This window comes from Arthrobacter sp. M2012083 (assembly GCF_000281065.1).
GTDB lineage: Bacteria > Actinomycetota > Actinomycetes > Actinomycetales > Micrococcaceae > Arthrobacter.
Window position 1 is genome coordinate 1 of the sequence record NZ_AKKK01000001.1, and the last position, 111321, is coordinate 111321.

At 62.4% G+C, this 111321-nt stretch carries 116 protein-coding genes and 1 tRNA gene (1 of these 117 only partly in view); 65 read left to right on the top strand and 52 right to left on the bottom strand.

Annotated features, from left to right (window positions below; all coding sequences use genetic code 11):
* Positions 1-123: 123 nt before the first annotated feature.
* From A477_RS0100005 to A477_RS0100020, 4 genes are all read right to left on the bottom strand, one after another.
* Positions 124-1017 (bottom strand): glucose 1-dehydrogenase, encoded by an 894-nt coding sequence (locus A477_RS0100005; protein WP_017196994.1) that lies wholly within the window; start codon positions 1015-1017, stop codon positions 124-126.
* Between the two features lie 187 nt (positions 1018-1204).
* Positions 1205-2038: an alpha/beta fold hydrolase gene (locus tag A477_RS0100010; protein ID WP_017196995.1), complete on the bottom strand. Its 834-nt coding sequence runs from the start codon at positions 2036-2038 to the stop codon at positions 1205-1207.
* A gap of 60 nt (positions 2039-2098) precedes the next feature.
* Positions 2099-2953, bottom strand: coding sequence for an alpha/beta fold hydrolase (locus tag A477_RS0100015; RefSeq protein WP_017196996.1), 855 nt, complete (start codon positions 2951-2953; stop codon positions 2099-2101).
* A gap of 9 nt (positions 2954-2962) precedes the next feature.
* Entirely contained in the window at positions 2963-3859 is an 897-nt protein-coding gene (locus A477_RS0100020; RefSeq protein WP_017196997.1) for an alpha/beta fold hydrolase, read from the bottom strand.
* A gap of 75 nt (positions 3860-3934) precedes the next feature.
* Between A477_RS0100020 and lysS the strand changes: the two genes are divergently transcribed.
* The 15 genes from lysS to A477_RS0100095 all read left to right on the top strand — a co-directional run bounded on the left by lysS (position 3935) and on the right by A477_RS0100095 (position 18592).
* Positions 3935-5464 (top strand): lysine--tRNA ligase, encoded by a 1530-nt coding sequence (lysS, locus tag A477_RS0100025; RefSeq protein WP_017196998.1) that lies wholly within the window; start codon positions 3935-3937, stop codon positions 5462-5464.
* Positions 5465-5466: 2 nt separating this feature from the next.
* Entirely contained in the window at positions 5467-5640 is a 174-nt protein-coding gene (locus A477_RS23400) for a hypothetical protein (protein WP_011772935.1), read from the top strand.
* Positions 5641-5771: 131 nt separating this feature from the next.
* On the top strand, positions 5772-6098 hold the full coding sequence (locus A477_RS0100035) for a histone-like nucleoid-structuring protein Lsr2 (protein WP_014920382.1): 327 nt from the start codon (positions 5772-5774) through the stop codon (positions 6096-6098).
* 362 nt (positions 6099-6460) lie between these two features.
* On the top strand, positions 6461-8953 hold the full coding sequence (locus A477_RS0100040) for an ATP-dependent Clp protease ATP-binding subunit (RefSeq protein WP_017196999.1): 2493 nt from the start codon (positions 6461-6463) through the stop codon (positions 8951-8953).
* Positions 8954-9107: 154 nt separating this feature from the next.
* Entirely contained in the window at positions 9108-10325 is a 1218-nt protein-coding gene (locus A477_RS0100045) for a glycosyltransferase (RefSeq protein WP_017197000.1), read from the top strand.
* Positions 10326-10454: 129 nt separating this feature from the next.
* Entirely contained in the window at positions 10455-12551 is a 2097-nt protein-coding gene (locus tag A477_RS0100050; RefSeq protein WP_026005240.1) for a S9 family peptidase, read from the top strand.
* A gap of 175 nt (positions 12552-12726) precedes the next feature.
* Complete coding sequence (locus A477_RS0100055) at positions 12727-13236, top strand: amino-acid N-acetyltransferase (protein ID WP_017197002.1); 510 nt, start codon at positions 12727-12729, stop codon at positions 13234-13236.
* Positions 13237-13406: 170 nt separating this feature from the next.
* Complete coding sequence (locus A477_RS0100060; RefSeq protein ID WP_017197003.1) at positions 13407-14855, top strand: FAD-binding oxidoreductase; 1449 nt, start codon at positions 13407-13409, stop codon at positions 14853-14855.
* Between the two features lie 13 nt (positions 14856-14868).
* Positions 14869-15057 (top strand): hypothetical protein, encoded by a 189-nt coding sequence (locus tag A477_RS0100065; RefSeq protein ID WP_017197004.1) that lies wholly within the window; start codon positions 14869-14871, stop codon positions 15055-15057.
* Between the two features lie 186 nt (positions 15058-15243).
* Positions 15244-16245, top strand: coding sequence for a dihydroxyacetone kinase subunit DhaK (dhaK, locus tag A477_RS0100070; protein WP_017197005.1), 1002 nt, complete (start codon positions 15244-15246; stop codon positions 16243-16245).
* 2 nt (positions 16246-16247) lie between these two features.
* Positions 16248-16910: a dihydroxyacetone kinase subunit DhaL gene (gene dhaL / locus A477_RS0100075; protein ID WP_017197006.1), complete on the top strand. Its 663-nt coding sequence runs from the start codon at positions 16248-16250 to the stop codon at positions 16908-16910.
* Entirely contained in the window at positions 16907-17599 is a 693-nt protein-coding gene (gene dhaM, locus A477_RS0100080; protein ID WP_017197007.1) for a dihydroxyacetone kinase phosphoryl donor subunit DhaM, read from the top strand. The genes dhaL and dhaM overlap by 4 nt, the downstream gene beginning before the upstream one ends.
* Positions 17600-17688: 89 nt before the next feature.
* Positions 17689-17865, top strand: coding sequence for a CsbD family protein (locus A477_RS21830; RefSeq protein WP_035760998.1), 177 nt, complete (start codon positions 17689-17691; stop codon positions 17863-17865).
* Between the two features lie 98 nt (positions 17866-17963).
* The gene (locus A477_RS0100090; RefSeq protein WP_017197009.1) at positions 17964-18230 is read left to right on the top strand and encodes a DUF4235 domain-containing protein; all 267 of its coding nucleotides are present in this window, start codon (positions 17964-17966) and stop codon (positions 18228-18230) included.
* A gap of 2 nt (positions 18231-18232) precedes the next feature.
* On the top strand, positions 18233-18592 hold the full coding sequence (locus A477_RS0100095) for a VOC family protein (RefSeq protein ID WP_011772948.1): 360 nt from the start codon (positions 18233-18235) through the stop codon (positions 18590-18592).
* Positions 18593-18608: 16 nt separating this feature from the next.
* Here the strand turns inward: A477_RS0100095 and A477_RS0100100 are convergent, their stop codons facing one another.
* On the bottom strand, positions 18609-19121 hold the full coding sequence (locus A477_RS0100100) for a VOC family protein (protein ID WP_017197010.1): 513 nt from the start codon (positions 19119-19121) through the stop codon (positions 18609-18611).
* Positions 19122-19198: 77 nt separating this feature from the next.
* Between A477_RS0100100 and A477_RS0100105 the strand changes: the two genes are divergently transcribed.
* Positions 19199-20008 carry a helix-turn-helix transcriptional regulator gene (locus tag A477_RS0100105; protein WP_017197011.1) on the top strand — a complete coding sequence of 270 codons (810 nt, stop codon included), beginning with the start codon at positions 19199-19201 and terminating at the stop codon, positions 20006-20008.
* A gap of 23 nt (positions 20009-20031) precedes the next feature.
* Here A477_RS0100105 and A477_RS0100110 read toward each other — a convergent pair whose 3' ends face one another.
* The 3 genes from A477_RS0100110 to A477_RS0100120 all read right to left on the bottom strand — a co-directional run bounded on the left by A477_RS0100110 (position 20032) and on the right by A477_RS0100120 (position 22077).
* Positions 20032-20502 (bottom strand): MepB family protein, encoded by a 471-nt coding sequence (locus A477_RS0100110; RefSeq protein ID WP_017197012.1) that lies wholly within the window; start codon positions 20500-20502, stop codon positions 20032-20034.
* 28 nt (positions 20503-20530) lie between these two features.
* Positions 20531-21013 (bottom strand): hypothetical protein, encoded by a 483-nt coding sequence (locus A477_RS0100115; RefSeq protein ID WP_017197013.1) that lies wholly within the window; start codon positions 21011-21013, stop codon positions 20531-20533.
* Between the two features lie 113 nt (positions 21014-21126).
* Positions 21127-22077 carry an iron-sulfur binding domain-containing protein gene (locus tag A477_RS0100120; RefSeq protein WP_026005242.1) on the bottom strand — a complete coding sequence of 317 codons (951 nt, stop codon included), beginning with the start codon at positions 22075-22077 and terminating at the stop codon, positions 21127-21129.
* Positions 22078-22212: 135 nt separating this feature from the next.
* Between A477_RS0100120 and A477_RS0100125 the strand changes: the two genes are divergently transcribed.
* Together A477_RS0100125 and A477_RS0100130 are read left to right on the top strand one after the other, a co-directional pair.
* On the top strand, positions 22213-22941 hold the full coding sequence (locus A477_RS0100125) for a hypothetical protein (RefSeq protein WP_017197015.1): 729 nt from the start codon (positions 22213-22215) through the stop codon (positions 22939-22941).
* Between the two features lie 114 nt (positions 22942-23055).
* The gene (locus A477_RS0100130) at positions 23056-23319 is read left to right on the top strand and encodes a hypothetical protein (protein ID WP_017197016.1); all 264 of its coding nucleotides are present in this window, start codon (positions 23056-23058) and stop codon (positions 23317-23319) included.
* Between the two features lie 516 nt (positions 23320-23835).
* Here the strand turns inward: A477_RS0100130 and disA are convergent.
* The 4 genes from disA to A477_RS0100150 form a co-directional block, all read right to left on the bottom strand.
* Positions 23836-24912 carry a DNA integrity scanning diadenylate cyclase DisA gene (disA, locus tag A477_RS0100135; protein WP_017197017.1) on the bottom strand — a complete coding sequence of 359 codons (1077 nt, stop codon included), beginning with the start codon at positions 24910-24912 and terminating at the stop codon, positions 23836-23838.
* A gap of 289 nt (positions 24913-25201) precedes the next feature.
* Complete coding sequence (locus A477_RS0100140) at positions 25202-25825, bottom strand: Pr6Pr family membrane protein (RefSeq protein WP_017197018.1); 624 nt, start codon at positions 25823-25825, stop codon at positions 25202-25204.
* A gap of 54 nt (positions 25826-25879) precedes the next feature.
* Positions 25880-27253, bottom strand: a complete 1374-nt coding sequence (radA, locus tag A477_RS0100145) for a DNA repair protein RadA (protein ID WP_017197019.1) — start codon at positions 27251-27253, stop codon at positions 25880-25882.
* Positions 27254-27314: 61 nt separating this feature from the next.
* The gene (locus A477_RS0100150) at positions 27315-28442 is read right to left on the bottom strand and encodes an FUSC family protein (protein WP_026005243.1); all 1128 of its coding nucleotides are present in this window, start codon (positions 28440-28442) and stop codon (positions 27315-27317) included.
* A gap of 237 nt (positions 28443-28679) precedes the next feature.
* Here A477_RS0100150 and pstS point away from each other — a divergent pair, with 237 nt between their 5' ends.
* The 4 genes from pstS (at position 28680) to pstB (ending at position 32823) form a co-directional block, all read left to right on the top strand.
* Complete coding sequence (gene pstS, locus A477_RS0100155; RefSeq protein ID WP_017197021.1) at positions 28680-29801, top strand: phosphate ABC transporter substrate-binding protein PstS; 1122 nt, start codon at positions 28680-28682, stop codon at positions 29799-29801.
* Between the two features lie 147 nt (positions 29802-29948).
* Positions 29949-30881: a phosphate ABC transporter permease subunit PstC gene (pstC, locus tag A477_RS0100160; protein WP_017197022.1), complete on the top strand. Its 933-nt coding sequence runs from the start codon at positions 29949-29951 to the stop codon at positions 30879-30881.
* On the top strand, positions 30882-31985 hold the full coding sequence (gene pstA / locus A477_RS0100165; protein ID WP_017197023.1) for a phosphate ABC transporter permease PstA: 1104 nt from the start codon (positions 30882-30884) through the stop codon (positions 31983-31985).
* Between the two features lie 58 nt (positions 31986-32043).
* A complete protein-coding gene (gene pstB, locus A477_RS0100170; RefSeq protein WP_017197024.1) occupies positions 32044-32823 on the top strand; it encodes a phosphate ABC transporter ATP-binding protein PstB in 780 nt (259 codons plus the stop codon).
* 160 nt (positions 32824-32983) lie between these two features.
* Here the strand turns inward: pstB and A477_RS0100175 are convergent, their stop codons facing one another.
* Both A477_RS0100175 and A477_RS0100180 read right to left on the bottom strand, forming a co-directional pair.
* The gene (locus tag A477_RS0100175) at positions 32984-34000 is read right to left on the bottom strand and encodes an inorganic phosphate transporter (RefSeq protein ID WP_017197025.1); all 1017 of its coding nucleotides are present in this window, start codon (positions 33998-34000) and stop codon (positions 32984-32986) included.
* Position 34001: 1 nt separating this feature from the next.
* Positions 34002-34619: a DUF47 domain-containing protein gene (locus A477_RS0100180; RefSeq protein ID WP_026005244.1), complete on the bottom strand. Its 618-nt coding sequence runs from the start codon at positions 34617-34619 to the stop codon at positions 34002-34004.
* A gap of 196 nt (positions 34620-34815) precedes the next feature.
* Here A477_RS0100180 and A477_RS0100185 point away from each other — a divergent pair, with 196 nt between their 5' ends.
* A complete protein-coding gene (locus A477_RS0100185; RefSeq protein WP_026005245.1) occupies positions 34816-35547 on the top strand; it encodes a hypothetical protein in 732 nt (243 codons plus the stop codon).
* A 234-nt stretch (positions 35548-35781) separates the two neighbouring features.
* On the opposite strand, the gene A477_RS0100190 is transcribed toward A477_RS0100185, so the two are convergent.
* The gene (locus A477_RS0100190) at positions 35782-36441 is read right to left on the bottom strand and encodes a hypothetical protein (protein ID WP_017197027.1); all 660 of its coding nucleotides are present in this window, start codon (positions 36439-36441) and stop codon (positions 35782-35784) included.
* A gap of 239 nt (positions 36442-36680) precedes the next feature.
* Here A477_RS0100190 and A477_RS0100195 point away from each other — a divergent pair.
* Together A477_RS0100195 and arfA are read left to right on the top strand one after the other, a co-directional pair.
* A tRNA-Lys gene (locus A477_RS0100195) sits at positions 36681-36753 on the top strand.
* A gap of 239 nt (positions 36754-36992) precedes the next feature.
* Entirely contained in the window at positions 36993-38519 is a 1527-nt protein-coding gene (gene arfA / locus A477_RS0100200) for an arabinosylfuranosidase ArfA (protein ID WP_017197028.1), read from the top strand.
* Here the strand turns inward: arfA and A477_RS0100205 are convergent.
* Positions 38516-38890, bottom strand: coding sequence for a hypothetical protein (locus A477_RS0100205; RefSeq protein WP_017197029.1), 375 nt, complete (start codon positions 38888-38890; stop codon positions 38516-38518). The two genes, arfA and A477_RS0100205, sit on opposite strands and share 4 nt — an antisense overlap.
* A 118-nt stretch (positions 38891-39008) precedes the next feature.
* Positions 39009-39779: a GAF and ANTAR domain-containing protein gene (locus A477_RS0100210; RefSeq protein ID WP_017197030.1), complete on the bottom strand. Its 771-nt coding sequence runs from the start codon at positions 39777-39779 to the stop codon at positions 39009-39011.
* A 265-nt stretch (positions 39780-40044) separates the two neighbouring features.
* Between A477_RS0100210 and A477_RS0100215 the strand changes: the two genes are divergently transcribed.
* Together A477_RS0100215 and A477_RS0100220 are read left to right on the top strand one after the other, a co-directional pair.
* A complete protein-coding gene (locus A477_RS0100215; RefSeq protein ID WP_017197031.1) occupies positions 40045-41049 on the top strand; it encodes a LacI family DNA-binding transcriptional regulator in 1005 nt (334 codons plus the stop codon).
* Between the two features lie 47 nt (positions 41050-41096).
* Entirely contained in the window at positions 41097-42197 is a 1101-nt protein-coding gene (locus A477_RS0100220) for a D-TA family PLP-dependent enzyme (RefSeq protein ID WP_017197032.1), read from the top strand.
* A gap of 74 nt (positions 42198-42271) precedes the next feature.
* Here A477_RS0100220 and A477_RS0100225 read toward each other — a convergent pair whose 3' ends face one another.
* The gene (locus A477_RS0100225; protein ID WP_017197033.1) at positions 42272-42793 is read right to left on the bottom strand and encodes a flavin reductase family protein; all 522 of its coding nucleotides are present in this window, start codon (positions 42791-42793) and stop codon (positions 42272-42274) included.
* A 208-nt stretch (positions 42794-43001) separates the two neighbouring features.
* Here A477_RS0100225 and A477_RS0100230 point away from each other — a divergent pair, with 208 nt between their 5' ends.
* The 8 genes from A477_RS0100230 (at position 43002) to A477_RS0100265 (ending at position 49275) form a co-directional block, all read left to right on the top strand.
* A complete protein-coding gene (locus A477_RS0100230; protein WP_017197034.1) occupies positions 43002-43304 on the top strand; it encodes an urease subunit gamma in 303 nt (100 codons plus the stop codon).
* A gap of 8 nt (positions 43305-43312) precedes the next feature.
* Complete coding sequence (locus A477_RS0100235; RefSeq protein ID WP_017197035.1) at positions 43313-43684, top strand: urease subunit beta; 372 nt, start codon at positions 43313-43315, stop codon at positions 43682-43684.
* On the top strand, positions 43681-45411 hold the full coding sequence (ureC, locus tag A477_RS0100240) for an urease subunit alpha (protein ID WP_017197036.1): 1731 nt from the start codon (positions 43681-43683) through the stop codon (positions 45409-45411). Before A477_RS0100235 ends, ureC begins: the two co-directional genes overlap by 4 nt.
* A gap of 8 nt (positions 45412-45419) precedes the next feature.
* A complete protein-coding gene (gene ureE, locus A477_RS0100245) occupies positions 45420-45893 on the top strand; it encodes an urease accessory protein UreE (RefSeq protein WP_017197037.1) in 474 nt (157 codons plus the stop codon).
* Between the two features lie 141 nt (positions 45894-46034).
* Positions 46035-46706, top strand: a complete 672-nt coding sequence (locus tag A477_RS0100250; RefSeq protein WP_026005246.1) for an urease accessory protein UreF — start codon at positions 46035-46037, stop codon at positions 46704-46706.
* A gap of 21 nt (positions 46707-46727) precedes the next feature.
* Entirely contained in the window at positions 46728-47345 is a 618-nt protein-coding gene (ureG, locus tag A477_RS0100255) for an urease accessory protein UreG (protein ID WP_017197039.1), read from the top strand.
* Positions 47342-48232: an urease accessory protein UreD gene (locus A477_RS0100260; protein WP_017197040.1), complete on the top strand. Its 891-nt coding sequence runs from the start codon at positions 47342-47344 to the stop codon at positions 48230-48232. The genes ureG and A477_RS0100260 overlap by 4 nt, the downstream gene beginning before the upstream one ends.
* Positions 48232-49275 carry a HoxN/HupN/NixA family nickel/cobalt transporter gene (locus A477_RS0100265; RefSeq protein ID WP_017197041.1) on the top strand — a complete coding sequence of 348 codons (1044 nt, stop codon included), beginning with the start codon at positions 48232-48234 and terminating at the stop codon, positions 49273-49275. Before A477_RS0100260 ends, A477_RS0100265 begins: the two co-directional genes overlap by 1 nt.
* On the opposite strand, the gene A477_RS0100270 is transcribed toward A477_RS0100265, so the two are convergent.
* Positions 49272-50249, bottom strand: a complete 978-nt coding sequence (locus A477_RS0100270; RefSeq protein WP_017197042.1) for a serine hydrolase domain-containing protein — start codon at positions 50247-50249, stop codon at positions 49272-49274. The genes A477_RS0100265 and A477_RS0100270 overlap by 4 nt on opposite strands.
* 146 nt (positions 50250-50395) lie before the next feature.
* Between A477_RS0100270 and A477_RS0100275 the strand changes: the two genes are divergently transcribed.
* Positions 50396-50905 (top strand): RNA polymerase sigma factor, encoded by a 510-nt coding sequence (locus tag A477_RS0100275; protein WP_017197043.1) that lies wholly within the window; start codon positions 50396-50398, stop codon positions 50903-50905.
* Between the two features lie 5 nt (positions 50906-50910).
* Complete coding sequence (locus tag A477_RS0100280; RefSeq protein WP_017197044.1) at positions 50911-51942, top strand: hypothetical protein; 1032 nt, start codon at positions 50911-50913, stop codon at positions 51940-51942.
* 68 nt (positions 51943-52010) lie between these two features.
* On the opposite strand, the gene A477_RS0100285 is transcribed toward A477_RS0100280, so the two are convergent.
* Positions 52011-54800: an alpha-amylase family glycosyl hydrolase gene (locus tag A477_RS0100285; RefSeq protein ID WP_017197045.1), complete on the bottom strand. Its 2790-nt coding sequence runs from the start codon at positions 54798-54800 to the stop codon at positions 52011-52013.
* 320 nt (positions 54801-55120) lie between these two features.
* On the opposite strand from A477_RS0100285, the gene A477_RS0100290 reads away from it, so the two are divergent.
* Both A477_RS0100290 and A477_RS0100295 read left to right on the top strand, forming a co-directional pair.
* Positions 55121-55318 carry a hypothetical protein gene (locus tag A477_RS0100290; RefSeq protein ID WP_017197046.1) on the top strand — a complete coding sequence of 66 codons (198 nt, stop codon included), beginning with the start codon at positions 55121-55123 and terminating at the stop codon, positions 55316-55318.
* Positions 55315-55545: a hypothetical protein gene (locus A477_RS0100295; protein ID WP_017197047.1), complete on the top strand. Its 231-nt coding sequence runs from the start codon at positions 55315-55317 to the stop codon at positions 55543-55545. Before A477_RS0100290 ends, A477_RS0100295 begins: the two co-directional genes overlap by 4 nt.
* A gap of 74 nt (positions 55546-55619) precedes the next feature.
* Here the strand turns inward: A477_RS0100295 and A477_RS0100300 are convergent, their stop codons facing one another.
* From A477_RS0100300 to A477_RS0100320, 5 genes are read right to left on the bottom strand one after another with little or no spacing between them, the layout of a single operon-like run.
* Positions 55620-56663: a lactonase family protein gene (locus tag A477_RS0100300; protein ID WP_017197048.1), complete on the bottom strand. Its 1044-nt coding sequence runs from the start codon at positions 56661-56663 to the stop codon at positions 55620-55622.
* A 5-nt stretch (positions 56664-56668) separates the two neighbouring features.
* Positions 56669-57499: an aldo/keto reductase gene (locus A477_RS0100305; RefSeq protein WP_017197049.1), complete on the bottom strand. Its 831-nt coding sequence runs from the start codon at positions 57497-57499 to the stop codon at positions 56669-56671.
* Entirely contained in the window at positions 57496-58536 is a 1041-nt protein-coding gene (locus A477_RS0100310; protein WP_017197050.1) for an NAD-dependent epimerase/dehydratase family protein, read from the bottom strand. Before A477_RS0100310 ends, A477_RS0100305 begins: the two co-directional genes overlap by 4 nt.
* A complete protein-coding gene (locus tag A477_RS0100315) occupies positions 58533-59504 on the bottom strand; it encodes an aldo/keto reductase (RefSeq protein WP_017197051.1) in 972 nt (323 codons plus the stop codon). Before A477_RS0100315 ends, A477_RS0100310 begins: the two co-directional genes overlap by 4 nt.
* Before the next feature lie 13 nt (positions 59505-59517).
* Positions 59518-60339, bottom strand: coding sequence for an aldo/keto reductase (locus tag A477_RS0100320; protein ID WP_026005248.1), 822 nt, complete (start codon positions 60337-60339; stop codon positions 59518-59520).
* Positions 60340-60541: 202 nt separating this feature from the next.
* Between A477_RS0100320 and A477_RS21835 the strand changes: the two genes are divergently transcribed.
* Positions 60542-61417, top strand: coding sequence for a helix-turn-helix transcriptional regulator (locus A477_RS21835; protein WP_017197053.1), 876 nt, complete (start codon positions 60542-60544; stop codon positions 61415-61417).
* A 62-nt stretch (positions 61418-61479) separates the two neighbouring features.
* On the opposite strand, the gene A477_RS0100330 is transcribed toward A477_RS21835, so the two are convergent.
* Positions 61480-61689, bottom strand: a complete 210-nt coding sequence (locus tag A477_RS0100330) for a dodecin (protein ID WP_011773002.1) — start codon at positions 61687-61689, stop codon at positions 61480-61482.
* Positions 61690-61797: 108 nt separating this feature from the next.
* The gene (locus A477_RS21840; RefSeq protein ID WP_017197054.1) at positions 61798-62604 is read right to left on the bottom strand and encodes an SDR family oxidoreductase; all 807 of its coding nucleotides are present in this window, start codon (positions 62602-62604) and stop codon (positions 61798-61800) included.
* A gap of 160 nt (positions 62605-62764) precedes the next feature.
* Here A477_RS21840 and A477_RS0100340 point away from each other — a divergent pair, with 160 nt between their 5' ends.
* Positions 62765-63196: a universal stress protein gene (locus tag A477_RS0100340; RefSeq protein ID WP_017197055.1), complete on the top strand. Its 432-nt coding sequence runs from the start codon at positions 62765-62767 to the stop codon at positions 63194-63196.
* A gap of 133 nt (positions 63197-63329) precedes the next feature.
* On the opposite strand, the gene A477_RS0100345 is transcribed toward A477_RS0100340, so the two are convergent.
* From A477_RS0100345 to A477_RS23405, 7 genes are all read right to left on the bottom strand, one after another.
* Entirely contained in the window at positions 63330-65015 is a 1686-nt protein-coding gene (locus A477_RS0100345) for a thiamine pyrophosphate-binding protein (RefSeq protein ID WP_017197056.1), read from the bottom strand.
* Positions 65012-65800 carry a cyclase family protein gene (locus tag A477_RS0100350; RefSeq protein WP_017197057.1) on the bottom strand — a complete coding sequence of 263 codons (789 nt, stop codon included), beginning with the start codon at positions 65798-65800 and terminating at the stop codon, positions 65012-65014. The genes A477_RS0100345 and A477_RS0100350 overlap by 4 nt, the downstream gene beginning before the upstream one ends.
* Before the next feature lie 7 nt (positions 65801-65807).
* Positions 65808-67439 (bottom strand): phytoene desaturase family protein, encoded by a 1632-nt coding sequence (locus tag A477_RS0100355; RefSeq protein WP_017197058.1) that lies wholly within the window; start codon positions 67437-67439, stop codon positions 65808-65810.
* Between the two features lie 42 nt (positions 67440-67481).
* Positions 67482-69248, bottom strand: coding sequence for a flavin reductase (locus A477_RS0100360; RefSeq protein WP_017197059.1), 1767 nt, complete (start codon positions 69246-69248; stop codon positions 67482-67484).
* 27 nt (positions 69249-69275) lie between these two features.
* On the bottom strand, positions 69276-70517 hold the full coding sequence (locus A477_RS0100365; protein ID WP_017197060.1) for a styrene monooxygenase/indole monooxygenase family protein: 1242 nt from the start codon (positions 70515-70517) through the stop codon (positions 69276-69278).
* Between the two features lie 44 nt (positions 70518-70561).
* A complete protein-coding gene (locus tag A477_RS0100370) occupies positions 70562-71350 on the bottom strand; it encodes an SDR family oxidoreductase (RefSeq protein ID WP_017197061.1) in 789 nt (262 codons plus the stop codon).
* A 124-nt stretch (positions 71351-71474) separates the two neighbouring features.
* The gene (locus tag A477_RS23405; protein ID WP_017197062.1) at positions 71475-71624 is read right to left on the bottom strand and encodes a hypothetical protein; all 150 of its coding nucleotides are present in this window, start codon (positions 71622-71624) and stop codon (positions 71475-71477) included.
* 177 nt (positions 71625-71801) lie between these two features.
* Here A477_RS23405 and A477_RS0100380 point away from each other — a divergent pair, with 177 nt between their 5' ends.
* Positions 71802-72770 carry an AraC family transcriptional regulator gene (locus A477_RS0100380; protein WP_017197063.1) on the top strand — a complete coding sequence of 323 codons (969 nt, stop codon included), beginning with the start codon at positions 71802-71804 and terminating at the stop codon, positions 72768-72770.
* A 16-nt stretch (positions 72771-72786) separates the two neighbouring features.
* Here the strand turns inward: A477_RS0100380 and A477_RS0100385 are convergent, their stop codons facing one another.
* Both A477_RS0100385 and A477_RS0100390 read right to left on the bottom strand, forming a co-directional pair.
* Positions 72787-73488, bottom strand: coding sequence for a FadR/GntR family transcriptional regulator (locus A477_RS0100385; protein ID WP_017197064.1), 702 nt, complete (start codon positions 73486-73488; stop codon positions 72787-72789).
* 74 nt (positions 73489-73562) lie between these two features.
* Complete coding sequence (locus A477_RS0100390; RefSeq protein ID WP_017197065.1) at positions 73563-74366, bottom strand: alpha/beta fold hydrolase; 804 nt, start codon at positions 74364-74366, stop codon at positions 73563-73565.
* Between the two features lie 129 nt (positions 74367-74495).
* Here A477_RS0100390 and A477_RS0100395 point away from each other — a divergent pair, with 129 nt between their 5' ends.
* The 5 genes from A477_RS0100395 to A477_RS0100415 all read left to right on the top strand — a co-directional run bounded on the left by A477_RS0100395 (position 74496) and on the right by A477_RS0100415 (position 79854).
* Entirely contained in the window at positions 74496-75983 is a 1488-nt protein-coding gene (locus A477_RS0100395; protein WP_017197066.1) for a four-carbon acid sugar kinase family protein, read from the top strand.
* Between the two features lie 81 nt (positions 75984-76064).
* Positions 76065-76967, top strand: coding sequence for an NAD(P)-dependent oxidoreductase (locus A477_RS0100400; RefSeq protein WP_026005249.1), 903 nt, complete (start codon positions 76065-76067; stop codon positions 76965-76967).
* Positions 76968-77068: 101 nt separating this feature from the next.
* Complete coding sequence (locus tag A477_RS0100405) at positions 77069-78535, top strand: GntP family transporter (protein WP_017197068.1); 1467 nt, start codon at positions 77069-77071, stop codon at positions 78533-78535.
* Positions 78535-79410, top strand: coding sequence for a class II fructose-bisphosphate aldolase (locus A477_RS0100410; protein WP_017197069.1), 876 nt, complete (start codon positions 78535-78537; stop codon positions 79408-79410). The genes A477_RS0100405 and A477_RS0100410 overlap by 1 nt, the downstream gene beginning before the upstream one ends.
* 51 nt (positions 79411-79461) lie before the next feature.
* Positions 79462-79854 carry a DUF1304 domain-containing protein gene (locus A477_RS0100415; protein WP_017197070.1) on the top strand — a complete coding sequence of 131 codons (393 nt, stop codon included), beginning with the start codon at positions 79462-79464 and terminating at the stop codon, positions 79852-79854.
* A 25-nt stretch (positions 79855-79879) separates the two neighbouring features.
* On the opposite strand, the gene A477_RS0100420 is transcribed toward A477_RS0100415, so the two are convergent.
* On the bottom strand, positions 79880-80299 hold the full coding sequence (locus tag A477_RS0100420; protein WP_017197071.1) for a VOC family protein: 420 nt from the start codon (positions 80297-80299) through the stop codon (positions 79880-79882).
* Positions 80300-80453: 154 nt separating this feature from the next.
* On the opposite strand from A477_RS0100420, the gene A477_RS0100425 reads away from it, so the two are divergent.
* Together A477_RS0100425 and A477_RS0100430 are read left to right on the top strand one after the other, a co-directional pair.
* The gene (locus tag A477_RS0100425; protein ID WP_017197072.1) at positions 80454-81809 is read left to right on the top strand and encodes an acyltransferase family protein; all 1356 of its coding nucleotides are present in this window, start codon (positions 80454-80456) and stop codon (positions 81807-81809) included.
* Complete coding sequence (locus A477_RS0100430) at positions 81806-82162, top strand: GNAT family N-acetyltransferase (RefSeq protein WP_017197073.1); 357 nt, start codon at positions 81806-81808, stop codon at positions 82160-82162. The genes A477_RS0100425 and A477_RS0100430 overlap by 4 nt, the downstream gene beginning before the upstream one ends.
* 32 nt (positions 82163-82194) lie before the next feature.
* On the opposite strand, the gene A477_RS0100435 is transcribed toward A477_RS0100430, so the two are convergent.
* On the bottom strand, positions 82195-82572 hold the full coding sequence (locus tag A477_RS0100435) for a hypothetical protein (protein WP_017197074.1): 378 nt from the start codon (positions 82570-82572) through the stop codon (positions 82195-82197).
* A 287-nt stretch (positions 82573-82859) separates the two neighbouring features.
* Between A477_RS0100435 and A477_RS0100440 the strand changes: the two genes are divergently transcribed.
* Genes A477_RS0100440 through A477_RS0100455 form a run of 4 tightly spaced genes read left to right on the top strand, consistent with a single transcriptional unit; the run spans position 82860 to position 88205 of the window.
* Positions 82860-84422: a pyridoxal phosphate-dependent decarboxylase family protein gene (locus A477_RS0100440; RefSeq protein ID WP_017197075.1), complete on the top strand. Its 1563-nt coding sequence runs from the start codon at positions 82860-82862 to the stop codon at positions 84420-84422.
* Entirely contained in the window at positions 84419-85762 is a 1344-nt protein-coding gene (locus tag A477_RS0100445; RefSeq protein ID WP_017197076.1) for a lysine N(6)-hydroxylase/L-ornithine N(5)-oxygenase family protein, read from the top strand. The genes A477_RS0100440 and A477_RS0100445 overlap by 4 nt, the downstream gene beginning before the upstream one ends.
* On the top strand, positions 85759-86349 hold the full coding sequence (locus tag A477_RS0100450; RefSeq protein WP_017197077.1) for a GNAT family N-acetyltransferase: 591 nt from the start codon (positions 85759-85761) through the stop codon (positions 86347-86349). Before A477_RS0100445 ends, A477_RS0100450 begins: the two co-directional genes overlap by 4 nt.
* A 17-nt stretch (positions 86350-86366) precedes the next feature.
* Positions 86367-88205 carry an IucA/IucC family protein gene (locus A477_RS0100455; protein WP_044567999.1) on the top strand — a complete coding sequence of 613 codons (1839 nt, stop codon included), beginning with the start codon at positions 86367-86369 and terminating at the stop codon, positions 88203-88205.
* On the opposite strand, the gene A477_RS0100460 is transcribed toward A477_RS0100455, so the two are convergent.
* Complete coding sequence (locus tag A477_RS0100460; RefSeq protein ID WP_017197079.1) at positions 88202-89581, bottom strand: BNR-4 repeat-containing protein; 1380 nt, start codon at positions 89579-89581, stop codon at positions 88202-88204. The two genes, A477_RS0100455 and A477_RS0100460, sit on opposite strands and share 4 nt — an antisense overlap.
* A 58-nt stretch (positions 89582-89639) precedes the next feature.
* On the opposite strand from A477_RS0100460, the gene A477_RS0100465 reads away from it, so the two are divergent.
* Positions 89640-90419 (top strand): SDR family NAD(P)-dependent oxidoreductase, encoded by a 780-nt coding sequence (locus tag A477_RS0100465; RefSeq protein ID WP_017197080.1) that lies wholly within the window; start codon positions 89640-89642, stop codon positions 90417-90419.
* A 53-nt stretch (positions 90420-90472) separates the two neighbouring features.
* Positions 90473-90904 (top strand): hypothetical protein, encoded by a 432-nt coding sequence (locus A477_RS0100470; RefSeq protein WP_017197081.1) that lies wholly within the window; start codon positions 90473-90475, stop codon positions 90902-90904.
* 5 nt (positions 90905-90909) lie between these two features.
* Here A477_RS0100470 and A477_RS0100475 read toward each other — a convergent pair whose 3' ends face one another.
* Positions 90910-92043 (bottom strand): FUSC family protein, encoded by a 1134-nt coding sequence (locus A477_RS0100475; protein WP_017197082.1) that lies wholly within the window; start codon positions 92041-92043, stop codon positions 90910-90912.
* 74 nt (positions 92044-92117) lie between these two features.
* Between A477_RS0100475 and A477_RS0100480 the strand changes: the two genes are divergently transcribed.
* The gene (locus tag A477_RS0100480) at positions 92118-92588 is read left to right on the top strand and encodes an SRPBCC family protein (RefSeq protein WP_017197083.1); all 471 of its coding nucleotides are present in this window, start codon (positions 92118-92120) and stop codon (positions 92586-92588) included.
* Positions 92585-93100, top strand: coding sequence for a GNAT family N-acetyltransferase (locus A477_RS0100485; RefSeq protein ID WP_017197084.1), 516 nt, complete (start codon positions 92585-92587; stop codon positions 93098-93100). The genes A477_RS0100480 and A477_RS0100485 overlap by 4 nt, the downstream gene beginning before the upstream one ends.
* 13 nt (positions 93101-93113) lie before the next feature.
* Here A477_RS0100485 and A477_RS0100490 read toward each other — a convergent pair whose 3' ends face one another.
* Together A477_RS0100490 and A477_RS0100495 are read right to left on the bottom strand one after the other, a co-directional pair.
* Positions 93114-93515, bottom strand: a complete 402-nt coding sequence (locus tag A477_RS0100490; RefSeq protein ID WP_017197085.1) for a VOC family protein — start codon at positions 93513-93515, stop codon at positions 93114-93116.
* Positions 93516-93588: 73 nt separating this feature from the next.
* Positions 93589-94509, bottom strand: a complete 921-nt coding sequence (locus A477_RS0100495; protein WP_017197086.1) for a DMT family transporter — start codon at positions 94507-94509, stop codon at positions 93589-93591.
* Between A477_RS0100495 and A477_RS0100500 the strand changes: the two genes are divergently transcribed.
* Entirely contained in the window at positions 94508-95923 is a 1416-nt protein-coding gene (locus tag A477_RS0100500; RefSeq protein WP_017197087.1) for an aminotransferase-like domain-containing protein, read from the top strand. The genes A477_RS0100495 and A477_RS0100500 overlap by 2 nt on opposite strands.
* Positions 95924-96035: 112 nt before the next feature.
* Here A477_RS0100500 and A477_RS0100505 read toward each other — a convergent pair whose 3' ends face one another.
* Both A477_RS0100505 and A477_RS0100510 read right to left on the bottom strand, forming a co-directional pair.
* Positions 96036-97670, bottom strand: a complete 1635-nt coding sequence (locus tag A477_RS0100505; RefSeq protein ID WP_017197088.1) for an MFS transporter — start codon at positions 97668-97670, stop codon at positions 96036-96038.
* Between the two features lie 264 nt (positions 97671-97934).
* Positions 97935-98828, bottom strand: a complete 894-nt coding sequence (locus tag A477_RS0100510; protein ID WP_017197089.1) for a putative protein N(5)-glutamine methyltransferase — start codon at positions 98826-98828, stop codon at positions 97935-97937.
* Between the two features lie 183 nt (positions 98829-99011).
* On the opposite strand from A477_RS0100510, the gene A477_RS0100520 reads away from it, so the two are divergent.
* A complete protein-coding gene (locus tag A477_RS0100520; protein WP_017197090.1) occupies positions 99012-99212 on the top strand; it encodes a hypothetical protein in 201 nt (66 codons plus the stop codon).
* A gap of 51 nt (positions 99213-99263) precedes the next feature.
* Positions 99264-99524 carry a hypothetical protein gene (locus tag A477_RS0100525; protein WP_017197091.1) on the top strand — a complete coding sequence of 87 codons (261 nt, stop codon included), beginning with the start codon at positions 99264-99266 and terminating at the stop codon, positions 99522-99524.
* Between the two features lie 92 nt (positions 99525-99616).
* Here the strand turns inward: A477_RS0100525 and A477_RS0100530 are convergent, their stop codons facing one another.
* A complete protein-coding gene (locus tag A477_RS0100530) occupies positions 99617-102166 on the bottom strand; it encodes an ATP-dependent DNA ligase (RefSeq protein WP_017197092.1) in 2550 nt (849 codons plus the stop codon).
* Positions 102167-102204: 38 nt separating this feature from the next.
* On the opposite strand from A477_RS0100530, the gene ku reads away from it, so the two are divergent.
* The gene (ku, locus tag A477_RS0100535; RefSeq protein WP_017197093.1) at positions 102205-103071 is read left to right on the top strand and encodes a non-homologous end joining protein Ku; all 867 of its coding nucleotides are present in this window, start codon (positions 102205-102207) and stop codon (positions 103069-103071) included.
* 68 nt (positions 103072-103139) lie between these two features.
* Here ku and A477_RS0100540 read toward each other — a convergent pair whose 3' ends face one another.
* The 4 genes from A477_RS0100540 to A477_RS0100555 are packed head-to-tail and all read right to left on the bottom strand — an operon-like array spanning position 103140 to position 107457.
* Positions 103140-103976: a carbohydrate ABC transporter permease gene (locus A477_RS0100540; protein ID WP_017197094.1), complete on the bottom strand. Its 837-nt coding sequence runs from the start codon at positions 103974-103976 to the stop codon at positions 103140-103142.
* On the bottom strand, positions 103973-104944 hold the full coding sequence (locus A477_RS0100545; protein WP_017197095.1) for a carbohydrate ABC transporter permease: 972 nt from the start codon (positions 104942-104944) through the stop codon (positions 103973-103975). Before A477_RS0100545 ends, A477_RS0100540 begins: the two co-directional genes overlap by 4 nt.
* A gap of 6 nt (positions 104945-104950) precedes the next feature.
* Positions 104951-106246: an ABC transporter substrate-binding protein gene (locus A477_RS0100550; RefSeq protein WP_026005252.1), complete on the bottom strand. Its 1296-nt coding sequence runs from the start codon at positions 106244-106246 to the stop codon at positions 104951-104953.
* Positions 106247-106302: 56 nt separating this feature from the next.
* On the bottom strand, positions 106303-107457 hold the full coding sequence (locus A477_RS0100555) for an aminotransferase class V-fold PLP-dependent enzyme (RefSeq protein ID WP_017197097.1): 1155 nt from the start codon (positions 107455-107457) through the stop codon (positions 106303-106305).
* A 309-nt stretch (positions 107458-107766) separates the two neighbouring features.
* Here A477_RS0100555 and A477_RS0100560 point away from each other — a divergent pair, with 309 nt between their 5' ends.
* Positions 107767-108459, top strand: a complete 693-nt coding sequence (locus A477_RS0100560) for a FadR/GntR family transcriptional regulator (RefSeq protein ID WP_026005254.1) — start codon at positions 107767-107769, stop codon at positions 108457-108459.
* A gap of 3 nt (positions 108460-108462) precedes the next feature.
* Here the strand turns inward: A477_RS0100560 and A477_RS0100565 are convergent, their stop codons facing one another.
* Positions 108463-108729, bottom strand: coding sequence for a DUF7218 family protein (locus tag A477_RS0100565; protein WP_017197099.1), 267 nt, complete (start codon positions 108727-108729; stop codon positions 108463-108465).
* Between the two features lie 74 nt (positions 108730-108803).
* Entirely contained in the window at positions 108804-109334 is a 531-nt protein-coding gene (locus A477_RS21845) for a DUF6328 family protein (protein WP_044568000.1), read from the bottom strand.
* A gap of 118 nt (positions 109335-109452) precedes the next feature.
* Between A477_RS21845 and A477_RS0100575 the strand changes: the two genes are divergently transcribed.
* Complete coding sequence (locus A477_RS0100575) at positions 109453-109677, top strand: hypothetical protein (RefSeq protein WP_017197101.1); 225 nt, start codon at positions 109453-109455, stop codon at positions 109675-109677.
* 109 nt (positions 109678-109786) lie between these two features.
* Here the strand turns inward: A477_RS0100575 and A477_RS23410 are convergent, their stop codons facing one another.
* Entirely contained in the window at positions 109787-109957 is a 171-nt protein-coding gene (locus A477_RS23410) for a hypothetical protein (RefSeq protein ID WP_017197102.1), read from the bottom strand.
* A 309-nt stretch (positions 109958-110266) separates the two neighbouring features.
* Between A477_RS23410 and A477_RS0100585 the strand changes: the two genes are divergently transcribed.
* A complete protein-coding gene (locus A477_RS0100585; protein WP_017197103.1) occupies positions 110267-110746 on the top strand; it encodes a Dps family protein in 480 nt (159 codons plus the stop codon).
* 41 nt (positions 110747-110787) lie between these two features.
* Positions 110788-111321, top strand: partial view of a DNA topoisomerase IB gene (locus A477_RS0100590; RefSeq protein WP_017197104.1) — the 5' portion only. Its footprint extends 426 nt past the window's final position; only the first 534 of its 960 coding nucleotides appear in the window; its start codon is at positions 110788-110790; the stop codon falls past the right edge of the window.

A 111321-nucleotide genomic window follows, 5' to 3' on the forward strand; every position in this document is an offset into this window, starting at 1 on the left:
GGGAGAGTAGGACACCGCCGGACAACCATTAGGTAGAGACCCCCCAACCCACCACGGGTCGGGGGGTCTCCCGCATTTAACAACAAGACTCACGCCACACGCTGGCGACGGGATCGCAACGAACTACGGAGTGGGGCTACCACCGTTGACATTCAGCGTTTCACCGATCACATAGCTGGACTCCGGTGAAGCAAGGAAGACATACGCCGGAGCGAGTTCCGCGGGTTGTCCGGCCCTGCCCAGGGGAGTGGATTGCCCAAACTCCGGTAGCTCTTCCTTGGGCTGGCCGCTGCTCACTTGCAGGGGAGTCCAAATGGGTCCAGGCGCCACGGCATTGACCCGGATGCCCTTGGGAGCGAGCTGCTGCGCGAGTCCCTTGGTGAAGTTGTTGATGCTGGCCTTGGTGGTGGCATAGTCCACAAGGGTGGGCGAGGGGTTGTACGCCTGAATGGACGTGGTGTTGATGATGGTGGCACCTGCGGGCAGGTGCGGAAGGGCGGCCTTGGTCAGCCAGAACATGGCGTACACGTTGGTCTTCTGCGTGTGGTCGAATTGTTCGTCTGTGATCTCGGCCAGGTCTTCCTGAGCCACCTGCTTACCGGCGTTGTTGACCAGGATGTCCACTCCGCCCAGGACGGCAATAGCGGTATCCACCACTTCCTGGCATGTGGCGGAGTCTTTGAGGTCTCCGGGCACTTTTACGGCCTTGCGGCCTGCGGCCTCGATGATGCCGGCAATTCGCGCTGCGTCTTCTTCCTCTTCGGGCAGGTATGAAAGGACAACGTCTGCACCTTCCCGGGCAAAGGCGATGGCCGTGGCCGCACCGATTCCCGAGTCCGCTCCCGTGACAATTGCCTTGCGGCCTTCCAGTCGTCCCGTCCCCCGGTAGCTCTCCTCACCCAGGTCCGCCTTGGGCGTCAGTTCGGCATCGAGGCCCGGCTCTGGCTGGTGTTGTTTGGGCGGCGAGATCTGTTCGTAGGCGGTGACCGGGTTTCGGAACGTGTACTGATCAGTCATGATGGTCCTCCTGTTGCCGAGGTCTGGAACATGAAAGGGTGCTGCCCCGACGTTGAACCAAGTACAGCACCCGCCCCTCAAAAGGTAAGGGGACTTATGATTTACAGCCTAGAGGGGTCGCCAATGATCTGCAAAGACGGCTCATTTGGCCATCAATGCAGCTTCGGATGGTAATGCTGTCGGGGCCTTAGCCCGAGAAGAACTCGGACAGTTCCGAGATGAGCTTGTCCGGCGCTTTGTTGGGCCCGTCGTGTCCGAACCCGGGGAGGATGGTGTAGCTGGATCCGGACAGGACGTCGTGGATCTGGCCGCACGCGACGCCGAAATATGCGGGGCTCTTTTCGCCCACCACGATAAGGGTCTCCAAGGGCAGCTCAAGGAAAGGTTCGGCAGGCATGTCCGCGGCGATCACTGCTTTAATTTCGCGGACGCCGCAGGTCATCAGTTCGCGCATCTGCTTGCCCAGTGGTGTCCCGGCGGCCAGCTTGTTGGCCAAGGTCAGCATGGATAGGGGCATTCGCGCAAAGGCACCCCCGGTCTCCACTCCTTTGATGAGGACAGCGAGGGCGCGATCGTAGTCTCCGGCAGCCGTCGCGCGTTCGTAGTCAGGTGTCCAGTCAGCTTTGACGCTGTGGTTAACCGAGACTGCGGGATCGTAAACCGCGAGGCGCTCGACCGGCAGCGTCCGAGCAGCGTGCAGCGCAACGGCACCACCGAAACTGTGCCCGAACACGTCTGTGCTGGACGTGTGCTTCATGACAGCTTCGAGGTCCCGGATGTCGGCTTCGAGCGTGTAATCCTCGGACTGCGGAGACGAATCACCGCGTCCACGTCGGTTGAAAGTGTGCACGGGGCGGCCAAGGGCCTCGCTCAGTTTCTGGGCGAAACGCATGTAGTCGGTGGCCGTCACCATGGAGGCAGGAACGACGACGACACCGGAGCCTGCCGCTGCCAGCTCACCGCCCGTGGTGAGTACTTCGAGGTGTCCGCCGTCGTGGGTCATGATGATGTCGCGCGTCATGACTCGAGCCTAACCGAGCCACCTGAATGCGGGCAGCATGCCGGCCCTTATGTGGACAAGTCAGCGCTTGAAGTAGGCTGCGATGTCGGCGACGAGTTCGTTGACTGCCGCCGGGACGGAGCCGTGGAAGCCCTTCGGGGACACCTCCAGCGTGCTGCCGGGGACGGCCCTGTTCAGGCGGGCTGCGGTGACCTTGTAGAACTGAGGACTCTTCTTGCCCACCATGAAGTGGGTATTGGGAGGCAGGACTGAGAAATCCCGGGGCGTGTCGGCAGCGTCGAAGGCTGCCTTGAGTTCACCGACACCCGACGGCATGAGCTCCCGGAAGAGCCTGTTGACCTTGGTCCTCGACACCACTGCCATAAGCCCGGCCAATACCGGCTCCGGAACCCGGGCGAGGGCGGTTCCGGGATGCATGCCGCGCTTCATCCGGGCCATCGCCCGTCCGACATCTCCCTTATTGACGGACTCCGTGAATCCGTCCAGCCAGCCCGTGTCCATGCTTCCGTCAATGTTTACCGCAGCGTCGTAAACCGCGAGCTTGTCCGGTTGGTGGTGGGTGCCTGCGAAGGCCTGGGCTGTGTTGAGGGCGACTGCGCCACCCAGGCTGTGGCCCATGATGTTGCGGGCACCCGTGGCGTCCATGATGGTGCGGACGTCGGCGATTTCCGTGGCCATGGAGTAGTCGTGGGGTTGCTCGCTGGATTTTCCCCGGCCGCGGCGATCGTACACGTCCACGGCCCAGCCTTCGCCCAGGCCCTTGGACAAGGCGAGGGAGAAGGGACGGTAGATCAAAGCGGTGAGGAATGCGCCACCAATAAGCACCACACGGCGTTCCCCGGGCGCGTCCTCCGTGCCGTAGCTGTACAAGGCGAGCTTGCCGCCGTCGTGCGTTCCAATGTCCCGTTCCTTCACCGGAACATCCTAGGTTGTACTGGCGGGTTCTTCCTCCCGGTGGCTCGCGGAAAGGAACCGCGCGATGCGCGACGCGAGGCGCTTCCCGGGCCGGAGCGGACCTTCATGGAACTGCAGCGGCACAATCGCGAAGTCGATCGAAGGCACGGCGCCGGCCAGAATCCGACCGGTCTCCGCGAAGTACGACGGACTCCACCCACCGCTGAGCATCAGCGTGGGGGTGGAGAGTTTCATGAAGTCGTGAAGATGGGCATCGGCATCGAGGACGGCCCGCATTTCCGTCACGGCAGTGGGTAGGAGGGAGCGCATCTCCAGTCCCAACCGGGTTCGGGCGGAGAGGACGCTGAGCGTGCGCAGGGCGCCCATGGGCAGGTAGGAAATGGGGCCAGCCGTCCCCAGCCCCTGGACCAGGTGGGCCCATGCGTGGTCCAGCTGGCCTGCAGTCACAGCCTCCTCGAGCTCGGGCCGCCACCGGCCGCTGAGGTTGCCGGAAAGGGACACCGCCGCGTCATAGGTGACCAAACGGTTGATTCCCCCGTGGCGGGCGGCCTGCAACGCCACGAACCCGCCATAGCTGTGCGCCACAACATCCGTGGAACCGCTCTTCTCCATGACCGCTTGAAGGTCCGCGATCTCTGTGTCGACGGAATAGCCGGGCGGTTGCGGTGCGGATTGTCCGCGACCACGACGGTTATAGCTGTGAACAGGGCGCCCCAGTAAAACGCTCAACGTCCGGGCGAACGGCCAGTACAAGGAGTCTGTCACCAAGGTGCCATGAACAAGCACGACGCCGGCTGGTTCAGCGGCTGCCTTCGAGCCCGGAAACGAAGCCCCCGACGCCGGACGGAAGGTATGCACCTCAAGCTGCCCGCCGCCGTCGTTCGTCTCAACCGTCCACGTTTCCACAGCCCGAGTCTATGCGTATCCCTGATCTTGATGCCCGGAAGTAAAGGCCCGCAATCACCGGTAAACTTAAGGACTGTGACTTCCGCAAACACCCCCGCCCTGAACACCTCCGCAGAGCCCATCGACGCCAGCGAGCAAATGCGCATCCGTATGGAGAAGCGCGCAAAGCTGATCGGGCGGGGCACCGAGGCCTATCCGGTGGGTGTTGAACGGACCCACTCCCTCAGCGAAATACGCGAAAAGTACGCACACCTGGAAGCCGATGAGACTACTGGCGATACCGTGGGCGTCACCGGCCGCGTCGTGTTCATCCGTAACACCGGCAAGCTCTGCTTTGCCACCCTCCAGGAGGGCGGTGTGGACGGCAAGGGCGTACGCCTCCAGGCAATGCTGAGCCTTGCGAACGTCGGTGAGGAAGCGCTCGCCGAGTGGAAGGCCCTGGTTGACCTGGGCGACCACGTTTTCATCAAGGGCGAAGTCATTTCTTCCCGCCGCGGCGAGCTGTCCGTCATGGCCGACTCCTGGTCCATGGCGTCCAAGGCCCTGCGCCCCCTCCCGGTTCTGCACGCGGAACTGAACGAAGAGACCCGCGTCCGCCAGCGCTACGTGGACCTCATGGTCCGCGACGAAGCCCGCGAAATGGTCTACAAGCGGGCCGCCATTACCCGCTCGGTCCGCGACACCCTTGACCGCCACGGCTACGTGGAGGTGGAAACCCCCATCCTGCAGCTGGTCCACGGCGGTGCTACAGCCCGCCCCTTCGAGACGCACATGAACGCGTTCGACCAGAAGATGACCTTGCGCATTGCTACTGAGCTTTTCCTCAAGCGCGCCGTTGTTGGTGGCATTGACCGCGTGTACGACATGGGCCGCGTGTTCCGCAACGAAGGCGTGGACTCCACGCACAGCCCCGAATTCACCACGCTTGAATGCTATGAGGCGTGGGCGGACCAGTTCGTCATGGCCGAGCGCATGAAGGAAATCATCCTGAATGTGGCAGACGTCGTAGGCACCCGCACCATCCAGACGGACGCCGGCGAAATAAACCTCGACGGCGACTGGGCGTGGATTTCGGTATACCCGGGTATTTCCGAAGCGGTGGGAATTGAAATTACTCCCGACACCACAGTGGATGAGTTGCTGGCAATTGCGGCCAAGCACGAGGTCAAGGTGGACCCGAAGTGGGACGCCGAAAAGATCGTGGTTGAACTGTTCGGCGAGATTGTGGAACCCACTCTGCTGAATCCCACCTTTGTCTACGACTACCCGCCGTCCGCGCAGCCGCTGGCCCGCCCGCACCGCGAAGACGGCCGGCTCATTGAGGCCTGGGACCTGATCATCGGAGGCATGGAGCGCGGTACGGCGTTCTCCGAGCTTATTGACCCCGTAATCCAGCGTGAGCGCCTTACAGAGCAGTCCCGCCGCTCTGCTGCCGGCGATGAGGAAGCCATGCAGCTGGACGAGGACTTCCTCCGCGCCCTTGAATACGGCGCCCCGCCCATGGGTGGCATCGGGCTGGGCATTGACCGTTTGGTGATGCTGTTCACCGGTGCCGGTATCCGCGAAACCATCCTTTTCCCGTTGCTGAAGCCTGAAGGTCACTGATTATGGAGTACATCGCAGTCCTGGCCCCGTCCATTGTGGTGGGATTGATCTTCTGGTTTGCCATGAAGTCGATCTTCAATGCGGACAAATCAGAACGGCAAGCTGAAGCCAAGGCACAGGCCGAAGCGAATTTGAAAAATTCAGGACCTGCATCCGAGGGTCCCGCGGCTAAATAGCCATCCAATTGGGTTCCGCTTACAGAAGGGAATCCAATAACGCTTTGACGTGAGTGCTTGCCGTGAACGATAATCATCAAAGGAATCCGGGGAATTTCTGATTATCCAACCCTCCAAATGAGAGGCAACTCATGGCACAGAAAGTAAAAATCATCCTCGTCGATGACCTGGATGAAGGGGCAGCGGACGAAACTGTCCGCTTTGGCCTCGATGGCGTGAGCTACGAGATGGACCTGTCCACTGCCAACGCAGCCTCGCTGCGCAAGGCACTGGAGCCCTACGTTGCTAAGGCAAGGAAGACTTCTTCCGGCCGTGCAACCCGGGGCCGTGCAACAGCCGCACGTAACCAGGATTCCGCGCAGATCCGCCAATGGGCCCGTGACAACGGTTACACGGTCAACAGCCGCGGACGTATTCAGGCTGAAATTCAGGAAGCGTACCAAAAGGCAAATTCCTGATTCACCGATTCAAAGCCCCGGCAGCCACTGCCGGGGCTTTGGTGTTTAACCGGCCAGTTTGTGCTGGCTCTGCAGTGGGCTTGGAATATTCTGTGAGCCGCCTGAGTGGGGAAGGCCCGATTACAGGCACTAATGCCCTCAAGGAAAGCGGCGGACCAGCATGCCGCAAAAATGTTCACGGACGGCCGACGATCGGTCCACTCAGGCAAGGCGGGAGGGTGCCACCGCTGCATGGGAGAGGTCAAGGGTTGGATCCGGATTTATTCCACAACGGCGTCATGTTTCCCCTGTGGCGAACACGCTCCAAAAGTGTTGCTCCGGCACGTAGCATCAAAGTACGTCGTAGCTAGGAGTGTGGCGAAATGTTTGAGAGATTTACGGACCGTGCCCGTCGCGTGGTCGTCCTTGCCCAAGAAGAGGCACGGATGCTTAACCACAATTACATCGGTACCGAGCACATCCTCTTGGGTCTGATCCACGAGGGTGAAGGTGTTGCTGCCAAGGCGCTCGAGTCCCTGAGCATTTCGCTCGATGGCGTTCGCGAACAGGTGCAGGAGATCATTGGCCAGGGCCAGCAGGCCCCGTCCGGCCACATCCCCTTCACCCCGCGCGCCAAGAAGGTGCTTGAGCTCTCCCTTCGAGAAGCACTGCAGCTCGGCCACAACTACATCGGTACTGAGCACATCCTGCTCGGCCTCATTCGCGAAGGCGAAGGCGTAGCCGCCCAGGTGCTGGTCAAGCTTGGTGCGGACCTTAACCGGGTCCGCCAGCAGGTCATCCAGCTGCTCTCCGGCTACCAGGGCAAGGAGACCGCAGGCAGCGGCTCGGGCCAAGGCCAGCCGGAAGGTACCCCTGCCGGTTCGGTGGTGCTTGACCAGTTCGGACGTAACCTGACCCAGGCTGCGCGCGAAAACAAGCTCGATCCTGTGATCGGCCGCGAGCAGGAGATGGAACGCGTCATGCAGGTCCTCTCCCGCCGTACCAAGAACAACCCGGTCCTGATCGGTGAGCCCGGCGTCGGCAAGACTGCCGTCGTCGAGGGTCTCGCCCAGGCGATCGTCCGTGGAGACGTCCCCGAGACCATCAAGGACAAGCAGCTGTACACGCTTGACCTCGGTTCCCTGGTTGCTGGTTCCCGCTACCGCGGTGACTTCGAAGAGCGCCTGAAGAAGGTCCTCAAGGAGATCCGCACCCGCGGTGACATCATCCTCTTCATCGACGAGATCCACACGCTCGTTGGTGCAGGTGCTGCCGAAGGCGCAATCGATGCTGCGTCCATCCTGAAGCCGATGCTGGCCCGTGGCGAACTCCAGACCATCGGCGCCACCACGCTGGACGAATACCGCAAGCACATTGAGAAGGACGCTGCTCTTGAGCGCCGCTTCCAGCCGATCCAGGTCAAGGAACCTTCAGTCGCTCACGCGATCGAGATCCTCAAGGGATTGCGTGACCGCTACGAGGCACACCACCGCGTGACGATTACCGACGGCGCCCTCGCCTCCGCTGCGCAGCTGGCCGAACGCTACATTTCGGACCGCTTCCTGCCGGACAAGGCGATCGACCTCATCGATGAAGCCGGTGCGCGCCTGCGCATCCGTCGCATGACCGCTCCGCCGGAGCTCAAGGCCATGGACGAGCGCATCGCGGACGTCAAGATGGAGAAGGAATCCGCCATCGACGCCCAGGACTTCGAGGGTGCCGCCTCGCTGCGCGACAAGGAGCAGAAGCTCATTGCCGAACGCGCAGAGAAGGAACGCACCTGGAAGTCCGGCGGCATGGACGACATCTCCGAGGTTGACGAGGACCTGATCGCTGAAGTTCTCGCGAACTCCACCGGCATTCCGGTCTTCAAGCTCACCGAAGAAGAGTCCTCGCGCCTGCTCAAGATGGAAGACGAACTCCACAAGCGCGTCGTCGGTCAGAACGAGGCCATCAAGGCCCTGTCCCAGGCCATTCGCCGCACTCGTGCAGGCTTGAAGGACCCCAAGCGTCCCGGTGGCTCGTTCATCTTCGCCGGCCCCACCGGCGTCGGCAAGACCGAGCTCGCCAAGGCACTTGCAGAGTTCCTGTTCGGTGAAGAGGACGCCCTCATCACGCTGGACATGTCCGAGTACTCCGAGAAGCACACGGTTTCGCGTCTGTTCGGTGCACCTCCGGGCTACGTCGGCTACGAAGAAGGCGGCCAGCTGACTGAGAAGGTCCGCCGGCGTCCGTTCTCCGTGGTCTTGTTCGATGAAGTGGAGAAGGCCCACGCGGACCTCTTCAACTCGCTGCTGCAGATTCTGGAAGACGGCCGACTGACCGACTCCCAGGGCCGCGTGGTGGACTTCAAGAACACCGTGATCATCATGACCACCAACCTTGGTACCCGCGATATCTCCAAGAGCGTGGCAACGGGCTTCCAGTCCGGCACGGACACCCAGACCGGCTACAACCGGATGCGTGCCCGGGTCACGGAAGAGCTCAAGCAGCACTTCCGCCCCGAGTTCCTCAACCGTGTTGACGACGTCGTGGTGTTCCCGCAGCTGACGCAGGACGAGATCATCGAGATCGTGGACCTGTTCGTGACCCGCCTGGAGCGCCGCCTCAAGGACAAGGACATGGGCATCGAGCTCACCCCCGCCGCCAAGGTTCTCCTGGCCACGCGTGGTTACGATCCCGCCATGGGTGCCCGGCCGTTGCGCCGCACCATCCAGCGCGAGATCGAGGACCAGCTGTCCGAGAAGATCCTGTTCGGCGAGCTCCACTCCGGCGACATCGTTGTGGTGGACGTTGACGGCGAAGGTGACGACGCCAAGTTTACGTTCGAAGGCAACGCCAAGCCGCGGATCCCGGAGATCGCTCCCACCGCGTAGGTTGCTACAGCACTAAGCCCCGCCCGCTCCAAGACAAGGAGCGGGCGGGGCTTTTGCGTTGGCAGCGGTGCCGCTTCTTGTACAGATAGAGCCGTAAAGTGGCTTCAGAAGGGCATCATTTGTACAAAGCGGCAAATGGGGAAGTAGTGGTGGCATGCGGGTACTCATGGTGGCTCCAGGGACGCGGGGAGACGTCGCGCCCATGGCTGGGCTGGGGAGCAGCCTGCAGAGCCTGGGCTACGAGGTGGCCATTGCGGCCAACCCCGCCTACGCAGCTCTCGTTGTTGAGTCGGGCTGCGGGTTCAGGCCGTTGCCTGGGGATCTGACCGAGTTGATCAAACAGCCAGCGCCCGGTGCCAAGGCTTCGTCCGGAAGCGTGCTTACCTTCTGGCGGAAGCTCGGAGAATATATGGACAACGCTGCCACCGGCACGCTGGTGGCAGCGGAGGCCGGCGCAGACGTGATCCTGGCCAATTCGGTGGCACCTTATGCTTACGACGTCGCGGAAGCTATGCGTATTCCGGTCATCGGCGCGCATTTGCAGCCCACGGAGCCCAGCGCATCCTACCCGCCTGTGATCATGAATTCAGCCCGCAGCCTCGGCGCATGGGGCAACAAGATCATTGGTGAGCGCGCTGCCGCGGGTCCGGCTCCCTATGATGCCCCCAGTGCGCGCCTTCGCAAGGAGCTGGGACTGGGCAAGATGAGCCGCGCGGCCGGTGAACGCCGCCGTCGTAAATCCCGCGCCACTATTCTTCATGGCATCAGTCCGTCGGTCCTGCCAAGGCCTGCTGATTGGCATACGGGCTTGGTCATGGCCGGATATTGGTGGCCGGTGATGAAGCCGGGCTGGCAGCCGTCAACGGACCTCCTGGACTTCCTTGCGGACGGTACCCCACCCGTTTTTGTTGGCTTTGGAAGCAGCGCGCATGTTGATCCAGCATTCATTCTTGAGGCCACCCGCCGGGCTGGAGTGCGGGCTGTCGTGCAGGGCGTCGACAGTGCGCTGGGCGACGATGCGATCGGCGTCGATAGCGTTCCTCACGAGTGGCTCTTCCCTCGGATGGCGGCAGTGGTTCACCATGCCGGAGCGGGAACAACGGCGGCAGGCTTCCGCGCGGGCGTGCCGGCCATAGGCGTCCCGGTGTACACGGATCAGCCGCTCTGGGCCTCCCGGATCGCCTCACTCGGGGCGGGCCCTCAGCCGATTCCCTATAAGAGGCTGACTCCCGCGCGCCTTGGTGACGCTATCGCGGAAGTCATTCACGCGCCGTCGTACGCGAAGAGGGCGGCGGAAGTGGCGGCGGCCATCGCGATGGAGGATGGAACCCGGCCAGTGGTCGAAGCCTTGCGAAGCCTCCCATCCAAGTAGCAGTTGGGACCGTTGGGGGCGCTCAGAACGGCCTGAGCTTCAACTTACCCGGGTAAATATGTGAAAGTACTGTTTCACTGTGAGTGAACCGCCCTGTGATCTGCGGCACGATCCGTGTTGAATCGGAACATGGATTCTGCTGACACCAAGGGCGAGCAGCCCGACACCCCGTTTCACGACCTCGACCATTATCTCGCCATCCCGCGGGTAGGCGGCCTCACCCTCAGCCCGGATGGCAAGCGCCTGGTCACCACTGTCACAACGCTGAATGCCAAGGGAACTGAGTTCGCCACCGCACTCTGGGAACTCGACCCCAGCGGCCGGCATCACGCCCGCCGCATTACCCGCAGCTCCAAGGGCGAAACAGGTGCGGTCTTTGCTGCCAACGGCGACCTCTACTTCACCTCGGCGCGTCCTGATCCGGAGAGCCCTGACGCCGACCCCGTCAATGCACTGTGGCTGCTGCCCGGCGGCGGGGGAGAGGCCCGCGTGGTGCACTCACGTGCAGGCGGCATCGCTTCAGTGATGGCCGCCAAGGGTGCTGACGTCACCTTCGTCAATGCCGAGGTCCTGGCCGGATCCGCCGACGAAGAGAGCGACGAGGAACGCCGCAAGGCGCGCAAGGACAACAAAGTCTCGGCCATCCTGCACAGCGGCTACCCGGTCCGCTACTGGGATGCCGACCTTGGCCCGGCGGAGCCGCGGATCTTCGCCGTGGAGCAGGGTGCGGAAGAACGGCCCAACAAGCCCTCCACGGTGGATGCATCAGCGCCGCTCCAGCTCCGGAACTTGACGCCCGGCGTCGGGGGTTCCCTGCGCGAAGCGAAAACGGTGGTGAGTCCGGACGGCAAGACCATCTACACCAGCATGACCAGGGCGCTCGCGAAGGCTGACAGCCGCGAGGTGCTCGCCGCCGTGGATGTCGCCACCGGGACAGTGAAGGTACTGCTTGACCACGAAGGCATGAGCTATTTCCCCGGTCCGGTCAGCCCTGACAATCGGAGCCTGGTGGTCCAGAGCGAGAGCGACACGACGCCCACGCAGGCTCCCCACGTGAAATTGCACCTGGTGGACGTCAGCGGTGGCGAGACCACGGATCTTGAGCCACTCGCGCACCAGTGGGACCGCTGGGCTACGCCCCTGGCATGGCTCCCGGACGGCACTGCGGTCCTGGTAACAGCGGACGACGACGGCGCGGGGCCACTTTTCCGGATCGACGTCGCGGACGGTGCTGTCACCCGGGTGACGCAGGATGCTGCCGCCTATTCCGACGTCGTGGTTTCCCCGGACGGGACCACGGCGTACGCGCTCCGAAGCTCTTACGAGTTTCCCGCCGAAGCCGTGCGGATCGACCTCGCCACCGGCGAGGTTCTCCGTTTGCAGGCACCGGCGGATCGCCCCGTTTACAAGGGGCACCTTGAACGCGTGGAAGCGACGGCCGAAGATGGCTCGCGCGTACCGGCGTACTTGGCGCTCCCGGAAGGTGCCTCCGCGGACAATCCGGCACCGCTGTTGCTTTGGATCCACGGAGGACCGCTGAACTCATGGAATGCCTGGACGTGGCGCTGGAACCCGTGGCTGCTCGTGGCCAAGGGCTACGCGGTGCTCCTGCCTGATCCTGCCCTTTCCACCGGGTATGGGCAGGAATTTATCCAGCGCGGCTGGGGCGAATGGGGGAAGAAGCCCTTTACTGACCTGATGGCCATCACCGACGCAGTGGTTGCCCGGCCGGACATCGACGAATCGCGGACCGCGGCGATGGGTGGATCCTTCGGGGGCTACATGGCCAACTGGGTAGCCGGGCAGACCGACCGCTTCAAGGCGATCGTCACCCACGCCAGCCTCTGGGCGCTGGATCAATTCGGGCCCACCACCGACGCAGCCCAGTACTGGCTCAAGGAAATGACAGTTGAAATGGCGATGGAAAACTCGCCCCATCTGAACGTGGGCAACATCAGAACGCCCATGCTCGTCATCCACGGCGACAAGGACTACCGCGTGCCCATCGGCGAAGGGCTGCGCCTCTGGTACGAACTCCTGTCCTCATCGCAGCTGCCCGCCGACGAGAACGGCCAGAGCCCGCACCGCTTCCTGTACTTCCCGGACGAGAACCACTGGGTCCTGCAGCCGCAGCACGCGAAGGTTTGGTACGGAGTCGTGGAGAGCTTCCTGGCAAAGCAGGTGCTGGGCGAGGAGGTTTCTTTGCCGGAGGAGCTGGGAGTGTAGGTCGTTGCTGGCTGCGGCGCTGGACCTGCGCCATTCGCCGCGTGCTCGCTCGTTCCTCGCTTAGACGCACGCTATGCAAAAGTCTCAGGTCCAGCGCCTCGCGGGTGGGACTCGCTCACGTCCGGGCGTAAGTAACGGGGCGCATGGCATCTGTTTGCCTCGTTAGGATGGGGGAGTGAATTCGACCTTTAGCCTTCGTCCTGCCCGCACCAGCGATGTGGCGGCCATCAAGAGGCTTGTGGCGCCCCTGGCTGAGGAACGGATTCTCATGGCCAAGGAGACGGTGGCGTACTACGAGAGCCTCCAGGAATTCCGGATCGCCGAGTCGGACGAGGGTGAAGTCATTGGCTGTGGGGCCCTGCATGTGATGTGGGAGGACCTTGCCGAGATCCGCACCCTCGCTGCAGCTGATTCCTGGCGTGGGCGGGGCGTGGGTCACGTCCTGGTGGAGAACCTGCTGGAGGAAGCGCGGGCGCTTGGCGTGAGCCGCGTGTTTTGCCTGACTTTTGAGGTGGACTTCTTCAAGCGCCACGGATTCGAAGTCATGGCGGACCAGTCTGCCGTGGATCCACAGGTGTACTCCGAACTGCTGCGCTCGCATGACGAGGGCGTTGCCGAGTTCTTGGATCTCGCCCGGGTGAAGCCCAATACCTTGGGCAACACCCGCATGATCAAGCAGCTTTAGCGCCCCCGAACAGCACTCTCTCATCCCGAGCCCGCGCCTTAGCGGCGTGGCAATCAACCCTGCCTGATTATGAGTGATTTATTAACTCTTCTCTTATATCCAGTTGATGGATAAACTGGTCAAGGCTTGCTGGGGAAGCTTCCACCACATCGGTCAATTGAGAGAAGATCATGCAGTCCCACGCGTCCTTTTCAGATGTTTCAGAACTCCAACTCAGCGTGCGCGGTCCCGTGTTCACGCCTGCCGATCCGGGCTTCGCTCCCGAAGTAGCGGCCTTCAACCTCTCTACACAACACCAACCTGATCTGGCCTTCGGCGCCCTCGATGCAGAGGACGTTTCCGCGGCTATTCGCTGGGCGGCAGAGCGGGGAATGCCCGTCTCCGTCCAATCCACCGGACACGGTGCCACCAACGCCATTGAAGGCGGTTTGCTCATCAGCACCCGCCGGATGCTGGAACTCAGCATTGATCCCGTTGAGAAGACTGCCCGCGTCGGTGCGGGTGTCCGTTGGAAGGCCGTGGTGGATCTCGCCGCAACCTTCGGCTTGATGGGTCTCTGCGGTTCCACCACCGACGTCGGAGTGGTGGGTTACACCTTGGGCGGCGGCCTGCCCATCCTGGGGCGCAAGTACGGCTTCGCTTCAGACCACGTGATTGCTTTCGAACTCGTCACCGCCGACGGCACGCAGCGCCGGGTGACCAAAGACGAGAATTCGGAGCTGTTCTACCTCCTCCGCGGCGGCAAGGGAAACCTGGGCATTGTCACTGCCATGGAATTCCACCTCTTCCCGGGCTCGGACCTCTTTGCCGGCGGGCTGTACTACGACGGCGAATATGCCGCCGCGGTCCTCGAGCAGTTCAGTGAGTGGGTGACGTCGCTTCCCCAGGAGGCGTCGGCGTCGTTGGCTTTCCTGAGGCTGCCGGACATGGACATCGTTCCCGAGCCGTTGCGCGGCAGGTTCGTAGTCCATCTGCGCTACGCCTATCAGGGTGACGCGGCCGTGGCCTCGCAACTGCTGGAGCCAATGCGCCAGAGCGCGCCCTTCATGATGGACGGGACCGGTCCGCTGGACGCTACGCAGTTCGACATGATCCACCAGGACCCGGACCAGCCCGTGCCCGTACGCGAGCGGGGCTTCCTCTTGGACCGCTTGGACGATGGCGCCAGGGAAGCGATCCTGCGCCACTTCGGTCCCGGCGTCGAAAGTCCCGTGTTGATGGCTGAACTGCGGCTGCTCGGCGGCGCCTTGGCCAAGAGCGCCGAAGGCGAGGACACCGTTGGTGCCCGTGACGCCGCGTTTAGCTTCTTCATGGCAGGCATGGCGGTCCCGCCGCTGGCGGAGCTGCTTCCGGTAGTGTTCGACGCCGTTCGGGAGGACCTGCGCGAAGCCTCCAATGGCGGGACTTTCGTGAACCTGCACGGCCACTTCGTTGACGCTGAGGACCGGGAGCGGGCCTGGGGTCCGACAGTCCGCGAACGGCTCAGGAAGGCCAAAGCGGAGCTTGATCCGAAGAACATGTTCAGCTTTGGGCATGTTGTGGGGCTTCCGGTCATTGATCAGACCGTGCTGCTTGAAGACGTTGTTACTGCTGGCGGCGACGCCGTCCTGAACAGCTGAAGGGGTGCGGACAATGGACCGTAGGGTCACGTTCCCCGATTTCTCCGCTTTCCAGATCGACATTCCGCAGGGGTCATGGCCGCACGAAGCCTCATGGCAGGACGCGGGGCACTCGAACCCGGATCTTTACTCGGCCTTCTGGCCGGAGTACCAGGTCCGGAATGAGTCCGAGTCGGTGACAGTACAAGCAGCCGAGGATTAGCGGATCCAGTGAATCAGCGGAAGGGACAGTCATTGGGGGCTGTCCCTTCCGCTCTCTATGTAATGGGCACCGATCTTTAGGTCCAGGCGCAGTTATTTATGCACAGGCAGGCCGCTAGGCCTACCCTGGCCCCAGCGGCCGGTAGTAGGGTCAGAGCACCAGCCACAGCACGCCCAGGAGCATCACATGAAAAAGCTCATCAATGATCCACGCGCCGTGGTGGACGAGTCCGTTGAAGGTTTCGGCATGGCCCATGCCGACATCGTGGACGTCCATCCCGAGCCAAAGTACGTCATCCGGAAAGGGGCTCCTGTAGCGGGCAAAGTCGCCTTGGTTTCCGGCGGAGGCAGCGGTCACGAGCCCCTGCACGCGGGTTTCGTGGGCCTCGGCATGCTGGACGCAGCAGTCCCCGGGGCAGTCTTCACCTCGCCTACACCCGACCAAATCATTCCGGCGACCGTGGCAGTGGACTCAGGCGCCGGCGTCGTCCATATCGTGAAAAACTACACCGGCGATGTCCTGAACTTTGAAACCGCCGCCGAAATGGCGCAAGCCGAAGGCGTACACGTACGTTCGGTGCTGGTGAACGACGACGTCGCGGTGGAGGACTCGCTGTACACGGCTGGCCGGCGCGGCGTGGGCGGAACTGTCCTTGTGGAAAAAATCGCAGGTGCATCCGCCCAACGTGGCGACGACCTGGACGCGGTCACGGCCATCGCCGAGCGTGTGGTGGCTAACGTGCGGACCATGGGTGTGGCGCTGTCCGGCTGCACTGTTCCTCACGCCGGGACGCCGAGCTTTGAGCTCGCGGAAGATGAGATCGAGATTGGCATCGGCATCCACGGTGAGCCTGGCCGGCACAAGATCGCAATGGAAAGCGCTGATGCGATCACGGACCGCCTCTTGGAGCCTGTGCTTGAAGATCTTGCCGTGGCATCCGGGGACAAGGTGCTGCTGTTCGTCAACGGAATGGGCGGCACACCTCAAAGTGAGCTGTACATCGTGTACCGGCGGGCGGCCCAGGTCCTCGCCGAGCGTGGTGCTACCGTGGAGCGCTCCCTCGTGGGGAACTACGTGACGTCCTTGGAGATGCAGGGCTGCTCCGTGTCCGTGCTGCGCCTCGATGACGAGCTGACCAGGCTCTGGGACGCTCCTGTCCACACGGCTGCCCTACGGTGGGGAGCCTGAGCATGGGGCTGGGCGTTGACTGGGCGGTTGATTGGCTGAAGCTCTCCGCAAAGGCCATGGCAGAGCATCGGGTGGAACTGATTGAGTTGGACCGTGCCATCGGCGACTCGGACCACGGCGAGAACATGGACCGGGGTTTCCAGGCCGTGCTGCAGAAGCTCGATGAGACTCCACCTGAAACTCCGGGAGCAGCATTGAAGGGTGCGGCAATGGCACTCATGTCCAAGGTGGGTGGGGCTGCGGGGCCGCTTTACGGCACAGCCTATCTACGGGCAGCTACCTCTTTGGGGGACAGCAGCGATATTGATGCAGAGGCTCTGGCTGCGGCCCTCGCGGCCGCCCGGGATGGAGTGGTGGCCAGGGGTAAGGCGGAGCTCGGGGATAAGACGATGATCGACGCTTGGACTCCGGCTGTTGAAGCGGCTCAAATAGCCGCAACGGGCGGCTCGGACCCCGTTGGCGTGTTGGAGGCGGCTGCGGAAGCTGCTGAAACAGGGGCCATGGCCACGGATCCGTTGGTGGCACGCAAGGGCCGGGCCAGCTACCTGGGGGAGCGCAGTGCCGGGCATCGAGACCCCGGTGCCGCTTCCACAGCCCTCCTCCTTCGCGCGGCGGCAGCCGCAGCTGCAGGCTCCACCGGTGACACGGGAACCGACGCCGTATGACAGTGGGGATAGTGGTTGTATCGCACAGCAGCAAGATCGCTGAGGGCGCGGTGGAACTTGCCGCGCAAATGGCTCCCGACGTCGAACTGGTCGCCGCCGGGGGAACTGACGACGAGCGCATCGGAACCAGCCTTGAGAAGGTGCTTGCCGCCGTCGAACAGTCCCTGGTCGATTCCGGGGGCGACGGCGTGGTGGTGCTGACCGATCTGGGCTCGGCCGTGATGACAGCGGAGTCGGCGATGGAGTTCGCCAGCGATCCGGACGCTGTGCTCCTTGCTGACGCGCCGCTGGTTGAGGGGCTCGTGGCTGCAGCAGTCGCCGCCCAAGGAGGTGCCGGCGTCGAGGATGTCTGCAAGGCGGCAGAGGCTGTGGCTTTTGGCGGATTGCCCGCGGGAGTGGGGGGTCCGGAGATCCCGGACGACAAGGAGGAACCGGACGCAAGCGGCGACTTTGAACTCATCAACCCCCTTGGAATGCATGCCCGACCTGCGGCCAAGATCGCCGGGGGCCTATCCGGGCTGGACGTGGAGGTGACCGTGAACGGCGTCGACGGCATGTCCATCATGGCGCTGATGGCGCTCGCCGCGGGTAAGGGTTCATCCCTGCGGGTCGAAGCCCGCGGCAAGGATTCGTTGAAGGCGGTCGAATACGTGGGGCGGCTTGTGGAGGAAGGGTTCGGGGAGCTCTAGTCCGGGAGATTTTCTCCCAAATATTGCTAAGTACACTGATTAGTGATGTTGTAGAGGTACAGGTTCACTACAAGGAAGAGGTGCGACACATGGGTGCTGACGACAAGATGGAGAACGCTGGCGAGAAGCTCGGTGGCAAGGCTAAGGAAGCTGCCGGAAAGCTGACTGACAACGAGCGCCTGGAAGCCGAAGGCAAGGGCGACCAGACGAAGGCCGACCTCAAGGGTGCCGGCGAGAAGCTGAAGGACGCTTTCAAGAAGGACTAAGAATCCAGGCAGGGCCGCTGCGAATGCAGCGGCCTTGCCTTGTCTTTGAGTCGATTGATGTGGGAGACGTCGCTCGGCGGCGCGCTAACTGATGGAGGATGTTCGTGAACATACTGGTGAAACTTTTCGGCCTGGCAGTCAGCCTCGGGGCTGGCACGCTCGCAAACAAGACGCTGGAAGGCCTCTGGGAGAAGAAGACCGGTAAGCCCGCCCCCAAGGATGGGACGAATCTCAACGACTCCCTGCCCGGCGTCCTTGTCTTCGCGGTTGTATCCGCCGGTGTTGGCGCCATTGTTCACGTTCTCACCCAGCGAGGCACCAAGAGCGCCCTGGCCCGCATGAAGAAGACAGCAGACGAGGTTTAACAATGGCTATAGCTAAATTCCCGAGCGTTGTCATCGATTGTCCTGACGCAGCTGCGTTGGCCGCTTTCTACGGCGAGCTTTTCGGCTGGGAAATCGAGGACAAAGGCGACTGGTTCGATATCCGTCCCAGCGACGGCAGCAACTGCATCTCCTTCCAGCAAGTGGAGGTGTACCAGCCGCCAAAATGGCCCGGTCAGACCATCCCTCAGCAGATGCACCTTGACATGGTGGTAGAGGACTTGGACAAGGGGGAGGAAGTGGCGCTTTCCCTGGGCGCGACCAAGGCCGACCATCAGCCCGGAGAGACGTTCAGGGTGTTCCTTGACCCGGCCGGGCACCCGTTCTGCCTCTGCCTGAGCTGAGTCCTGGACCGGCGACCTAGCCCTGCTGGGCCGCCCACTCATCGACGCGGCGGTTGCTCTCTTCTTCGGAGAGATCCTCGACGCGCGTCATGATGGACCAGCGAATGCCGAAGGGATCGCGGAGGCTTGCGTACCGGTCACCTGAAACGAAGGTGGACAATGGCTCGCGGATAGTGGCCCCTGCTTGTTCTGCTTTCCTGACGAGTCCATCTGCGTCCTGGCAGTAGAGGCCGAGGGAATAGCAGTCGTCCTCCCCATTCGGCGCCGGGACCAAGTGGAACTCCGGGTTGGGCTCGCCCAGTTGGAGGTGCCCGTTGCCGAAGTCGAGTTCGGCGTGGACCACGATCCCTCCCATTTCGGTCTCGCCCACAACACGGGCCCCGAACACATCTCGGTAGAAGGCGATGGCTTCCCTGGCGTTGGGCACCGCAAGGAACGGCGTGAGGCTGGTCAAGCCTTTCGGGATGCCATGGGTGGTGTATTCGCCGTGGGCTGCCGTGCTGGACTCTGTGCTTGTAGTATCTGTCATGGTTACGACGCTACGGGCCTTCTGCCAGGTAGCGCTTGGAGATTTGCGACAGCTTTGATCCGCTCGGGAAAGGTCCAATGGAGGGTTCGTTCAAGGGCATCCTGTATCCGGCAAGATTGCCCACCTTTCATCGTTTTCCGGCCCCTGCTTCCGTTGCTGACCTGGTGCAATGGTTCTGGATACCGGAGTGGAACATCGAGCCCGGCCGGTCATCCCGGCAGCACGTGATCGCCTACCCCACGTCCAATCTGGTGGTGCAGGGCAAAGTCGTCGAGTTCTCCGGGCCCACTACCCGGGCGGCTTACCGCGACCTGACCGGCAAGGGTTGGGCTGTTGGCGCGCTTCTCCGCCCGGCAGCGGTGCCGCTGTTCACTGACAATCCGGGAGCTCTCCGCGATCAGGCGGTGGTGTTGGCGCTGGCGGATCTTCACGGGGCCGTGTCGGCAGCCATGAACGCGTCTCAAGGTGACGCGCACGACGGCGGCGCTCGCCGCGAGGGGGCAGTGGGAGCCTTTGTTGAGTGGCTGGTTTCCGTGGACTGTGAAGCATCCGAGGAGGCCTTGCTCGCGAACCGCATGATGGAGGTGATTGCTTCCGAGGCGGACGTGCTCCTGGTTGAGGACGTGGCATCCCGTCTGGCCGTGTCGCCGAGAACCCTCCAGAGAATCGCCGGAAAGTACGTCGGGCTGAGCCCCTCCGCGTTGATCCGGCGTCGAAGGTTGCAGGATGCGGCTGAGCGTACACGGTCCGACCCCACAGCGGACCTTGCCGTGATCGCCGTCGAACTTGGCTATGCAGACCATGCGCACCTGACGAACGACTTCAGGAAATACTTGGGCTTCACGCCAAGTTCGTACCGGAAATCGGTGGAGGAGAAGCGGGGCTAGCCTCGACCGAGAAGCTGGTCCGCTCAGTTCGCTGTTGTGTTCGGAGTGAAGTAATCGCACTGCCATTGCTGGGTTCGAGCTGCCTGTCGGTTGCGCACTTCGGACCAAGGCGGATAGACCCGGAAGCCGCGCTTTCCGCCGGCGCCCTTCACGGAAACGATGCCGTGCTTGACCAGCGCCGACGTGGGAAAGGAAAAGTGGCCCATGTTGTTCCCTTCCCGCACTGTCACCACCAATAGCCCGGTGCCGTCTTCCGCGGGGAAGGGTTCTGTGGATCCGTTCTGGGCGCGACGCCACACCGCAACGAAGAGGCCCACTTTCGTCGGGGTGAGCTTGCCAACGCGGAACCGGATCCGTTCTTGACCGAGTATGGCGACGGCGGCGCCATACTCCTGATTGTCGGCCTCCGGCACAGGCAAGGAGTCCCGTGCGGCGGACTGCCCCAGAGCCTTCAACGCCTCGGATACGTCGGGGTGGACATGATGGGCAGTCACGCTCCCATCTTAGGTCCCAGCCCCAGCGCTACCGCTGCCGCAACCCTGCTTCATCCAGCGTCAAAGCTGCAGTAATCACTCGCCCGCACTGCTCGCCGTAGGGATAGTCGCCCGTAGGTGTGAAGGTCAGTGTGCGGACCGGCAACGCGATTCCAGTGGGGGAAGTGCCGGTCAGGGTCGCCTTGAGGGGACTTTCGGATAGCGCCGGAAGCTCAAGGAAAGCCTGAAGGGTCCCGTCCGGCGAAGACGTCGCGGAGCACACGCCATCCGGTGTGCAGCCTTGGTCCACGGCCGTCGCGCCGGGGTTCAGCATAAGGTCCTCTTCGGTGCAGAGGCCGTCTTGGCAAGCCTCTAGCCGAAGCGAAGCAACGTCGTCTGCGTAGTTGGCGGAGACGGCCAGGGATAGGCCGGCTACGTGCCCGATCGCCGGGCAGGCCACAGGTTCGGGGAAGCAACCGGGAAGCAGTGCTGCGGTCCCGGCAAGGGTCAAAGCCAATCCGATTCTGCCCATGCTTCAGAGTAGGACCGGGCGCAGTAACTGTCTCCAGCGACTGCCAAAGAGGCGGCTGCATTGTTACTCCCCGTCCGATCCCGTTGCCGAACCGATACCGCGGCTGACGGGCGCTACGCCGGAAGCCGCAACCCGCCGTCGTGCATTTCTGCCAGACCGTCCACCAACAGACCCTCAAGTGCCCGCTCCAGCTGCTCGGGCGCGGAGTTGAGCCGGTGCAGGGCGGCGAGCGGGATTCCGACACCGGACGGCTCGAATCCGAGGTCCGCTGGCGCTTGCTCAAACATCTCGCGGGGGACCGGGGTGGCAGCTTCACGGAGGACGGCCATCACGGCGCCGCGTACTTGGCGGTCCGTGCCGTGCCAGGACTGGCCCTTCGGGGTGTACGACGGCGGCGGCTCACCGGCCGCCAGCCAGGCGCAACTGGAGCGAACAGGACAGTCAGCGCACTTGGGGCTGCGGGCGGTGCAGACCAGGGCGCCGAGTTCCATGACGGACGCGTTCCACCGCACGGATAACTTCCGGTCCTCGGGCAGGAGGGCGTCGGCCAGTCGCATCTCCCCGGCGGTCAAGGCGGGAGCGGGGAGTGCACTTCCGGAGATGAGCCGTGCATGGACGCGCCGGATGTTGGTGTCCACAACGGTTTCCCGGCAGCCAAAAGCAAAAGCTGCGACGGCGGCCGCAGTGTAGTTGCCGACGCCCGGCAACCCCAGGAGCTCGGTGTAGCTGTCAGGAACCTGGCCGGCGTGCTGCTCGCGTATCGCGACGGCGGCCGCGTGCAGTCGCAGGGCCCGGCGTGGGTAGCCGAGGCGGCCCCAATGGCGGACGGCAGCGCCAGATGGCTCGTCGGCAAGGTGGGTGGGTGTGGGCCAGCGTTCCATCCAGTCCAGCCACACGGGGAGCACCCGCACAACGGGTGTCTGTTGGAGCATCACTTCGCTGACCAGGATGCCCCACGGGCTGCAACCGGGCTCGCGCCACGGAAGGTCGCGGGCGGTCTCGGCGAACCACTGATCAAGGGCTTGGTGGAGGCCTGTCAGCTGGCCTGAATCGGGAAGTGTCATGCTGCCATCCACTGTAGTGGAATCCGGGGGCCGCCACCCTTGGCGGCGCTCATGGCAGACGTCACACAGGCCGGGATTGGACCCTTGCGGCGTGGAGGTTAGGTGCCCACGCGACCGCGAGCCTAGCCTAGAACCATGGCCAACAAGGGTAAGCAGCAGTCGACCGCGCGCACATCAGCGCCGGCGAAGGGTGCTGCCCGTGGCTCATCCCGCGCCGGTACGCCGGGCAAAAGCGCCCCGGTGAACAGGCGCCGACCGAGCCCTGCCGTGTATCGCCGTCGTCGGCAGGTGGTTTTTGGCGCCCTGCTCGTAGTGATCGCCCTGATCGTGGGCGGCATCGTGGCGCTGACGGGCGCGCTCGCTGGAAACCCGGAACCGCAGGCTGTCAGCACGCCGGATGTATCAACGGCACCGACTCAGGGGACTGCGCCGACAGGAACAGCGGCGCCTTCGCCTTCAGCCCCGCCCACGCCTGTCTGCGATTTCAACTTGATGACCGTTGCCGCCAAGACCGATAAGCCCGCTTACGGCCCGGAGGAAAAGCCGCTGCTGACCATGACCATCACCAACGGCGGCACCGCCCCGTGCGAGGTCAACGTGGGCACCTCCCAAATGGAGTACCTGCTGATGAGCGGATCGGACCGCATCTTCTCGTCAAAGGACTGCCAGACGGGCGGCGAAGACCTCATCAAGACCATCCAACCCGGCAAGAGCGAGACCGCAAACTTCCCGTGGCAACGCAACCGAACGCTGGAAGGCTGCGCCGAGATCACCGCCAAGCCTGGCGCTGGAGGGGCCTACTACACGTTTGAAGCGCGCCTTGGGAACAAGTCCAGTGCCAAGGTTGCCTTCCAGCTGAACTAACCCTCTCTGGATTTGCGGCTGAAGCCACGGACGTTCGCAGCGGCCCGACGTCCTTCCAGAACCAGGCGCTTGACCCGGTAAAAGAGCTCCGGCGACGCCGAAAGCAGTCCCTGTTTGACGGTTCTTGCCGCCATGGCCTTCACGCGCGTCAGCAGTGGCGCGGTGCAGCGTGGAGAGGATCAGGTGGCGGTCCTCAAAGAGCCGCCGGAGCATGGCCACGGACGCGGCACTTTCCAGTGTCTCGTGTCCGCCCTTGTACTGCTGAATCTTCCATTCAATGCAGGTATTGAAAGCTGCTATATCCGGATTATCGAAAACGAATTCAGGCTCGCCGAACTGCTCAACGAGTTTCCGGAGCCGCTGGCGTTGGGTTCTTAGCAAGCTCTTGCTTCGCTTCCGGACGAGGGCCAGATACGCCTCCCACGAATCAAAATTGCCCCAGATGACCAGCGGTGCCGGGTCCACGGTGGTCTTGGGAACCACTGAAGTGGGGTCTTCATCCGGCAAGGCGATAACCGAGGTCACCATTTTGGGAAGGTAGCGCAGTGTTCCGGACGGTGGAACGGTGTCTTCGCCGCCGGGGACGGGCTTTACGTAGTCGTAAAAGGGCCCGCTGTGGACCGCCCTTTTCCCATTGATCTCGGCAAGCCGGACGTGCGCTCTGCTTCCCTGGATCCCGTACGTTTTTTAGCTCAACGGTTTTCGCCAGATAAAAGTCGCGGGCAAGTGCCGTGAGGAAGGCGTCGGAAGCGTAGAAGTCCATGCTGGTTTACCCCTTGAACCGCCCCGGAGGGCATGATCTCTAAGCCCGACAAAAATTGTTGCGGGCAAACTGTGTTCTGGGGATTGAACAAAAGAGCCGGCTGAGTCCGACCAACCCATTCTAAGCCGGGTCTACAGGAAGCGGTCCAGGAGACTCGCCTCGGCCATGCGGCTCAGGCCCTCGCGGACTGTGCGGGCGCGCTGATCGCCGATGCCGTCCACGGTCATGAGGTCGTCGATCGTGGCTGCCATGAGGTTCTGGAGCCCGCCGAAGTAGTCCACCAAACGGTCGGCCACGGCCTTCGGCACGGACTTCAAGCCGGACAGTAGACGGTAGCCTCGCGGCTGCACGACGGCGTCCAGCTGCTCCACCCCACCCGCGAAGCCGATGATGTGGGCAATCCGGCTGAGGTCGATCAGTTCCGTGGGCCCCAGATTGAGAAGGGCCTGGACGGCTTCCTCGATTTCCTCGGGCGTAGCGTTGGGATCGGAGTAGTCCCTGATGATGACATCGCTGCCCGGGCCGCGACCCACGGTGAGCTCTTCAACCTGGAGGGACAGCAGGCGGCCGTCTTCACCGAGTTCCAGGACATACTGGGCGATTTCCTCGGAGATGCGGCGGACCATTTCCTGGCGCTGCAGCGTGACCGCCACGTCCCGAACGGTAACCAGTGCCTCGATTTCCAAGGCCGAGAGAGAGCTGGTGACCTGGTCCAAGCGGGCGCTGTACCGTTCCAAGGTTGCGAGGGCCTGGTTGGCGCGGGCGAGGACCTTTTCGGAGCCCTCCAGGACGTGACGCAGACCGTTCACGTAGAGCGCGATGATTTGCATGGACTGGCTGACTGAAATAACGGGAACGCCGGTCTGGATTGCGACGCGCTCGGCGGTGCGGTGCCTGGTGCCGGATTCCTGGGTTTCGATGCTCGAATCGGGCACCAGTTGGACGGCTGCACGGACAATATTGCTGGCGTCCTTGTCGCAAATGATGGCACCATCCATCTTGGCCAACTCACGGAGACGCGTTGGGGAGAAGTCGATGCCAATATCGAATCCGCCGGAACAGATGGAATCGATAGTGCGGTCATAGCCCAGCACGATCAATGCGCCGGTGCGTCCACGGAGGATGCGTTCCAGGCCGTCACGCAATGGAGTTCCGGGTGCGACTCTGGCCAAGGTCGCCTTAAGCGACTCTTCCGGACTCCGGGCCATAGGGTTTCCCTTCGAAGGTGCAAGCCACGGCTCACAGACAAGCTGAATCGGGCGTCAGTGCGCTCTGCCAAAAAATGCCCACATGACGACAAGCACAATGATAGGGCTTCCGGGCACCGTTAACCGCACCAGCAAGCCCCAAAGTGGGTCATTTCGTTATGTTCGGCGGTGCTTGGAAGGTGCATTTTCCGAGCTGTCCCGCAGGAGCACTTTGCCGAAGTCTGTCCGCTGACATGCGCGAATATGGCCAATTGCTGTAGTTATTCCACCGTTCTCGGAGGAAGAACGCCTAGTAATCCACCTGCCGCTTAAGTTTGTTCCCGAGCCACAGCATCGCCAGGCTCACAACGAGAAAGCCGACGGAAATGGCTACGGCAAACACCACCACGCCGCCCCAGCCACCAGCACGGGAGGGATCGATGAACCAATACGGGTACCAGTTAACGAACGCTCCGCGGATGAGGCTATAGACCAAGTAGCCGATGGGATAGAGCAGCCAGTACCAAACGTGCTTGAGCTGCAACGTTGCCCGGGGCGGTTGGAAGAGCCAGTCCGCCACCATGACGACAGGCATGAGGTAGTGGACCACGAAGTTGACCCACGGGAGCAGCGAGCCCAGGTCTTCACCGGCCAGCAGCGCACCAAACACCAGCCCCACAACGGCCATGGCAATGGTGGCAGTGCCTCGGGTGACGTCATCGATTTCGCTGGGGCGCTTCCGGATCAGCACGCGGTAGCCACTGATGAGCAGCACAAGGGCAGCGAAGATATTGGACAGGTTGGTGAAGTAGCTGAAGAAGTTCCAGAGGTCATAGCCCATGCCCAAGTGAACTGTTAGCTGTGTTCCCACCGCCACCAAGGTCAGAAGGCCAAAGAAAAAGCGTCCCCCGATAAGCACATTCCGTTTGGTCATGCCTCTCATCCTTACCGAACACCCATCGCAGGAGCCCGCGACACCCCGGCAGGACTAAGTGATCAGCAGTTCCAGTGCCTCGGCCAGGTGCCCTACTTCACGCACGGAGAAGCCGTCCGGGATAACCCCGGCACCTGCCGGGCTTGCCGGAACGATAGCGTGTGTGAACCCGAGACGGTGTGCTTCCTGGATGCGCTGGTTGATCCCTGGCACGGGACGAACTTCGCCAGCCAAGCCCACCTCCCCGAACGCAATGAGCCGTTGGGGGAGTGCCTTGCGGGACTTAGCCGATGCGACAGCCAAGGCAACAGCGAGGTCCGTGGCCGGCTCCGTCAGCTTCACGCCACCCACGGTCGCCACATAGGAATCATCCTTATGAAGCATGCAGCCGGCACGTTGCTGAAGTACTGCCAGCAACATGGCAACCCTGGAGCTTTCCAGTCCGCTGGTGGCTCGGCGGGGCTGCGAATTGGCGCTCTCGGCAAGAAGGGATTGAACCTCCGCCAGCAGTGGCCTACGACCCTCCATGGTCACTGTGATGCACGTGCCCGAAACAGGCTCGCGCGTGCGTGAAACGAATAGACCGCTGGGATCCGCGAGGCCTTCGATGCCGGCCTCATTGAGGTCAAAGCATCCGACATCGTCCGTGGCCCCGTAGCGGTTCTTCACAGCCCTCAGCAGCCGCAGACGGGAGTGGCGCTCGCCTTCGAACTGGCACACAACATCCACCAGGTGTTCCAGCAGGCGCGGGCCTGCGATGGTGCCTTCCTTGGTCACGTGGCCCACCAGCAGTGTGGTCATGTTGCGCCGTTTGGCCGCAGAGATGATCGAGGCGGCTACCTCGCGCACTTGGGACACCCCGCCGGCGCTGCCTTCGACGTCGGCACTGCTCAGGGTCTGAACGGAGTCAACAATCAGCAGTTTGGGCTCAAGCTTTTCCACTTGGCCCAGCGCCTGCCCGAGGTCGGTTTCGGCGGACAGATAAAGGGTATGGGCGACGGCGTCGATTCGCTCAGCGCGCAGCTTCACCTGCGCCGCGGACTCCTCACCCGTGATGTAAAGGACGTCCTGTCCAGTGCGCGCGAACTTCGCCGCCACATCCAAGAGCAAGGTGGACTTCCCGACGCCGGGTTCCCCAGCCAGCAGGATGACGGCACCTGGAACGAGCCCTCCGCCCAGGACGCGGTCGAGTTCGTCAACGCCAGTTGGCAGGAACGCCGCTGTGGTCCCATCCACCTCAGCGATACGGCGGGCAGGCTCCAAAACGGTAGCGGCCGCCGTCGTACGCGCTACCGTGGCGCCGTACTCCTCCACCGTTCCCCAGGCCTGGCACTCACCGCAGCGGCCCACCCACTTGATGGCGGTCCAGCCGCATTCGGCGCACTTGTAGGCGGGTGTTTTGGATGCTCGGGAGGTCTTGGAAGCCATGGGTTCAAGCGTAGTGGCGGGGGCTGACAGTATTAGCCGCGAGGTGGCACCCCGGCGCAAATTACAGCGCCGGGAGCACCGCGCGTGCTTCCTCCGGTTCCATCCCGCTCGCTTCCAGCAGGTCCACCATGAGAGGCCGGAACAGCATGACTACGGTTTCGCCCTCGAGCCTTTGGACGCCCAACATTTTTGGATGCAGCCGGGCTGCGATATCTGAAAGCTCGTTCCGGGCACGGCGGAGATGCACACGCCGGGTACCTTCACTTTGCTCGGACAGCCCAATCGTCATCTCATCGATCGCGGCCGCAGTTTCCTGAAGGACATCGGAGATGCTTTCGATCGCTTCATCGGACAACGCTGCATGGTTGATTGCGCTGGTGAGGCGCCGGGCAAACACCCTGCTGTTACGGAGCGCGAGGTCGATGTATTCCAGCGAATGCTCAAGGCTGGCGAGTTCGTCGCGATGCCTGCGATGGGCTGGAGCCAGGGTGGCAACTTCACCCGAAGCGCGTAAGGTTTGCCGCATCCGGTCCACCAATGGTTGGCAGTTGCGCCCACGGATCAAGGCGTGCCAGGCAGTGGTGGAGTCGCTCTCAATCATCGCCTTGGCACACTCGCGCAGCACCTCTGCGAGCTCATGAAGAATTTTCTGGACGTCCTTCCGGGGCTCCCGCCGCGGGTCCTTCGGCACCAGGATGGTCACCAGCAAGGCGAACACGCCACCAATGACGGCGTCGAGGCTTCGCGTGAAAGGCCCGCCGGCCGGCGCCGGGAGCAGCACCACAAGCAGCGACTGCAACCCCAGCTGGGTTGTGAAAATCGTGCCGCTATCCAGGAACCTGGCCAACAAGATGGAGAAAAGAAGCACGACGGCGGCCTGCCAGATCCCGGCGCCCAGCCAGTGAAGCAACAGGTCACCAACCACGATGCCCAGGGTGCAGCCCAGGCCTACCTCGATCACGCGACGCAGCCGCGGATCACGGGAGAAGCCAAGGGCAATCAACGAAGAAGTAGCCGCGAACAGGGGTCCTTGGTGGCCCAGTACGTATTCGGCGAAAGCGTAGGCCCCGACGGCGCACACCGTCATCTGAATGGCCGGAGTCAGGGAATTGCGGCTGCGGACCAGGCCCGTCCGGACTCTGGCGCGCAGGAACCTCTTGCTTGCAGAAAATCCTTTCGCGGCAGCCATGCCTTCCAGTCTATTTGCCCAAACCCTCTCAACTACCGCAAGCCAGGTGGCGCTCAAGGTGGCGCGCGCCACATAACCCAATGGTCCGCCGTCGTTCACCTTCCGTTCACCTTTCACGGCAGATCCCGTTACCTGCACTCCTTACCTTCAGTAAAGGAACAAAAAGGTCCACAGCTCGCGCACGCCGAAATCTCCGTTCGGCCCGCATCGAAGAATCCCTGGAAGGGGCACATCCAAGTGAAGGCAACTCACTTCGGCCGCAACGCGGCAATCGCGGTCATCGCAGCCGGCGCTCTCGCGCTCACTGCCTGCGGTTCAGACAACGCAACGGGCACCACTGGCGGCACCCAGTCGGCAGCCTCCGGCCCCAAGGTCACCGGCACCCTGACCGGCATCGGCGCTTCCTCCACCGGCGCAGCCATGGACGCTTGGAAGGCCGGCTTCTCCGCCGCGAACTCCGGCGCAACTGTTCAGTACTCCCCGGATGGTTCCGGCGCAGGCCGCAAGGCCATCATCGACGGCTCGGCACAGTTTGCCGGCTCCGACGCCTACCTGAAGGACGAGGAGCTCGAGAGCTCCAAGGCCAAGTGCGGCCCCGAAGGCGCCATCAACATCCCGGTGTACATCTCCCCGATCGCTGTTGCCTTCAACGTTCCCGGCGTCACCGACCTGAAGCTGGACGCCACCACCGTGGCCAAGATCTTCCGCGGCCAAATCGCCAACTGGAACGATCCCGCGATCGCCGCCCTCAACGAAGGCGTCACCCTGCCGGACCTCAAGGTCACCCCCGTGAACCGCTCCGACGACTCCGGCACCACCACCAACTTCACCGACTACCTCGCAGCTGCTGCGCCCGAGGTTTGGACGGACAAGGCTGCCGGCATCTGGCCCGCAAGCCTCGCCGGCGAGAATGCCAAGGGCACCTCCGGCGTCGTCAAGACCGTTACCGACACCCCGGGTGCCGTGACCTACGCTGACGACTCCGCTGTCTCCGGCAAGCTGGGCACAGCCTCCATCAAGGTGGGCGAAGAGTTCGTCAAGATCTCCGCAGAAGCCGCTGCCAAGGCTGTCGAAGCAGGCAAGCCTGTTGAGGGCCGCGCCGCCAACGACGTCGCCATCAAGCTGGACCGCAAGACCACCGCACCGGGCGCCTACCCCGTAGTCCTCGTGTCGTACCACATCGTCTGCAGCACCTACGAGACCAAGGAAGTTGCTGACCTGGTCAAGGGCTTCGAAACCTACGTCGTTTCCGACGAAGGCCAGAAGACCGCAGCTGACGCCGCGAAGTCCGCACCGCTCTCCAAGACGCTGCAGGACAAGGCCAAGGCCGCTATCGAAACCATCAAGGCCAAGGCCTAAGGTTTCCCGGCGGGTTTGCTGAACCCGGCTGAACACTGAAGTTCCCTGTCCCGCGCGGAGTGGCCGTATAGCCGCTGGCTGGTCCATTCCGCGGGGCAGGGAACTTAGCCATGTAAGACCAGTTCACTGAGACTGAAGGATCGTGAAGTGACCACCAACTCCCTGACAACCTCCCAAGGCGCAGGACGCGCCGGGGACAAGGTTTTCTCCGGGGCCGCCATGGCCGCAGGGTGCCTGATTCTCGCGGTCCTCTTCGGAGTCGCGCTATTCCTTGTGGTGCAGGCAATCCCTGCCCTCACTGCCCCGGCTGAGGACATCCAGGGCGGCAACGGCTTCTTCGCCTACATCGCCCCGATCGTGGTGGGCACCTTGATTGCCGCCGTGATCGCCCTCGTCATCGCCACTCCCGTGGCTATCGGCGTGGCACTGTTCATCTCGCACTACGCCCCGCGCCGGCTCGCTTCGGGCCTCGGCTACGTGGTGGACCTGCTCGCAGCTATCCCCTCCGTTGTTTACGGCGCCTGGGGTGCGGCCTTCCTGGCCAAGGAAATCTCCCCGGCCTATGACTGGCTGGCCACCTACCTCGGCTGGATCCCCATCTTCGAAGGACCGGCATCCGCCACCGGTAAGACCATCCTGACTGCCGGAATCGTCCTGTCGGTCATGGTTCTGCCCATCATCACCTCCCTGTCCCGCGAAATCTTCCTGCAGACCCCCAAGCTGCACGAAGAAGCAGCGCTGGCACTTGGAGCCACCCGCTGGGAAATGATCAAGATGGCCGTGCTGCCGTTCGGCCGCCCGGGCATCATCAGCGCCATCATGCTGGGCCTCGGCCGAGCACTCGGTGAGACCATGGCCGTTGCCTTGGTGCTCTCTTCCGGTGTTCTGACTGCAAGCCTCATCCAGTCCGGCAACCAGACCATCGCCGCGGAAATCGCCCTGAACTTCCCCGAAGCCAGCGGTATCAAGGTCAATACGTTGATCGCCGCCGGCTTGGTGCTTTTCGTCATCACGCTGGGCGTGAACATGATCGCCCGCTGGATCATCACCCGGCACAAAGAATTCTCGGGAGCCAACTAAATGTCCGCCACAGTAGTCCGCAAGCGCTCAGCGCTCACCAAGGGCCAGCTCCCCAAGTTCGCGCCCTACATCGTCCTGGCCGTCGCACTCATTGTCGGCGCGGCCATCCTGGCACTCATCGGCTTCAACGCCTTCGGCTGGGGCATCGTCTCCGCCATCCTTTTCGCGGTGGGCCTGGTCTCCTGGAGCGGCGCTGTTGAAGGTGCCCGCAAAGCCAAGGACAAGCTCGCCACATGCTTGGTGGTCGGTGCCTTCCTGATTGCATTGCTGCCACTGATCTCGGTCATCGTCACCGTGCTGGTCAATGGCATCCCCGGACTCATCACCCCCGGATTCCTGGGCACCTCCATGAACGGTGTTACCGGCGCCTACGACAACAAGGCAGTGGAGGAGGGCGCACCCGTCCTGGGCGGTATCTACCACGCACTGTTGGGCACCATCCAGATCACCCTCCTTGCCACGGTGATCTCCGTGCCCGTTGGCCTCCTGACTTCCATCTACCTTGTGGAATACGGCAATGACCGTCCGCTGGCCCGCGCCATCACGTTCTTCGTGGATGTCATGACCGGCATCCCCTCCATCGTGGCCGGCCTCTTCGCGGCAGCGTTCTTTTTCGCCATCGTTGGCCCCGGTACCAAGACCGGTGCGGTAGCCGCCGTCGCGCTTTCAGTCCTGATGATCCCTGTTGTGGTCCGCTCCAGCGAGGAAATGCTCAAAATCGTCCCGAACGAGCTCCGCGAGGCCTCGTACGCGCTGGGCGTGCGTAAGTGGCGCACCATCACCAAAGTTGTTATTCCGACGGCGATCTCCGGCATCGCATCCGGCGTCACCTTGGCGATCGCCCGCGTCATCGGTGAAACCGCTCCGATCCTGGTCACCGCCGGGTTCGCGACCACCATCAACAACAATGTGTTCGGTGGCTGGATGGCCTCGCTGCCCACGTTCATTTACACCCAGATCCTCAACCCGACGTCGCCGTCCAACCCTGGCCCCTCGGACCAGCGTGCTTGGGGCGCCGCGCTGGTGCTGATCATCCTGGTGATGCTCCTGAACCTCGGAGCCCGCCTTATCGCCCGTCTGTTCGCACCCAAAACGGGGCGCTAGGCGGGCTCTCGGCGGCCTCATCCAAAACTTCCACACCCCCAAGAAACAAAGGAACACCATGTCTAAGCGCATCGACGTCAAAGACCTGAATGTCTACTACGGCAACTTCCTGGCCGTCGAGGACGTCAACATCAACATCCAAGCCAAGTCCGTCACGGCTTTCATCGGCCCGTCAGGCTGCGGCAAGTCCACCTTCCTCCGCACGCTAAACCGTATGCACGAGGTCCTTCCCGGTGCACGCGTCGAGGGCGAGGTCCTCCTGGACGGCGACAACCTCTACGGCCCCGGCGTGGACCCCGTGACTGTCCGCACCCAGGTGGGCATGGTCTTCCAGCGTCCCAACCCGTTCCCCACCATGTCCATCCGTGACAACGTGCTGGCCGGCGTGAAGCTGAACAACAAGAAGATCTCCAAGGGCGCGGCCGATGCCCTCGTTGAGAAGTCCTTGGTGGGCGCCAACCTGTGGAACGAAGTCAAGGACCGTCTGGACAAGCCTGGTTCGGGCCTTTCCGGCGGCCAGCAGCAGCGCCTTTGCATTGCCCGCGCCATCGCCGTGGAACCCCAGGTGATCCTCATGGACGAGCCCTGCTCGGCTCTGGACCCCATCTCTACCCTGGCCGTTGAGGACCTTATCAACGAGCTCAAGGACCAGTACACCGTTGTCATCGTCACGCACAACATGCAGCAGGCTGCCCGTGTGTCCGACAAGACTGCGTTCTTCAACATCGCCGGCACCGGCAAGCCCGGCAAGCTGATCGAGTTCGCTGACACCACCAGCATCTTCAACAACCCCGCCCAGAAGGCAACGGAAGACTACGTCTCCGGCCGCTTCGGATAAGGGGCTCTGCAGGTTCCGGCTTCTATGGGGGGAGTCGGCACAGAACGACGGCGGCCGTCGCCTTGGGGGTACGGCCGCCGTCGTTTTTCCTTACCCAAGCATGTCGCAGATCAGGCCGTTCCCAGCGCTCGGAACGGCCTGATCTGCTGCTTAGTTGGGTTTACAGGTCCGCGAGGGGCGAGAACGCCAGCTCCAGGATGAAGGCCGCTGCTGCAGTGATCAGCGGTGTGGCCACCCAGAATAGTAGGATCCTCCTGACCAAGCGCCTGTTGACGGTGTGGAACCGCTGGTTTACTCCCGAACCCAGCACGGAGGCGGTCAACATATGGGTGGTGGAAAGTGGCAGGTGAAAACCTATTGCGCCGATGAAGAGCATGACGGACGTCAAGGTCTGTGCCACGAAACCGCGCAGCGGATCTACCCGAATGAGTTTGTGGCCGAGGGTGTGTGAGATCCGCCAACCGCCGAACATGGTGCCCGCAGTGAGCATGATGGCGGTGACCAGGAGGATCCAAAGAGGCACGTCGCTACCGCTCGACAACCCCGCGGCCACCATGGCCAGCACCATGACAGCGGCCGTGCGCTGACCGTCCTGGAGCCCGTGGCCGAAAGCCACAGCGGCGGCTGAGATGGCCTGCGCCCGCCGGAACCGACGGTTTACAACGTTCGGTTGGGTGTAGCGCGCAGCCCACGTCACAGGCCACACCAGCAGGTATGCGGCCACGAACGCGATGACGGGGGAGAGCACCAGGGGCAGGGCCACTTGGGTCAGTAGGACATTGTCCATGCCTCCCACCGCGTTGCCGCCCACAAGGACACTCGCAGCCCCGGCGCCGATCAGGCCGCCAATCAAGGAATTGGTTGAGGACAAGGGGATGCCGCGCCACCACGCGTACACGCCCCACAAGATGGCCGCGGTGAGCGCGGACGCCAGCATGGTGAGCCCGCTGGTGCCCTCCGGCAACGTGATCCACGATTGCGTGAAGGCGAGGATGAAGGTGCCGCTGAGCATGGCGCCCACAAAGTTGAAGATGGCAGCGAGGAGCACAGCGATCGACGGCGTCAGGGCGCGGGTCCGCGTGGACAGTGCGACGGCGTTGGAGACATCGCGGAAGCCGTTGAGGAACGCAAACCCTGAGGCCAACGCAACAACAAGGACCAGGAAGGCGATGGTCACGTCACGATTCCTTGACGATGATGCTGCCTACCTGAGTGGCGACCTTCCGCATGTCCTTGGTAACTTCCACCAGCTGGTTGGCGATGTCCCGGTGCCGCGCGTACTGCGTGGACTTCATATCCTTGAGCATCTCGGCCACCCAGATCCGGTGCGACCGCTCTGCACGCTTGGCGAGCCGAAGGATCTCGATCCAGTAGTCCTCAAGTTCGTCCAGGTCTTCAAGCTTCCTCATGGCGTCCACCGTGAGCTCGGCCTGCCTGCTGATGATCTCCAACTGGTCTGCAGCGCGCTTGGGGAGCCGGTCCAGCTTGTAGAGAGCTACAAGCTCGCCGGCGGCGTCCAGCTTCTCCATGGCCTCATTAAGGTGGCGGGAGAGCGTGTACATGTCCTCCCGGGGGAGTGGGTTCACGAAACTGGTGCGCATGTGCGTCAGCAGCGCGAAATGCAGGTCCAAGGACTTTGATTCGTGCTCGTGCAGTTCTTCGGCGAGACGCTGGTGCTCACTGGCCGGCGCGCCGAGTATCTCCGAGAGCGTTCCTGTAGCGGCAACAATGACGCCGGCCATCTGCGCGAGCAGTACGAGCCCGGCAGGTTCCTGGGGAAAAAGGCGCAGCTTCATTTCGCTTCCGGGCCGGGGACGGATGGGCACGGGTGGTTTGACTTGACGCCGCCCGTTTCGGTCCCAACTTTACCGGCACTGCCACGACGTCTGTGAAGCGCAGGAGGCCGTGGCGGGGAGTTGTCCCCATCGCTGAGCTGTCGTCAACCGTGCAACACTGGATAAGCACAGAATTAATCCACTCAATGGGGGAACCATGCGATTCAATAATGTAGTGAAAATCACGGGTCTTGCCGCTGCCGGCCTGCTTGCCCTGACTGCCTGCGGTGGAGCAACGGCGGGATCGACGACGGCTGGTTCCGAATCGTCGTCGTCTTCGTCTGCGTCAGCATCGCCCTCAGCGTCCGCCTCCCCGTTGGCCTCGACGTCGTCGGAAGGTGCCGGCACCTCCTCGGGCTCGTACAAGGTGGCGGCCTGGGCGTTGCCCATCTCAGAGGCGGGGGACAAGCTGGGCAGCCTCAAGGGCGAGAGCTTCAGCGTGGACGTCTACCAGGTGGCCACGGACGTGGCGTCCAAGGACAGCATGTTCGTGGACAAGGAAACCAAGGAAAACCTGCTCAAGAAGGGCGATCCCGTGGTGTACCTGAACTACGTGGTCACCAACACCTCCCAAGCCGATATCCCCCTGAGCCATTCTTTGGTCACGCCCAGCGCAAAGTACACGGACTGGAAGTACCTCGGCGGCATGCCGTCGGACTCCAGCAGCGATGGTTACAAGAAGCACGGGCTCAGCAGCTCCGGCACCAAGCTGAAGGAAGACGCCCCGTTCGTGCTGAAGCCGGGCGAGTCCTTCAATATCGCGGAGAACTTCGCTTACACCGCGGGCAAGGAAACCGAGATCGAGGCGACCATGACTCCTGCTGCGGCTGACGGCAAGCTGGACCATGACAAGAAGGAAAAGGCCGAAACCACGGTCACGCTGAAGTAGTTTTCAGCGCGTTTGCCCGGGTCCGCCTCAGCGCGGGCCCGGGCAAACTGCGTTCGGGCATAAAAATGGTGCCGAACCGGATACGCCTCTCGGCGGTAGGCCGCTCGAAGCGGCTGTAAGTTGAAGCCCGGGGGTTTCGCGGTTCGACACCAGCTTTAGTTTTCACCGTCAGGCGGGCTAAGTCAACATTGACAGGCCGGGCCCGACGTGGGTACGTTTTGCCCCTTTTGCTGGTTAGTCGAGCTCACCCAAGCGCCACGCGTTGGCAGCGTGCTCAAGGTCTTCGGCTGTCTTGACCAGCTGGTGGGAATTGCGTGTGAGCTTGCTGGCGTGGCCCTCGTTGCTGTGTTCTGCGCCATCGGCAAGGGTGGCTTGGCCGAGCGCCACCACGCGGCAGAACGCGGCGGATCGTTCCAGCGCGACGTCGAACTCGCCGTCGAAAGCGCCGGACAAAATGGCGTCAGCCATGGTCTTCATTTCGTCGGCTCCGGGGGGCTCTGCTGCGCCGGCCACCACGTTGGAAACCTGCGCGGTGTCGCGTCCTGCCCTGAAGTAGACGGAGATCCGTTCGGGGTTCTGGATGGTGGCGGCGCGGAGGGCGTAGAGCCTCCAAAGAGCGCCCGGCAGGGAGCGCGCGGGGCTCTCGGCCCACATCTCGGCGATGGCTTCCAGGCCTTGCTCGTCAGCCAGCTTGACCAGGCGGCGGGTGACCTTGGGGTCATCGCTGTCGCGGCCGCGTCTCACCAGTGCCTGGGCGGCCAGATGGGCTGCCTCCGAAACCCGGGCGGGATCTGCCCCGCCGGCGAACGGTTCGAAATCGATGGGCGCGAAGGGCTTGGGTTTGTGATGCCTGTTCGCTCCGCCGTACGCACGTGATTTTGGCTGTTCGCTCATGAGTTCACCGTACTCCTGTGCTTTGGTGGGGTCGAGTAACGGTTGCGGTGCTGCCGTTCGTGCTGCCGGCGTGCCTTCACCACCTACTTTGCCGCCGCCCCGGGCCCGACACGCCGTTGCTGCCGCGCGTCGCCGTCGAACTCACTTCCAAAGCAGGTGACGACGGCGCATGCCGCCTCGAGTTCCGCAACGGCCTTGACGTTGGGGTACAGTATTCATGGCTGTTTCTACAGCTGGAGGGGCCTTTAGCTCAGTTGGTAGAGCATCGGACTTTTAATCCGTGGGTCGTGGGTTCGATCCCCACAGGGCCCACCCTCCAAGACAGGCCGGAGACGTTGAGTCTCCGGCCTGTTTTTTGTTTCCGCCCGGACGCCCGGACGCCCCGACCCCCGTCAACGGACAAATCACCCCCGCACGCAGGGGTGAATTGTCCGTTGGGCGGGGTTTCCCGAAAAAACTTCTTGACTCCTGCACCAAGGCCACGCCAGCATAGTTTCTATAACGTTGTAGAAACGGACAATGCAGCAACCCAGCAGACAAGGACTCACCCTTTGGGAAATCAAGAGAACCCCACGGCCAAAATCACCCTTAACCCCGCGTTCGTGGTTGGCCCCGTCAGGAGGAAGACCTTCGGCGCTTTCGTGGAGCACCTGGGCCGCTGCGTCTACACGGGCATCTTCGAGCCCGAGCACCCCAAGGCTGACGACGATGGGTTCCGCACCGACGTCCTGGAGCTAACCAAGGAACTGGGCGTCTCCACGGTCCGGTATCCGGGCGGCAACTTCGTGTCGGGCTATCGCTGGGAAGACGGAGTTGGGCCCAAGGAAGACCGCCCTACGCGGCTCGACCTCGCCTGGCACTCCAGCGACCCCAACTTGGTGGGCGTGGACGAGTTCGCCAAGTGGTCCGGGAAGGCCGGCGTCGAGCCCATGATGGCCGTCAACCTCGGTACTCGAGGAACCCAGGAAGCTTTGGATCTGCTGGAATATTCCAACATCAAGGGTGGTACGGCCCTGTCCGAACAGCGAAAGGCGAACGGCGCCGTCGAGCCCCACAGCATCAAAATGTGGTGCCTCGGAAACGAGATGGACGGCTTCTGGCAGATCGGCCATAAGAAGGCGGGCGAGTATGCGCGGGTTGCCGCCGAAACGGCGCGGGCCATGCGCATGGTCAATCCGGATCTTGAACTTGTTGCCTGCGGAAGTTCGGCACCCACAATGCCGACGTTCGGTGAATGGGAGCGTGTGGTCCTCAGCGAGACCTATGAACTGGTGGACCTGATCTCGGCGCACCAGTACTTCGAGGACTTCGGAGACCTGCAGGAGCATCTCTCCGCCGGGCACCGCATGGAAGCCTTCATCAAGGACCTCGTGTCCCACATCGACCACGTGAAGTCGGCGACGAAGTCCGCAAAGCAGGTCAACGTTTCCTTCGATGAATGGAATGTCTGGCACATGTCCCGCGACGAGTCCAAGGCCCCCACCGGGGACGACTGGCCGGTTGCGCCCGTGCTCCTCGAGGACCGCTACACGGTGGCGGACGCAGTGGTGGTGGGCGACCTCCTCATCACGCTGCTGCGCAACACGGACCGCGTCCACTCCGCGAGCCTCGCACAGCTGGTCAATGTGATCGCGCCGATCATGACTGAGCCGGGTGGTCGCGCCTGGAAGCAGACCACGTTCCACCCGTTCGCGCTCACCTCGCAGAACGCCTCAGGCACAGTGTTGAATCTCGCCGTCGAATCCCCGCTGCTGGAGAGTAAGACGACGTCCGGATTCACGTCCCTGTCAGCTGTGGCAACCTATGATGCCGAAGCCAGCGAGGCCGTGGTGTTCGCTGTGAACCGCTCAGCGACGGACCCGCTGACGCTGGATGCCGCCGTCGGAAGCCTGGACCCAGCGAGGATTATCGAGGCTGTCACCTACACGAACAAGGATCCGTACTGGCAAGCGACGGCTGACGATTCGACGTCGGTCCTGCCGTCCGAAAATGTCAGTGTAAAGCTCGACGGCGGCCGCCTCACTGGCGAGCTTCCGGCCGTGAGCTGGAGCATGATCCGCCTGGCCCTCAGCTCCTAAGCAATAGCCTGCGAACCGTCCCTGAAGATCGGGTACGCCGAGATCGGCGTGACCGTGGCAGTCGGGGTGGGCCCCGGTGCCTGCGTTGCAGGTCCCGGGGCCGGCTCGTCGGTAGTCACGATTTCCATTGACTCCATGTCCAGCAGGCGGCGGCTGCCGGTTTCGTCCTGGAGCCAAAAAAGGTCGGTGCCGGGCACTGTTTTCACTACAGTGCCGCGGTGATAAAGGCGGCCGTTGTGCCACGCCTCGATGAACTCGCCCGGCTTCAGCGCGTGTGGTTCATCCTGGCTTCCAGGCAACGTGCCGAACGCCTGCGCCAGGCTTGCCTGTGTCTTCAGTGCCTGGAAAAGATCCCTGTTTACAATGCTCATGTCTGCACCCCTCAGCTGGCTGCGCGTCGTCTATGGCACCCAGCTTGGCGCATGTATGTTGCGGGCGCGTTGCAGGGAAATGTGCGATGTGTGACGGGTGGGCGGAAGCGGGAAAATGTCATTCCTCGAAGTTCGTCGGAATACTTTGGTCCCCGGCTACCTTCGCGATGATGCCGGCCGCCACAGTCCGGAGCTTGACGTTGCGATGGCTCGAGGCCCTGGTGAGGATTTGGAAGGCTGCGTCGCGACAGCACCTGTTCTGGGCCATGATGATGCCGACAGCGGTATCGATCGTCGCACGTGACTCCAACGCGGCCGTGAGGTTATCGCGGGCGTCCCTCAGTTGCGCCATTTTCACGGCGAGGTGAAGCGCCTTGGCTCCGGTGGCCGTAACCCGCTCAGCGGCCATGATGTCTTGTTGCGAGAAGCCGTGCCGGCATGGGGAGTAGAGGTTTACCACAGCCTCCGCAGTACTGTTCAGTTCCATGGGGAGGGCCAAAATGGAACCCACGTCGGTTGCGGCGGCGGCTTTCATGTATTCCGGCCACCGCTGTTCAGTACGAACGTCCGGGACGTGGGAGATGGTCCGGGTCCGAAGGGCGGTGAGGCACGGTCCATCGCCAAAACTATTCTGTATTTCATCAAGTCTCCGGGCGAGGGTATCGCTTTCCGCCACGGCCACCGGTTTCTTCTGCCGGATGACCGTCACGCCGCAAGCGATGGTATTTCCAGTCTTTGTCAGCTTGCTCGCGGTCATGCACGCGAAGTCTTCAAGAAACTCACGAATATCCGCATTCTCCACTAAAAGATCCTGTAGTCGCACCAGGAAATCCGTCAGGTCCACTCCGGCTTGATCTTGGGCTGTTAGGGCTGTGTTGCGCTGGGCCATGGGGCCTCAATTCCAGCAACGCCGGAATACATGCATCCCGGCTGGGTGGCAGTGCGCTCGTATTCGCGCAAAACCCGAATATCAACCCCGGTCCCACAGCACCCGAAATCTCGTACTTGTGACACTACGCCGATGCCAATCAACATGACAGGGCTTTGGGCCGTGATGGGATGTAGTCAACCCGACGAGCAAGAAGGATGCGGATGGACGCCGCATAAGGCCCTATCTGCAACGATGGATTCGAACGTATGGAAGGATCACCAGGATGGCCGTCACCATGAACGACGTCGCACGCGCGGCGGGAGTCTCGTTGAAGACCGTCTCCAACGTCATCAACAACTACGAGTTCATCCGGCCCGCCACCAAGCAACGCGTCCTCGATGCGATTGACGAGCTCGGTTATGAAACCAACCTGACGGCCCGCAGCCTCCGATCCGGTAAGACCAGCATGCTTGGGCTGGTCCTCGCCGACCTCTCCATCCCGTACTACGCTGAGCTCGCCTCTGACATCATGAAGGCGGCATGGGCCCGCGGTTACCGCGTTTTGGTGGAGCAGTCCGGCAACGAGGCGGAGCACGAGAAGGCTGCGCTTCAAGGACAGTTCCGCAGCCTCACGGACGGCCTCCTCTTCATCCCGCTAGCGCTCGACGCCGAACAGATCATCGCCGCTGCCGGCAAGAAACCGCTGGTCCTCCTGGGCGAATTCGTGCAGGACCCCCGGCTGGACATGGTCCTCATCCAAAACCAGGAAGCCGCCGCCGCGGTTACCACGCACCTGCTGGCGGGTGGCCGCCGTCGTATAGCCGTCCTGGGAGCGCACGACGGCGACGAAGCCGGCAGCAACGGCCTTCGCCTCCGCGGGTACCGGGCCGCGCTCGCTGCCGCAGGTGTGGAGTACGACCCGACGCTTGTGGTCCCCTGCGATTGGCGGCGCGACGGCGGTGCGGACGCCACTGCGAGGTTGCTGGACAGCGGCGTGGAATTCGACGCCGTCTTCGGGCTCAATGACGCCCTCGCCTTGGGGGCGCTGCACGAACTCCTGGTGCGCGGCAGGAATGTCCCGGAGGAAATAGCCGTGGCCGGCTTTGATGACATTGATGAGTCGCGGTTCGCATCGCCGTCGTTGACCACCGTGGCGCCGGGGCGGGCGGAAATTGCGGAGCGCGCCGTCGAACTCCTCATCCAGCGAATTGAAAGCAAGGACGCCGCGCCCGCTGTCCAGCAGCCGAAGGCGGCGTTTGAGCTGCGCGTCAGGCAGTCCGCGCCGTAGGTGCTTGGTTTCGGGGCGCCAGTGTCCCGGCCGTTAGTGTTTGAGGAATGAACGTGATTCCCCCTGAAGTCATTACCCCTGCCGTCCTGGTCGACATCGATGTCCTGGACCGGAACATCGAACGGATGGCGTCGAGTGTGCGCGGACGCGGGCTGGGGCTTCGTCCGCATGTGAAGACGCACAAGACTTTGGAGATAGCGCGCAAGCAGCTCGCGGCGGGAGCCGCCGGTATAACGGTGGCCACGATCGGCGAGGCCGAGGTTTTCGCGACCGACGGCGTAAAGGACATTTTCATCGCCTACCCGCTCTGGGTTGAAGCGCCGCACGCGGAACGCCTGCGCGCCTTGGCGGCTCAGTGCCGCCTCGCTGTCGGCGTGGATTCAGCGGACAGTGCGACGGCGATGGGTGGCCGACTGGGCGCGGATGCCGGAAGCATAGAGGTACTGATCGAAGTGGACAGCGGGCATCACCGGAGCGGCGTTCTGCCTGACGAAGTGGTGGAGGTTGCACACGCCGCCGCCTCCGCCGGGTTGAACGTGGCAGGGGTCTTCACTTTCCCGGGGCACAGCTACAAGCCCGGCATGCCAACCGGGGCAGCGGATAACGAGAATGAATCATTGGGGAGGGCTGCCGAGGCTTTGACGCAGGCCGGCTTTGAAGTAAAGACCATCAGCGGGGGATCCACACCTACTGCCCTGATCTCCGGCGAATCCGCGGCAACCGACCTGCGTCCCGGAGTCTACGTGTTCGGCGACGCCCAGCAATTGGAACTCGAACGCTGTAGCTGGGACGATGTCGCACTGACCGTCGCCGCTACCGTGGTGAGCCGGCACGAAGCCCGCGGCGGGAACGTGCGCCGGATCGTGGTGGACGCCGGCAGCAAAATCCTGGGCAGTGACCGCCCGGACTGGGCCACGGGATACGGGCGGCTTCCCGAATTCCACGAAGCCAAGGTGACTGCGCTGTCCGAGCACCACGCCACGATTATGTGGCCGGATTCGTCGGAACTGCCGCCCCTGGGCACGCGGCTCCGGATCATTCCCAACCATGTGTGCCTCACCATGAACCTCGTGGATGAGGTCACGGTTGTCCGTGCCGGGGCCGTAGTTGAGCAGTGGACTGTGGCCGCGCGGGGCCGGAACAACTAACCGGGAACACCCAACCCAGGCAAGCGCCCGCGGATCGGCAGGTCTTCGTGGACCTGATGGACCACTACTTGGAGCTAGGCGACGGCCGGCATGGTCTGGGACAGGGTGTGGAACTCCCGGTTGTGATAAACCAACGGAGCTGAGCCGGACGGATTGGACCTGATTTCCAGGACCCTCGCGGCCAGCAGCACCGAGCCTCCCAGCGGTGCCCGGTGGATGATTTCGCAACGCAACGCCCAATCGGCCTCCCGGAGTAGGGGCTCACCTGTGGGCAGTACTTCCCAATCCATGGAGTCCGTGAAACGCGGGGCTGATGGGTCGGCGAAGGTCCGCACGAGCTCCACCTGATCGACGCCGACCAGGTGGACCACGATGGTTTGTGCGGCTGCGATGTGAGAAGCCGAACGGCCGCCGGTTACAGAGAATGCCAGCGTTGGTGGATCCACCGCCACCGATGCTACTGAGGACGCCGTCAGCCCCACCGCTCCCTCAGGGCAGGTTGCGGTGACAATAGCGACTCCCGCCGGATGAGCGCGAAACGCAGCCCTGAAAAGCTGACCGACTGATTCGGATGGCAGGGGCTTGGGCTGGGTCATTCATACACCTTCGTGGGATTGGAGCCGGGACTCGTTCGGGACGGTGCCTTGGAGGCACACACCTGATTGATGCTAGGACCTCAACTTAAGTTGAGGTCAATTCCTGAGAAACCGACCCCCGACTGAGACGATTTGGAAACGTAGCCGAAACTTCCGCTCCCTACGCTGGTCACAATCTGTCCAGGTGCCCGGCGTCCAAGGAGTAACCATGCATCTTTTGCCCCGTGAGCAGGAGAAACTCATGATCGTGGTGGCTGCCGACCTCGCGCGGCGCCGCCAAGGGCGAGGACTCAAACTGAACTACCCGGAAGCCGTGGCGATCATCAGCTACGAGCTCCTCGAAGGCGCCCGCGACGGCCGAACAGTCGCCCAACTCATGAGTTACGGAACCACCGTGCTCCGCCGTGAGGACGTTATGGAGGGCGTGCCGGAGATGATCCACGACGTCCAGATCGAAGCCACCTTCCCTGACGGCACCAAGCTCGTCACCGTCCACAACCCCATCCGTTAGGAGCCCCCATGATCCCCGGCGAATACAGGCTCCACCCTGGTTCCATCGCGTGTAACGGCGGCCGCGCGGCGATCGCCGTCGACGTGGTGAACCGCGGCGACCGGCCCGTCCAGGTCGGTTCGCACTACCACTTTGCCGAGGCGAACAACGCCCTGGAGTTCGACCGCGAAGCCGCTTACGGCCGCCGTCTGGACATTCCCGCGGGCACAGCCGCCCGTTTCGAACCCGGCGACCGGAAGACCGTCCAGCTGATCGCGATTGCCGGGGCCCGGGAAGTTTTCGGGCTCAGTAGCGCCGTTAATGGAAGGCTCGACGGCGGCACTCACCTGAGCGGGGCTGCTTCGCTGAGCGGGACTGCTTCCGAGGGGGACGCCCAGTGAGCCTCGAGATTCCCCGCAAGCAGTACGCCGAGCTATACGGTCCGACCACCGGTGACGCCATCCGTCTGGCCGACACCGAACTGTTCCTCGAAATCGAGAAGGACCACACGGTCTACGGTGAAGAAGTGGTCTTCGGTGGCGGCAAGGTCATTCGCGACGGGATGGGCCAGAACGGCCAGCTCATCCGCTCGGAGGACATCCCGGACACAGTGATCACCAATGTGATCGTCCTGGACTACACCGGGATCTACAAAGCCGACGTCGCCCTGAGAGACGGGCACATCTTCAAAATCGGTAAGGCCGGCAACCCCCAAATCAGCGATGGTGTGGACATCACCATCGGCGCCAGCACGGAAATTATCGCCGGTGAACGGAAAATCCTCACCGCCGGCGGCATCGATACCCACATCCACTTCATCTCCCCCGAACAAGTGCCGGCAGCCCTGTGCAACGGCATCACCACCATGGTGGGCGGCGGCACCGGTCCGGCCGAAGGAACCAAAGCCACCACCATCACACCCGGCGCCTGGCACATCTCCCGGATGCTCCAGGCCGCCGAAGGGCTCCCCGTAAACATCGGCCTCTTCGGCAAGGGCCACGCGTCCGCCGTCGAGCCCCTCGCAGAGCAGATCCGCGCCGGTGCCGTCGGGCTCAAAGTCCATGAAGACTGGGGCTCTACGACCTCATCCATCGACATGTCCTTGCGCGTAGCTGATGACTACGACGTCCAGGTTGCCATCCATACAGACACGCTCAACGAGTGCGGCTTCGTGGAAGACACCATCCGGGCGATCGACGGGCGCGTGATTCACACCTTCCACACCGAAGGTGCAGGCGGTGGCCACGCCCCCGACATTATCAAGATCGCCGGCCTGCCCAACGTGCTTCCCGCCTCCACCAACCCCACGCTTCCGTACACCAAAAACACCATCGAAGAGCACCTGGACATGCTCATGGTCTGCCACCACCTCAACCCGGACATCCCGGAGGACGTGGCCTTCGCCGACTCACGAATCCGCGCCGAAACCATCGCTGCGGAAGATGTCCTGCACGACCTCGGCATCTTCGCGATCACGTCCTCGGACTCCCAAGCCATGGGACGCGTGGGCGAAGTGGTTACCCGCACCTGGCAGGTAGCCGACGCCATGAAACGCCAGCGCGGCGTCCTCCACGATCCATCCGGTGCCGTCCATGGATCCACCGAATCCGATAACTTCCGGCTCAAGCGCTACATCGCCAAATACACCATCAACGCGGCCATCGCCCAAGGCATGGCCGACGTCATCGGCTCCGTGGAAGAAGGCAAATTCGCCGACCTCGTCCTCTGGGACCCTGCCTTCTTCGGCGTGAAACCCGAACTGGTCATCAAAGGCGGACAAATCGCCTACGCACTCATGGGCGACGCCAACGCCTCCATTCCCACACCGCAACCACGCACCATGCGGCCCATGTTCGCCACGTACGGCAAGGCGCTTCAACAGACATCCATCACGTTCCTGTCCAAAGCCGCCATCGACGCCGGAGTACCCGCCCAACTCGGCCTCGAACGCATCATCAAACCCGTCAGCGGCATTCGCAACCTCAGCAAAGCGGACCTCAAATACAACGGCGAAACCCCGGACATCGCCGTCGACCCCGAAACCTACAAAGTCAGCGTTGACGGCGTCGAAGTCACCTCCCAGCCCTCCGACGTTCTGCCCATGGCCCAGCGTTACTTCCTCTTCTAGGAGCCTCCATGATCATCGAAAAAATCCTGGGCAACCTCCACGAACAGCCCAACCACTACGCAGGCCGACATAAAGAAAAAGTAGTCCTGCCCAGCGCCCTGCTGGTCAAACGCATCCAACGTGTCACCACCGACCACGGCAAAGAACTCGGCATCCGCCTCCCCACCGGAACCGGCGACCTCCGCGACGGAGACATCCTCGCCGTCGACGACCACAACATCATCGTCGTCTCCGTGCTGCCCACGGACGTCCTGGTCATCGCCGCGCGCAGCATCCACGAAATGGGCATCGTGGCACATTCACTCGGCAACCGGCACTTGCAGGCACAGTTCTTCGACTCTTCATCCGAGTACGGCGGTGAGGTCATGGTTTGTCAGTACGACCACACTGTGGAGGACTATCTGAAAAGCGTCGGCGTCCCCTACGACAGGCAAGAACGGGTCATGCCGGTTGCCTTCCGCCATGCTGAGCACTCGCACTAAAGCCGTGAGCCGCCTCTGGTTGGGTGCGCGCGCTTGCGCTTCACTGGGAAGGGGGCCGTGCCCGCTCCGCGATGCCCGCCACGCCGCGGCCCCCTTCCCAGCTCCGCTCCAGCGCGCAGTCGGCATCGCCGGCGGTGCGCCTTGAATGTGCAATATCAGCTGGCACTGCAGCAACTGACCGACTCTGCGTTGCCTACGGGGGCGTTTGCTCATTCTTTGGGGTTTGAGAGCTACATACATCGTGAGTTGGTTGGTGATGAAGTCACTTTTGGGAATTGGCTTCATGCCTTCATTACCCAGCAGTTGGTTTATTCCGATGGATTGGCTTTGCGGTTTTTGTTTGAGGGGGTGGATGTGGGCTTGCTGGACGGGGTGTTGTCTGCGCAGCTATTGGCTCGGGAGGTACGGGAGGCTTCCTTGAAGATGGGGGGACGACTGCTGGAAATCGGCGGGGAGGTGTTTCCTTCGGGGGAGTTGGAGGCGTATCGGGGGCTTGTCCGTGCGGGGTTGGCTTCGGGCCACCAACCTTTGGCATTTGGTGTCATTGCGCGGTCCCTGGGGGTTCCTTTTGAGGCGGCGCTCTCTGCGTATCTGTTTGCCACCGTTACTTCGTTGACCCAAAACGCCGTGCGCGCCATTCCGCTGGGGCAGAACGCCGGGCAGCGGGTACTTCGCCAGGCACACGACGCCGTCGCTACCGCCGTAGATGATGTAGCACAGCTGTGCTGGGACGACTTCGGGGCCGTCAGCCCCGGCCTCGAAATTTCACAAATGCGGCACGAACGGCAACGCGCCCGAATGTTCATGAGCTAGCTAGTGTAAAGGACAGAAAACATGACAGAACCCATCAAAATCGGCGTCGGAGGACCCGTCGGAGCAGGCAAGACCCAGCTCGTGGAACGCATCACCCGGCACATGAGCGGCGACATCTCCATGGCCGCCATCACCAACGACATCTACACCATCGAAGACGCCAAAATCCTCGCAGCCAACGGAATTCTCCCCGAAAACCGCATCATCGGCGTCGAAACCGGAGGCTGCCCCCACACCGCCATCCGCGAAGACACCTCCATGAACACGGCGGCCATCGAAGAACTCAAAGCCAGGCACCCCGACCTCCAGGTCATCTTCGTCGAGTCCGGAGGCGACAACCTCTCCGCCACCTTCAGCCCCGAACTCGTGGACTTCTCCATCTACATCATCGACGTCGCCCAAGGCGAAAAAATCCCCCGCAAAGCCGGCCAAGGCATGATCAAATCGGACCTGTTCATCATCAACAAGACCGACCTCGCACCCCATGTTGGAGCGAACCTTGCGGTCATGGAGAGGGATTCCAAGGAGTTCCGAGGCAACAAGCCGTTCTGCTTCACAAACCTCAAGACGGACGAAGGGTTGGACGCCGTCCTCGACTGGATCCGGCGGGACGTTTTGATGCTGGATCTGGCGCAATGATCCGCCTAAAGTCCGCGGCGATCTCACCGGGGGCGGCGTCCGCGGAGCGGGCTGTGCGCGGGCGGTTGGAGCTTGGGGTTAGTGTGCGGGGTGGGCGGTCCGTTGCTTCCCGGCAGTTTCATGAGGGCGCGTTGAGGGTGTTGCGGCCGCATTATCTGGATGGGTCCGGGCAGGTTTGCTACGTCATGGTCAATCCTGGGGGAGCTTATCTTGGGGCCGATGTGTTTCTCATTGACGTGGAGGTCGAGGCGGGGGCTGAGCTGTTGTTGACCACTCAGTCGGCCACCAAGGTTTATCGGACTCCGGGGGCGTTCGCTGAGCAGGGGATGAACATCAAACTGGGGGAGGGCTCGAGGTTGGAGCTGATGCCTGACCAGTTGATTGCATACCGGGAGGCGAGCTATCGGCAGAATTCGCGCATCAGCGTCCACCCGACGTCGAGCCTTGTCATGGCCGAGGTCGTCACGCCTGGGTGGTCCCCGGACGGCGCAACCTTCAAATACGAAGAGGTGCGGCTGCGCAACGAAATATGGATCGAGGACGGAAACGGCGCGAACTTGTTGGCGCTCGACAACCTCCGGATTCTCCCACCCGTCAACGATGTGACCGGGATGGGGTTCATGGAGGGCTTCAGCCATTTGGGATCGTTGGTGGTGGTGGACTCAAGGGTGGATCAGGGGCTTGCTGATGAACTGGACCGAATAGTCCGTGAATTTGATGCCTACACAGGGGTTTCTTTGACAATGACCATTGCCGGAACCACTGGGATTGTGCTGCGATCGTTGTCCAACAGCACTGAGGAACTCAACAATTTGCTGGGTGCCTGCACTGGCGTCCTTCGGGAACGTTGGTATGGGCAGGCACCCTTGAACCTGAGGAAGTATTGATGACTGCGCTCACTGAGTTCGCCACCATGTACCGGGAGCGGGAGACGTTGTCCTTGCGTACCCGGCTGTTGTTCACGTTCGGTGCCGTCGCCGCTTTGCACGTTGCCGCCGTCGGGCTATTGCTTGGTGGGACAGCTGGTGGCGCGCAGCCGCTGGCGCTGGGGCTGGTGATCACCGCCTATGTGGCCGGAATCAAGCATAGCTACGACTGGGACCACATCGCTGCAATCGACAATTCCACTCGGAAATTCGTTGCACAGCACAAAGATCCTGTGAGCGTGGGGTTCGCGTTTAGCTTGGGCCACAGCTCCGTGGTGATCCTGGCCGGGCTGCTGGTGGTTGCGGGTGCGACGCTGATTGGGCAGTTCATGGAGGACGGGACCCCTGGAAACAGGGTGTTGGGCCTGATCGGCAGCGGTGTTTCCGGGCTGTTCCTGCTGGCGATGGGCTTGTTCAACGGCTCGGCGTTCGTTCGTGCCACGAGTGTCTACCGTCAAGTGCAGCGCGGAGGCGAGGCGCGTCCCGAAGACCTTGAAGCGAAAGGGTTGGTGGCCCGGTTGCTCGCCAAACCGCTGTCCAAAGTGGAGCGGCCACGGAACATCTACGTGATCGGTTTCCTGTTCGGGCTCGGGTTCGATACCGCCACCACCATCGGGCTGCTGGTCATCACCACGACGGCGTCCCTCGCCGGGGTCTCGCCGCTTGCCTTGATGGCGCTTCCGCTCGCCTTTACCGCCGCCATGACCCTGTGCGATTCCGTCAACGGCGTGGCCATGATGAAGATGTACAAATCGGCCATCCACAACCCGAGACGGAAGCTCGGATTCAACGCCGTGATTACCGGCATCTCAGCAGTCTCGGCGTTGTTCATCGCCGTGATCACGCTCGGGGGATTCATGAATTCCGCGCTCGAACTCGAGGACCCCCTCACCACGTGGCTTGGCAGCATTGACCTTGGCGACGCGGGCCTGATCCTGGTGGGGCTGTTCGTGATCGTCTGGGCGGTGTCCGCGGTGCGTGGCAAAGAAGCCAGAAGCAGCTAGGAGACCGCCACCGCGTTGAAGAGCTCGTTCGTGTCCACGCCGCAGTCCGGGGTGTCCAGCACGTTGGTCAGGAACACAACGCAGCGATCCTGCTCCGGGAGCATCCACCACTCCGTTCCGGACCAGCCCGGGTGCCCATAGATTCCCTGCGCGAACAGCTCCGACTCGTTGGCGGGCATCTGGAATCCGAGCCCTGTGTGGCGGAGTGGCCGGGGTCGGGTGGTGATGTGGGAAACCTCCGTTGTCCGGGGCCGCCGCATGGCCGCCAGTGTGGCGGGCCGAACGGCTTTTCCGGAGTCCCGCAGCAGCTGGGAGCCTAGATTGAGCAAGTCCGTGGCCGTGCCGAACAGGCCGGCTCCGGGATGCCTGTTCTTGTACATGGCGTGGACATCAAGCCCCGCCGCATCGGTGCCATGAATGGAGTGCGGGTTGCACTCGGTGCCAAACGTGAGGCCGTGAGCTCCAGTGTCCGTTGCCAAGGCCAGGAGTTGTTCCTCGAACGGGCGTCCGTCGGCCCGTTCGGCCATTGCCGCTGCACCCTCGAAGGCGATGTTGCAGTACTGAACCAAGGAGCCGGCGAAAAAGGATTGCCCCGCTGAGGTGAGCGCCTCGCGGAGGGGAGTGCCGTCGTCGAGCGCTGGGTCGGAGATTCCGGAACGGTGGCTGAGTAGTTGCTCAAGGGTCACAGTGTCTGTGCGCCCGGTGCCAAATCCCGGGAGGGCGTCACCCAGCGAAGCTCCAAGCGAGAGTCTTCCCAACTCGACCTGTCGCATGACCGTGAGGGCACTGATCGGTTTGGTGACGGAGAACAGCGCAAAGTGGTCGTCGGCTGTGGCTTGCCTGCCGTCGTCGGACCCGAACGCCATGACGTCCTCGATACCCTGGCTCGAGGCGATGCCCATCACCGCGACGGGCACACGATTGAGGTCTACCTGCTTGCGGGCCCAGTCTGCAGCGTGTCCTGTTTCCACCATGGTTGTTGACGCCTTCGTTCGGGGTTTGTGCATCGAATCTATCGTGGGCGCGACGAAACTTGCCACCCCGTGTAACCCTGGCCGCCCGGCCGGAAACTATACAAGTATCCTGCAGTTCAGGGCTCTAATTATCAGGGGGAACAATCGTGCTTTCAGAGCGCGAATTGGCGTTTATCGCCATTCACAAAGACAGCTACCCATCCGTTTTCACATTCGTCTGCCGACGCGTTGAATCCGCGGAGGTAGCTGAGGAGATCGCGGCCGACGTGTTCCGCGTCGTTTGGCAAAAATGGACCGACGATTCCCACCCGGACCTCCCGTACCTCCTGACGGTTGCACGGAACCTGGTGGGAAATGCCTACAGGAGCCGTGACAGGCGCCTGGCACTACAGGAAAAGCTACGGACGACGGCGGTCCAGCGTTTTGGTGACAACTCCGGGAACGTTGCTGTCCAGGACGCGATGGAGCGCCTGCGGGAGCAGGACCGCGACATTTTGCAGATGGCGTACTGGGACGGTTTGGGGACCGCCGATATAGCGAAGGTGCTGCAGTGCAGCGAATCGGCCGCTAAAGTCCGCCTTCACCGCGCCCGGACAGCCTTCAGGAAACAGCTGCCTGCAGGGGCCGAATCGACTACACAGAAGATGGGGGTCTGAAGACAATGGATCCGATCAAGAACCAGATATCAGCGATTGACCCGCTCACTATCGATCCAGTGGCGGAACCCAACGGCGAAGAAGCGCTCCACAGAATCCTGTCGGGCACCACGGTGTTCAGCGACAGCCGCCCGATCGCCGCAGTGACGTCCTTGGAACAGCGCAGGCGCCGCAAAGCCCGGATCGCCGGGGGGCTGTTGCTCGGCGCTGCCGCCGTTACCGCGGGGGTTCTCGTGGCCGCCAACTTTGGTTCCGTGAACTCAGCGCCGGCGCCTGCCGTCACGGTTACGTCCACAGAAGCGACACCGACACCCAGCGTGTCCGTCACCCCAACGTCCACTGCGACACCCTCACCTACGCCTTCGGCAGCGCCCACAGTCGCCGCGGCGGTTACCGAGCCGCCCGTGGCTCCGACTCTCCCGGCGGTCGCACCAACAACTGCTCCAACGCAGCCGCCCGTTCCCGCTGCTGCTTCCCAGACGTTCACCTTCCCGGATGGGCACATCTCGTTCACGCTTCCGGTTGGTTGGAGCGCATACACAGAGCAGGGGCCGTATCTTTCCGAGGAAACGAAGGCTGCATCTCAAGGGGCCACCATCCTGGACAGTGCAGGCACCAAGGTTGCAATGGTGAGCAGCGGGTTCTACGGAGACGGCACCGCGGGCGAGGTAACCCGGACTGTCTATGACCGGGCTGCCGTTCCAGGGCTGAGGGATATCTCCGGCAATCCTGTGGAGTTTGGTTTCGCGGCCAACCAGTCCAGGTACGTTCCGTACGGAGCACCGGAGGGCAGTGCCAAAGTCCTGGGTGATGCCTACTATTTCATGGACGTTCGCCTGGCCTCGGAGCTCCAGTCCGGGGAGACGGACTCGGGAACCAACCTGATCAGGATGCCCAACGGATTCATGAGCGCCTACGTGCTGTTCGACTTCGACAAGCAGCCCACCTTCGCAACCCCCGAGGCAGCCAAAGCCTATATGGGCACCACGCAGTACGCCCAGCTGAAGTCCATGCTCCTCAGCCTGAGCTATAAATAGCCCCATCCGAGTAGCAGTTGAGGTCGTTCTGAACAGCTCAGAACGACCTCAACTGCTACCTACTTGGGTTAGCGGACGGTGACCAGGTGGCTGGCGGGGTCGTAGCGGAAGGTGACCGGGCCGCCGTCGTGCTTCATTGCGATGTTGCTGCCGTTCGGGGCTCCGGCCAAGCCATAGTTCTCAGCCCAAGACCCGTTGATGGCGGCCTTGAATTCGTAACTTCCGGCAGCAAGGTTGGGCACAGAGAGCTTCCACATTCCGTCAGTGGCATCCAATGACAGCTGGGCCTGGGCGCAATCCGGCATCCAATCGCCAGCGCAACCGAGCTCGGAGTTCAGGCTTCCCGGCACGGAGACGGCGGACGGTTGCTGGCCCGGAACCGCTGCGCTGGTCATGTTGGTGGCGTGGTCGTACAGGAACGTGACGGCGCCGCCGGAGTGCGTGAACACCACGTTGGGGCCGTCCAACTCGCCACCCGCACCGTAGTTTTCGTCCCAGCTTCCGTTGAGCGCGGCTTTGAACTCATAGGTTCCGGCCGGCAGGTTGGGAACGTTCAGCTGCCACAGGCGGTGGGTTGGCTCGTAGCTCATGAGCGCCTGCTCGCAGCCCGGCTGCCAGTCCTCGGTGCAGCCCAGTTCCGTGTTGAGGCTGCCAGCAACCGTGACGGTTTCGGGTTGGGTTGGTTCTCCCACCACGCCGCTCTTCGGCTCACTCGTCGACGTCTGCCCGCGGTTGTCCAACACCACCGCGCGATACTCCACTGAGGACCCCGACTCCACGGACGATACGTCGTGGAACACTTGGTAGGGCGCATTGTCGTCGGTGCCAATCGCCGTCCACTCGCCGCCGGCAGTCCGCGCCTGGAAGGTGACCTCGTAGAACGAGTTACCGTCGACGTCGGCCGTCACCTTCAGGCGAGTGGCGTCACCCGCCGCGGTGACCGGCTTTCTAAGGACGACGCCGGGTGCCGCCTTGGACTTGGCAAGTTGCCCCGCTGCTTCGTAAACCACTGCGGAAAGCGGTGGAACTGTGACGGAAAGGTTGGCCTGGGAGTCTGTCTTGGCATTCTTCGCCGCGCCACCGTAGACCAGCTTGAACGGCTGCTTGGCTTCAAACGTGGGGATCGCCGCGGTCTGGGCGGTCTCGCTGTTGTTTACGGCCACGATGTATTCGCGCTGCTCCTTGGCGTCAATACGGGAGAAGGCGTAAATCCCCGCCCCGTCCGCTGCATAGCGGTTTTGCTGGGCACCGCTGCGGAGCGTTGGGTGCTCAGCAGTGAGGGCCGCGAGTTCGCTGATCTTCCGGTACAGCGGGTGCTGGGTATCGAAGTTGTCCGTTGCATGGGTGGAACTGGTGCCCAGGAGGTCGTCATCCAGATATTCCTGGACCTTGCTCGCGAACATCGTCTGCCGTGAATCCTGGTCCCCGCCGGCACCGGTAAAGCCCTGTTCGTCGCCGTAATAGATCACGGGATTGCCGCGCGAGAAGTACATCAGCTCATGGGCGAGCTCGTCGCGTTCCACCAGTTCGGTCTCGGTTGCTCCCACGTTGTCCTGCGCGATGAAGGTGCCGATTCGGCCCATGTCATGGTTGCCCAGGAAGGTGGGCAGTTGGTAGACGTTGGAGTCGGCATCCGTGTACCAGTCATCCCCGTTGAAGAAGTCCGCCAAGCCGGTGGCTTTGCTGCTCTGGGACGCGAAGCTCCGGGCTGCTCCTTGGAATCCGAAGTCCAGCACTGCCTGCATCTGGTTCTTGGTGGTGAACTTGGACGTGATGCTCTTGGAGGTATCGAAAACCTCGCCGAACATGAAGAACTCGTCCTTGCCTTGTTCCTTGGCGTAGCTGAGAACCTGGGGCCCGAACTGCTGCCAGAATTCATCATTGACGTGCTTCATGGTGTCAATGCGGAAGCCGTCAATCCCGAAGTCGCGGATCCATGTTTTGTAGACGTCCATCATTCCATTCACCACCTTCGGGTCCTCGGTGAACAGGTCATCGAGCCCAAAGAAGTCGCCGTAGAGGGAGTCTTCGCCGGCAAAGTTGGTGTTGCCGCGGTTGTGGTAGAGCGTGGGGTCGTTAAGCCAGGACGGAACCTTGACGTCCTTCTCTGCCTGGGGGACCACGGGCGTGTACGGGAAGGACGTCGCCGGGTCCAACGTGGGGAAGTCCTGCGTCCCGGCAAAATCGCGGTCATCGAAGACCTCCCCGGCAGCGCTCCGATAGGGTTCGGCTTCCTTGGAAATGTAGGGTGCCGAGGCGGTCTCCGCATACTGGATCACGTCCGCGGTGTGGTTGGTGATGATGTCGAAGTACACCTTCATGCCACGGGCGTGCGCGGCATCGATGAGGGTCTTCAACTCGGCGTTGGTGCCCAAGTGGGGGTCGATCTGGGTGAAGTCCGTGACCCAGTACCCGTGGTAGCCGGCTGAACTGTTCGCCAGGGTGCCGTCACCTTGGACGGCTTTGTTTTTGAAGCTCGGTGTGAGCCAGAGTGAATTGGTGCCCAGCCCTTGGATGTAGTCCAGCTGGTCCTGGAGACCCTTCAAGTCGCCGCCGTTGAAGAAGCCCTTACGCGTGGGGTCGTAGCCGGAGACCATCGGATCGGAACCCAGCCCGCCGTCGTCGTTGGACTTGGTGCCGTTGGCGAAGCGGTCAGCCATGACGAAGTAGAAGTTCTGATCGCTGACACCGCCTCGGATTGAGTGCTGGGCGGCTGGATCGGGTGTGCTGGCTGGCACGGCGCCCGCGGGGAGGATGGCCGAGGCGGTGAGAGCCGCCGTCGTCAGGACTACTGCGGCGATTCGGCTAAGTGGTGGGCGCTGGGGGCAGAGGTGGTGTCTATTGCTGCGAGAAAACAAGTGATGAAACCTTCCGCTAAGCGACAGTGCTGTGGGGCATAGGTGCTGTGTGACAAGTCACAACTGTAAGCGCTTGCGCAGGGTTAATCCAGACATTTACACGTTGCGGACTGTGGAATGGCATCACCTTGGCTTCGAGATTGGAAGCGCTTGCATACGTTCTAGCCGAAATTCAGTGAAAATACCGGTGTGCCCTTGCACTACTTCAGGCGAAAACGCTATGCATTTGCCCATAACCAAGCCCGCGTGACTTGCATAGGGTTGAAGAGATCTGCTTCACATAACACCCCCCGATCTACCTCCAAGGATGAGTTTCAACGATGAAGAGCATCGCCCTCCTGCGCGAACGAGCCACCCGCGTCATGCCGACCGGTTCCCACTGCCCGGCGTCAGGCCTGTGGAGCCCGGATTCCGATCCGGATGCCGTTCAGGTTTTCGCGGAAGGCCACATCCTCCCGGCGCACAATGGCGTACCCACTGTGTGGCGGCGCCGCACTGCCGCTGAAGTGTCGGCATGACCAGCACCATCCTGAACAGGCCCGCCGATTACCGTCACGTACCAGCGGCTGAGTGGACTGAACTCAGCTCCGGCGATCCCGTATGGATCTACGATGTCGCGTGGGGCGCCGGGACCGGCCGCGTGGACGATGTTTCCAAGCACCAGGAATTGCTCTGGGTGATCCTCGAGCCGACCGGCCGCAGGCTCATCTGCGGAACGGACGACGTCGAGGTTTGGACCGCCTGAAAAGACTCGCCGAGATGGCACTTAATACCAATGTCTGAGCGGATCATACGTATTAGGTGCCATCTCGGCGTCAGTTAACCGGCGGGAACCAGCATGCTCGGAGAGCCCGTCTCGACCCGACCCGCGGGGCCGTCCGGCAGTCCGGTTTCAGGGTCCAGCTTGAAGCTCACGACGTCGTCCGAGCCTTCGTTGGCGACGTACAGCCAGCCTTCGCGGACCAGGTGGTGGCGCGGCCACTCGCCGCCGCACGGCACGTCCTCGAGGGGCTGCAGCTCAGCCCCGCTGTGGGACACTTTCAAAACACAAATGCGGTTGGATCCCCGCACGCCGACGTAAGCGAAGCGGCCGTCGGGTGAGAGTGCAATCTCCGCGCCGGCGTCGCCCTCCTTTGCCCCTGCGGCACTTGCCGGAACCATGGTTGCGAGCTCGTAAGTGCCGTCCGGTTCCATCTGAAGTGCGGCGACTTCCACGGAATATTCGGTGTCCACCAAGACAGTTCCGCTGTGATGGCGGGCCATGTGCCGGGGCCCGGAGCCCTTCGGCAGGATCACTTGATGATCCGGTTGCAGGCCCTCGCCCGGGGAGTACCGCCACACCCTGACCAGGTCATGCCCCAAGTCGGTGGTCATGACACGGCCGTCCGGGAGCATCAAGCTTGCGTGCGCCCGGCTGGGCCGCTGCTCGTCCGGAGACGTTGCGGTGTGGGGATCGACGGCGGCCGCCGCACTCGTGCGCGACGTGATCGCGCCGTCGTCGTCCAGTTCATACAAGATGACTTGGCCGTCGCCCCAGCAGGTGGCCACAATAAAGCGTCCTTGCGGATCGGTGGCTACGTGGCAGGTTGCTTCGCCAGCGGACCAGGGATCGCCGAAAGCCTCCAGTTCAGCGTCTCCTGTCCGGCGATACGCCTGCACGGTCTTGCCTTCCTCGGCTACGGCGTAGACCACCGGGAGTGACGGGTGCAGTGCAAGGAACGATGGCGAGTTGGCGGTGATCGCCAAACCCAGGGACGTCAGCCGGCCGGTGTCATCGGCCGAAAGTGCGACGATGCCCTCGCCGTTGCCGTTCCTGTCGGCTGTGTAGGAACCAACCCAGATCAGTGTCTTTTGAATAGCCATGGTAATCAGTGCCCCTGTACGTCCGAGTCCACACCGGCGTCCGGTCCGGCGTCGAGGGTTTGCAGTCGGATGAGGTCTTCGTGGTCCAGTTCAAAGTCGAAAATGTCCAGGTTCTCCTTCATTCTTTGCGGATTTGCGGTTTTGGGTATGGCCACCAAGCCCTGCTGGATGTGCCAGCGCAGCACCACCTGGCCCGGCGTCTTACCGTACCTATTGCCGATGCCGGCCAACACTGGCGCGTTCAAGAGGTCGCTGCTGGCACCCAGCGGGCTGTACGACTCGGTGACGATGCCGTTCGCTTCGTTGAAAGACCGGGCGGCCGGGCGCGGGATGGAGGGACTGACCTGGATCTGGTTGACCGCCGGAACAACATCAGTCTCCCTGAACAGTTGGTCCAGGTGCGAGGGCTTGAAGTTGGAAACACCAATTGATCGGGCTTTACCGGAGGCCTGCAGTTCCTCGAAAGTCTTCCACGTAGACACGAACTCACCGCGGCGGGGGAGTGGCCAGTGGATCAGAAGGAGATCGACATACTCCAGCCCCAAGCGCTCCAACGCGCCATCCAGTCCGGCGACGGCTTTACCGGAGCCTTGGAATTCCCCGTCCAATTTGGTGGTGATGAAGAGTTCTTCGCGATTCACCCCGCAGGCCCGGATGCCGTTGCCCACGCCCTTCTCGTTGCCATATTTCACGGCAGTGTCCACGTGCCGGTAGCCGTGCGACACTGCCTCCACCACGGCATCGGCAACCTGGGCATCATTCAACGGCCATGTTCCGAGCCCAAGTTGCGGGATTTTGTGGCCGTCGTTGAGTTCAATGAGCGGGGCAAAGGTCATGTGCGCACATTCCTTTCGTAAAGCCGATCGCATAGCTCCATATAGTCCTCTTGAACCACCTGAAGCTCAGGATGCTGATCATGCCATGTCACGATCTCCCGCGCACCGTCAGCAAACGGAATCGTGGCCCTGTAATCAGGGACGAGTGCCTTGATTTTGGAGTTGTCGAACACCACTGAGTGCGAGCGGTCGCCCAAGAGGTTAGGGCCGAGCTCGGAGCTGTGGGCTGCGATGGTGTCAGATGAAACATGGAACAGTTCCGCTTCTTCCACCCCGGCCGCACGCGCAAACAGGCGGTAGATCTGGTTCCATGGCAGGAACTCGTCAGAGGTAATCGTGTAGCTCTCGCCCACGGCTTGCGGCCTTCCCAGAAGACCGACGAAGGCCTTGGCAAAATCCCGGGTATGGGTCAGCGTCCAAAGGGACGTTCCGTCGCCGTGCACCATGACCGGCATCCCGGCACGCATCCGGTGGATATCGGTCCAACCGCCCACCATCGCGATCTTGGTCCGGTCATACGTGTGGGATGGTCGGACTACGGTCAGTGGAAAATCCTGTTCACGGTAGGCCTCGAACAGCAGATCCTCGCAAGCGATCTTGTCACGCGAGTACTGCCAGAACGGGTTCTTCAATGGGGTTGATTCCCGAATCGGCAGCGTAGTGGGTGGCTTCTGGTAAGCCGAAGCGGAACTGATGAAAACGTACTGCCCGGTCCGCCCACGGAACAGTTCCACACCGGCCCGCGCCTGATCCGGTGTGTACGAGATGAAGTCCGCAACGGCGTCGAACTCTCTTCCTTGAAGTACCTCGCGAACGGCGGCGGCGTCCCGGACGTCCGCGTGGAGTACGTCCGCGCCTGCCGGCACCGGCCTGCCGGCTGACCTCCCCCTGTTGAGGATGGTCAGCCGGTGGCCCAATGCGACGGCGCGTTCAGCCGCCGCCGCACTGATGACCCCGGTCCCGCCGATGAACAGGATGTTCCGGGACGAGACCGTGTCCGCTGCCGTTCCGAGGGTGGTGGGGAGGGAACTGCTCACCAGGCGTAGTCCTCGGGGGCGGTGCGGTGGCCCGGGAAGATGTCGTCGAGACGCTTGAGTGCGTCCTCGTTCAGGGTGACGTCCAAGGCGCGGATAGCGGCATCAAGCTGTTCCTGGGTTCGAGGCCCAACGATCGGAGCCGTCACGGCAGGCTGGTGAAGCAGCCAAGCCAGCGCTACATCTCCGGGCGCATGGCCCAATTCATCCGCGAAATCCTCGTACTGGCGGATCTGCTCCTCATGCTTCTTGAGGGTCTCCAGAGCCCGGCCCTCGGCGCGGCGAACTCCCTGCTCCTCCTTCTTCAGCACACCACCAAGGAGCCCACCCTGAAGCGGGGACCAAGGGATCAGGCCCAGGCCGTATTGCTGCGCGGCAGGAATGACTTCAAGCTCAACTTCGCGCCGAAACAGGTTGTAGATGGACTGTTCGCTGACGAGACCCGTGTAATGACGCCTCCGGGCGGCCTCTTGGGCTTGGGCGATGTGCCAACCGGCAAAATTGCTGCTGCCCGAGTACAGGATCTTGCCCTGCTGGACAGCTACCTCTATAGCCTGCCAGATCTCATCCCACGGCGTATCCCGATCGATGTGGTGGAACTGGTAGATATCGATGTAGTCCGTCTGTAGCCGCTTCAGGCTCGCATCCAGTGCGCGGCGGATATTGAGCGCGGACAGCTTGGACTCGTTGGGTCGGTCCGTCATGGTGCCATACAACTTGGTAGCCAGGACGGTGCGTTCGCGTCGCTCGCCGCCCTTCGTGAACCATCGACCGATGATTTCCTCGGTCCAGCCGCGGTGCCCGGTTCCCCCGTACACGTTGGCGGTGTCGAAGAAGTTGATGCCGGAATCCAGTGCGGAGTCCATGATCGAGTGAGCTGTCGCTTCGTCCGTCTGCGGACCGAAGTTCATGGTGCCCAGGCAAAGACGTGAAACTTTCAGGCCGGAACGGCCCAGGTGCGTGTACTGCATGGTTGTCCCTTTCTTAGAGCTGGGTGAAAGCAGCGACGGCGGGATCGGAGCCGATGCGGGCGCCCGCCTCGAGTGCCGTAATGGCAGCCAGTTCGGATTCGGTGAGGGTGAGATCGGCCGCGCCAAAGTTCTCGCGCATCCTCTTCGAGTCCGCGGACTTGGGGATCACGATGGTCCCCTGGGCGAGATGCCAGGCCAGAATCACCTGTGCGGGAGTAGTGCCGTGGGCCGCCGCCACAAGGGCCACCTGCTCGGAGTTCAGGTCCTTGCCCTGGCCCAGCGGGCTGTAGGCCTCCACGGCGATGCTGAGGTCGCGGCACTTGTTGGCCAGCTCGCCCTGTTGGTACGTGGGGTGGACTTCGATCTGGTTTACGGCGGGCACCACATCTGCTTCTTTCAGCAACGTCTCCACGTGGTCCGAGAGGAAGTTGGAGACGCCGATGGCCCGGATCTGCTTGTCCTGGTACAGCTTCTCCATCTCTTTCCATGCCTGCGTGTAGAGGCCCTGCGACGGAACGGGCCAATGGATCAGGTACAGGTCGACAACTTCAAGGCCCAAGGCGTCGCGGCTACGTTGGAACGCATCATAGGCCTCGCCTTGCTCCCCGTTGCGGAGCTTGGTGGTGATGAACAGTTCTTCCCGGGGAATGCCCGAGGCCGCGACGGCAGCGCCGACTCCTGCCTCGTTGCGGTAGGCGGCCGCGGTGTCGATATGGCGGTAGCCGGCTTCCAAGGCATCTTCCACTACTTTCTGCGTTTCTTCAGCAGGTACTTGGAAGACACCGAATCCGAGCTGGGGAATGGTGACGCCGTTGTTCAATGTCAGCTCTGGCATGACGGTCTCCTTCGACGGAATGGTTATGGTGATGACACTCCACGTTCCCGACGGGCAGAAAACGTTTTCGGAGGCTCTGGTACTGAGCCTATTCACTTTTGGCGGCAGAGTCAGCAGTCCAACCTGATCCTGTTTTTCCTAGGTCTGGTAGTCCTACCCAAAATGGTGGTTATTCACACGCCTGGACCGGCAGAATGGACGGATGGGTCAAAGCGCCGAGTTTGGTAAATTCCTCAAGGTCATGCGCGCCCGTCTGTCACCCGAGGACGCTGGAGCGCAAGAGTCGAGCGGTGCACGCAGGGTGCCCGGCCTTCGCCGCGAAGAGGTTGCCCGACTCTCCGGAGTGAGCACCGACTACTACACGCGCCTGGAACAGGGCCGCAACATCCACCCGTCCAAGGCAGTCCTCGACTCTGTTGCCCGCGCTCTGCGCCTGGATGCCGGGGAGCAAGCGCACATGATGGACCTCCTGGAGCACTGTTCAAGTTCTTCAGGCAATCCCGGTCCGGTGCAAAAGGTGAGGCCCGGGCTCCGGCAGCTGCTCGACGCCGTCGGCGATGTTCCTGCCATGGTGCTGGGCAGGCGCGCGGATGTGCTGGCCGGGAACCGGATGGCCCACCTTCTCTTCACCAACTTCCCTGCACTCCCCGCCGGGGAGAGGAACCTGACCCGCTGGATCATCCTGGATCCCTTGGCGGGGCAGCTGTTCAGGGACTGGAAAACCGTCGCCGCTGAAGCCGTGGGTGCCCTCCGGATGGACGTGGGCCGGCACCCGAACGATCCGCAGACAAATCAACTCGTGGGAGAGCTCGCAGTGCACAGCGAGCATTTTCGTCAGTGGTGGGCCGGGCACAGGGTGGCATCGCGATCCGCCGGCACAGTGCGGCTGCACCACCCGATTGTGGGTGACTTGGAACTGAACTTTGAGACGCTGAGCCTCCCGGACGACCCCGACCAGATGCTAAGGATCTATTCCGCGAAGGCCGGTTCGCCGTCGTCGGACGCTTTAACGCTGCTGAGCTTCGGTGAGGCGGCCGCCGTGCCCGTTCCCGAACCCGCCAGCCGGGACGACAGTTAATGACAATCCGGAGCTCCGGAACTGTCATCAACTGTCATCTCGCGGGTGTAATGAAGGGGTGATCAGCGCTCCAGGCGGAAACCAAGCTTGATGGTGACCTGCCAGTCGGCCACTGCGCCGTCCTCAAGGTGGCCGCGGATTTCCTTGACCTCAAACCAGTCCAGGTTCCGCAGGGTCTGGGAGGCTGTTGCGATGCCATTCTTGATCGCGTCGTCAACGCCCTCGGTGGAAGTTCCTACAATTTCGGAAACGCTATATGTGTGGCCAGCCATGGTGCTCCTCATCAACGTCTTACGAATCTCTGGAAAATCAGGCCCGCCAGGCAGGCCGTCCATGCAGACTAGCCCACGGATCACCGTGCGGCCAGAGTCTGCAGGGGCTTAGCTTTCGCGCCAGTCGTTGCTCGTGATGTGCGAACCCGCCTGGGGTCCCATCTGCAACATTCCGCCGTCCACCGGCCAAGAAGCGCCGTTGACGTAACTGGAATCCGGTGATGCCAGGAAGGCGATGACAGCGGCGATTTCCCGGGCATCGCCGGGACGTCCCAGCGGAACTCCGGGCCGTTCCTTCCGGGTGGGATCTTCATCTTCCTGGCCTGTCATGGGAGTCGCGATTTCGCCCGGCGCCACATTGTTGGCGGTGATGCCGTGCTCAGCGAGTTCCAGGGCCATGGTTTTGATGAGGCCACCCAAGCCGTGCTTGGAGGCGTCATACGCCGAGGCTCCTACCCTTGGCTGGAACTCGTGGACGCTGGTGACGGCGATGATGCGCCCACCGCGGCCGGCCTTCACCATGCGCTTGGCTGCGGTCTGCATTGCCACGAAGGCTCCGTTGAGGTTCGTGTCCAAGGTGGACATCCACGTGTCGTAGTCCAACTCAAGGAATTTGGTGCCGTCGCCGGTTCCTGAGTTGTTGACGAAGACGTCCACGCCGCCAAGTTCCTCAGCAAGCTTGTGGATGGCTGCAGCTGTTCCCCGGGCATCAGTGGTGTCCAGGTGGCGGACCACTGCTCTCCGACCCAGACCACGGACCTCCTCCGCGGTTTCCTCAGCTCCCTGCTGATCCGAGTGCCAGGTGATCCCTACATCCATGCCTGCTTTGGCCAAGGCCACTGCGGTGGCCCGCCCGATTCCTGAATCCGATCCCGTGACGATGGCGGTCTGCGGGGAAAATCGTGCGTCGCTCATTGTCTTGCCTTTCGGTCGTGTGATCGTTCCGATGATTTATCCCTACCCTGAGATTCCGGCCGTAAACACTCCAGACGCAAAAGGGTCATCCCGGCGGATGGTGATCGAGTGTAGATTTCTTGCAGCAGCACCCAGTGAATCCCCACAACCAGGAGTACTCATGTCAGAAGTTATTGTGGTCGGCGTCGACAGCAGCGAGACGGCCAAGCGCGCAGCAGTGGCAGCAGCGAAGCTCGCCACCGCACTCGGTGCCGAACTGCACGTGATCAGCGGCTTCTCCGATGACCGCATCGAAGAGTTCGGCAGCGGCAGCGACCGCATCACTGTCTCCTCGGCGGATTCCGCGGAGTACGTGGCCCGCAAGGTCTCCGAAGAGCTGGACGTTCCCGCTGGCAACATCAAGTACTTCGCAGCCCGCGGCACTCCGGCCAACGCCCTCATCAACTATGCCGAGACCAACAACGCCTCGCTGATCGTGGTGGGCAACAAGCGCATGAAGGGCCTGGGTCGCGTCCTGGGCAGCATCGCCAACAGCGTGGCGCATGGTGCTCCCTGCGACGTGTACATCGTGAACACGGACGTCGAGGCGTAGCCCCCACCCATGTAGGTAGCAGCACAGGCCGTGATGAGGGCTCAGAACGGCCTGTGCTGCTACTTAGTTGGGCTCGGTGCTGCCTCCTTGAGTTAGTGGCGGCGGGATTTCCTCAATTTGCGGGAGCCCGCAGTTAGTGGCCTTGAAAGGCCTCAGCCAACCACCACGAACCGCCGTCGGAGGCTATTTTCGCGTCGATCACCAGGGGACGGTTCTGCGTTCCGGCTTCGTAGGCCGCGATCCATGGGCGCACAGCATCGAGGTCTGCCGCAGTCCGCACTGTCACTCCTTCAGCGCCGAATCCGCGGGCGATCGCGGCGATGTCCGTCTCCGGGAAGACCACGCTGGCGAGCTCGGCTTCTGTGTGCTCCGAAGCGAAGTGGTGGACTTCCGCGCCGTAGGCGGCGTCGTTGTAGACGATGCACACCATCGGGAGTTTCAGCCTCGCGGCGGTCTCCAATTCGCTGATCCCCATGAGGAATCCACCGTCGCCCGCGCCCAGCACCGGCAGCCGGTGTGGTTGGGCAAGTGCAGCACCAATCGCGGTGTACAGTCCGAGCCCGATGGCTTGGAAGGCTTGGGTGAAGCAGAATCCGTACTCGTCCGGCACGGCAAGGTATTGGCTGGGGTAGCCCATGAAGTTGCCCGAATCGACGGCCACGATCCTTTCGGCCGGGAGCAGGGTGTCGAGTTCGCGGGTGAGGACGCGTGGGTCGATGGCTGTGGCGGTGGATAGGTCTTCGGTTTCGACATCCCGCCACCGCGAACCCTGTTTGATGGCCAGGGCGTTGGTCTCAGTGCGGTACTTTTCTGCCGGTTCGGGCTGGACGCCGGCGACCGCGGCCAGCACATCGGCCGCGGTCAGCGCTGAGTCTCCCAGCACTCCCAGTGAGATGGGCCGGTTAGCGCCCAGGGCAGAGTCTTCGACGTCGATCTGCACCACTGTGGTCCCGGCGGAAATCAGCCGTCCGTGCCGCATGGTCCACATGTTCAGCGCGCAACCCCACCCCACGATCAGGTCCGCACCGCTGATGAGCTCGGCGGTGGCAGGCGAGGAGAATCCGCCGGAGATACCCAGGTTGTGGGAGTCACCGTTGAACAGCCCACTCGCCACAGCCGACGTCGCCACCAGGGCCCCGGCATGCCGCGCGAGTGCCAGGATCTCGTCCCGCGCACCCCGCCCTCCGCGTCCGGCGACAAAGACGGGCCGTTCAGCGGCGGAAATCAGCGCCACCAGCTGCTCAACGGCGGCAGTGTCGGGGCGGATCTTCAACGGTTCAGGCACGACGACGGCACTCACCTCATCTGCCGCGGTTGAGGTTGTGGCACTTTGGATGTCCAACGGCAAGCTCAGCACCACCGTGCGGCGTTCATTCACCGCGGTCCGGAAGGCCCTGACAGTGTCCGCGACGGCTGTTGCGGGGGAATGGATGCGTTCGGCCACGGCTCCTACGCTGCGGGCCAGGGCGTCTTGGTCGATCTTGAAGTTGGACCGGATGGCCGCGGCCTGGGTATCGGCGGTCAGCACGATCATCGGCGTCCGGCTCTTCGCTGCCTCACCGATGCCGGTGATGGCGTTGCTCAGCCCGCAGCCTTGATGCGTGGTGACCACGCCCACCTTGCCGGACATCCGCGAGTACGCATCCGCCATGGTGGCCGCACCGCCTTCGTGCCGGGCCGCGGTGAACCCGATGCCTTCGGCCATGAGGGTGCTGGTGACATCGAAGTTGCCGGAGCCGACCACGCCGAAAACATGCCCTACACCGAGCTTCGCCAGCGTCCTACCCACCAGCGTCGAGACCCGCACTTGTTCGCTCATGCTTTCTCTGCGTCCTTTTCAATCAGCGCGTAGACGCGACTGGGGCTGCCGGTGCCGCCCACAATGGGCAAGGGCGCCACTACCAGGGTGGCGCCGGTGACGGGGAGCCGGTCGACATTCCGCAGTGAGGTCACGCCGTACTTGTCCGCCCCGAGGAGGAATGAATGGACGGGGAACATCGGATCCAGGGCGCCGGCCTGCCCGGCGTCGATGCCCACGGTCTCCACACCGAAACCGGAGATCGAGGCGTTTCCGGCGAGCCATTTGGCACCCGCCGCAGAGACGCCGGGAGTGTGGGGTCCGGCGTCGTCCGCGTTGACGAAAGCCTCAGCGTCAGCGCCGCGGGCCGCCCAACCGGTCCGGAAGATCACCCAACAGTTCTCCGGGAACAACCCATGCTCAGACTGCCACTGCTCAAAATGCTCCGGTTCCAGCAGGAAATCCGGGTCTGCGGAAACCTCGGCTGTCTTGTCGATCACCGCGATGGGGCCAACCAGCCGTTGTGGTTCGATCTGGTCCACGGATTTTCCGTCCTTCCCGGTGATCCAGTGGACCGGGGCGTCCAGGTGCGTCCCGGCGTGTTCGCCCACGGTGACGTCGTTCCACGCCCACGCCGGGCCGGCGTCGTCGAAGTTACTCACCGGCGAGACCGACAACCCAACCGTGTTCGCGAACGGTTGCGGCAGGTTCAGGATGGGGGTTTCGGAGCTCAGGGGCGTGGTGAGGTCGATGATTTCCACCGAACCGCTCGAGAGGGCTGCAGTGAGCCCGGCCAGAACAGACATTGTTCTCCTATCGCTTGCTTGGTTTCAGTGCTGCTTGAATACGGGAAAATCGTGATGGCGGTGCGGTCAGTTTTTGGGCCACCAGGTGTCCGGAACCGCCGGAAAGGCCAGGTCCTGGATGGGTGGAAGCGCCGATGTGCCAGAGACCGTCGACGGCGGTTTGGTGACCTGCCGCGGCAGGAAAAGGCCTCCAGAGCAGATTTTGGAAGAGCTCCGCTGAGCCGCCGTAGGGGTCGCCGTTGACGGCGTTGGGGTTCGCGGACAACAGGTCCGTGGGGGCAAGGATGTCTGAAGCCAGAACAGTAGCCCGGGTTCCCGGTGCGAACTGCTCCAACCGGTCCAGGACCCGTTCCAGGTAGCCCTGCTTCAGCTGGTCGGTCCAACCTTCGGCAACCGACAGTTCGCCCGCCGCATCACCCACGGGAGAGAACGGTACTTCCTGGAGCTGCAGCCACAGGGTTGCCTTGCCCGTCGGAGCGCGGGTCGGGTCCAGGACGTATTGCTGCCCCACCACCACGGTGGGTTCGCTGGGCAACAGGCCGGCTTCGGCCTGGGCGCAGGCGATCCCGGTGCTGTCCGAGCCGTTGCTGATATGAACCAGGGGAACCTCGTTGAGCCGCGGATCGAGCCACTCCACAGGCTTGTCCAAAGCCAGATGGATCTGCATGGCCCCGCGGCCGTTTTGATAGTGTTCAGCGGCGTCGGCAGTACCGGCCGGTGGCTGGCGAAGGAGCTGGAGGTAGAGGGCTTGGGGCGAAACATTCGCCAGCACCGTCTTGGCAGAAACCACTCCTTGTGGAGTCTTCACTCCAGCCACTGACCCGCCGGCCACCAGGATCTCCTCGGCCTCCACACCCAGCATGATCCGAGCCCCGTTGTCTCGCAGCAACGACTCAAACGCCGCTACGAACTTTGACGCCCCGCCTTTGACGATCGGGAGTCCGAAGCTGTGCATGCTCATGGCCATCACGGGCAGCATGACTCCCCCGGTTGCCTGGTCCGGACTGAGGCCTGCGTGCAGGAGCCAGGGAGACCACAGCTGGTCTGCTTCCCACCCGTCAAAGCGGCTGCGGGTGTAGTTCCGGCCGCTCATCACGGAATCCCGGACGAAAGCCTCCGTGCCACTAAAGCGCCCGCGGCGAACAGCGCCAAACGCAATTTTGGCCACCTCCCCAAACGATCGAAGTTCGGCCCCGAACGCTCCGAAAACCGTGCCGGCATTCCGCCCGAGATCATCCAACATGGCCATATAGGCGGCTTGATCGCCGGAGGCCTTGAACGCAGCAGCCGTCTCGGCCGGATCACGCTGGGCAATGATCACGCGGTGGGCTCCGGTGGCAGGATCCGCAGCAACGCTGGCCGTCACTGGGCCGGAGGTGTTGCAGTATTCCAGACCCCGGGCGTGCAGTTCCTTGCCCAACACCCCGTAGGCACTACCGGACACGAACAACGGGTGCCAGGAAGAGAAGGAGTCGTGGATGAAGCCCGGAAGGGTCCGCTCGGCTGACTGAATGAAACCACCCAGCCGATCCGAGCGCTCAATGACGCACACGCGTTTCCCGGCCAAGGCCAACTCAGCTGCGGCCACCAAGGAATTGATGCCTGATCCGATGATCGCGACGTCAAGGGAATCTTCCATATCCGCACCTTTCAGAAAAACACAGAAGTCAAAAGGGAGTGCCTAGAAATCCGGATGGCTGGCGGTGGCGTGGTACTTGCCGCCGTGGAACACCAGGGGAGCGCCGCCGTCGTGCTTGTAGCTTTCCACTTCACCCACGTAGATGACATGGTCCCCGGCGTCATGTCGCGAAACTGTTCGGCACTGGAAGGTCGCAACCGCCCCGTCCAACAGCGGGATCCCGGCGATGCCCTCGGTGGTCTCCGTCCCGGCGAACTTGTCGATGGCGGGAGTGGCGAACTGGCGGGAAAGGACGTGCTGGTCGCTGGCCAGGATGTTGATGGCGAAGTGCGTGGCGTTCTCGAAGTCGCCCAGGCTTGGTGACCGTTTGCCGGGGCACCACAGCACCAACGGAGGTTCCATGGAGACCGAGGTGAACGAATTCGCGGTCATGCCCACCTTCCGCCCGTCGGCAGCCACGGTGGTCACCACGGTAACGCCCGTGGCGAACTGCCCCAACGCGCCCCTGAAATCACGGACGTCGAACACCGAGGTGTCATCCTCTTTGCGCGCCTGCATGAAGTCTGCCGCGGCGGTGGGGTCGAACCACCAAGGGTATGACGTGCGTGGATCGTCGAAGCCCGCCACAATGCCCGCTGCCAGAGCGGGGTGCTCAGCGGCTTCGGTGAGGAGCGTCTTCTGGTGGTCGCGGCGCGGCTTCAGAAGGTCGTTGGTCCACTCCACCGCCCATTGGCCCCACCCGCGCCAGAACTCATCGAACGTCCGCTCCATCCAATGGCGGTCGAACGGCTGCTGTCCCCGGCGAACGATCGAATCCAGGTAATACTTGGCGGCCAGCGTCGCGTTGTTGGATCCCTGCCCGGTGAGGGGATCGTTGAGAACCACGGCGTCACCGAGGCCGAACACCAGCTCCCCGTTCCCAAGTTCCCCGACGGCGGACCTCACCGTGGGAGTGATGCGTCCCAGGAGCGTGGCACCGTCGTCAGTCAGTTCCGCGCCCTCGAAATTGCCGGCCTCGTGCGGGAAATGATCGCGAAGTATTTCCAGCGAACGCTCGAGCTGCTCTTGCGGGGTTCCGACGTCGGTCCAACGGTCCATCGGGCCGCCCACCACGCCTTCGAACACCATCATGCGGCACGGTCCGGTGACGGTCAGGCCGGGGAAGGTGAAGAACTCCCCGACGCCGGGGACCATGGACATGCGGATGGCATCGCCGCTGCTGGAGGCGCTGCTGGGTGACGCGTCTGCTGCCGGGCCGGCGGAAGCGCCGCCGTCGGGCTTGACGTAGTTCAGCGCCAGCACCCGCTGCGGGCGGTCGAAGGGTGACTTCGCCTTGTCGCGGGGAAAGATCTGGCCGATCTCACCCTTGCCCGTGCTGACGATGACGAGTTCGTAGTCGCGGGCGAGTTCTTCGAGCATCCGCGGGGTGACCTTCTCAATGCGGAAGTCACCACCGGCTGCAACAAACGTCTCGATCCAGAGGGCGCTCTTGATCCGTTGGTCGATGGAGCGGGCGGGCCCGTCCAGAGGAGCCTCCCATTCAATGGGTTCCTCGGCGTCCACGCGCAATCGAATGGAGGTGATGCCGGGGACGGATCCGGAGTCGTAGAACCCGGTGAGCGCCGTTCCCATGTGGGCTTCGGCATCGAGGGCTGTGGAGAACATGCACTGGCTGGACATGACCTTGCCTGTGCGGATCTGTGCTGCGGAACGGTCGGACAGAAGTGTCACCGCGTAGCCTCCGCGTTGGAGGCCAAGGGCCAACTGGGCCCCGGATTCGCCGGCCCCGATAATCGCTATTTTTCGCATGAGGGTGTCCTTGTTAGCAGGGATGTGCTACGAAACTTTGGCCGCCGACAGATCAGCGAGGTAGCTGGCGGCTTTGTCGGGATACATAAACCACTCCTGGAATTCCGGAGGGTGGTTGAAGCCGTTGGCGAAGCGGTGCGCGATGTCCGGCTCGTTGTTCGCGGCGCCCAGGAGCTCAAGGACATGCGGTGGCGGCGGGGCCAGGAGGGCATTTGTCCAGTGTGCAACGTGCTGGGCATAATCCCAATAGCGCTCAAAGGTGGCCTGCATGAAGTTTGCATCGAAGGCTCCAGCGCCGTGCTGGATGATGCTGTCCAGATACGATGCCGCGCATTTGCTGGCGTTGTTGGAGCCCTGCCCTGTGATGGGATCATTCAAAACCACGACGTCGGCCAAGCCCAGTATCTGCCTGCCGCTTGGCAGCGTGGCAATGGGGTGACGGACGGTGGGCGCGAAACGACCCTGCAGCACGCCGTTGGGATCGGTCAGTTCCACATCCGTGGCCCGTTCGGCTTCCCAAGGCAGGAACGTCTTGAGGACGTTCTTGGAGTTCTGCAGATGTTCCGCGGGGGACAGGCCCTTCCAAGTATCCATGGGTCCGCCCGGAACTCCTTCGAAGACCATGATTTCGCAAGGGCCGGTGGTGGTCAGTGCCGGGAAAACGAAGTATTCCCCCACACCGGGGATGAGGTTGAACGAGACCGCGGAGTACTCTTGGCGGGGCTTCAGACCCTTCACGTAGGTCAGGGCCAACGCGCGCTGCGGGGCGTCGTAGGTGCTGCGCTCGCCGTCGCGGGTGAACAGTTGTGCAATTTCACCCTTGCCTGCTGCCACAATCACCAGGTCTGAGTTTCGGGTGTATTTTTCCAGCTCGGCTACGCCGGCATCCTCGAACACCAGCTCGCCGCCCCGTGCAGTGAACTCCTCCATGAACTTGGGGAACTTCACGCGCTGATCGATCGATGTGGCGTGGTTGTCGAGGCGGGAAGCCCAACTGATGGCCTTCTCGCCCGGAAGTTCGGGGTGGGGGATGGTGAAGGAGATGCCGTCAACGGTGGGAGCGTCCGGCCAAAAATCCAACCCCAGGGCCCGCTCGTGTTCCAAGGCGTTGTGGAAGATGCACTGGCTGGAGGCTACTTTGCCTTCAGCAATCTCCTCGGGCGTGCGATTGGAGATCGTGGTGACCTGGTAGCCGGCATCGAGCAGGCCGATGCCGAGCTGCAGCCCGGACTGTCCGGCGCCGATGATGGTGATATGGCGTTGCGTCATGGTGTTGCCCTTTTCTCTGGTGGAAGGTGTCTTGAAGCTTGGCGCTAGTTGGCAGCGAGCAGCGGAATGGCCTCTTCGGCTCGTTCCGGACCCAGGGCGGAGTAGCCGCCGTCGACAGCCCAATCTGCGCCGGTCACGAAGCTGGCCTGGTCGCTCGCGAGGAACGCGACGACGTCACCCACCTCGTGCGGGCGGCCGACGCGCTTGAGCGCGTGGAAAGGCGCGGCGACTGAGTCTGTCTTTTCGATGTTCCCGCTGCTGAGCGAGTCCATGATGTTGCTCCACACCCAACCGGGACTCACGGAATTCACCCGGATGCCGTCCCCCGCGAAGTCCACTGCCATGCTGCGGGTGACCTGGACAAGCGCGGCTTTGCTCGCCGGGTAGAGCCAGCGGCCGGTCTGGGCAACCGAGCTGGAAATGGAGGTGAAGTTGATGATGGCGCCGTGTCCGGAGGCTTTCAGGTAGGGGCGCGCCGCGTTGCTCGCCACCACCGCACTGACCAGATTTACATTGAGTGCTTCCAGCCAGTCGGTGCGGCCGGAGTTGGACCCCTCATCCTTGTAGGTGCAGGCGAGGTTCACCAGGATATCCACGCTGCCGTGCTGTGCAGCCGCCCCGCTGACCAGCAGGTTCACAGCGTCATCATCAGTGATGTCAGTGTGGGAGTAATGGATTCCTTCGCCCAGCCCGGCGGTGAGTGAGGCGCCGTCGGGGTCTATATCCGCCACTACCACCGTGGCCCCGGCGTCCCGCAATGCGGCGGCCACGCCTTGGCCTACTTTGGTTGCTCCGCCGGTAACAATTGCTGTCCTGCCCTCGAGTGTTGACATGTGCCGAACCCTTTCCTGCGATGACGATGTTACGTAAATATGACGTGCGTCATATTTGTCCTGCAAGCGACTCTAGGCAGCCACCGCCGGATGGAATATCCACTTGGCGCGGGAATTATCCGAATTACGCAGGGTCTTCCTCTTCCTCGTGCCAACCAACCCACGCCGCGGAAGTGAGGTGGGTTTCCCTGGCCTGAAGCTCCGCCGCCCAGAGTTCGAAGTGGCTCTTGTCCCATTCGTCCCTGCGGTCATGTACAACCTTGATGTTCTTCACTGTTCCTCACCTCGCTTCGGCTGTTGGTATGGTTTGTGAGCTGCGTCATACTTGTCTTAAAAGCGACTCTAGACAGACGCTGCACTCCGGAATATCCACTTGGCGCGGGGATCATCCGAAAGGCGAAAAGCTCCAGAAAACCGTGTGGCGTGCAATTACCCGTGAAGTAGGTGGCGGATGGTCAGGATTCTTGCCCGTGATGTTCTGCGGGGACAACCAACGGTGGCCACAACGGATGTGGACGAGGCTCATGCCAAGATCGCTGAGTTGTTCTGCAGCCACGAGCTCGCCCCGCGGACGCGTGCATCTTTGATGGACATGAAGCTGCGCTCATTGCACCGGGGCGATGTTGGGATCGAGTTCCTGGATTACGGCGCGGATGTTCGGATAGAGCCCGAAGGCCTGCAGGATTTCCATTTGGTGCAAATCCCGCTGGCCGGGCATGCTTCCATGCAGGTGGGAGCAATCACTGTGGAATCCAGTCCGCGGATGGCCACGGTTCCGCCGATTGACCGGCCCTTTTCCATGAGCTGGGACAGCGGCAGTCCGCACCTGATTGTGTATGTGAGGCGCTCGGCGATGGAGCGCGTGGCCGAGCAGTTGTATGGCGACAGCGCTGTTGACCTGGGCTACGGCATGGACCTCTCGAGCGCCACCGGTCGGGCGTTCTTGAGGTCCGTCGTCGAGCTTCATGACGACATGATCAGCCAACCACAGTCCACAGCCCCCGTCTTTGTGCAGGGATTACTGGCCGACAGCATGATGTCACGCTTGCTGATGGCGATGGCGTTGCCCAGTGGTGAGACCCGGGACGCGGAGTCCGAAAGCCGGCTCGTACGCGAATGCCGCGAGCTGTTGGAGCGGCATGCTTTCGAGGAACTCACCGTGCCGGACATCGCCGAGTGCTTGGGCGTCTCAGTCCGAACGCTGCAAACAGCCCTACGGGCGGAAACCGGAGCGACGCCGTCGGAGCTGTTGCGAAGTATCCGGCTGGATCGTGCCCGGGAGATGCTTCTCGAAGCGAACCCCCGCGAGCAGAGCGTCACGGCAGTTGCTGAGCTATGCGGCTTCACGCACCAAGGGCGCTTCTCTGCGCTCTACGTGAAGGCCTTCGGGGAGCTGCCCAGCGAGAGCCTGCGCCGCTAAACGAGGGCATCTGCTGTCACGCCTCCAGCACGTACGTCTTCAGGTCATCCAGCGTTTGCTGCATATGGGCATCCATCGCGAGACGCGAGTCGTTGGGGTTGCGCGATTCCAAAGCGGCCGCGATCTTCCGGTGGTGGCCGATCGCGTGTTCCTGGATCTCCGGGAAGGCTGAGGTTTCGGTGCGCCGGGCTTCGAGGACCCGGTGCAGCGGTTCGAAGAGCACGGCGACAAAGACGTTGCCTGAGGCGTGAAGGATCACGTCGTGGAAGGCAAGGTCTGCTTCCACAAAGGCCGCGAGGTCATTGATTTCGTGGGCGGCCTGCATCTTTTCCACGTGCTCCTTGAGGGCCGTGAGTTCGTCATCGGAGATGCGTTCGGCTGCCAGTTCGCAGGCGCCGGTTTCAAGCATGCGGCGCAGCTCGATCAGCTGGATGGCGGCAGCTGCATCCTTGGTTCCCTCTGAGGCCGCGCGCAAAACGGCTTCCAGCGACGCCCATTGGTTGAGGGGGTTGACGAAGGTTCCGCGGCCGCGTTCGACACTAAGGATCCGCTGCGCCTCGAGGGTTTTCATGGCCTCGCGCACAGTCATCCGGCTCACCTCGTGTTTGGCGCTGAGCTCAAGCTCTCCGGGGACCACCGTTCCGGGCGGGAACTCGCCCGCGATGATCCGGTCCAGCAGCTCGTCAGCAACGACGCCGACCAGCGACTTGCGTGCCATGTATCCCCATTTCCTCTACTTCAGACCGCCCGGCTTCCTGCGCATTTCCCTCGGACGGGCGGTTGTCAGACATCTTACGCTGGCGGTGGCCGGCTTGTTTCCCAAAAAGCAGTTAGTGCCGCAGCGCATTTTTCCGGTTGTTCCCAGTGGACGTTGTGGCCGGCACCGGGGATGGCACTCAGCTGCCGATGCGGGCTTTCGGCTACGAACGCGCGCATCTGCTCCATGGGCCGCACCCGGTCATCGGTGCCGGCCATCACCAGCAGTGGCGCGAGGACGCGCCCGGGCACTGAAGGTTCGACGCCGGTCATGGCAGCCACGGCGCTGGCGGACAGTATCGGGAACGGCGCATCAAATCCTGTGCTGAGCCGCGCCATGTCTGCTGCGGACAGCTCCCCGTACCAAGCATTCATGAGCTTTGCTACGGTCCCGGGATCGAAAAATCCCTGATCCAGTTGGGAGCGCAGCAGCGTCTTGAAACCCTGATTCTGCGGCACGGGGGCCATGCCCACCAAGGTTATGGTGGCCACCAGTTCGGGGCGGGCCGCAGCAATTGTCAACGAAACGCTGCCCCCCATGGAATGCCCCACCAGGTGCACCGGTCCGCTGCCCCTGACTTCAATGGCTGCCGCTACCGAACCGGCCACCGAGTCCAGCGTCCAGGCGAAGTCCGGTGGCAGTTCTTCGCCTGGGTGGTAGCCCGGGAGGTCGAAAATCCAGACCGTCCGGCCGGCGTCGAGCAGTTTTTTCGCTAGTGGTTCCCAGTACACAGAGCCGGAGGCCCAACCGTGGACCAGTGCCACGGGAGTAGCCTCACCTGCGGAAACGGTAGGCGTGAGGACGTTCACGAACGGGAGCGGAACAACACTGTCGGCCATGCCCCCAGCCTAGTGATGCGCAGCACCTTGCGCGGTGTAGAGCCGTGTGTCACACTAATTCAAATGTTAGATGTCTGACATCTTACATTCATCAATTCGCTACAGAGATTTCCCACGATGGAGTGCACAGTGACCCTTGAAGTCGACGTTCTGGCCGCTTTCCCGGCGGAAGTCCAGATTCCTGCTCAGTTCGTTGCTGACGCCGTTGCGGCGTCCTCGGCAACGTCTCCCCGCGTTCTGGTAGTCCTCGACGACGACCCCACGGGAACGCAGTCCGTTGCGGATCTGGCCGTGCTCACCCGGTGGGACGTCGCAGACTTCACCTGGGCATTCACCCACATCCGTGAGAACCAGACCAAGCCTGCTGTCTATGTCCTCACCAACACCCGCAGCCTGGACCCGGCCGAAGCCGCAGCCCGCAACGAGGAAATCGTCCGCAATGCCCTGGCAGCGGCAGCAGGGAATGTGAGGCTCGGTTTTGTCAGCCGCAGCGACTCCACCCTCCGCGGCCACTACCCGCTGGAGCCCGACGTCATTGCAGCCACCGTGGCAGCCGAGACCGGTGAACCCACCGACGGCGTGGTGATCGTTCCGGCATTCCCCGACGCCGGCCGCGTCACCATCGGTGGCGTGCACTACATGCGGGGCACCGGAGAAGCAGCAGGCACACTCACTCCCGTGGCCGAGACGGAATTCGCCAAGGACGCCAGTTTCGGCTTCAAGAACTCCGAGATGGCCAAGTACGTGGAGGAGAAGTCGCAGGGCCGGTTCCCTGCCGGGGATGTGATCGTGCTTGACCTCAACGTCATCCGCGCCGGAGCGTCCGCCCAGGATCCCACCATCTCGGCAAAGGCCATCGCCGACGCCCTTGAGTCCGCCACCAACTCCACGCCGATCGTGGCCGACATCGTTACCGAGAATGATTTCCGCGCCCTGGCCCTGGGCCTCGAAGAATCCGAACGCCGCGGCAAGAAGCTCCTCTACCGAGTGGGCCCGCCCTTCGTGAGGGGCCGCATCGGCCAGGAGATCCGCACAGCGTTGACCTCCGAAGAGGCCTATGCAGGCAACACCCCCTCCACAGGAGGTGGCCTGATCGTGGTCGGCTCGCACGTTGGCGTCACCACGCGCCAGCTCAACGCCCTGACCGCAGAGCACAGCTCGGCATGGACCATCGAGATCGACGTCGAGAAGCTCCTGACAGCCGAGGCCGATGCCTACATCGCAACTGTCGTGTCCGACGTCGTCGACGCACTTCACAAGGGCGACGTCATCGTCCACACCAGCCGCCTGCTCATCAAGACCGACGACGCCGCAGCAAGCCTGAAGATCGCACGCACCGTCTCTGCCGCCGTCGTCGCCGTCGTGAACCGGACGCTGAAGACCTTCCCACCGCGGTTCGTCATCGCCAAGGGAGGCATCACGTCCTCGGACGTCGCTGCGCACGGCCTGGAAATCCGCCGCGCGATTGTCCGCGGACCCATGCTGCCGGGCATCGTCTCGCTCTGGGAGCCGGTGGACGGTCCTGCCAAGGGCATCCCGTACATCGTGTTCGCCGGAAACGTGGGCGATGACCAATCCCTGACTGAAGTCACCCGCAAGCTCAGCGCCATTTTCTAGAACCATCCCCACTTGCCCCCTAACCTCGCAAGCCCGGCCAGGGAACCCGGCAAGCGTGGCCCCTATTTATCGGAGAACACCATGACCAGCAGCAACTACACCGTCACTGTCCTGGGCCTCGGCGCCATGGGCCTGCCCATGGCAACCCGGCTCGCGTCCGAGCTGACTGTCCACGGCTTCGACATCGCCGAGCCCCGACTGGAACTCGCCGCAGCAGCCGGCATCAAGACCTTTGCTTCTGCACGCGAGGCATCGGATGGCGCCGACGCGCTGCTTCTGGCCGTCCGTAACGGCGAACAGCTCAACGATGTCCTCTTCGGCGAGAACGGCGTAGCTTCGGTACTGAAGCCGGGCGCCGTCGTGATCCTCGGCAGCACCGTTGGCACCGAAGCCATCCCCGCCACGGTGGAAAAGCTAGCAAAATACGGTGTGGCCCTGGTGGATGCGCCGCTCTCCGGCGGCCCGAAGCGTGCCGGCGAAGGCGACCTGCTGATTGTTGTCGGTGCTGAGCCGGAGGCACTGGAGAAGGCCCGCCCCGCTCTCGAACTGCTGGCCTCCACCCTGAGCATCGTGGGCGACAAGCCCGGCGATGGACAGGCCCTCAAGACCGTCAATCAGCTCCTCTGTGGTGTCCACATCGCCGCTGCTGCCGAGGCTATGGCCCTTGCCGACGCCCTCGGACTCGACCAGGCCAAGACCCTCGCCGCCCTGGAAGCCGGAGCCGCCGGTTCCTTCATGCTTTCAAACCGTGGACCGCGCATCCTGGAGGCCTACTCCGAAGACGGTGCCGAGGTACTCAGCCGCTTGGATATCTTCGTCAAGGACATGGGCATCGTTGGTAAGGCAACCCGGGCTGCCGGCCTTGCCGCACCGGTCGCCGCCGCTGCCGAACAGCTTTACCTCCTCGGCCAGGCCCAGGGCCTCGCCGCCGCCGACGATTCTGCCGTCATCAAGGTTGTAGCGCCCGCAAAGCGCACCGCCTAAGCATCCCACCCGAACGCGCGACGACGGCGATCCCCCCTTCGCCGTCGCCGCCACCTCCCGCCGGTCTTCCCTGGACTGGTATGTCAAAGGAGACACCCCCAATGAATCCCCTCGTTAACTCTCTGATGGTTCAGGCGGCGGACGCCCCCGCCATCAAGCCCGCAGTGGAGCTGGGCACACCACTGCTGCTGACCATCGCCGCAGCGGGCATCGCCTTGTTGCTGGTGTTGATCATCCGCTTCAAAATCCAAGCTTTTGTTGCCTTGCTTGCCGTCAGCATCCTCGTGGGCGTCGCCGCGCAGATTCCGCTCAAGGACATCTTCACTGTTGTGACCACGGGCGTTGGCAGCACCATGGGCAAGGTCGCATTGCTGATCGCCCTTGGCGCCATTCTCGGCCGCATGATTGAAGTTTCCGGCGGCGTGCAGTCGCTGGCTACCCACTTCACTGAGAAGCTCGGCGCCAAACGCGTTGCCATTGCACTGACGGCTGTCGGCTTCCTCGTGGCGATCCCCGTGTTCTTCGAGGTGGGCGTGATCGTCCTCGTTCCCATTGTTTACGCGTTCGCGAAGATCGCTAATGTGCACCCGATCAAGTTCGGCCTGCCCATGGCCGGCATCATGCTGTCCATTCACGTGGCCGTGCCGCCGCATCCGGGCATCGTTGCCGGGGCCGGCGTGTTCGGTGCGGACATTGGACTCATCACCCTGATCTCCCTGATCATTTGCGTGCCGCTTGGTTTCCTGTCCTACTGGGTTGCCAGCATCATGAACCGCAAAGAGTACGAATTGCTTCCAGGCGTCAAGCAGCAGGTGGACGAATTTGGTTCCGAATCACTGGTCCATGTTGGCCATGACGGCCCCGGCGCCCGCGCAATCGCCCCTCCGCGGCCGGGCCTGATCATGTTCCTTGTCGCCGCGCCGATCGTCCAAATCCTGCTCGGCACCGTGGGAACGCTGACCCTCCCCAAGGACAACTACTGGTACGGCGTGGCCGCCTTTGTTGGGAACCCGTTCTTCGCACTCCTGGTGGCTGTGGCTCTGTCCTTCTTCTTGCTGGCCGTCCGCCGCAACTGGTCCCTCAAGGAGACGGGGGAGATCTTCGAAGGTGCTCTGCCCCCTATCGCCTCCATCCTCATGGTGGTGGCCGCCGGGGGTGTGTTCGGTGAAGTCCTCCGCGCATCCGGAATCGGCGCAGCGCTGTCCCATACCCTGGATAGCCTCGGCCTTCCCGTCATCGTGCTCGGTTTCATCATCTCCCTCGCACTGCGCGCCGCCCAGGGTTCGGCCACCGTGGCAATTGTGACCACAACCGGCCTGCTTACTTCCGCTGTAATGGAGGGCGCCTACACGCCAGCCCAGATCGCGGTAATCGTGATTGCCATTGGCTTCGGTTCACTGGGCCTTTCCCACGTGACCGACGCCGGGTTCTGGACCGTGGTCCGCTACTACGGCCTCACCGTGTCCGATGGCCTTAAGACCTGGACCGTCCTCACCACCATCCTGGGCTTGGCCGGCTTCGCGTTGACTTACGTTGCCTGGATCCTCGTGGGAGGTTTGGCCCACTAATGCGCGGCAAACTCGACCATATGGTCAACTCTGCCCTGAGCTCCGGCTCGGCTGTTCCGGCCTTCACCTGCTACGACTTCACCACCGCCCTGGCTGTTGTTTCGGCGGCGGAGGAAGCCCGGCTCGGCGTGATCCTGCTCGTCGCTCCGAAGACCGCGTCCACGCCCAATGGCCTGCGCCTCATCGCGGCCCTTCGCGGCTTGGCCGACGACGCCAGCGTCCCGGTCTCGGTGCAGTTGGACCATGCCTCGGACCTCCGGGTCATCCTGGAATCCGTGACAGCCGGTGCGGATGCGGTGCTCGCTGACGGCTCATCCTTGCCCTATGAGGCGAACATTGCACTGGTCCGTAAAGTCCGTGCCGCGCTTGACGCGGCCGGCGCTGCCGACGTCGTGATTGAGGCGGAGTTGGGCGGCCTAGCGGGCGACGAGGACAAGGCCTTTGGCGCCGAAGGTGCAGCGCACGACGCCGGAACGTCCGTTGCGGGACTCACCAACCTGGCACAGGTGGCCGGCTTTGTTGAGCGCACCGGTGCCCAGCTACTGGCCGTCGCCGTGGGCAACGTGCATGGGAAGTACAAGGGCGAGCCAAACATCCGTTGGGACGTACTGCAGGAAGTTGCTGCAAAGACGGAGGTGCCACTGGTGCTCCACGGAGCCTCCGGCATCCCTGCCGGGGAGTTGGCAAAAGCTCCCTCAATGCGCGTTGGGAAGGTGAACTTCAACACGGAACTGCGGACCGGCATCCTGGCGACGCTGGAGTCGGAAACCGCAGCCCACCGGGCCGATGGCGAGAATCTGCAAGGGTTGTTGGCCCGATGGAATGGCTCGGCTGCAACTTTTGCGGGCGCCACACTGGAGTTGCTCAGCGCCTGACGGGCAGCGCGGCAACCAAGTAAGGCAACCAGGGAGGCTAGGATCAAAAACATGATCCTGGCCTCCCTGATTTTTGCGACGATCGCCGCCCTGCTCCACGTCTACATCTTCACCATGGAGTCCATTACCTGGACACAGCCCAAAACCTGGAAGACCTTCAGCATCACCTCCCAGGCCGACGCGGAAACCACCAAACCGCTCGCGTACAACCAAGGTTTTTACAACCTCTTCCTGGCCGTAGGCGCTCTGATCGGCATTGTTGCAGTGGCTATGGGTGCGCCCCAAGTGGGCTGGACCCTTGTCTTCAGCAGCTGCGGTTCCATGCTCCTGGCCGCGCTCGTGCTCGCAGCAAGCGGCAAAAAGTACCTCCGAGCCGCGGTTCTCCAAGGCACCACGCCGCTGCTCGCCGTCGTGCTTGGCGTGCTGGCAGTGACGCTGGGCTAAACCACGTTGGGGTAAGCCAAATGAGCTACTGCTCCGGCGGACCATCCTGGGCCGCGGCCTCGTCCATCCACACAACTTCCCAGTGGTGCCCGTCCAGGTCGCGGAACGCGCGGCTGTACATGAAACCCATGTCCATGGGGTCGTAGGTTTCGGAACCGCCGGCTTCGAGTGCCTTGGCCGCCAGGTCATCTACTTCCTCACGGCTGTCTGCTGAAATGGCGACGATGGCAGCCGTCGAATTGTGCGTGTCCGCGATGGGTTGCTTGGTGAATTCGCTGAACTTGGCGTGGGTCAGGAGCATCGCATAGATGGTGTCGCTGAAGACCACGCAGGCGGCGGTCTCGTCGGTGAAGTTCGGGTTAATGGAGTAGCCAAGGGACGTGTAGAAGGCTTTGGAGGCCTCCAGGTCGCTGACGGGCAGGTTCACGAAAATCGACGTAGTCATGCGTCTGATCCTGCCGGTGATTCCCCGACTCGTCCAGAGCCATTTCGAGTTTGTGGACAACCGGCGGGGTTGTCCGCCTTGCCTGCTGGCCCAAGCCCTCCCACGGGCGGACAATGGAGTCAGCACGCAGGTGCGTGCCCTTGTAGGGAGAACCATGGAGATGGACGCGCATCCTCCCGCCAGCCAGGCAACGGCTGTGCAACGGGACCCGGCGATCGACTTCGTTCGATTCATCTGCCTGCTCCTGGTCGTCGCGGCTCACTGCATGATGGTCAGCCCCGTCCTGCACAAGGACGGCACTGTCACTACCCTGAACGTGCTCATGGAGCAAAGCTGGTTCACCCCAGTGGCATGGGGGCTCATGATTGTGCCGCTTTTCTTCGTCCTGGGCGGCGTGACCGGACTGCAATCGTGGCGGCGGTTGAAGGCACACGGCGGCACCGGCTTCGACTTCGCCCAATTGCGGCTCCTGCGCCTGGTCCGCCCGGCCATGGCTGTGCTGGCCGTCATGTGGGGAGGACTGTGGGTCGCGCTGCTGCTTGGTGTCCACCCGCAAGTCATCCAGTTGATGACTGCCGGGGCCGCAATGCCCCTGTGGTTCCTGGCGGCCTACCTCACGGCCCAACTCAGCATCCCGCTCATGGCCCGGCTTCACGAACGCGTGCCTCTGGTGACTTTCGCCGTGCTCGTGGCGGAGATCATCACGGTGGATTCCCTTCGCGGCGCTGTTCCCGTCCTGGCGTTCGCAAACATGATCTTCGTGTGGTGCGCTGTCCAGCAGCTGGGCTTCCTCATGGCTGATGGCTTCTTCGAGAAACGTAGTCGCAGCTGGCTTCTTGGTGCCGTGGTTTCCAGTAATCTTCTGCTGGGACTGGTGACCGGCGTGGCTGTGTACCCGGGGAACATGGTGGTAAACCTGAATCCGCCCAATTTTTGCCTGCTCCTCTTGGGCATTTCCCAGGCGGCGACGCTTCAACTGCTCCACAAGGGCATTTGGTGGATCGCGGACCTCCGTTGGGTCCAGGTAGTCATTGCGGTAGCGGGACGGCGATCCATGACCGTCTACCTCTGGCACCTCCCGCTGCTGGTGGGCATGTCCGGGTTGCTGTTGCTCACCGATGTGCCCAAGCCGTTGGCCGGGACTGCAGAGTGGTGGTGGGCACGGATCCCAGTGTTCTTCGCCGTGCTGGTGCTGCTGATCCCGGTAGTGTGGCTTTTTGGTCGTTTGGAAGTCCGTCCGACGGCGGCCAGCCACGCGCGGGGACCGTCACGTACCGCTGTGGTGACCGCCGCCGTCGTGGTTTTAGTCCCTGTGGCGGACGCCGCCTTCAACGGGTTGACCCTTGCCCTGCTAGGTGGGGGAGCGGCATGCTTTGCCCTTTCGGTCCTTTTGCTTGGCAGGGTTCCGACGCCGGTGCTGACGCGACCCACGCAGGAAGGCGCTGAAATGCGCGGGGGGCGGTGGCACACGTTGCCAGCACCGGATTTACGTGCCAATCTCGAAACATGACCGAGTACACGGATTCACTGGCAGAGTCGTTCCGAGCTGGCGTCACCACGGTGCGCAACGACAAATTTCACCGCTATGAACTGCATGTGGACGGTGAGCTGGCCGTGATCTCCCAGTTCATGGACAAGCCCGGTCATATTGATTTCATTCACACTGAAACAAAACCCCGGTTCAGCGGCCAGGGCCTTGCGAAAGTCTTGGCACACTTTGCGCTGGATGACGTGGTGGCCTCCGGAAAGCGCATCATCCCGCATTGCCCGTACATCGCCGCGTACTTGAAGAAGCACGAGGGCTACGAGCAGGACGTCGACTGGCCCGCGGAAAAGCCGGTGGGGGAGCCGAATAACGAGTAACTTGCCGTTCCCTTCCCTGGGGAACCGTTTCGCTAGGGAAGCAGGTTCCGCTTTCTTTGCCATTGCACTGCGTGCCACAAGAGCAGGGCGGCAGTGATCAGCAACGCAGCCAGGAGTGCATAGGGTGCGTTGGAGAGCATGATGAAGTTTATTTGGGCTGTCTGGGCTGACTCGGCGGACTGAGGTTGCGCGGTGCTCACTATTGCGCTGGCCGCCGTAGTGAGGGCCCATAGTCCAAACCATGCCAAGGCGGCGTCCAAGGCCCACAAAGCAATGATGAATGGATTGACTTGGACGCGTTTGCGTTCCGGGGCCGGAGTCTCCGGCACGTGGGGGCTAATGGCGGGCTGGGCGTTGCCATGCTCGTCGATTTCGCGGAAGCCGATTCGCTCGTGGGCGTGGTCCTTCATGTGGTCCCCCAACCGTGGGCAGCGGATAGTCCTAGCACTCTACCCCCTGGAGTTCGGAAGATATCAGGACGGCGCACTGCCCACGAGAGCGTTTGGCGGATGAAAAAAGAGTGCCATATTTTGCACCCAAAGCAGCCCGAAGAAAAGTCAATGACGTATTTCCGGGCGGCCCAGTCACGAGAAACCGCCTTCTCAGCGAAATACATCACAAAAGTTTGACGGAAAGGCTTACCTAAGTAAGGCTTGCCTTGCTAACTAGCGCCCCAACGCAATGGAAGGAAGCTGACGTGACGTCACCTAGTGTCGAAGAGCGGATCGCTCCGGAGCAGGATTTTGGCTCCAAAGTGGAACTGGCCCTCGCTGCCACAAACCAACTGTTCAACGCACGAAATTCACCCAGTTACGTCGCTCAGGTTCTTCAGGGGGTCAATGCGGTCTCAACAAAAGTTCAGCGGACCGCCCAGCCGTTCACCGGCGTCGGGCATGCGGAACTGAAGGCCAAGGTTGGTGCGGTGGATCTTGAACGCCCGCTGCCGGACACGGCTGCGGCTCTGGAGGAGCTCGAGGAGCTCTACCTCAAGGACGCCATCTACTTCCACGATTCCCGCTACGCGGCGCACCTCAACTGCCCGGTTGTCATTCCGGCCCTGGTTGGCGAAGCCGTGCTCTCGGCAGTGAACTCCTCCATGGACACCTGGGACCAGAGCGCCGGTGCCACCATGATCGAACGCCGCCTCATCGATTGGACCGCCGAGCGGATCGGTTTTACGGAAGATGCCGACGGCGTGTTCACGTCCGGTGGCAGCCAGTCCAACTTCCAGGCCCTGCTGATTGCCCGGAATCATGCCGTAGCCAAGCTGCGGGCCGCGAATGGGGACGCGCGCCTGCCGCACCTGCTTGACCGGCTCCGGATCTTCACGTCCGTGGACAGCCACTTCAGCATCCAGAAGTCTGCCTCCATGCTGGGCCTGGGCTTCGATGCCGTCATCGCAGTGCCCACCACCGAAGACCACCGCATGGACCCCACCGGGCTCGCTACTGCTTTGGCGGAAGCGCACGACGCCGGGCTGGTACCGATGGCGGTTGTGGCAACTGCCGGGACAACGGACTTCGGTTCGGTTGACCCGCTGTCCGAAATGGCCGCCTTGGTCCGCGCCTACGATTCCTGGTTGCATGTGGACGGCGCCTACGGCGGAGGGCTCATCGTTTCCGGAAGGCACCGTCACCTCCTGGACGGGATCCACTTGGCGGATTCCATTACAGTGGACTTCCACAAGACCTTCTTCCAGCCCGTCAGCTCCAGCGCTGTCCTGGTCCGCAACGGCTCCATGATGGGCCACGTCACCTACTATGCGGATTACCTGAACCCGGAGAGTGCGGCGAAGGCCGAGATCCCCAACCAGGTGGATAAGAGCATCCAAACCACCCGCCGTTTCGATGCACTGAAGCTGTGGCTGACCCTCCGCATCATGGGTGCTGACGCGATCGGCGCTCTCTTCGACGAAGCGATCGACCTCGCCGCCCGTGTAGGAACTTTGCTGGCCGACGATGCTGAGTTCGAGCTTGCTGCAGCACCGCAGCTGAGCACCCTGGTCTTCCGGTACCGCCCTGTGGTTGATGGTGCAGCCCTCGATGAAGATGCTGCCGACGTCCTCAACCCCGCTATCCGGGCCGCGATCTTCGCTTCCGGAGAGGCCGTTGTTGCCGGCACCAAGGTGGCTGGCCGCCACTACCTCAAATTCACCCTCCTCAACGCCGAGGCGAGCCTGAGGGACATCCAGGAAATCATCGAACTTATCCGCCGTACGGGCGACAACCTGCTGGCGAGCACCATGGAGGCTGCAGCATGAGCACCCAAGACAACGGCAAGATTTACGACGTTGCAGGCATCGGCGTCGGGCCTTTCAACTTGGGCCTGGCCGCGCTGAGCGAGCCGGTGGACAACCTCCACTGCGTTTTCCTTGACCGCCGCGAGTCCTTCGACTGGCACCCCGGCATGATGTTGGAGCCGGCGCACCTGCAGGTACCGTTCATGGCGGACCTGGTGACGCTCGCCGACCCGACGTCGCCGTTCTCGTTCCTGAACTTCCTGAAGCAGACCGGCCGCTTGTACCGCTTCTATATCCGCGAGAACTTCTACCCGCTGCGCGCCGAGTACAACCAGTATTGCCAGTGGGTGGCCGGCCAGCTTGAGTCCGTTCGTTTTAGCACGGATGTGCTGGATGTGACGTACGACGACGGCGTGTACCGGCTTTCGGTACAGGGCCCGGGGGGTGCTGAGGTGCTTCGCGCCCGCAAGCTGGTCCTGGGCACCGGCACCTCTCCGTATGTCCCGGACTCTTGTGCAGGAATAGTCGACGCCGGTGGACTTGTCCTCCACAACGCCGATTACCTGTCGAGGAAGAGTGAGCTGCAGTCCAAGCGCAGCATCACCATCGTGGGCAGTGGTCAGAGCGCTGCGGAGCTGTACTACGAGTTGCTGCAAGAAATTGATGTCTACGGCTACCAGCTCAACTGGGTCACGCGTTCGGGCCGATTCTTCCCGCTGGAGTACACCAAGCTCACGCTCGAGATGACCTCGCCGGAGTACGTTGACTACTTCCACTCACTGCCGGGCGAGCAGCGGGATTCGCTGATCAAGAGCCAAAAGAACCTGTACAAGGGCATCAACTCGGACCTGATTGACGACATCTACGATCTCCTTTACACCAAGAGCCTCTCCGGCATGGTGGACACCCAGCTGCATACTCACTCGTCGCTCACCGCCGCAGACTGGGATGCCGCCACCGGCACGCACACCCTCCAGTTGCACCATGAGGAACATGGCCGCGACTACTCTTTGGAGTCCGAGGCCGTGGTCCTCGCGACCGGCTATACCTACAAGGAGCCCGCCTTCCTGGCGGGCATCCAGGACCGGATCCGTCGCGATGCCAAGGGCCGCTTTGACGTTGAGCGGAATTATGGGACCGGCGTGGAACCGGGTGAAATCTTCGTCCAAAACGCCGAACTGCACACGCACGGTTTCGTCACTCCGGACCTCGGCATGGCCGCCTACCGTAATTCATGCATCCTCCGCGAAATCACCGGGCGCGAGGTTTACCCGATCGAGCGCAGCATCGCGTTCCAGCAGTTCGGCGCTCCGACCCCAGTCACTGCACCCGTCCCCGAAACCGCTGGAGCCACCGTATGAGCTTCACCTTCCGGCCCGTTGATCCCGTAGCGGACGCGCCTATCCTCCACGGCTGGGTGAGCCAGGAGTACGCGCGATTCTGGGGAATGGTTTCGGCCACCGAACAGGACGTCGTAGAGGAATACTCCAAGATCGCCGAATCGGGCCATCACCAAGCGTTCCTGGGGCTCGACGACGGCGTCCCCGCTTTCCTGATGGAGCGGTACCGCCCGGAGTCATCGCCGTTGGCGGACGTTTACGAGGTCCAGCACGGTGACGTCGGCATGCACCTCCTGGTGTCACCGCCCAATGGCGAGCCGCAGCCTGGTTTCACCACCGCCGTCATGCAGTCTGTCATGACTGAACTGTTCGCCGACCCGGCAAACCGGCGGGTGGTCGTCGAGCCCGACGCCCGCAACCACAAGATCCATGTCCTGAATGAGAAGGTGGGTTTCAGGCCGCACGGCGTGGTGACCCTTCCCGCCGTCGACCCCGCCGAGGACCACAAGCAGGGGCTGCTCAGCTTCTGCACCCGCGAGGATTTCCTCGCGACCCTGACCCCGATTCTGGCCGCGCCTGCCGCGGCGACCAGAGGAGAATCCCTGTGACCACTACTGCCGGCACCATCGAAGAGACCGTAACCACTGTCAATGATCTCGCCGCGCCCGTTTGCCACCTGACCCCGGAGCGCTGGGCCATCGCCAATCGGCATCTGGTCCGCAAGGCGATCGCTGAGTTCTCGCACGAGCGCATCCTGGTGCCGGAATTGATCCGCGAGGAGGATGACAGCGTGGGACTCTTCAAGGTAGTGAGCGATGACGCTGCCACGGAATACCGCTTCCGCGCCAGGCTGCTGCAATTGGAACACTGGTCCGTATCCGCGGAATCCATCGTTCGGTTGCGAGACGGCGAAGAGCTACCTGTGGACGCCTTGGACTTCATTGCCGAGTTCCATGAGGCACTGGCTATCCGCCAGGAAATGCTGCCTGTGTACCTCGAGGAAATCAGCAGCACGCTCGCCAGTCACGCCTACAAGCAGGGCAAGCCGTTCAACTCTGCCCAGTTGGCTGCGGGCATCACCGGCGGCGCAGACCGTGCCGCTGATTTTCAAGCCATTGAGCACAGCATGACCGAGGGCCACCCGTGCTTCGTGGCCAACAACGGCCGGCTTGGATTCGGGATTGCCGACTACCATGCGTTTGCGCCGGAAACCGGCGCCACCGTGAAGCTGCAGTGGATCGCTGTGCACCGCAGCAAGGCAGTGTTCACCTCCAGCGCAGGGCTGGATTACCGGACACACTTCGAGGCCGAACTTGGGCCCTCGACTCTTGCGTGGTTCACCTCGGAATTGTCAGCATCCGGTCTGGATCCGGCGGACTACCTCCTCATGCCGGTCCATCCGTGGCAGTGGGACAACAAGCTCACGGTGACCTTCGCGGCAGAAATCGCCCAACGCCACATCGTTAACCTTGGAACCGGGGAAGATTCGTACCAAGCGCAGCAGTCCATCCGTACGTTCTTCAACACGGACAACCCCGAAAAGGCCTACGTCAAGACGGCCATGTCCGTGCTGAACATGGGTTTCATGCGTGGCCTGTCCCCGCAGTACATGAAAGCAACGCCGGCCATCAACGACTGGTTGCAGGAATTGATCGACAATGACCAGGAGCTCCAGAGCCGGGGCCTGGCCATGATCCGTGAAACCGCGGCCATTGGCTACCACAACCACTACTACGAGGCTGCTTCGGCCAAGGGATCCCCTTACCGGAAGATGCTCTCGGCCCTGTGGAGGGAAAGTCCGTTGCCGTTGCTCAAGGACGGGCAGCAGCTGGCCACCATGGCATCTTTGCTGCACGTGGACTCCTCCGGGGAATCGGTGGTGTCCGCGCTGATTCAGCGGTCCGGTTTGGCACCCACCGAGTGGCTCCGCCGCTACTTCGAGGCCTATCTCGTACCGTTGGTCCACTGCCTGTACGAGTACGAGCTTGCCTTCATGCCGCACGGCGAGAATGTCATCCTGATCCTTGAGGACGGCGTGCCGGTCCGCGCGATCATGAAGGACATCGCTGAGGAAATCGTGGTCATGGGGGACCGGCTGGAACTTCCTGAGGAAGTCTCCCGCGTCAAGGCCGAGATCCCTGCCGAAGAAATGGTCCTGGCCATCTTTACCGATGTGTTCGACTGCATTTTCCGCTTCCTGAGCTCAATCCTTATGGAGGACGGCACGCTGCGCGAGGACGAGTTCTGGGGAACTGCGGCTGCAGTGCTGCGGGAGTACCAGCAGCGCCATCCGGAGTTGGCGGACCAGTTCGCGATGCATGACCTGTTCGCACCTGAATTTGAGCTCTCCTGCCTCAACCGCCTGCAGCTACGGAACAACCAGCAAATGCTCGACATCTCGGATCCCTCCGGTGGGCTCCAAATGGCGGGCCGCTTGGCGAACCCCTTGGCCAAGTTCGCCTAAGTTCCTGCGGTGAGGGGTTGGCTTTCGGCACTTTCGAGCGTTGAAAGGGGCGAAAGCCAACCCCTCGGCGCGTCAACAAGCGCCACAATCTCAGTTTCATACGCCTGCGAGGACGCCATCGATCCCCGGAACCAGCACACTGCGTGGACGGACGGGTCGCCTGGGACCACCATGGGCCGGAGGTTGTCCACGGTGGATCCCTCTGTGACGGCTTCCCACGTCCAACTCGCGCCGGCATCGGATGTCACTCCGCGGTAGATCTCGTAGTGTTCTGTAGCTTTGCCCGTCCTCGGATCCACAGGTGCAGAGATATAGACCCGGTCCAGATCATTCGGGTCCACAGCACCCAGCCCGGTGTAGTCCTGCTCGTGCGGCAGCAAACCGGGACCGGCGACGGCGAGGGGATGCAGCTTCCAGCGCACCCCGTCAAAGCGGGCGTACAGCAGGCGGTGATCGTCGACGTCGAGCATTTGCTCCCGCTGCAGCGGACCGTTCACGTCGTTGGCCCGGCACGTGACGATCGCCGCGAGATCCGTGCCCCGCCGGCGAAGGTCAGTAGTCCAACCATGGGTGAGGACATCGCCGTCGAGCGTTGATCCTGCCTCGAAAACGGTGGTCAGGGCCGCCTGGTTGATCCCGGCTGAGCCGATGACGGGCTTGCTGACCACCTTGCCCTCGGCGTCGTGGAGCGCATCGCCCTGGATGTAGCCGTGGTAGATGCTGTTGTTGAAGTCGCGGGGGTGGTGGTCCGTGGTGATGAGGTCGATCCGGTCCGTGCCGTTGCTGACATATCGGGTGTAACCGTTGACGTAGCCGATTTTGGGGCGGGTGAAGAGCTTGCCGCCGTAGCTCCAGGTGCTGCCGTCGTCCTCGGAAATCATCAGTGTGGGGTCGTCGTTGATGGCGCGGACAAAATTGTAGACCCGGCCTTTGGCGCTTAAGGCGTGGAGGTTGGAGTAGGTGGCACCGCGGCCGTCGGCGAGTTCCGTCCAGTCGAACTGCTGCTCGGGCTCCCATTCGGAAGCGTCGTGCGCCTTGGTGGACACGCGCCAGCGGGAATAGTTGTCCGTCTTGTGCTTGGCATACATAGCCACGTAACGACCGTCGGGCCGGATGAAGAGAGCCGGGGCGTTGTGGTCATCGGCCTCCAACCTTTCATGGAGTACGTGGACGCGGCTTTGGCCCGTAGCAAGGTTCACCACGGCAACTTCGATGTTGCCGCCACGCTCCGCACCACCCTGTCCTTCCGGGGCAGCAACCGAGCCCACCAGCAACGTGTTAGCGGCGGAGTCGATCAGTGCGCGCTCGTCCTGGAACCAGCACCACGCCCCGTTGTTGTTGAGGACAAGTGGCTCTTGCAGGAAAGAGTTGACCATGGGAATCCTTTGCGGCTTTGCATCGTTTCAATTCCAGTGTGGGTACTAGTCTAGGCGCATGACGACTCGAGCCAATGAACTCACCGCCCTGGTTACCGGGGCCACCGCCGGGCTCGGTGCGGAATTCGCCCGCCAACTCGCCGAAGCCGGACACCACCTGGTCCTGGTAGCCCGCGACGAACAGCGCCTGAAAGAAACGGCCGAAGAGCTTGAACGCGACTTCAGTATCTCCGCGGAGGTTCTTTCCGCGGACCTGACCACCGACGTCGGCGTTTCAGCCGTCGCAGACCGTTTGCGGGACGCCGCACGGCCCGTGGATGTCCTGGTTAACAACGCCGGCATCGGGTTGCTGAAATCGTTCGAAAGGAATGAGCTGGACGAGGAACGCCGCCACTTGAGGCTCCATGTCCAGACACCCATGGAGCTGTGTCACGCGGCGCTGGAAGTCATGCTGGCCCGGGGGAAGGGGCGGATCATCAACGTTGCCAGCGTGGCAGCGTTCGCCAATAGGGGCACCTACTCCGCAGCCAAAGCCTGGCAAGTGACGTTCAGCCGGTGGGCCAACATCACTTACGCAAAGTCCGGCGTGCAGGTCACCGCGGTGTGCCCCGGGTTCACCCACACCGAATTCCACGATCGCATGGGCATGGACAAATCCGTTGCTCCCCGATTCTTGTGGCTCACCGCCGAGCGTGTGGTGCGCGAGGGGCTGGAGGACAACGCCCAGGGCAAGGGTGTCTCCATACCGACGCGGCGGTACAAACTGGTCAGTTTCTTTGCACGTATCCTGCCGGCAAAGCTGACTTCCGGCCCACCCCGGCGGCCGCTCGAACCGTGAATCTGAGGTCCGGGTTACCATGACAGTTCATTCGAGCCTGAGGGGGCAGAGCTGTGAAGAACAAATCCTTGGCATTCATTGTGGCCATGGTTGTAAGCGGACTACTACTGAGCGGCTGCACCGGTACCAACTACACGGGCTTCAAGGCGTTGGAGCGGGAGGCGACCGAGGCCGACACTCCGCCGAAGGACCTAAACCTCGAGCAATTCGAACTGGAAAAGGTGCTGTTGGTCGCCGAAACGAACGGGAAGAAGTACTACCTGGGGCAGGGTAAGCAAGGCCATCCGTCATGTTTGATCGTGGAAGCTGCGGAACCATACTTCTCGCACAGCGGCTGCACCGACTCCATCCAGGGCGAGATGCTGAGAATCAGTGGCCCGGACCAGAAATCCGCTGTCCTGGTAGCCGACCGCTATGACACCAAGGAGCTTGAGTCGAGCGGCTTGACGAAGATCCACCCGAACATCCTCGTGGTTGCGAACTGAAATAGTTACGAACTGACCCGGCTCCGCGGTGCCCGCACCAGCACAGCCACCGCGATCCCAACCACGGCTCCCACAAAGGTCTCGATGGCACGCTCCATGACGAGCACACCCGGATCCATGGGGGCGGCCAACTGTGCGATCAGCAGGACCACCGGCGTGAAGAACACCATGGCCCACCCGTAATGCCGTGCCATGAACAGCTCTGTGGGGAACTGGCACAGAACCACCAGCACAGCGAGTACCACCGCGGTTTGACCGGGGAAGTACTGCAGCGGCGATAGCGGACCGGGGAAAAGCACGACGGCGACTATCCCCAACCCGAGGAACGTCCCCACGATGCGGTGGATACCCCGGTGGACGCGACTTGGGAGGTCGGCGCCCGCGAGGGGCACGGCCGCGGCAGCCATGGCCCAGTGGGGATGGCCGCTACCGCTGAGCACTCCGATGGCCCCAGCTGTACCGACAGCGAGGCAATAGCGTGCAGCGTGGACTAGAGCAGCCCGGACCAGGGCAGCCTGACGCTGCGGGCCGCGAAACACAGGAACGTCGCGGCCAGCACCGGCGACCCACGTGCGCCGCCTGAACCAGCCGCTGAATCCGACCATCAGCGAAAAGGCGGCGGACCCGGCGCCGATGAGTACCGCCGTCGTGAATGCCACGTGGGTGGGCACGGATGCACAGGCGCCCAACGCGAGGATGCCGAAGAACGGGCCGATCGGTTTGAGGCGCACGGAGTCGGCATACAGCGACCCGAACCCGGCAAACAGGGTGGCCACCAGCACCAACCACCAGGAGTGGATGTGGTTCACGGAAAGGAACACGCCGATGGTCAGCCCGCCCACCAGGAACAGGGCAGCCTGGACTTGGTGTTTGAGCCGCAGCTGATGCGTTTCGTTGCGCCCGTACATCCCGGTCAGCGCACCGAAAACGGCGTACATCATGAGGTCCGGACGGCCAATGACAAGGAGGAACAGTCCGGGAACTGCGACGCTCAGGGCCACCCGCACTGCCGAGAGGCGATCGTTGTTGGCAGGGCCCAGCCGGTGGAGTTCGCGGGCGTGGACCATCAATCCGGGCACAGGGGAACACCACCAATCAGTTAAGGCTTGTCTTTGAAAATTAGCAGTGTCGCCGTCCAAGCCGCCATAAGCCCGGTCACAACCCGTAGTGGGCTTCGGCGCGCGTACGGGAAAAGTTCTGGGAAGATCGAGGTATGCCCGTCGCTTTCGTCTGCCGCACCCGCTCCAACATGCCCCCGCAGGAACTGTTCGATCTTTCCCGGAACATCGATGCCCACGTTGGGTCCATGACGCAGAGCCGCGAGAAGGCAATCGACGGCGTCACCACAGGCCTGATTTCGGAAGGTGAGACTGTCACTTGGCAGGCCTGGCACCTCGGAGTCCGGTTCCGCATGACCAGCCGCATCACGGGGATGGAAGCACCGTCGTCGTTCTCCGATGAACAGGTGAAGGGCCCTTTCAAGTACCTCCGCCACACGCACGAGTTCCGGCCGGACGGCACCGGGACCCTCATGGTGGATACCGTGGAATTCGCTGCACCATTTGGTCCGCTGGGCAGGCTGGTGGAAAAGCTGATTCTGGCCCGATACCTGCAGAACCTGATTGAGAAGCGCAACGCGTTCCTGGTTGCCCAAACCCCGCAAGCCCAGGACCCGCGGCAATGATCAGGCTCGCGCATGCGGACGACCTGCTGATTCTGCAGGACATCGAGCGTGCCGCGGGCCAGGCTTTCCGGGCCTTGGGAATGGACTCCATCGCCGACGACGAGCCCCTTTCCATCGATGAGCTGAACAGTTATGCCACGGCCGGGCGTGCTTGGGTTTCCGTCGACGGGCTTGACTACCCGGTGGCGTACCTGTTGGCGGACATCGTTGACGGCAACGGTCACGTGGAGCAGGTCAGCGTCCACCCGGATCAAGCACGCCAAGGTTTGGGCCGGGAGCTGCTGCATGCCGCACGCGTATGGACGCGAGGACATGGAATGCAGCGGCAAACCCTAAGCACCTTCCGTGACGTGCCTTGGAACGCCCCGTACTATCGTCGCCTCGGCTTCGACGTGCTCGACGCCGGCAGCTGGGGTCCGGAGCTGAGCCGCCTCATGAAGCACGAGGCTGAGTTGGGCCTGACCCGCTGGCCCCGCGTAGCCATGTGGCGCCCGGCAGTCCCGCCCAAATAACTCAGGCAGTCGGTTAGCCTGCCACCAACTCAACCTCGTAACTGTCCGTGTTGAGCAGGTATGCCGCGTAATGGTCCGGGCCGCCGGCGTGCGGGTACTTCGACTCGAACATTTCGTACCAACCGGCATCTGCCCCGAGTGCCCGAATCCTGTCCACGTTTTCCCGGGTACCAGCGTGGAAGGCTATGTGGTTGACCCCTGGATCAGTGCGTCGGTGGGTTGTGGCGGTGGTTGCATCTGTCTGCTCGACCACCACGTAAGTGCCATTAAGCTTCCAACTGCACCCCGTGGGCCACTCCTGGTATGGCTCATAACCCAGCTCACCCAACAGCCAGCCCCACTCTTCCCTTGCGCGGTCAAGGAACGGCACCCAGATCTCAAGATGGTGGATCGACCCCACCGGAACCTCACGCATGCGCCGATTCTACGAGGTCTGTGCCCGTTCCACATCGGCTGCGCTCGCCGAGTCGCCACGGGCGCACGGGTTCCTACTTCCTGAGCCTGACGCGAACAGCGGCGCCGGCGCACAGGATCACCGCAAGGCCGCCTACCACGGTGGTCCATGTCATCGACTCGCCCAATAAGAGTCCGGCCCAGGCGATGCTCATGACCGGTTGGACGAGCTGGATCTGGCTGACCTGGGCCATGGGTCCGATGGCCAGGCCCCTGTACCAAGCAAAGAAGCCGAGGAACATGCTCACCACCCCCAGATACGCGAAGGACAACCACTGGACGGGAGTGGCAGAAGGTACGCCAGAGCCCAGCGATACCACCGTCAGCAGGATCATCACGGGCGCAGCCACCACCAAAGCCCAGGAAATGGTCTGCCATGCGCCGAGTTCCCGGGCGAGCAACCCACCCTCCGCATAGCCGATAGCGGCAGCCACCACTGCGCCCAGCAGCAGAAGATCCGCCCAGTGCAGCGCACCAAATCCACCGGACTGAACCAAAGCGAATACCACGGCCGCGATCACGCCCACCACGGTCAGTACCCAGAACATTGGACGAGGATGTTCCCGTCCCCTGATCACCGCTGCAGTCGCTGTGGCTGCGGGCAGTAGCGCGATGACCACGGCTCCGTGACTGGCGGAGGTACTAGTCAGCGCGAACGTTGTCAGTAGCGGGAATCCGACTACGATCCCCCCGGCAACTACAGCCAGCCGCAACCATTGGATGCCCTGCGGAAACCGCTGCCGAGTCAGTGTCAAGGCAAGCGCTGCGAGGGTGGCGGCAACAACTGCCCGGCCAGCGCCGATAAACAGGGGAGACATTCCCTCCACAGCCACTCGTGTCAGCGGAACAGTGAAGGAGAAAGCGACGACGCCAAGGAGGCCCCACCAGACACCTGTTGATGTCCGCGTGGATACCACTGGCCGTAAAAGTGTAGTAGCGCTACTATTAGGACTCATGAACAACGATAGCAGTTCTCGGATCGTCTCGCGATTAAAAGAATGGATCGCAGGGGCTGCGCCGGGAGGCAAGCTGCCATCAACCCGCCAACTCGTTGCTGAGTACCAAGCGAGCCCCGTCACGGTTCAGAAGGCCCTCAGAACACTCACGGCACAAGGCCTGATTGAGAGCCGGCCCGGCGTTGGAACTTTCGTCCGGGCTTACCGTACGGCCAGGCCCTCCGACTACGGCTGGCAAACAGCAGCCTTGCGGGCAGCCCAAACCGCGCGGCCACTGAACTCTGCCGCTATGCGGAGCGCTACCAATGACGTGATCGCATTCCATTCCGGATACCCGGACCGCGAACTCCTTCCCGAAAGACTCGTCCGCGCCGCCCTCACACGGGCCGCAAGGGGAGACGCTGCCCTGTCCCGGCCGCCGGCGCAAGGACTTCCCGAACTCCAGACCTGGTTCGCGCAGGAACTCAGTACCTCAACGCCGGTGGGCGTCACGCCGCCCCAGCCGAGCGACGTCGTCGTTCTTCCCGGAAGCCAGAGTGGACTCAGCTCGATTTTTCGCGGTCTGGTGGGGCACGGCCAACCGCTGTTGGTGGAGTCGCCCAGCTACTGGGGTGCGCTGTTGGCGGCGGGCCAGGCGGGCGTCAATGTCATTCCTGTCCCCAGCGGCCCGGACGGCCCCGACCCTGAAGAACTGGATCGGGCCTTCGAGGAATCAGGGGCGCGGTTGTTCTACGCGCAGCCCAATTTTGCCAACCCCACGGGAGCGCAGTGGTCGGCAGAACGTGGGGAAGAGGTGCTCCGGATAGTCCAGCGGCACGGAGCTTTCCTTGTGGAGGACGACTGGGCGCACGACTTCGGTATTACCGCGCAGTCGGTTCCGCTCGCGGCCAAGGACGATTCCGGGCATGTGGTCTACATTCGCTCGCTGACCAAGAGCGTCTCGCCGTCCATCCGTATCGCAGCCGTCATCGCGCGGGGCCCGGCACGCGAACGCATCATGGGGGCGCAGGCCGCTGAGTCGATGTACGTCAGCGGCCTGCTTCAGGCGGCAGCACTCGACGTCGTCACGCAGCCGGGATGGCACACGCACCTGCGCGGCCTCAGCCATCAACTGCAGTCGCGGCGAGATCTGCTGGTCCCCAGCCTCCGCGAGCATGTTCCGCAGGCACATCTCAGCCACCTTCCCAAAGGCGGCTTGAACTTGTGGTTGCGGATGCCGGACGGGTTCGACGTCGATCAGCTCACCAAAGACTGCGAGGCTGCCGGGGTGCTGATTGCCGCGGGCACGGAGTGGTTCCCCGCAGAACCGGAAGGACCGTACATCCGGCTCAACTACGCCGGCCCGAATCCGGGCGGTTTCCCGGAGGGTGCGCGGATCATTGGTGCGGCGGTGCAGGCCCAGTTGGGGCTTTAACAGCCGCAGCCACCAACCTCAAGGAGAGCGCCTTGGGGCTGGTGGCTACGGTGGGCGGCTAGCTGCCGCGAACTATCTGAATTTCGTTGCAGAAGTTGCAGGCAAAGAGTTCCTAAGCGGGGGTCAGGTCCTTGTTGCCTTTACCGAACACGGCATCATCAATGGGCTGGCCGTCAAACGGCATTTCGTCCAGGTTGATGAGCGGGTTGGTGTCCTGCGTTGCTACGAGCTCACGTGCTTCAGCCTGGGTGTCCACGCTGGGCATGGAGCCCGGCAGGGGGCGCTGGGCGGATTCACGCAGGAAGTAGATGGCGATTGCGCCCACAACGGACGTGGCCATCAGGTAGTACGCCGGCATCATGTCGTCGCCCGTGCCTTCGATCAGGCCCTGGACGATGAACGGCGTGGTTCCGCCGAAGATCGCAACCGAGAAGTTGTAAGCGATGCCCATTCCGCCATATCGGCTGGACGTCGGGAACAGGGCGGGCAGGGCCGAAGCCAGGTTGGCGATGTAGAACGTCACCGGGAAGGCGATCAGTGCGAGGCCGGCCAGTGTGGACCAGATGTCGCCAATGCCGATCAGCATGAAGGCGGGAATGGCGAAGACGATGGTGCTGCCTGCGCCGATCCACAGCACGGGACGGCGACCGATGCGGTCGGAGAGCTTACCGGTCAGTGGAATACAAACAGCCATGATCACCAGGACCGGGATGGTCAGCAGCGTGCCGTGGACGGGGTCGTAACCCTTGGAATCCGTGAGGTACGTGGGCATGTACGACGTCAGGGCGTAACCAACCGTGTTGGCGGCGGCCGCGAGGATCATGGCCAGCACGATCTGGCGCCAGTAAGCCTTGATGATGCCAATGGGTCCCTTGGCGACGGCAGCATCCTGAGATGCCGCGTCCTTGGCAGAGGCTTCCTGGGCGTCCAGGGTTGCCTGGAACTGGGGTGATTCCTCGATCTTGCTACGGAAGTACACGGCAATAAGACCCAGGGGACCGGCGATCAGGAACGGGATCCTCCAACCCCATTCCTCCATGGCTGCCTGTCCGAGCGTGAGCTGCAGGACCGAAACCAGGGCTGCACCGAGGGCGAAGCCAATGTAGCTGCCCATATCAAGGAAGCTGGCAAAGTAGCCGCGGCGCTTGTCCGGGGCGTACTCGCTAACGAAGGTTGTGGCACCGGCGTACTCGCCACCGGTGGAGAAGCCCTGGACGAGCTTCAGGATCACCAGCAACGCGGCGGCCCAGATGCCGATCTGCGCGTAGCCGGGAAGGAGGCCGACGGCGAACGTACTTGCCGCCATGAGCATCAGTGTTGCTGCGAGGACCTTCTGACGGCCCACCTTGTCGCCAAGCCAACCAAACACGATGCCACCGAGGGGACGCGCGATGAAGGTTGCGGCGAAGGTGCCCAGAAGGAAGAGTGTTTGGACCGACGGGTCTGCTTCGGGCAGGAAGACAGGGCCCATGGTGGTGATGAGGTAGCCGAACACGCCGACGTCGTACCATTCCATGGTGTTGCCGACGATTGTGCCGCCGAGTGCTTTGCGCAGCATCGGCTTGTTCACCACGTTGACGTCGGATTCTTTCAGCCGGCGCTTCGGGCGAAGCTTCGTTTTCTTCGTTGCGTTCTTTGCTGCATTTGCTGCGTTCGTGGCGGCCGGGGTTGGGCCTACCAATACCTGGGTCCCGGAGGCGTTCCTTGCGCCATCCGGAGAGACGGTGTTGCTTTGGTCTGTGGGCATTTGGGGTTCTCCTAGGGAGGTCATTTGCTTGCGACTTCTGCTGCCCCGCTCTGGGCAGGGTTTCAATTTTACGCGTTTTGGGCCGAAAACCCGAGTTGAGATCCGATTTTTGGGCCTTATGAGGGTGCGAATTGCCTAGCTGTGTTGCATCTCATTACCCGCTCTTGCCCTGCAATCATGCGGATCCGGGGCTCGTTTTTGCCCTCGGGAGCACGTTGTTATCAAATTGTTTAGCAGAGCCCACTTAACAGAGCGGATTCGGGCCTAAAAGCTGATGGTTTGAAGGGCTTGCCCGTGTGCCGCGAGCACCACGGTTGCGTCCAACTTTTCGTTCGAGACCACCTTCGCGAGCAACCCCGCCTCCCCCATGAGTTGGGCGGTGCGCGGCCCCTGCTGGCTGGAGGTTTCCATCACCAGGGACCCGCCCGGCGCCAGCCACTGAGCCGCGCCCAGCGCTACGCGACGCTGGACATCCAAACCGTCGGCACCGCCGTCGAGCGCTACCCTCGGCTCATGGAGCCGCGCCTCCTGCGGCATCATCGCGATGGACTTCGTAGGAACATAGGGCGCGTTCGCGAGCAGCACGTCTACTTTACCGAGGAGTTCCCGGGGGAGTGCCGCGTAGAGATCACCGTGATAGACGCGGCCGCCACGAGGCTCAACGTTGCGGCGCGCGCATTGAACCGCAGCGGGGTCAACGTCTGCCGCGTGCAGCTCGCAGCTCCCCAGAAGATCGTTGAGTGCTGCACCTATCGCCCCGGAACCGCAGCAAAGGTCGACGACGACGGCTCCGGGTTTGGCGATCATCGCCGCCACTCGCACCACGAACTCCGTGCGACGCCGCGGCACGAATACGCCGGGTTCCACGGAAATTCGCGTCCCACAGAAATCCGCCCACCCCACAACGTGTTCCAAGGGCAGTCCGCGAAGGCGTTGGTCCACCATGCGGTTGAGCTGGTCCGGATGGTGGGCGGCATCAATGAGCAGCTGGGCTTCGTCCTCCGCGAAAACGCAGCCGGCGGCACGCAGGGTTGAGGCGATGGATGCTCTCCGGGTCACGTTTGCCATGCTAGCCGAGGACGATTTCCGGTGGAGCGCGAAGAACCTGCAGGTGAAGGGTTCACAAATCCGCCGGGACTTGGTTAGGGTATGAGGCATGGGAACACTGATTTTTGAGTAGACCGGCCTCTGCCTAAGCGGCACAGCCGAGTTTCACCTGACAAAAATCCACGCCTGTTGAGGCCCTGCCTCCATGCCGTTCCCGTTCTCGACGCCTTTTTCCCGAACCGCAACGACATGGGATACGTGTCTCTTCAGGACTCAGACTTAAGGAGTCCACGAATGACTGCCAACCCTTCCGAAAACAAGAAGACCCTGGCTTCCGGCGGCATCAAGTCCAAGCTGACCGACGCCCAAAAGGCCATGTTGGCCAGCAAATCCGGGGGCGGTGCACCGGCCGGCTGGCAGAGCACCGGCAAGGGGCATAAGCCAACCTCCGCCAGCGGCAAGCAGGCCAAGACCGAGAAGAAGGTCCGCTGGTAAAACCTGCGGACAGGCACACTGGAAATACCGGCACACTGGAAAGGAAGAACCATGACTGCGAATCACGATTCCGAACGCATCAATCCTGAGGTTGCAAGCCACTTGGTGGAGTCCATGGACATGGCACCGATGCCCGAGCCGACCACCATCGCCGTTGCACTGGGCGGTGACCAGAGCAGGCAGTGGCCTGACGGTAACGGTAAACGTCGCCACCCGAAAGAGCGCGACCAAGCCCACGGCCGTATGGGCCAAGGCGCAGCTGTGACGGCGATCCACAGAACCAGCCGCCCGCAGATGCCGCACTCCTCCTAACGTCAACTCCCTACGAACCAGCCCAGCTTCGGGACAAACCAGCCCTTACTGCACCGTCAGGACGGGCCTCTGGTTTCCAAGGTTGGGCTGGTTCATGAGCCGGCCAGCGTTACCTCGCCAGCGGACTTGTCCGGACGCCACCCACGCCACACCGGGTGCCGTAGCCGGCCGGGGCCTGTCCATTCACCGAAAGTCACCTCGGCCACCAGGTCAGGGCTCACCCACATTGCACCCGCGGCATCCTCCCGGGGAATGTCGGCGAAGGGGGAGTCACTCACCACCCGGGGCTCCAGTTTCTCCATGACGTCCCGGAGCTGCCAGTCCTTGAAGCCAGTGCCCACCCGGCCCACGTAGTGCAGCTTGTCGCCGTCGGGGATACCCAGCAACAACGCTCCGAAGGTCCCGGCCCGGGCCCCGGCTCCGGGACGCCAACCGCCTACCACAACTTCCTGGCTTTGCTCCAGCTTCAGCTTGATCCAAGACCTGCTGCGGCGACCAATCACGTAGCGGCTGTCGGCCTTCTTGGCCATGACACCTTCCAAGCCCAGCTCGGCGGCGCTGGTCATGAGGTCCTCTACATCGTGGTCCAACATTGCCGAAAGATGCAGCGGGCAATCTTTGCGCAGGCGCCCCGCAAACCCGGAAAGCCCCTCGCGCCGCTCTCGGAAGGGTAGCCCGCTCAAGTCCGTGCCGCCGTCGTAAAGAAGGTCGAACAGCATCAGCTGCACCGGAACCGTTGTACGGGCACGTTCGATGTCCGCAGCCTTGACCAGGTTCATCCGGAGCTGCAGCCGCCCGAAATCAGGCCGGGAACCCTTGCCCAGCGCCACAATTTCGCCGTCAGCCACGAAGTCGCCGTCGGGCCAGCATGCACGGTCCGTCAGTTCGGGGTAGGCCGCGGTGAGATCGTTTCCGTTGCGGCTCATGAGTCGGATCTTGCCCTCGGTGCCGGTGATGATCGCCCGGATTCCGTCCCACTTCAGTTCATACAGCCAATCACCGCCGCGGAGATCGGCTGTGGTCCCGGAGGTGGCGAGCATGGGGGTGTAGTTCGGTATGGGTTGGGGAGCGGCATGCTTGGTTACAGGTGGCCGTGCCTCGGATTTCGCCGAGCTGGCGGAGGAAGCCCGCCGTCCCCCCGGCTGCTCCTTCATGAGATGGATGAGCCAGTTCTGACCCGTATTGATGAGCGCGAACCGTTTGGTTCCACCGAGGCCGCCGCCAGGCTCGCCCGTAAGGGTCGCAATCACTTCCTTGCCATCGCGCCACTTCTCGCAGGTGTACTCGCCGCGGTCCCAAATGGTCATGGTCCCGGCCCCGTACTCACCCTTGGGGATCACGCCCGCGAAGTTGGCGTATTCCATGGGGTGGTCCTCGGTGTGGACGGCAAGGTTGTTGCGGTCGGGGGTTTCCGGGATGCCTCGCGGCAGCGCCCATGACGCCAGGACGCCGTCGCGCTCCAAACGGAGGTCCAAGTGGTAGCGGCGGGCGTGGTGCTCTTGGATGACGAAGATGCCTCCGGGAGGTGGAGCATCGCCGGGTTTGGGTTGATCGGAAGAGGAGCCTCCGGAGTGCGGGGTGGCAGAACCAACCGACGACGACGGAAACGGCTCCGGGGTCTTGCCCGGATCGCGCATCCCGACGTACTTGGCGAGACGGTTCTCGACCGTCACCACACGCTCACGGGCACCGGAGTCACCCGAAGCAGCGCCGTCGTCGTCATTCTCATCCTCACCGTGAGGCGGCAGGTGCCGGTCGGAGATGGACGCAAAGTGGTCCTTCCCGGTAGCAACGCGCTTCATCACGGCCAAGTAGTCGAGGTGGTCCAGCGAAGGGGAGGAGAGTTCCCGCCACGTACGCGGCGCGGCAACGGTAGGTAAAGCACGGCCTCGCAGCGAATAGGGGACGATGGTGGTCTTGTTCCCGCTGTTCTGGCTCCAGTCCACCAGCACTTTGCCGTGGCGGAGGGACTTCTTCATGTCGCTGACCACCAGCTCCGGATGATCCGATTCCAAGGCGCGGGCGAGCTCTTTGGCGAAGGCGGAAACTTGCTCGGACTTGAGGGTCCCGTCGAGGCCGGTGTAGAGGTGAATGCCCTTGCTGCCGCTGGTGACAGGGACAGGATCCATGCCCATGTCCTGAAGGATGGAGCGGGCCAGCTTGGCCACCTCAACGCACTCGGGCAGTCCAGCGCCAGGGCCTGGATCGAGGTCCAGGACGAAGCGGTCGGGGCGGAGTGGCTTTCCTGAGGGGTCCACTTGCCACTGGGGAACGTGGATTTCCAAGGAAGCGATCTGGGCCATCCACGTGAGCGTCGCCAGGTTGTTGACCATGGGATAAACGTTGGTGTGGTCCGAATGTTGGATGGCTGCGCGGGGAATCCACTTGGGGGCGGAGTCCTCGAGATTTTTCTGGAAGAATACTTGCCCGGGATGTTCGGCGGTCCCCACCCCGTTGACCCAACGCTTGCGGGTAACGGGACGATTGGCAGCGGCCGGGATCAGGAAAGGCGCAACGGCGGCGTAGTACTCCAGCACTTCTGCCTTGGTGGTGCCGGTTTCCGGGTAAATGATTTTCCCCAAGTTGGTGAGCGTGAGTTCGTGGCCTTCCACGTTCACCCGCTCCTGTTGCTTGCCTGCCACCTCTTCTCCTCTGCTGTGTTGTGCTGTTGACTGGGTGCATGAGGGCCATATGGAAGGGATCTATCGCGTTCGGTCTGGTCAACGTACCAGTGAAGCTCTACAGTGCCACGGAGGATCACGATATTGGCCTGCACCAAGTCCACAATAAGGACGGCGGGCGCATTCGGTACCAGCGGAAATGCGAAATTTGCGGCGACGTGGTGGCGTACGAGGATATCGATAAGGCCTACGAAGAAGAAGGCCGCACAGTGGTCCTGACGTCGGCCGAATTGAAGTCGTTGCCGGAAGAGAACAGCCGCGAAATTGAGGTGGTGGAGTTCATCCCCGCCGAGCAGCTGGACCCCATCATGTACGAACGCAGTTATTTCCTGGAGCCGGACTCCAAATCGCCCAAGGCGTACATGCTTCTCCGGCAGACACTGGAGGACACGGACAGGATCGCGATCGTCCAATACGCGTTGCGGCAGAAGACCCGCTTGGGTGCGCTGCGGGTACGTGGGGACGTGCTGTTGTTGCAGGCACTCTTGTGGGGTGATGAGGTCCGGGAGGCCAAGTTCCCGTCGTTGGAGACCGACATTAAGATCTCCGACAAGGAACTGGAAATGTCCTCCGCCTTGGTGGAATCCATGGCACACGACTTTGACCCCGACGAATACACCGACGACTACCAAGCGCAGCTCCGAACGCTGATTGAGGCGAAACTGGAAAAGGGCGAGGCCTTGGACACCGAGGCTACATTCGGCGCCACGGAAGGCGAAGGCGAGGGCGGGGACGTCATCGACCTCATGGAAGCCCTCAAGCGCAGCCTGGACAAGAAACGCGGCAAGGAAAAAGCGGACGACGACGCCGCTGCCGCCAGCAAAACTGCCAGCAAACCAAAGGTGCGGGCAAAGAAAAAGGCGTGAACCGGCGTCGGGCGTTAACGGAAAGCAGCGCCAGAAACCTGGCGCTGCTTTCCTGTTGTGTGCTTGGTTCAGCCTTTGACTGAGCCCGCCGTAAGTCCCTGGACGATGAACTTGCTGGCAAAGGCGAAGATCACCAGTGTGGGAACAACTGTCAAAACTGCGGCAGCGGACATGGAGCCCCAATCGATGTTGAAGCTGGAGATAAAGCCGGCCAACGCCGTCGGGATGGTCTTGTTGCTGTCGCTGTTCATGAGTGTCACGGACAGGAACAACTCGTTCCAGCAGTTCACGAAGTTGAACACGAAACTCGCCGCTATGCCCGGCAGCATCACCGGAACGATCACCCTGAAAAGCGCACTCAGCCTCGAACAGCCATCAATCATGGCGGCTTCTTCCAAGGCGTCGGGGACGTTCTCGAAGAAGCCACGGAGCATGATGGTGCAGAACGGGATGCAGATGGCGATGTAAATGAGGATCAGGCCGGTCTTGGAATCAACCAAGCCGAAGTCCGTCATCATCAGATACAGCGGGCCCAAGGCAATGAACCCGGGAATCATCTGCGTGATGAGGAACGCACCAAGCACAGCCCCGCGTCCGGAGAACTGGAACCTTGCCAGGACATACGCGGAGAGCAGCGAGATGAGTGTGGCCACCGAGGACGCCACCAGCGCCACCACCAGGCTGTTGAGCATGTACTGGCCGAAGTCCGACTTCGTGAACAGCCCAATGTAGTTGTCCAAGGACAACTGCTTTGGCCAGTAATCCAAGGGCAGCGAATAGATGGCCCCCGGTTCCTTCAGGGAGGTCACCACGATCCAGTACAGCGGAAAAACTGTGACGATCAGGCAGAGGCCCAAAAAGACGATCTTTGAAACCCGGCCAATAAGCGTGGGACTGTTGATCATCGGTCTGCCTTTCGAAAGCGGACAGCCATGAGGTAGAAGGCTGCAAAGAGCATGAGGGTGACCATCACGATCAATCCAAGGGCGGACGCCTTGCCGTAGTCGCCTTCCTGGGTAATTTTGATCATGTACGTGGTAATGATGTGGGTTTGGTCCGCCGGCCCGCCGCCGGTCATGGCGAAAATGATGTCCGGGAAATTGAAGATCCAGATCACCCGCAACAGGATGGTTAGCGCCAGTGTCGTGGAGATGCTTGGCAGCGTGATGCTGAAGAATGTCCGTACCTTGCCCGCGCCATCCAAGGCGGCGGCCTCATACATTTCATCGGACACCGATTGCAGCGCCGCGAGGATCATGATGGCGAAGAAGGTCACGCCGTACCAGATATTGGCAATGATGATCGCTGTCATCGCGAAGCCGGGATCGGACAGCCACGGAATAGGTGAGCTGATGAGCCCCGCCTTCATCAGGAGGTCATTGACCACCCCGAATTCCGCATTGAACATCCAGCGGAACAGCATGCCGATGAGGAACCCGGACACAGCCCACGGGAAGAAGATCATGGCCTGGTACGCTCCGCGCATCCGGAACCGCCGCTTCAGGAACAGTGCCACCGCGAAGCCGATGACAACCTGCGGAACCAGCGAGCCAACGACCCACACCACGGTATTGCGGACGATCGTGCCGAATTCGGGAGCATCGAACAGGCTCCTGAAGTTCCCAAAGCCAACCCAGGACGTATCGGAAAGGTCATTCAGGTTCCAGTTCCGGAACGCCATTTGGCTGCCGGCAGTCATGGGGTAGTACGTGAAGATCCCCACGAAAACCGCAGCCGGCGCCAGGAAAGCCAGCAAGGTCAACGCGGTCCGGCCGTTGAACCGTCGCTTGGACGAGCTGCCCCTGCCGGGTTCCGACAGCGCGGCTTTCCGCCCCGAAGGGGGCGGTGCGGCCTGCTTGACGTCGAGAGTCACCGGAAGCTATCCCTTCATCTTTTCGGTCCAGTAGCTGTCCCAACTGGACAGCAGGTCAGCCGTGGACATCTGCCCCGTAAGGACGCGCTGAAGTTCGCCGTCGGCTTTCTTGATCCACTCCGTCCACCAAGAGACACTGCGCGGCTGGATCGCGGAGACGTACGTGTCAGGGTTTTCAGTCATCTTCACGTAGGCCGCCCACGGGCCGGTGCTGTAGAAAGTGTCCTGGGCGGCAGACTTCTGGGTGGGAACCAGGCTGTTGTCCTTGCTGAAGGTTGTGGCAGCGTCTCCTTGCGCCAAGTACTTGATGAGCTTGACTGCCTCGGGCTTGGACTTGGAAGACTCCGCGATACCCCAGCCGGCGGAAGCTACGGGCTGGATCGCCTTGCCGCCCGGTCCCACCAGCAAGGGCGCAACGTTCCATTGGTCCTGCTTGATGGCCTGTGACTCCTTGACGGTGGCGATGACCTCAGGATCCTGCAGCAGGAAGGCCGTGGAACCGTTGCTGAAGCCCTGCACCATTTCCGGATAACCCCACGCCACCGACGACGGAGGGGATCCCTTCTTGAAAAGGTCGATGTAGAGGTCCATGGCTTGTTGGGCCTTGGGGGAAGAGAAGATCGTCTTGCCGCTGGTCAGCTTGAAGGCGTTCTCCCGGTCGATCTCGTCAGCCACGTAGGCCTCGATGATGGCGACGGCGTTGGAGTTTGCGTTGGTACCGCCGCGGAATGCATAGCCGAACTTGTTCTCGGCGGGTTTGTTAAGTGCTTCGGCCTGCTTCGCCATGTCCTCCCAACTGCTCGGCGGACCGTCGAAACCGGCCTCCTTGACCAGATCCGAACGGTAGAACAGGGAAAGCCCGTAGAAGCCGTACGGGATGTAATAGGTCTTGCCATTCTGCTTGGAATAGGTGACGGCGTTCTCCGTCAGGTTGTTCCAGCCGTCCCAGCCGTCCAGATCCTTGGTCATGTCATACAGCCAGTTGTTGGCACCGAAGGATCCCACTGTGATGTCCCGGGCTTCCACAACATCAATGCCCTTGCCGGATTGGAGCATCTGCTGGATCTTCTGGTCGGCCTGATCAGTGGGCGGTGAAATCAGCTCCACCTTGATGTCCGGGTTTGCCTGCTCAAAGCCGGAGAGGAGCTTCTTCAGGGTTTCCGTGCGGGTGGGATTGGTGAGGCTTTCCACCATCTTCAGGGTGACCTTGCCGTCGCTGGCCGCTTGGCCTCCTCCACACCCCGCGAGTGCAAGAACAGCCGCCAGGCCTGCTGCCGCAGATGCCATAATTCTGGATTTCACGTGGGTCCTCCGTTGACTAGTTTGAGTGATTGCACCGCTTGGGGTGCGGGTGGGGTCTAGAGGGATCGGGCGAGCCGGACGAGTTCCGGAACAGCTCTTTCCGCGAAGATTTCGTAATCCGCGGGGGAGTTATAGAGATGGGCTGAAAGCCGCAGATAGCCCTCCCCGTTGAACGTGGTGATGGCTGTTTCGATGTCCAGTTGATCCGAGATATAGCCGCGGACTGTGTGGGAATCTTCGTGGGTTGTGGCGAGGCCCTCCGGCAGGCGGACCAGGCGCAGGGGCCCAACCTCCATGCCAACGTCCACTGCCGGGTTCCGGCCGGTCGCAGCAGCAAACGCTTCGCCGATCAGTGATTGGCCGTAATCGCAGAGTTCCTCGGCATAGCTGCGGAAAGCCGCCCAGCCATAACGGTCTTCTATGGTGTCGAATGCAGTTCGCGCCGCCATCCACGAGGTAACGTCCTGCGTGCCGACGTGGTCGAAGTTCTCCGGGAAACGGTAAGGAAAGCCCCACGAATCAATCAGTGGTTCCAACCCCTGAGCCTGTGGTCCCCGCGCCACCAACGCTGCGGTTCCCCTGGGCGCGCAGGCAAATTTGTGGAGATTGCCAACCCAGAACCCTTCAAAGTCCGGAACAGGGAACTCCAACACACCGGGTGCATGTGCTGCGTCCACCAGCACGGGCACGCCCACGAGGGAAGCCGCGCGGGCGATCTCCTGCACAGGAAAGGCGCGGGCAGTTGCCGAGGTGATCTGGTCAACCACAATGAGGGCCGTTCTGGGAGTTACTTGGGCCATGACCCGTGCGCAGACCTCATCCGCATCCGCCGCGAGCGGGATTTCCGCGATCCGGACCTGTCCGCCGACCCGCCGGGCCACCCGCTCCGCGCCCTGCAACACAGCACCGTAGGCGTGATTGGTGGTCACAATCTCGTCGCCGGGTGCGAAGAGCAGCGAGTTGTACACGGCACTAACACCCGCGCTGGCGTTGGTGACAAGGGCCAGGTGTTGGGGGTCGACGTTGAGGAATTCTGCGATCTCCTTTCTCGCCGTGGCTACCAGCTCGAATTGGCCCATGAACCAAGGGCAGGGGTTCCGGTCCATGAGCTCTTTGAGCTTCCGTTGCTGCGCTTGGGCTGCCCGGGGAACGGACCCGTATGAACCGTGGTTGAGGTGGACCTTGGACGGTGTAAGGCTCCAGTCAGCCATTGCGGGTTGGCCCTCTGGGGTCAACATCGGGCGGGGGGCTGTCAGAGGTGCTGGAAACACGGCGTCCTTCGTCGGCGGGATGAGTCAACGCTCTGTAAGTTACATCACAGGTCATGGCGACACAACGGACAATTCCAAATAGTCATAAGATGACTTGAGCGCCAAGGAGGGCTTTTTGCCGCATAATCCCCATAAATTTGGGATAAAGGTACGATCTCTTGATTCAAGAGGCATGACAATGGATCACTTCAACCGTACTGAACGCCCAGTGCGGTAGCGTGATACGGACATCTGAAGGAGGCGACGTACTTGGGTGCTGTCGAGACGGCTATGCAGGGCCTGAGGAACAAGATTGCCTCTGGTGAACTCGCGGCGGGGCAAAAGTGCCCACCCGAGGCCGAGCTCTCCGCTCAGCTCGGAGTGTCGAGGAGCTCCCTGAGGGAGGCGGTGCGAGCCATGTCTGCCCTGGGCGTCATGGAATCACGGCACGGTTCGGGAACCTATGTATCCTCGCTTGAGCCGACAGTCATCCTCCAGAATTTTGCCCTCCTGGTGGATTTGCTCCCGCTCGACGGACTGCTGGAACTCTTTGAGATCCGCCGGCTCATGGAATCCCATGCTGCCGCTGCGGCTGCAGCCAACGCCACGCCGGAGGTCCTTGCGAAGCTGACGGCGCTCGTGGAGAGCATGGAGGCTACAACAGACCCTACCGAATACTCCGAACTGGATTCACAGTTCCATGAGGAGATCTGCCGTGCGAGTGGCAACTCGACCCTTGCGGCGCTTGTTGGTCTTTTCCGTTCCCGGGGTGGGCATTTCCGCATCTTCGAGGGTGAAGAAGGAGTTGAAGTGCGCGAGGGCAGCACAGTGGGTCATGGCGCGATCGTGGACGCGATCGCCCGTAAGGATCCAACGCTGGCGGCCACCGCGGCAGCCTCGCATGTTGCCCAGACTGAGGCCTGGTTGAAGAAACTGCGGCCGGCCCCCCGGCTTCAGGATTGATAACTAATGATTTCGCAACATTGAGATGAGCTCGGATTTTTTCTTATCCGAGTAGCCTTTGAGGCCAAGCTCTTTAGCGCGCGACTTTAATTTGTCCACAGTCCAGTCATCGTAATCACCGGACTTTCCGCCCTTGCGTCCTACTTCTTTGCGGCCCTTGGCCGCGGCAGCGTTCGAGACGCGGGCAGCCTTCTCCTTGGATGCTCCATCCTCGCGGAGCTCTTCATAAAGTTTGGGGTCCTTCAAGCTGGAGTTTTTCTTTCCCGGCATGATGCCTTCCTTTCTTGGAATTAATTAGTCGCCGGCATCGTGGGTGTTCTGGTGCTTGGCGGGATTCAGCACGCTCACACCTCTCTTGCATCTCCGCCGTTGCCGTTGCCGTTGCCGTTCCGGACGGCGCGGCGGTGCAGCCATAGCGGTGTGCCCACCACGAGGAGCAATAGAACAAGAATGATGAAGCCCCCAGCCACCAAACCAGCGGTTCGCCCTGCTGTGAAGTCAAATACCAAGGTGGCGGAGCCCACGATCAGGAGTGCAACGCCACCCAATGCCCACTTGGTGACGACGTCGGCGCTGGAAACAAGGGTTGCTTTGAGGCCCCGCCGAAAGAGTCGTCGGTGGACGCTGACCGGGAGCACGATGAGGACGGTGGTCACCGCCGCCACCATCACATTGAAGAGGTAGAGACTCCGTTGCCAGTCGTCCAGGAGTTCGAAGCGTTCCTGGAAGGGAAGCGTGAGCAGGAAGCCGCCCAGAATTTGGACGCCGGTCTGGAGGACACGTAGCTCCTGGATCAGTTCCATCCAGTTCCTGTCCATCCGTTCCTCGGTGGACTCGTTCCTGCCGGTCCTGGGAGCCTGCTCCGGCTCTACCATCTGTGCACCTCCATTGTGGTTTTGGTGGACGACGACCATGCGCGGGGCTACGGTCGAACTGTCAGCTATTCCTCGATCATTTCTATCGGGGCCTCATAGGATTTCCAAGGAGGAAGCAATGAGCCAGGACGAACACCGCGTGGACCCGGAGAGTGAACCCGGCGGCTACGGCACCCCTACCCCGGAACAGGAAATGCCGGGTCAGGGCGATGAACGCGAGACGCCGGAGAGGCCGGCCCAGAGAGTACCCGACACCCTTGGTGACGAGTTCCCGACACCCCAGGACCCTGATGCGGCCCCACCACCTTCGACGACCGGTAAAAGCGCGGACGGCGACGGTTGATGCCGGAGGGCTGTTCCCGACGCACTTGCAGTGGTGGGAACAGCCCTCGCGGTCTGTAAGTGGCTGAGGCCTGCGTTTTAGGTTCGTGTGGGGCGTGTCCGGTGCTGGTCTAAACCGTGTGTCCCCTGCGACCCGACATGAAGCTCAGCAACCAGCCGATGGCCGCAATGACGAGGAGGATGACGCCTACCCACAGCAACCAGCTCAGGGCTTCGGTGAAGCCGCCTACCAAGAGAAGAACAATTGCTACTACACCAGCAATGATCAGAAGCGTATTCATGGTCAGCACATTCCTTTCTGGGGGAATCTTTGATGGATCGCCGATTCCCAACTATGCATTCCGATTTACTTCGATTGAGTTATGCCGGTACTTGGAGGCGTTCCACGGCCTCAAAGTGCCTTTTCAGTTATCACGGCGCGTCCTTCGTTGAGGAGCGAAGTTCGCCAGTCGTGAACAGTAACACTCCTCATTGTACTACTAAGCATCCTTATGAAAGGCTTATTGAAGTCGTCACCTGATGATTGGGCAGTTGCCGCAGACATTTTGCGGCGCGTTTTTGGCTCACATGAACGTCCATGAGAGGAACACATGAAAGCGTCACAGCAGCTTGCAGATAACCTTCAAATTGTCCTGACCGACCTCATCGAGCTGCAGCTCCAGGGGAAGCAGGCACACTGGAACATTGTGGGGCCGAACTTCCGGGATCTCCACCTCCAGCTGGACGAGTTGGTCCTCGCCACCCGCCAGTTCGCTGACGACACCGCTGAGCGTATGCGTGCGCTCCACGCCCTGCCGGACGGGCGCAGCGCGACCATCGCCAAGGGCACGCGCTTGGAGGAATTCCCGGCCGGCCTGGTGAACACCAAGAACGCCGTCAAGTTGGTCACTGAGCGCGTGGAGCGTGCGGTCCAGACCATGCGCGATGTTCATGACGAAGTTGACGAGGAAGACCCCACGACGGCGGACCTGCTTCACGCGTTCATCTCCCGCCTTGAGCAGCTGGTGTGGATGATCAACGCGGAAATCATGAATGCCGGTGCTGCCGTGACGGATCCGGACGAGGCCTAGGACTTCCGGACCGGTTCGATCACGAGTAGGGCGGAAGAACCGTGCCCAGGCTTAAGCGCAGTGACCTGTCCAAGCCCGGCATCGTCCGCCGCAAGGTAGGAAAAGGGTTCAGTTACAGGCATCCCGACGGAAGCCTGGTCAGTAAAGAGGATCGCCAGCGTATCAATGCGCTGGCGATCCCGCCTGCGTGGACCGATGTATGGATCAGCCCTTACGAGCACGGCCACATCTTGGCCACGGGCGTGGATGGTGCAGGGCGCAGCCAGTACATCTACCATCCCCGCTGGCGGGAACGTAAGGACACCGAGAAGTTCCTTCGGGCCGCCAAGCTGGGCCTGGTCCTGCCTGCGATTCGGCGCAACGTCACAGTGCACCTGCAGAACACCGAGGATCCCCGCCAGCAGACCCTCGCCGCTGCAGTACGGCTCATGGATCTGGGTGCGCTCCGCGTTGGCTCCGAGGTCTACATGAAGCAGAACGGCTCTTATGGGCTCACCACGCTTCGATGCCGCCATGCCCGGGTGGAAGAGCAGGATGTCTTCCTGAAGTTCCCCGGGAAGAGCGGCCAGTTGTGG

Excerpts from the sequence above, each read along its gene's own strand:
- A477_RS0100005 (WP_017196994.1), bottom strand. The coding sequence starts at position 1,017 with ATGACTGATCAGTACACGTTCCGAAACCCGGTCACCGCCTACGAACAG.
- A477_RS0100010 (WP_017196995.1), bottom strand. The coding sequence starts at position 2,038 with ATGACGCGCGACATCATCATGACCCACGACGGCGGACACCTCGAAGTA.
- A477_RS23400 (WP_011772935.1), top strand. The coding sequence starts at position 5,467 with ATGGAGTACATCGCAGTCCTGGCCCCGTCCATTGTGGTGGGATTGATC.
- A477_RS0100035 (WP_014920382.1), top strand. The coding sequence starts at position 5,772 with ATGGCACAGAAAGTAAAAATCATCCTCGTCGATGACCTGGATGAAGGG.
- A477_RS0100040 (WP_017196999.1), top strand. The coding sequence starts at position 6,461 with ATGTTTGAGAGATTTACGGACCGTGCCCGTCGCGTGGTCGTCCTTGCC.
- A477_RS0100045 (WP_017197000.1), top strand. The coding sequence starts at position 9,108 with ATGCGGGTACTCATGGTGGCTCCAGGGACGCGGGGAGACGTCGCGCCC.
- A477_RS0100050 (WP_026005240.1), top strand. The coding sequence starts at position 10,455 with ATGGATTCTGCTGACACCAAGGGCGAGCAGCCCGACACCCCGTTTCAC.
- A477_RS0100060 (WP_017197003.1), top strand. The coding sequence starts at position 13,407 with ATGCAGTCCCACGCGTCCTTTTCAGATGTTTCAGAACTCCAACTCAGC.
- A477_RS0100065 (WP_017197004.1), top strand. The coding sequence starts at position 14,869 with ATGGACCGTAGGGTCACGTTCCCCGATTTCTCCGCTTTCCAGATCGAC.
- dhaK (WP_017197005.1), top strand. The coding sequence starts at position 15,244 with ATGAAAAAGCTCATCAATGATCCACGCGCCGTGGTGGACGAGTCCGTT.
- dhaL (WP_017197006.1), top strand. The coding sequence starts at position 16,248 with ATGGGGCTGGGCGTTGACTGGGCGGTTGATTGGCTGAAGCTCTCCGCA.
- dhaM (WP_017197007.1), top strand. The coding sequence starts at position 16,907 with ATGACAGTGGGGATAGTGGTTGTATCGCACAGCAGCAAGATCGCTGAG.
- A477_RS21830 (WP_035760998.1), top strand. The coding sequence starts at position 17,689 with ATGGGTGCTGACGACAAGATGGAGAACGCTGGCGAGAAGCTCGGTGGC.
- A477_RS0100090 (WP_017197009.1), top strand. The coding sequence starts at position 17,964 with ATGTTCGTGAACATACTGGTGAAACTTTTCGGCCTGGCAGTCAGCCTC.
- A477_RS0100095 (WP_011772948.1), top strand. The coding sequence starts at position 18,233 with ATGGCTATAGCTAAATTCCCGAGCGTTGTCATCGATTGTCCTGACGCA.
- A477_RS0100100 (WP_017197010.1), bottom strand. The coding sequence starts at position 19,121 with ATGACAGATACTACAAGCACAGAGTCCAGCACGGCAGCCCACGGCGAA.
- A477_RS0100105 (WP_017197011.1), top strand. The coding sequence starts at position 19,199 with ATGGAGGGTTCGTTCAAGGGCATCCTGTATCCGGCAAGATTGCCCACC.
- A477_RS0100115 (WP_017197013.1), bottom strand. The coding sequence starts at position 21,013 with ATGGGCAGAATCGGATTGGCTTTGACCCTTGCCGGGACCGCAGCACTG.
- A477_RS0100120 (WP_026005242.1), bottom strand. The coding sequence starts at position 22,077 with ATGACACTTCCCGATTCAGGCCAGCTGACAGGCCTCCACCAAGCCCTT.
- A477_RS0100125 (WP_017197015.1), top strand. The coding sequence starts at position 22,213 with ATGGCCAACAAGGGTAAGCAGCAGTCGACCGCGCGCACATCAGCGCCG.
- disA (WP_017197017.1), bottom strand. The coding sequence starts at position 24,912 with ATGGCCCGGAGTCCGGAAGAGTCGCTTAAGGCGACCTTGGCCAGAGTC.
- A477_RS0100140 (WP_017197018.1), bottom strand. The coding sequence starts at position 25,825 with ATGACCAAACGGAATGTGCTTATCGGGGGACGCTTTTTCTTTGGCCTT.
- radA (WP_017197019.1), bottom strand. The coding sequence starts at position 27,253 with ATGGCTTCCAAGACCTCCCGAGCATCCAAAACACCCGCCTACAAGTGC.
- A477_RS0100150 (WP_026005243.1), bottom strand. The coding sequence starts at position 28,442 with ATGGCTGCCGCGAAAGGATTTTCTGCAAGCAAGAGGTTCCTGCGCGCC.
- pstA (WP_017197023.1), top strand. The coding sequence starts at position 30,882 with ATGTCCGCCACAGTAGTCCGCAAGCGCTCAGCGCTCACCAAGGGCCAG.
- pstB (WP_017197024.1), top strand. The coding sequence starts at position 32,044 with ATGTCTAAGCGCATCGACGTCAAAGACCTGAATGTCTACTACGGCAAC.
- A477_RS0100180 (WP_026005244.1), bottom strand. The coding sequence starts at position 34,619 with ATGAAGCTGCGCCTTTTTCCCCAGGAACCTGCCGGGCTCGTACTGCTC.
- A477_RS0100185 (WP_026005245.1), top strand. The coding sequence starts at position 34,816 with ATGCGATTCAATAATGTAGTGAAAATCACGGGTCTTGCCGCTGCCGGC.
- A477_RS0100190 (WP_017197027.1), bottom strand. The coding sequence starts at position 36,441 with ATGAGCGAACAGCCAAAATCACGTGCGTACGGCGGAGCGAACAGGCAT.
- A477_RS0100205 (WP_017197029.1), bottom strand. The coding sequence starts at position 38,890 with ATGAGCATTGTAAACAGGGATCTTTTCCAGGCACTGAAGACACAGGCA.
- A477_RS0100210 (WP_017197030.1), bottom strand. The coding sequence starts at position 39,779 with ATGGCCCAGCGCAACACAGCCCTAACAGCCCAAGATCAAGCCGGAGTG.
- A477_RS0100215 (WP_017197031.1), top strand. The coding sequence starts at position 40,045 with ATGGCCGTCACCATGAACGACGTCGCACGCGCGGCGGGAGTCTCGTTG.
- A477_RS0100220 (WP_017197032.1), top strand. The coding sequence starts at position 41,097 with ATGAACGTGATTCCCCCTGAAGTCATTACCCCTGCCGTCCTGGTCGAC.
- A477_RS0100225 (WP_017197033.1), bottom strand. The coding sequence starts at position 42,793 with ATGACCCAGCCCAAGCCCCTGCCATCCGAATCAGTCGGTCAGCTTTTC.
- A477_RS0100230 (WP_017197034.1), top strand. The coding sequence starts at position 43,002 with ATGCATCTTTTGCCCCGTGAGCAGGAGAAACTCATGATCGTGGTGGCT.
- A477_RS0100235 (WP_017197035.1), top strand. The coding sequence starts at position 43,313 with ATGATCCCCGGCGAATACAGGCTCCACCCTGGTTCCATCGCGTGTAAC.
- ureE (WP_017197037.1), top strand. The coding sequence starts at position 45,420 with ATGATCATCGAAAAAATCCTGGGCAACCTCCACGAACAGCCCAACCAC.
- ureG (WP_017197039.1), top strand. The coding sequence starts at position 46,728 with ATGACAGAACCCATCAAAATCGGCGTCGGAGGACCCGTCGGAGCAGGC.
- A477_RS0100260 (WP_017197040.1), top strand. The coding sequence starts at position 47,342 with ATGATCCGCCTAAAGTCCGCGGCGATCTCACCGGGGGCGGCGTCCGCG.
- A477_RS0100265 (WP_017197041.1), top strand. The coding sequence starts at position 48,232 with ATGACTGCGCTCACTGAGTTCGCCACCATGTACCGGGAGCGGGAGACG.
- A477_RS0100270 (WP_017197042.1), bottom strand. The coding sequence starts at position 50,249 with ATGGTGGAAACAGGACACGCTGCAGACTGGGCCCGCAAGCAGGTAGAC.
- A477_RS0100280 (WP_017197044.1), top strand. The coding sequence starts at position 50,911 with ATGGATCCGATCAAGAACCAGATATCAGCGATTGACCCGCTCACTATC.
- A477_RS0100290 (WP_017197046.1), top strand. The coding sequence starts at position 55,121 with ATGAAGAGCATCGCCCTCCTGCGCGAACGAGCCACCCGCGTCATGCCG.
- A477_RS0100295 (WP_017197047.1), top strand. The coding sequence starts at position 55,315 with ATGACCAGCACCATCCTGAACAGGCCCGCCGATTACCGTCACGTACCA.
- A477_RS0100300 (WP_017197048.1), bottom strand. The coding sequence starts at position 56,663 with ATGGCTATTCAAAAGACACTGATCTGGGTTGGTTCCTACACAGCCGAC.
- A477_RS0100305 (WP_017197049.1), bottom strand. The coding sequence starts at position 57,499 with ATGACCTTTGCCCCGCTCATTGAACTCAACGACGGCCACAAAATCCCG.
- A477_RS0100315 (WP_017197051.1), bottom strand. The coding sequence starts at position 59,504 with ATGCAGTACACGCACCTGGGCCGTTCCGGCCTGAAAGTTTCACGTCTT.
- A477_RS0100320 (WP_026005248.1), bottom strand. The coding sequence starts at position 60,339 with ATGCCAGAGCTGACATTGAACAACGGCGTCACCATTCCCCAGCTCGGA.
- A477_RS21835 (WP_017197053.1), top strand. The coding sequence starts at position 60,542 with ATGGGTCAAAGCGCCGAGTTTGGTAAATTCCTCAAGGTCATGCGCGCC.
- A477_RS0100330 (WP_011773002.1), bottom strand. The coding sequence starts at position 61,689 with ATGGCTGGCCACACATATAGCGTTTCCGAAATTGTAGGAACTTCCACC.
- A477_RS21840 (WP_017197054.1), bottom strand. The coding sequence starts at position 62,604 with ATGAGCGACGCACGATTTTCCCCGCAGACCGCCATCGTCACGGGATCG.
- A477_RS0100340 (WP_017197055.1), top strand. The coding sequence starts at position 62,765 with ATGTCAGAAGTTATTGTGGTCGGCGTCGACAGCAGCGAGACGGCCAAG.
- A477_RS0100345 (WP_017197056.1), bottom strand. The coding sequence starts at position 65,015 with ATGAGCGAACAAGTGCGGGTCTCGACGCTGGTGGGTAGGACGCTGGCG.
- A477_RS0100350 (WP_017197057.1), bottom strand. The coding sequence starts at position 65,800 with ATGTCTGTTCTGGCCGGGCTCACTGCAGCCCTCTCGAGCGGTTCGGTG.
- A477_RS0100355 (WP_017197058.1), bottom strand. The coding sequence starts at position 67,439 with ATGGAAGATTCCCTTGACGTCGCGATCATCGGATCAGGCATCAATTCC.
- A477_RS0100360 (WP_017197059.1), bottom strand. The coding sequence starts at position 69,248 with ATGCGAAAAATAGCGATTATCGGGGCCGGCGAATCCGGGGCCCAGTTG.
- A477_RS0100365 (WP_017197060.1), bottom strand. The coding sequence starts at position 70,517 with ATGACGCAACGCCATATCACCATCATCGGCGCCGGACAGTCCGGGCTG.
- A477_RS0100370 (WP_017197061.1), bottom strand. The coding sequence starts at position 71,350 with ATGTCAACACTCGAGGGCAGGACAGCAATTGTTACCGGCGGAGCAACC.
- A477_RS0100380 (WP_017197063.1), top strand. The coding sequence starts at position 71,802 with ATGGTCAGGATTCTTGCCCGTGATGTTCTGCGGGGACAACCAACGGTG.
- A477_RS0100385 (WP_017197064.1), bottom strand. The coding sequence starts at position 73,488 with ATGGCACGCAAGTCGCTGGTCGGCGTCGTTGCTGACGAGCTGCTGGAC.
- A477_RS0100390 (WP_017197065.1), bottom strand. The coding sequence starts at position 74,366 with ATGGCCGACAGTGTTGTTCCGCTCCCGTTCGTGAACGTCCTCACGCCT.
- A477_RS0100400 (WP_026005249.1), top strand. The coding sequence starts at position 76,065 with ATGACCAGCAGCAACTACACCGTCACTGTCCTGGGCCTCGGCGCCATG.
- A477_RS0100405 (WP_017197068.1), top strand. The coding sequence starts at position 77,069 with ATGAATCCCCTCGTTAACTCTCTGATGGTTCAGGCGGCGGACGCCCCC.
- A477_RS0100410 (WP_017197069.1), top strand. The coding sequence starts at position 78,535 with ATGCGCGGCAAACTCGACCATATGGTCAACTCTGCCCTGAGCTCCGGC.
- A477_RS0100415 (WP_017197070.1), top strand. The coding sequence starts at position 79,462 with ATGATCCTGGCCTCCCTGATTTTTGCGACGATCGCCGCCCTGCTCCAC.
- A477_RS0100420 (WP_017197071.1), bottom strand. The coding sequence starts at position 80,299 with ATGACTACGTCGATTTTCGTGAACCTGCCCGTCAGCGACCTGGAGGCC.
- A477_RS0100425 (WP_017197072.1), top strand. The coding sequence starts at position 80,454 with ATGGAGATGGACGCGCATCCTCCCGCCAGCCAGGCAACGGCTGTGCAA.
- A477_RS0100430 (WP_017197073.1), top strand. The coding sequence starts at position 81,806 with ATGACCGAGTACACGGATTCACTGGCAGAGTCGTTCCGAGCTGGCGTC.
- A477_RS0100435 (WP_017197074.1), bottom strand. The coding sequence starts at position 82,572 with ATGAAGGACCACGCCCACGAGCGAATCGGCTTCCGCGAAATCGACGAG.
- A477_RS0100445 (WP_017197076.1), top strand. The coding sequence starts at position 84,419 with ATGAGCACCCAAGACAACGGCAAGATTTACGACGTTGCAGGCATCGGC.
- A477_RS0100450 (WP_017197077.1), top strand. The coding sequence starts at position 85,759 with ATGAGCTTCACCTTCCGGCCCGTTGATCCCGTAGCGGACGCGCCTATC.
- A477_RS0100460 (WP_017197079.1), bottom strand. The coding sequence starts at position 89,581 with ATGGTCAACTCTTTCCTGCAAGAGCCACTTGTCCTCAACAACAACGGG.
- A477_RS0100465 (WP_017197080.1), top strand. The coding sequence starts at position 89,640 with ATGACGACTCGAGCCAATGAACTCACCGCCCTGGTTACCGGGGCCACC.
- A477_RS0100480 (WP_017197083.1), top strand. The coding sequence starts at position 92,118 with ATGCCCGTCGCTTTCGTCTGCCGCACCCGCTCCAACATGCCCCCGCAG.
- A477_RS0100485 (WP_017197084.1), top strand. The coding sequence starts at position 92,585 with ATGATCAGGCTCGCGCATGCGGACGACCTGCTGATTCTGCAGGACATC.
- A477_RS0100490 (WP_017197085.1), bottom strand. The coding sequence starts at position 93,515 with ATGCGTGAGGTTCCGGTGGGGTCGATCCACCATCTTGAGATCTGGGTG.
- A477_RS0100500 (WP_017197087.1), top strand. The coding sequence starts at position 94,508 with ATGAACAACGATAGCAGTTCTCGGATCGTCTCGCGATTAAAAGAATGG.
- A477_RS0100495 (WP_017197086.1), bottom strand. The coding sequence starts at position 94,509 with ATGAGTCCTAATAGTAGCGCTACTACACTTTTACGGCCAGTGGTATCC.
- A477_RS0100505 (WP_017197088.1), bottom strand. The coding sequence starts at position 97,670 with ATGCCCACAGACCAAAGCAACACCGTCTCTCCGGATGGCGCAAGGAAC.
- A477_RS0100510 (WP_017197089.1), bottom strand. The coding sequence starts at position 98,828 with ATGCCTCATACCCTAACCAAGTCCCGGCGGATTTGTGAACCCTTCACC.
- A477_RS0100520 (WP_017197090.1), top strand. The coding sequence starts at position 99,012 with ATGACTGCCAACCCTTCCGAAAACAAGAAGACCCTGGCTTCCGGCGGC.
- A477_RS0100525 (WP_017197091.1), top strand. The coding sequence starts at position 99,264 with ATGACTGCGAATCACGATTCCGAACGCATCAATCCTGAGGTTGCAAGC.
- ku (WP_017197093.1), top strand. The coding sequence starts at position 102,205 with ATGAGGGCCATATGGAAGGGATCTATCGCGTTCGGTCTGGTCAACGTA.
- A477_RS0100540 (WP_017197094.1), bottom strand. The coding sequence starts at position 103,976 with ATGATCAACAGTCCCACGCTTATTGGCCGGGTTTCAAAGATCGTCTTT.
- A477_RS0100555 (WP_017197097.1), bottom strand. The coding sequence starts at position 107,457 with ATGGCTGACTGGAGCCTTACACCGTCCAAGGTCCACCTCAACCACGGT.
- A477_RS0100565 (WP_017197099.1), bottom strand. The coding sequence starts at position 108,729 with ATGCCGGGAAAGAAAAACTCCAGCTTGAAGGACCCCAAACTTTATGAA.
- A477_RS21845 (WP_044568000.1), bottom strand. The coding sequence starts at position 109,334 with ATGGTAGAGCCGGAGCAGGCTCCCAGGACCGGCAGGAACGAGTCCACC.
- A477_RS0100575 (WP_017197101.1), top strand. The coding sequence starts at position 109,453 with ATGAGCCAGGACGAACACCGCGTGGACCCGGAGAGTGAACCCGGCGGC.
- A477_RS23410 (WP_017197102.1), bottom strand. The coding sequence starts at position 109,957 with ATGAATACGCTTCTGATCATTGCTGGTGTAGTAGCAATTGTTCTTCTC.
- A477_RS0100585 (WP_017197103.1), top strand. The coding sequence starts at position 110,267 with ATGAAAGCGTCACAGCAGCTTGCAGATAACCTTCAAATTGTCCTGACC.